The organism is Pseudomonas putida, from assembly GCF_005080685.1.
In the GTDB taxonomy this organism is placed as follows: domain Bacteria; phylum Pseudomonadota; class Gammaproteobacteria; order Pseudomonadales; family Pseudomonadaceae; genus Aquipseudomonas; species Aquipseudomonas putida_V.
The window spans coordinates 3,671,192-3,785,137 of the sequence record NZ_CP039371.1 but is presented as its reverse complement, the minus strand read 5'-3'; the positions used below and the strand labels follow the sequence as shown (position 1 = coordinate 3,785,137).

The 113,946-nt window shown below is 64.8% G+C and carries 101 protein-coding genes and 3 pseudogenes (2 of these 104 only partly in view); 70 read left to right on the top strand and 34 right to left on the bottom strand.

Going from position 1 to position 113,946, the window contains the following annotated elements; all coding sequences use genetic code 11:
- The 7 genes from E6B08_RS17170 to E6B08_RS17130 form a co-directional block, all read left to right on the top strand.
- Positions 1-374, top strand: the final stretch of a protein-coding gene (locus E6B08_RS17170) for a thiolase family protein (protein WP_136915147.1). The gene continues 838 nt to the left of window position 1, outside the view; only the last 374 of its 1,212 coding nucleotides appear in the window; the start codon falls outside the window, past its left edge; the stop codon is at positions 372-374.
- Between the two features lie 5 nt (positions 375-379).
- The gene (locus E6B08_RS17165; protein WP_136915146.1) at positions 380-1,324 is read left to right on the top strand and encodes an OB-fold domain-containing protein; all 945 of its coding nucleotides are present in this window, start codon (positions 380-382) and stop codon (positions 1,322-1,324) included.
- Positions 1,325-1,813: 489 nt separating this feature from the next.
- The gene (locus E6B08_RS17150) at positions 1,814-2,782 is read left to right on the top strand and encodes a WD40/YVTN/BNR-like repeat-containing protein (protein ID WP_136915144.1); all 969 of its coding nucleotides are present in this window, start codon (positions 1,814-1,816) and stop codon (positions 2,780-2,782) included.
- A gap of 10 nt (positions 2,783-2,792) precedes the next feature.
- A complete protein-coding gene (locus E6B08_RS17145; RefSeq protein WP_136915143.1) occupies positions 2,793-5,195 on the top strand; it encodes an efflux RND transporter permease subunit in 2,403 nt (800 codons plus the stop codon).
- A gap of 156 nt (positions 5,196-5,351) precedes the next feature.
- A complete protein-coding gene (locus E6B08_RS17140; protein WP_136915142.1) occupies positions 5,352-6,581 on the top strand; it encodes a helix-turn-helix transcriptional regulator in 1,230 nt (409 codons plus the stop codon).
- A 92-nt stretch (positions 6,582-6,673) separates the two neighbouring features.
- Complete coding sequence (locus E6B08_RS17135; protein ID WP_136915141.1) at positions 6,674-7,441, top strand: SDR family oxidoreductase; 768 nt, start codon at positions 6,674-6,676, stop codon at positions 7,439-7,441.
- A 12-nt stretch (positions 7,442-7,453) separates the two neighbouring features.
- Positions 7,454-8,287 carry an SDR family NAD(P)-dependent oxidoreductase gene (locus tag E6B08_RS17130; RefSeq protein ID WP_136915140.1) on the top strand — a complete coding sequence of 278 codons (834 nt, stop codon included), beginning with the start codon at positions 7,454-7,456 and terminating at the stop codon, positions 8,285-8,287.
- A gap of 122 nt (positions 8,288-8,409) precedes the next feature.
- Here E6B08_RS17130 and dmpG read toward each other — a convergent pair whose 3' ends face one another.
- The 4 genes from dmpG to E6B08_RS17110 form a co-directional block, all read right to left on the bottom strand.
- Positions 8,410-9,432, bottom strand: a complete 1,023-nt coding sequence (dmpG, locus tag E6B08_RS17125) for a 4-hydroxy-2-oxovalerate aldolase (RefSeq protein WP_136915139.1) — start codon at positions 9,430-9,432, stop codon at positions 8,410-8,412.
- Between the two features lie 10 nt (positions 9,433-9,442).
- Positions 9,443-10,366 (bottom strand): acetaldehyde dehydrogenase (acetylating), encoded by a 924-nt coding sequence (locus E6B08_RS17120; RefSeq protein WP_136915138.1) that lies wholly within the window; start codon positions 10,364-10,366, stop codon positions 9,443-9,445.
- 21 nt (positions 10,367-10,387) lie between these two features.
- Positions 10,388-11,179, bottom strand: coding sequence for a fumarylacetoacetate hydrolase family protein (locus E6B08_RS17115; RefSeq protein ID WP_136917427.1), 792 nt, complete (start codon positions 11,177-11,179; stop codon positions 10,388-10,390).
- Positions 11,180-11,282: 103 nt separating this feature from the next.
- Entirely contained in the window at positions 11,283-12,056 is a 774-nt protein-coding gene (locus E6B08_RS17110) for a glucose 1-dehydrogenase (RefSeq protein ID WP_136915137.1), read from the bottom strand.
- 206 nt (positions 12,057-12,262) lie between these two features.
- Between E6B08_RS17110 and E6B08_RS17105 the strand changes: the two genes are divergently transcribed.
- From E6B08_RS17105 to E6B08_RS17085, 5 genes are read left to right on the top strand one after another with little or no spacing between them, the layout of a single operon-like run.
- A complete protein-coding gene (locus E6B08_RS17105; RefSeq protein ID WP_136915136.1) occupies positions 12,263-13,450 on the top strand; it encodes an acyl-CoA dehydrogenase family protein in 1,188 nt (395 codons plus the stop codon).
- A gap of 26 nt (positions 13,451-13,476) precedes the next feature.
- Positions 13,477-14,499 carry a ferredoxin--NADP reductase gene (locus tag E6B08_RS17100; protein WP_136915135.1) on the top strand — a complete coding sequence of 341 codons (1,023 nt, stop codon included), beginning with the start codon at positions 13,477-13,479 and terminating at the stop codon, positions 14,497-14,499.
- Between the two features lie 5 nt (positions 14,500-14,504).
- Positions 14,505-16,127 (top strand): FadD3 family acyl-CoA ligase, encoded by a 1,623-nt coding sequence (locus tag E6B08_RS17095; protein ID WP_416194355.1) that lies wholly within the window; start codon positions 14,505-14,507, stop codon positions 16,125-16,127.
- Between the two features lie 47 nt (positions 16,128-16,174).
- Positions 16,175-17,815 carry a DUF1302 domain-containing protein gene (locus tag E6B08_RS17090; protein WP_192938545.1) on the top strand — a complete coding sequence of 547 codons (1,641 nt, stop codon included), beginning with the start codon at positions 16,175-16,177 and terminating at the stop codon, positions 17,813-17,815.
- 28 nt (positions 17,816-17,843) lie between these two features.
- Positions 17,844-19,073, top strand: a complete 1,230-nt coding sequence (locus E6B08_RS17085) for an NADH:flavin oxidoreductase (RefSeq protein ID WP_136915134.1) — start codon at positions 17,844-17,846, stop codon at positions 19,071-19,073.
- Positions 19,074-19,345: 272 nt separating this feature from the next.
- On the opposite strand, the gene E6B08_RS17075 is transcribed toward E6B08_RS17085, so the two are convergent.
- Entirely contained in the window at positions 19,346-20,179 is an 834-nt protein-coding gene (locus E6B08_RS17075; RefSeq protein WP_136915132.1) for an alpha/beta fold hydrolase, read from the bottom strand.
- Between the two features lie 237 nt (positions 20,180-20,416).
- On the opposite strand from E6B08_RS17075, the gene E6B08_RS17070 reads away from it, so the two are divergent.
- The 14 genes from E6B08_RS17070 (at position 20,417) to E6B08_RS17005 (ending at position 33,808) form a co-directional block, all read left to right on the top strand.
- Positions 20,417-21,151 carry an SDR family NAD(P)-dependent oxidoreductase gene (locus E6B08_RS17070; protein ID WP_136915131.1) on the top strand — a complete coding sequence of 245 codons (735 nt, stop codon included), beginning with the start codon at positions 20,417-20,419 and terminating at the stop codon, positions 21,149-21,151.
- Positions 21,152-21,164: 13 nt separating this feature from the next.
- Positions 21,165-21,935 carry an SDR family NAD(P)-dependent oxidoreductase gene (locus E6B08_RS17065; RefSeq protein WP_136915130.1) on the top strand — a complete coding sequence of 257 codons (771 nt, stop codon included), beginning with the start codon at positions 21,165-21,167 and terminating at the stop codon, positions 21,933-21,935.
- A gap of 5 nt (positions 21,936-21,940) precedes the next feature.
- Positions 21,941-22,570, top strand: coding sequence for a nuclear transport factor 2 family protein (locus E6B08_RS17060; RefSeq protein WP_136915129.1), 630 nt, complete (start codon positions 21,941-21,943; stop codon positions 22,568-22,570).
- A 157-nt stretch (positions 22,571-22,727) separates the two neighbouring features.
- Positions 22,728-23,726: a GlxA family transcriptional regulator gene (locus E6B08_RS17055; RefSeq protein ID WP_238349230.1), complete on the top strand. Its 999-nt coding sequence runs from the start codon at positions 22,728-22,730 to the stop codon at positions 23,724-23,726.
- A 170-nt stretch (positions 23,727-23,896) separates the two neighbouring features.
- On the top strand, positions 23,897-25,039 hold the full coding sequence (locus tag E6B08_RS17050; protein WP_136915127.1) for an aromatic ring-hydroxylating oxygenase subunit alpha: 1,143 nt from the start codon (positions 23,897-23,899) through the stop codon (positions 25,037-25,039).
- The gene (locus tag E6B08_RS17045) at positions 25,036-25,791 is read left to right on the top strand and encodes an SDR family NAD(P)-dependent oxidoreductase (RefSeq protein WP_136915126.1); all 756 of its coding nucleotides are present in this window, start codon (positions 25,036-25,038) and stop codon (positions 25,789-25,791) included. Before E6B08_RS17050 ends, E6B08_RS17045 begins: the two co-directional genes overlap by 4 nt.
- Before the next feature lie 8 nt (positions 25,792-25,799).
- Entirely contained in the window at positions 25,800-26,729 is a 930-nt protein-coding gene (locus E6B08_RS17040; RefSeq protein WP_136915125.1) for a 3-keto-5-aminohexanoate cleavage protein, read from the top strand.
- 20 nt (positions 26,730-26,749) lie between these two features.
- Positions 26,750-28,171, top strand: a complete 1,422-nt coding sequence (locus tag E6B08_RS17035; protein ID WP_136915124.1) for an aminobutyraldehyde dehydrogenase — start codon at positions 26,750-26,752, stop codon at positions 28,169-28,171.
- A 6-nt stretch (positions 28,172-28,177) separates the two neighbouring features.
- A complete protein-coding gene (locus E6B08_RS17030) occupies positions 28,178-28,927 on the top strand; it encodes an SDR family NAD(P)-dependent oxidoreductase (RefSeq protein WP_136915123.1) in 750 nt (249 codons plus the stop codon).
- Positions 28,927-29,859, top strand: coding sequence for a 3-hydroxyacyl-CoA dehydrogenase NAD-binding domain-containing protein (locus E6B08_RS17025; RefSeq protein ID WP_136915122.1), 933 nt, complete (start codon positions 28,927-28,929; stop codon positions 29,857-29,859). Before E6B08_RS17030 ends, E6B08_RS17025 begins: the two co-directional genes overlap by 1 nt.
- Positions 29,860-29,917: 58 nt before the next feature.
- A complete protein-coding gene (locus tag E6B08_RS17020; RefSeq protein WP_136915121.1) occupies positions 29,918-30,871 on the top strand; it encodes a PDR/VanB family oxidoreductase in 954 nt (317 codons plus the stop codon).
- Between the two features lie 26 nt (positions 30,872-30,897).
- A complete protein-coding gene (locus E6B08_RS17015) occupies positions 30,898-31,371 on the top strand; it encodes a thioesterase family protein (RefSeq protein WP_136915120.1) in 474 nt (157 codons plus the stop codon).
- Positions 31,372-31,469: 98 nt separating this feature from the next.
- Positions 31,470-32,432, top strand: coding sequence for a choline ABC transporter substrate-binding protein (gene choX, locus E6B08_RS17010; RefSeq protein WP_136915119.1), 963 nt, complete (start codon positions 31,470-31,472; stop codon positions 32,430-32,432).
- Positions 32,429-33,808: a purine-cytosine permease family protein gene (locus tag E6B08_RS17005; protein WP_136915118.1), complete on the top strand. Its 1,380-nt coding sequence runs from the start codon at positions 32,429-32,431 to the stop codon at positions 33,806-33,808. Before choX ends, E6B08_RS17005 begins: the two co-directional genes overlap by 4 nt.
- A gap of 20 nt (positions 33,809-33,828) precedes the next feature.
- On the opposite strand, the gene E6B08_RS17000 is transcribed toward E6B08_RS17005, so the two are convergent.
- On the bottom strand, positions 33,829-34,734 hold the full coding sequence (locus tag E6B08_RS17000) for a LysR family transcriptional regulator (RefSeq protein WP_136915117.1): 906 nt from the start codon (positions 34,732-34,734) through the stop codon (positions 33,829-33,831).
- 121 nt (positions 34,735-34,855) lie between these two features.
- Here E6B08_RS17000 and salA point away from each other — a divergent pair, with 121 nt between their 5' ends.
- From salA to E6B08_RS16960, 8 genes are all read left to right on the top strand, one after another.
- Positions 34,856-36,172: a salicylate 1-monooxygenase gene (gene salA, locus E6B08_RS16995; RefSeq protein ID WP_136915116.1), complete on the top strand. Its 1,317-nt coding sequence runs from the start codon at positions 34,856-34,858 to the stop codon at positions 36,170-36,172.
- 138 nt (positions 36,173-36,310) lie between these two features.
- On the top strand, positions 36,311-37,213 hold the full coding sequence (locus E6B08_RS16990; protein WP_136915115.1) for a TauD/TfdA dioxygenase family protein: 903 nt from the start codon (positions 36,311-36,313) through the stop codon (positions 37,211-37,213).
- A 34-nt stretch (positions 37,214-37,247) separates the two neighbouring features.
- Entirely contained in the window at positions 37,248-38,360 is a 1,113-nt protein-coding gene (locus E6B08_RS16985; RefSeq protein ID WP_136915114.1) for an ABC transporter substrate-binding protein, read from the top strand.
- A 4-nt stretch (positions 38,361-38,364) separates the two neighbouring features.
- Entirely contained in the window at positions 38,365-39,270 is a 906-nt protein-coding gene (locus E6B08_RS16980) for an ABC transporter permease (RefSeq protein ID WP_136915113.1), read from the top strand.
- Positions 39,267-40,055: an ABC transporter permease gene (locus E6B08_RS16975; protein WP_136915112.1), complete on the top strand. Its 789-nt coding sequence runs from the start codon at positions 39,267-39,269 to the stop codon at positions 40,053-40,055. The genes E6B08_RS16980 and E6B08_RS16975 overlap by 4 nt, the downstream gene beginning before the upstream one ends.
- Positions 40,056-40,080: 25 nt before the next feature.
- Complete coding sequence (locus E6B08_RS16970) at positions 40,081-40,845, top strand: ABC transporter ATP-binding protein (protein ID WP_136915111.1); 765 nt, start codon at positions 40,081-40,083, stop codon at positions 40,843-40,845.
- Positions 40,846-40,878: 33 nt separating this feature from the next.
- The gene (locus E6B08_RS16965; protein WP_136915110.1) at positions 40,879-42,210 is read left to right on the top strand and encodes an LLM class flavin-dependent oxidoreductase; all 1,332 of its coding nucleotides are present in this window, start codon (positions 40,879-40,881) and stop codon (positions 42,208-42,210) included.
- Between the two features lie 41 nt (positions 42,211-42,251).
- Complete coding sequence (locus E6B08_RS16960; RefSeq protein WP_136917424.1) at positions 42,252-42,680, top strand: Lrp/AsnC family transcriptional regulator; 429 nt, start codon at positions 42,252-42,254, stop codon at positions 42,678-42,680.
- 51 nt (positions 42,681-42,731) lie between these two features.
- On the opposite strand, the gene E6B08_RS16955 is transcribed toward E6B08_RS16960, so the two are convergent.
- On the bottom strand, positions 42,732-45,452 hold the full coding sequence (locus tag E6B08_RS16955) for a cation-transporting P-type ATPase (RefSeq protein WP_136915109.1): 2,721 nt from the start codon (positions 45,450-45,452) through the stop codon (positions 42,732-42,734).
- Positions 45,453-45,678: 226 nt separating this feature from the next.
- On the opposite strand from E6B08_RS16955, the gene E6B08_RS16950 reads away from it, so the two are divergent.
- Positions 45,679-46,584 carry a LysR family transcriptional regulator gene (locus E6B08_RS16950; RefSeq protein ID WP_136915108.1) on the top strand — a complete coding sequence of 302 codons (906 nt, stop codon included), beginning with the start codon at positions 45,679-45,681 and terminating at the stop codon, positions 46,582-46,584.
- A 27-nt stretch (positions 46,585-46,611) separates the two neighbouring features.
- Here the strand turns inward: E6B08_RS16950 and E6B08_RS16945 are convergent, their stop codons facing one another.
- Both E6B08_RS16945 and E6B08_RS16940 read right to left on the bottom strand, forming a co-directional pair.
- A complete protein-coding gene (locus E6B08_RS16945) occupies positions 46,612-47,028 on the bottom strand; it encodes a RidA family protein (RefSeq protein WP_016713864.1) in 417 nt (138 codons plus the stop codon).
- Positions 47,028-48,344: a flavin-containing monooxygenase gene (locus tag E6B08_RS16940; RefSeq protein ID WP_136915107.1), complete on the bottom strand. Its 1,317-nt coding sequence runs from the start codon at positions 48,342-48,344 to the stop codon at positions 47,028-47,030. Before E6B08_RS16940 ends, E6B08_RS16945 begins: the two co-directional genes overlap by 1 nt.
- A 277-nt stretch (positions 48,345-48,621) precedes the next feature.
- Between E6B08_RS16940 and E6B08_RS16935 the strand changes: the two genes are divergently transcribed.
- The 5 genes from E6B08_RS16935 (at position 48,622) to E6B08_RS16915 (ending at position 54,823) form a co-directional block, all read left to right on the top strand.
- On the top strand, positions 48,622-49,299 hold the full coding sequence (locus E6B08_RS16935) for a DUF1028 domain-containing protein (protein ID WP_136915106.1): 678 nt from the start codon (positions 48,622-48,624) through the stop codon (positions 49,297-49,299).
- Positions 49,292-50,452, top strand: coding sequence for an acetylornithine deacetylase (argE, locus tag E6B08_RS16930; RefSeq protein WP_136915105.1), 1,161 nt, complete (start codon positions 49,292-49,294; stop codon positions 50,450-50,452). Before E6B08_RS16935 ends, argE begins: the two co-directional genes overlap by 8 nt.
- 214 nt (positions 50,453-50,666) lie before the next feature.
- Complete coding sequence (locus tag E6B08_RS16925) at positions 50,667-51,470, top strand: response regulator transcription factor (protein WP_416194354.1); 804 nt, start codon at positions 50,667-50,669, stop codon at positions 51,468-51,470.
- Between the two features lie 45 nt (positions 51,471-51,515).
- Positions 51,516-52,898: an aspartate aminotransferase family protein gene (locus tag E6B08_RS16920; protein ID WP_136915103.1), complete on the top strand. Its 1,383-nt coding sequence runs from the start codon at positions 51,516-51,518 to the stop codon at positions 52,896-52,898.
- Between the two features lie 431 nt (positions 52,899-53,329).
- Entirely contained in the window at positions 53,330-54,823 is a 1,494-nt protein-coding gene (locus tag E6B08_RS16915) for an aldehyde dehydrogenase (RefSeq protein WP_136915102.1), read from the top strand.
- 81 nt (positions 54,824-54,904) lie between these two features.
- On the opposite strand, the gene E6B08_RS16910 is transcribed toward E6B08_RS16915, so the two are convergent.
- Entirely contained in the window at positions 54,905-56,281 is a 1,377-nt protein-coding gene (locus E6B08_RS16910; RefSeq protein ID WP_136915101.1) for an APC family permease, read from the bottom strand.
- A gap of 459 nt (positions 56,282-56,740) precedes the next feature.
- Here E6B08_RS16910 and E6B08_RS16905 point away from each other — a divergent pair, with 459 nt between their 5' ends.
- Positions 56,741-57,961 (top strand): MFS transporter, encoded by a 1,221-nt coding sequence (locus tag E6B08_RS16905; protein ID WP_136915100.1) that lies wholly within the window; start codon positions 56,741-56,743, stop codon positions 57,959-57,961.
- On the opposite strand, the gene E6B08_RS16900 is transcribed toward E6B08_RS16905, so the two are convergent.
- On the bottom strand, positions 57,948-58,901 hold the full coding sequence (locus tag E6B08_RS16900) for an AraC family transcriptional regulator (RefSeq protein ID WP_136915099.1): 954 nt from the start codon (positions 58,899-58,901) through the stop codon (positions 57,948-57,950). The genes E6B08_RS16905 and E6B08_RS16900 overlap by 14 nt on opposite strands.
- A gap of 173 nt (positions 58,902-59,074) precedes the next feature.
- Here E6B08_RS16900 and E6B08_RS16895 point away from each other — a divergent pair, with 173 nt between their 5' ends.
- A complete protein-coding gene (locus tag E6B08_RS16895) occupies positions 59,075-60,250 on the top strand; it encodes an MFS transporter (protein ID WP_136915098.1) in 1,176 nt (391 codons plus the stop codon).
- Between the two features lie 66 nt (positions 60,251-60,316).
- On the opposite strand, the gene E6B08_RS16890 is transcribed toward E6B08_RS16895, so the two are convergent.
- On the bottom strand, positions 60,317-61,324 hold the full coding sequence (locus tag E6B08_RS16890; RefSeq protein ID WP_136915097.1) for a zinc-binding alcohol dehydrogenase family protein: 1,008 nt from the start codon (positions 61,322-61,324) through the stop codon (positions 60,317-60,319).
- 130 nt (positions 61,325-61,454) lie between these two features.
- Complete coding sequence (locus E6B08_RS16885; protein WP_136915096.1) at positions 61,455-62,255, bottom strand: SDR family NAD(P)-dependent oxidoreductase; 801 nt, start codon at positions 62,253-62,255, stop codon at positions 61,455-61,457.
- 107 nt (positions 62,256-62,362) lie between these two features.
- Between E6B08_RS16885 and E6B08_RS16880 the strand changes: the two genes are divergently transcribed.
- A complete protein-coding gene (locus E6B08_RS16880; RefSeq protein ID WP_136915095.1) occupies positions 62,363-63,307 on the top strand; it encodes a GlxA family transcriptional regulator in 945 nt (314 codons plus the stop codon).
- On the opposite strand, the gene E6B08_RS16875 is transcribed toward E6B08_RS16880, so the two are convergent.
- Genes E6B08_RS16875 through E6B08_RS16860 form a run of 5 tightly spaced genes read right to left on the bottom strand, consistent with a single transcriptional unit; the run spans position 63,304 to position 66,592 of the window.
- On the bottom strand, positions 63,304-63,978 hold the full coding sequence (locus tag E6B08_RS16875; protein WP_238349228.1) for a hypothetical protein: 675 nt from the start codon (positions 63,976-63,978) through the stop codon (positions 63,304-63,306). The genes E6B08_RS16880 and E6B08_RS16875 overlap by 4 nt on opposite strands.
- A 47-nt stretch (positions 63,979-64,025) precedes the next feature.
- Positions 64,026-64,697 (bottom strand): hypothetical protein, encoded by a 672-nt coding sequence (locus E6B08_RS16870; RefSeq protein WP_136915094.1) that lies wholly within the window; start codon positions 64,695-64,697, stop codon positions 64,026-64,028.
- A 15-nt stretch (positions 64,698-64,712) separates the two neighbouring features.
- The gene (locus tag E6B08_RS16865) at positions 64,713-65,630 is read right to left on the bottom strand and encodes a M48 family metallopeptidase (protein ID WP_238349227.1); all 918 of its coding nucleotides are present in this window, start codon (positions 65,628-65,630) and stop codon (positions 64,713-64,715) included.
- Between the two features lie 38 nt (positions 65,631-65,668).
- Positions 65,669-66,160: a hypothetical protein gene (locus tag E6B08_RS31160; RefSeq protein WP_238349226.1), complete on the bottom strand. Its 492-nt coding sequence runs from the start codon at positions 66,158-66,160 to the stop codon at positions 65,669-65,671.
- Positions 66,161-66,163: 3 nt separating this feature from the next.
- Positions 66,164-66,592 carry a hypothetical protein gene (locus E6B08_RS16860; RefSeq protein ID WP_136915093.1) on the bottom strand — a complete coding sequence of 143 codons (429 nt, stop codon included), beginning with the start codon at positions 66,590-66,592 and terminating at the stop codon, positions 66,164-66,166.
- Between the two features lie 318 nt (positions 66,593-66,910).
- On the opposite strand from E6B08_RS16860, the pseudogene E6B08_RS16855 reads away from it, so the two are divergent.
- The 7 genes and pseudogenes from E6B08_RS16855 to E6B08_RS16825 form a co-directional block, all read left to right on the top strand.
- Positions 66,911-67,699 (top strand): annotated as a pseudogene (locus tag E6B08_RS16855) (helix-turn-helix transcriptional regulator); the annotation flags it as partial.
- A 91-nt stretch (positions 67,700-67,790) separates the two neighbouring features.
- Positions 67,791-68,702, top strand: coding sequence for a LysR family transcriptional regulator (locus E6B08_RS16850; protein ID WP_136915092.1), 912 nt, complete (start codon positions 67,791-67,793; stop codon positions 68,700-68,702).
- 110 nt (positions 68,703-68,812) lie between these two features.
- Positions 68,813-69,733, top strand: a complete 921-nt coding sequence (locus tag E6B08_RS16845) for a hydroxymethylglutaryl-CoA lyase (RefSeq protein ID WP_136915091.1) — start codon at positions 68,813-68,815, stop codon at positions 69,731-69,733.
- The gene (locus E6B08_RS16840; protein WP_136915090.1) at positions 69,733-70,935 is read left to right on the top strand and encodes a CaiB/BaiF CoA transferase family protein; all 1,203 of its coding nucleotides are present in this window, start codon (positions 69,733-69,735) and stop codon (positions 70,933-70,935) included. The genes E6B08_RS16845 and E6B08_RS16840 overlap by 1 nt, the downstream gene beginning before the upstream one ends.
- Positions 70,936-71,460 (top strand): gamma carbonic anhydrase family protein, encoded by a 525-nt coding sequence (locus E6B08_RS16835; RefSeq protein WP_136915089.1) that lies wholly within the window; start codon positions 70,936-70,938, stop codon positions 71,458-71,460.
- Between the two features lie 68 nt (positions 71,461-71,528).
- On the top strand, positions 71,529-72,845 hold the full coding sequence (locus E6B08_RS16830) for an MFS transporter (RefSeq protein WP_136915088.1): 1,317 nt from the start codon (positions 71,529-71,531) through the stop codon (positions 72,843-72,845).
- A gap of 51 nt (positions 72,846-72,896) precedes the next feature.
- Positions 72,897-74,180 carry an OprD family porin gene (locus tag E6B08_RS16825; RefSeq protein WP_136915087.1) on the top strand — a complete coding sequence of 428 codons (1,284 nt, stop codon included), beginning with the start codon at positions 72,897-72,899 and terminating at the stop codon, positions 74,178-74,180.
- A gap of 157 nt (positions 74,181-74,337) precedes the next feature.
- Here the strand turns inward: E6B08_RS16825 and E6B08_RS16820 are convergent, their stop codons facing one another.
- Complete coding sequence (locus E6B08_RS16820; protein WP_136915086.1) at positions 74,338-76,107, bottom strand: acyl-CoA dehydrogenase C-terminal domain-containing protein; 1,770 nt, start codon at positions 76,105-76,107, stop codon at positions 74,338-74,340.
- Between the two features lie 15 nt (positions 76,108-76,122).
- Positions 76,123-77,745: an acyl-CoA synthetase gene (locus tag E6B08_RS16815; protein WP_136915085.1), complete on the bottom strand. Its 1,623-nt coding sequence runs from the start codon at positions 77,743-77,745 to the stop codon at positions 76,123-76,125.
- Positions 77,746-77,931: 186 nt separating this feature from the next.
- On the opposite strand from E6B08_RS16815, the gene E6B08_RS16810 reads away from it, so the two are divergent.
- Together E6B08_RS16810 and E6B08_RS16805 are read left to right on the top strand one after the other, a co-directional pair.
- Positions 77,932-79,728 (top strand): PAS domain-containing sensor histidine kinase, encoded by a 1,797-nt coding sequence (locus E6B08_RS16810; RefSeq protein ID WP_136915084.1) that lies wholly within the window; start codon positions 77,932-77,934, stop codon positions 79,726-79,728.
- A gap of 14 nt (positions 79,729-79,742) precedes the next feature.
- On the top strand, positions 79,743-80,402 hold the full coding sequence (locus E6B08_RS16805; protein WP_136915083.1) for a response regulator transcription factor: 660 nt from the start codon (positions 79,743-79,745) through the stop codon (positions 80,400-80,402).
- A 26-nt stretch (positions 80,403-80,428) separates the two neighbouring features.
- Here the strand turns inward: E6B08_RS16805 and E6B08_RS16800 are convergent, their stop codons facing one another.
- From E6B08_RS16800 to E6B08_RS16745, 12 genes and pseudogenes are all read right to left on the bottom strand, one after another.
- Positions 80,429-81,394 (bottom strand): 2-oxoglutarate and iron-dependent oxygenase domain-containing protein, encoded by a 966-nt coding sequence (locus tag E6B08_RS16800; protein WP_136915082.1) that lies wholly within the window; start codon positions 81,392-81,394, stop codon positions 80,429-80,431.
- 13 nt (positions 81,395-81,407) lie between these two features.
- On the bottom strand, positions 81,408-82,490 hold the full coding sequence (locus tag E6B08_RS16795; protein WP_136915081.1) for a BMP family ABC transporter substrate-binding protein: 1,083 nt from the start codon (positions 82,488-82,490) through the stop codon (positions 81,408-81,410).
- Between the two features lie 286 nt (positions 82,491-82,776).
- On the bottom strand, positions 82,777-83,703 hold the full coding sequence (locus tag E6B08_RS16790) for an ABC transporter permease (protein ID WP_136915080.1): 927 nt from the start codon (positions 83,701-83,703) through the stop codon (positions 82,777-82,779).
- Between the two features lie 56 nt (positions 83,704-83,759).
- The gene (locus E6B08_RS16785) at positions 83,760-84,860 is read right to left on the bottom strand and encodes an ABC transporter permease (protein WP_136915079.1); all 1,101 of its coding nucleotides are present in this window, start codon (positions 84,858-84,860) and stop codon (positions 83,760-83,762) included.
- 12 nt (positions 84,861-84,872) lie between these two features.
- A complete protein-coding gene (locus E6B08_RS16780) occupies positions 84,873-86,414 on the bottom strand; it encodes an ABC transporter ATP-binding protein (RefSeq protein WP_136915078.1) in 1,542 nt (513 codons plus the stop codon).
- A gap of 585 nt (positions 86,415-86,999) precedes the next feature.
- Positions 87,000-87,791 (bottom strand): ABC transporter ATP-binding protein, encoded by a 792-nt coding sequence (locus E6B08_RS16775; protein ID WP_136915077.1) that lies wholly within the window; start codon positions 87,789-87,791, stop codon positions 87,000-87,002.
- Positions 87,785-88,780: an ABC transporter permease gene (locus E6B08_RS16770; RefSeq protein WP_136915076.1), complete on the bottom strand. Its 996-nt coding sequence runs from the start codon at positions 88,778-88,780 to the stop codon at positions 87,785-87,787. Before E6B08_RS16770 ends, E6B08_RS16775 begins: the two co-directional genes overlap by 7 nt.
- Complete coding sequence (locus E6B08_RS16765) at positions 88,761-89,831, bottom strand: ABC transporter substrate-binding protein (protein ID WP_136915075.1); 1,071 nt, start codon at positions 89,829-89,831, stop codon at positions 88,761-88,763. The genes E6B08_RS16770 and E6B08_RS16765 overlap by 20 nt, the downstream gene beginning before the upstream one ends.
- Positions 89,832-90,103: 272 nt before the next feature.
- A pseudogene (locus E6B08_RS16760) lies at positions 90,104-91,227 on the bottom strand (aminomethyltransferase family protein).
- Positions 91,228-91,263: 36 nt separating this feature from the next.
- Positions 91,264-92,280, bottom strand: coding sequence for a heme-dependent oxidative N-demethylase family protein (locus tag E6B08_RS16755; RefSeq protein WP_136915074.1), 1,017 nt, complete (start codon positions 92,278-92,280; stop codon positions 91,264-91,266).
- A 14-nt stretch (positions 92,281-92,294) separates the two neighbouring features.
- Positions 92,295-93,223: pseudogene (locus tag E6B08_RS16750) on the bottom strand (PDR/VanB family oxidoreductase).
- On the bottom strand, positions 93,220-93,747 hold the full coding sequence (locus tag E6B08_RS16745; protein WP_136915073.1) for a dimethylamine monooxygenase subunit DmmA family protein: 528 nt from the start codon (positions 93,745-93,747) through the stop codon (positions 93,220-93,222). Before E6B08_RS16745 ends, E6B08_RS16750 begins: the two are co-directional and overlap by 4 nt.
- 168 nt (positions 93,748-93,915) lie before the next feature.
- Here E6B08_RS16745 and E6B08_RS16740 point away from each other — a divergent pair, with 168 nt between their 5' ends.
- Positions 93,916-94,572 carry a LuxR C-terminal-related transcriptional regulator gene (locus E6B08_RS16740; RefSeq protein ID WP_136915072.1) on the top strand — a complete coding sequence of 219 codons (657 nt, stop codon included), beginning with the start codon at positions 93,916-93,918 and terminating at the stop codon, positions 94,570-94,572.
- Between the two features lie 10 nt (positions 94,573-94,582).
- On the opposite strand, the gene E6B08_RS16735 is transcribed toward E6B08_RS16740, so the two are convergent.
- The gene (locus E6B08_RS16735; RefSeq protein WP_136915071.1) at positions 94,583-95,275 is read right to left on the bottom strand and encodes an aspartate/glutamate racemase family protein; all 693 of its coding nucleotides are present in this window, start codon (positions 95,273-95,275) and stop codon (positions 94,583-94,585) included.
- A gap of 78 nt (positions 95,276-95,353) precedes the next feature.
- Between E6B08_RS16735 and E6B08_RS16730 the strand changes: the two genes are divergently transcribed.
- From E6B08_RS16730 to E6B08_RS16650, 16 genes are all read left to right on the top strand, one after another.
- On the top strand, positions 95,354-96,163 hold the full coding sequence (locus E6B08_RS16730; RefSeq protein ID WP_136915070.1) for an AraC family transcriptional regulator: 810 nt from the start codon (positions 95,354-95,356) through the stop codon (positions 96,161-96,163).
- Between the two features lie 216 nt (positions 96,164-96,379).
- Entirely contained in the window at positions 96,380-96,871 is a 492-nt protein-coding gene (locus tag E6B08_RS16725; protein WP_136915069.1) for a GNAT family N-acetyltransferase, read from the top strand.
- A 56-nt stretch (positions 96,872-96,927) separates the two neighbouring features.
- Positions 96,928-97,299, top strand: coding sequence for a DUF6508 domain-containing protein (locus tag E6B08_RS16720; protein WP_136915068.1), 372 nt, complete (start codon positions 96,928-96,930; stop codon positions 97,297-97,299).
- Between the two features lie 83 nt (positions 97,300-97,382).
- Entirely contained in the window at positions 97,383-97,892 is a 510-nt protein-coding gene (locus tag E6B08_RS16715; protein WP_136915067.1) for a sigma-70 family RNA polymerase sigma factor, read from the top strand.
- Positions 97,892-98,836: a FecR domain-containing protein gene (locus E6B08_RS16710; protein WP_136915066.1), complete on the top strand. Its 945-nt coding sequence runs from the start codon at positions 97,892-97,894 to the stop codon at positions 98,834-98,836. The genes E6B08_RS16715 and E6B08_RS16710 overlap by 1 nt, the downstream gene beginning before the upstream one ends.
- 65 nt (positions 98,837-98,901) lie before the next feature.
- On the top strand, positions 98,902-101,289 hold the full coding sequence (locus tag E6B08_RS16705; protein ID WP_136915065.1) for a TonB-dependent receptor: 2,388 nt from the start codon (positions 98,902-98,904) through the stop codon (positions 101,287-101,289).
- A 420-nt stretch (positions 101,290-101,709) separates the two neighbouring features.
- Complete coding sequence (locus E6B08_RS16700) at positions 101,710-101,991, top strand: hypothetical protein (RefSeq protein WP_136915064.1); 282 nt, start codon at positions 101,710-101,712, stop codon at positions 101,989-101,991.
- A gap of 150 nt (positions 101,992-102,141) precedes the next feature.
- The gene (locus E6B08_RS16690; RefSeq protein WP_136915062.1) at positions 102,142-102,393 is read left to right on the top strand and encodes a DUF3077 domain-containing protein; all 252 of its coding nucleotides are present in this window, start codon (positions 102,142-102,144) and stop codon (positions 102,391-102,393) included.
- Positions 102,394-102,470: 77 nt separating this feature from the next.
- Positions 102,471-103,256 carry an SDR family oxidoreductase gene (locus tag E6B08_RS16685; RefSeq protein WP_136915061.1) on the top strand — a complete coding sequence of 262 codons (786 nt, stop codon included), beginning with the start codon at positions 102,471-102,473 and terminating at the stop codon, positions 103,254-103,256.
- Between the two features lie 234 nt (positions 103,257-103,490).
- Positions 103,491-105,332 carry a potassium transporter Kup gene (locus E6B08_RS16680; RefSeq protein WP_136917422.1) on the top strand — a complete coding sequence of 614 codons (1,842 nt, stop codon included), beginning with the start codon at positions 103,491-103,493 and terminating at the stop codon, positions 105,330-105,332.
- 255 nt (positions 105,333-105,587) lie between these two features.
- Positions 105,588-106,613, top strand: a complete 1,026-nt coding sequence (gene pstS, locus E6B08_RS16675) for a phosphate ABC transporter substrate-binding protein PstS (RefSeq protein ID WP_136915060.1) — start codon at positions 105,588-105,590, stop codon at positions 106,611-106,613.
- Positions 106,614-106,686: 73 nt separating this feature from the next.
- Positions 106,687-107,652 carry a phosphate ABC transporter permease subunit PstC gene (pstC, locus tag E6B08_RS16670; protein ID WP_136915059.1) on the top strand — a complete coding sequence of 322 codons (966 nt, stop codon included), beginning with the start codon at positions 106,687-106,689 and terminating at the stop codon, positions 107,650-107,652.
- Entirely contained in the window at positions 107,652-108,545 is an 894-nt protein-coding gene (gene pstA, locus E6B08_RS16665; RefSeq protein WP_136915058.1) for a phosphate ABC transporter permease PstA, read from the top strand. Before pstC ends, pstA begins: the two co-directional genes overlap by 1 nt.
- Before the next feature lie 51 nt (positions 108,546-108,596).
- A complete protein-coding gene (gene pstB, locus E6B08_RS16660; protein WP_238349224.1) occupies positions 108,597-109,382 on the top strand; it encodes a phosphate ABC transporter ATP-binding protein PstB in 786 nt (261 codons plus the stop codon).
- A 52-nt stretch (positions 109,383-109,434) separates the two neighbouring features.
- The gene (locus E6B08_RS16655; RefSeq protein WP_136915056.1) at positions 109,435-110,133 is read left to right on the top strand and encodes a hypothetical protein; all 699 of its coding nucleotides are present in this window, start codon (positions 109,435-109,437) and stop codon (positions 110,131-110,133) included.
- An 86-nt stretch (positions 110,134-110,219) separates the two neighbouring features.
- Positions 110,220-110,747 carry a hypothetical protein gene (locus tag E6B08_RS16650; protein WP_238349223.1) on the top strand — a complete coding sequence of 176 codons (528 nt, stop codon included), beginning with the start codon at positions 110,220-110,222 and terminating at the stop codon, positions 110,745-110,747.
- Between the two features lie 1,089 nt (positions 110,748-111,836).
- Here E6B08_RS16650 and E6B08_RS16645 read toward each other — a convergent pair.
- Positions 111,837-112,259, bottom strand: a complete 423-nt coding sequence (locus tag E6B08_RS16645) for a hypothetical protein (RefSeq protein WP_238349222.1) — start codon at positions 112,257-112,259, stop codon at positions 111,837-111,839.
- Between the two features lie 169 nt (positions 112,260-112,428).
- On the opposite strand from E6B08_RS16645, the gene E6B08_RS16640 reads away from it, so the two are divergent.
- A protein-coding gene (locus E6B08_RS16640) for an efflux RND transporter permease subunit (RefSeq protein ID WP_136915054.1) crosses the window boundary here: on the top strand, positions 112,429-113,946 show its 5' portion. Its footprint extends 1,680 nt past the window's final position; the window shows 1,518 of its 3,198 coding nt (coding positions 1-1,518); it begins with the start codon at positions 112,429-112,431; its stop codon lies off the right edge, out of view.

Here is a 113,946-nt window from a genome sequence, read left to right as displayed (position 1 = left end):
CCTCGCAACGCGCCTTCGCCATGGCCGGGTTGAAACCAGGCGATGTCGATGCTGCGCAAATCTACGACTGCTACACCATCACCGCCTTGCTGACCCTGGAAGACGCCGGATTCTGCGGCAAGGGCGAGGGCATGAAGTTCGTCAGCGAGCACGACCTGACCTGGCGCGGCGATTTCCCCATGAACACCCATGGCGGCCAGCTCAGCTTTGGCCAGGCCGGCTCGGCCGGTGGCATGTCCCAGGTCATCGAGGCGGTCACGCAGATCGCCGGGGCTGCGGGCGAGCGCCAGTTGCAGCGCTGCGACAGCGTCTATGTCTCCGGCACCGGCGGCGTGATGAGCGAGCAGGGCGCATTGATCCTTCAGGGAGCATGACGATTATGTCGAACAACAAACCGATGCCTGTGGCAACCGAGATTTCCGCACCGTTCTGGGAGGGGCTCAAGGCCCGTCGTCTCCTGGTGCAGCGCTGTGGCGCCTGCGCGCAGTGGCTGTTCTACCCGCGCCGGCACTGTCCGGCCTGCCTGGCGCCGGACCCGGCCTGGCACGAGGTGAATGGCCAGGCGACGTTGTACAGCTACACCTTGACGCGGATTCCGACCCTGCCGGACTTCATCGATGAAATGCCCCAGGCGCTGGCGGTGGTCGAGCTGGCCGAGGGCGTGCGCATCAACACCACGCTGGTGGGGGTGGAGGAAGGGCAGATCCGCATCGGCATGCCGTTGCAGCCGGTGTTCGCCCAGGTAGACGCCAAGGGCACCCGGCTGTTGCGCTTCACCGGGGTGGACCAGGACGCTGCCCGTCTTGAAGCGCAGCCCGTCGTCGACGATACCTCGCGCGAAGAGGCTCCCTCGACGCGCCTGCAGGTCGACTGCCAGGACCAGGCCGGTCTGCAGGCTCTGGTCAGCGAGCACTACAGCGACTGGAGCAACAGCCTGCTGGTGGACCAGGCGCTGATCGATGCCTTTGCCCAACTGTCGGGCGACGATTACTGGATCCACACCGACCCCGAGCGGGCCCGGCGCAGCAGCCCGTTCGGCGGCACCATCGCCCACGGCGCGCTGGTGCAGGTGCTGCAGTCGCGGTTGAAGCTGGCGCTGGGCTTCGAGATCACTGGCTTCACCACGCAGATCAACTACGGCTCCGACCGCCTGCGCTTCCCGGCGCCGGTACCGGCTGGTTCGCGCATTCACGCCAGGGCCAGGGTCAAGGCGGTGGAGGTGAAGCAGCGCGGTACCCAGTTGACCCTGGAAATCAACACCCATGTGGTCGGCCAGGAGCGACCATCGGTGATCAACGACCTGGTGATTCTGTATCAGCGTTGAAGGTTGCCAGTTTCCTATCGGCTGCAGGTCTGGCGCCGGCCCTGGCAGCAGTGAAAGCCCTGTAGGAGCGGGTTCACCCGCGAAGAATGCGCCGCGGTCCCTGGCACCGGCTACGCCGGTGTTCGCGGCTAAAGCCGCTCCTACAGGTCTGGCACCGGCTACGTCGGTGTTCGCGGCTAAAGCCGCTCCTACAGGTCTGGCGCCGGTCCTAGCAGCAGTGAAACCCCTGTAGGAGCGGGTTCACCCGCGAAGAATGCGACGCGCTGCCTGGCACCGGCTCTGCCGGTGTTCGCGGGCAAGCCCGCTCCCACAGGTCCGGCGCCGGACCTGGCATCGGTGACAGGGCCATTACTGACAAACCTTAAGCCATTTGGACGATGTTTCCCGCGCGCCCCCGTCCGACTATCCCCCATGCCCCCCGCCCGACAAGAACAAGAGGAACGGTTCCATGGTTGCGTTGTACCTGCACCTCGATCGGGAGCGATGCCCATGCGCTCGGTGATCGGTTACCTGGTCTGCCTGTTCGTGGGCCTGACCATCGTGTTTACCTTTCTGCCCCATCCCGATGCCTTGCCCGCCGATGATCCCCTGCGCGCCGACCGCGTGCAGATCAATGCCTTGCTCGACCTCGACCAGCGCGTGCTGGCGGTGGGCGAGCGCGGCAGCATCCTGCTCAGCGACGACCAGGGCAGGAGCTGGCAAGCGGCGGTGGTCGAGCCACAACGCCAGGTCGCGCTGACCGCCCTGGTGGCGCTCGACGGCAAGCGCCTGCTGGCGGTTGGGCACGATGGCTGGATCCTGCGTTCCGACGATGCCGGCCGGCACTGGCGCGAAGTGCGCCACGATGACCAGCTCGGCGAGCCGCTGCTGGGCGTGTGGGCGGCAGGCGCCGAGCGGGTGCTGGCCTATGGCAGCTTCGGCAAGTTCTATCAGTCCGACGACGCGGGGGCGACCTGGCGGCCACTGGCGCTGGAGATCGACAGCGCCCACCTCAACGGCATGGACGGCGACGCGGCAGGCCGGCGCATGCTGGTCGGCGAGCAGGGCCTGGTGCTGCGCAGTACCGACGGTGGCGCGCAGTGGCAGGCTCTGCCGGCGTTCTACAGCGGCTCGCTGTTCGGCATCGTGCGCCTGAGCGACGACGACTGGGTGACCTACGGCATGCGCGGGCATGTATTCGTCAGCCACGACTTCGGCACGCACTGGCGCCAGGTCGAGGTCGGGAACGCGCTACCGCTCTACGGCCATGTCCGCCTGCCGGGTGGCGGGTTGCTGATCGTCGGCGCTGGCAGCTCGCTGGTGCGACTGGATGCCCGTGGCGAACGGATCGACGCCAAGCGCCTGGCCGGGCACGGCACGTTGACGTCGGCGGCCATGGTGGGGTCACGGCTGCTGTTGGGTGGTGAGCAAGGGGTATTCGATGCCAGCGAGGGCGACCTTGCCACGCTGGGCAAATGAGAGGCGATTCATGAAAAAAGCACAGACCCGGAGCGCTCGCTGCGTCGAGGCCACCGCCAATGCATTGATGAAGGGCCGCAGAGGCCTGCTGTTGCTGTTCGTGCTGTTGACCCTGGGCTTGGGCTATAGCGCGACCCACACCCAGCTCGACCCCGGCTTCAACAAGCAGATCCCGGTACGCCATGACTACATGGTCAATTTTCTGCGCTTCAGCCAGTACTTCACCGGGGCCAACCGCTTTCTCGTCAGCGTGCGCTGGAAGGGCCAGGGCGACCTGTACAACCCGCAATTCCTCGATACCCTGCGCAAGGTCACCGACGACGTCTTCTTCATTTCCGGGGTCAACCGGGCCAGCGTGACCTCGCTGTTCACCGCCAACGTGCGCTACATCGAAATCACCGAGGAAGGCTTCTACGGCGACGTGGTGGTGCCGCCACGCTTCAACGGCAGCCCGCAAGACCTGGCTCAGGTGCGCAGCAACGCCGCAGCCTCGGGGCAGATCGGCCGGCTGATCGCCAATGACCTGAAGTCGGCGATGGTGCGAGCCGATCTGCAGGACATCGACCCGCAGACTGGCAAGCCGGTGGATTACGTCGAGGTCGCCAAGCGCCTGGAGGAGCTGCGCCACAAATACGCCAGCGCCGACATCGAGATCAGCATCGTCGGCTTCGCCAAGCTGGTCGGTGATGTGGTGGAGGGGCTGAACACGGTGATCGGCTTCTTCTTCATCGCTTTCGTCATCACCGCGTTGCTGTTGTGGCTGTACGCCCGTTCCTGGCGCCTGACCCTGGTCGCCCTGGTGGTGGCCTTGCTGCCGGTGGTATGGCTGCTGGGGTTGTTACCGCTGCTGGGGCTGGGCATCGATCCGATGTCGATCCTGGTGCCGTTCCTGATCTTCTCCATCGGCGTGTCCCATGCGGTGCAGATGACCAATGCCTGGAAGCAGGACGTGGTGGCCGGGGCCAGCGCCCAGCAGGCGGCGCGCTCGGCGTTCTGCAAGATCTTCATCCCCGGCTCGCTGGCGCTGCTGATGAACGCGCTGGGTTTTGCCGTGATCATGTTGATCGACATCCCGATCGTGCATGAACTGGGCGTGACGGCGTGCATCGGTGTAATGCTGATGATCGTCACCAACAAGCTGATGCTGCCGATCATTCTCTCCTGGCTGCGCCTGGAACCGGCCACGCTGCAACGCGCCCAGGCTCGCGAGGCGGGGCGCCATCGCCTGTGGTGGCGGCTGTCGGCGTTGGCCGAGCCGGGCCCGGCGCTGGCGGTGTTCGCGGTGAGCCTGGCGTTGCTCGTGGCCGGGGCCTGGAAAGCGCGTGAACTGGCGGTGGGCGATATCGGCGCCGGCGCGCCGGAGCTGCGCAGCGATTCGCGCTACAACCAGGACAACGCACGGATCATCGGCAGCTACTCGATCGGCCTGGACGTGCTGTCGGTGTTCGTCGAGGTCAAGGGCATCGAGGAAGGCTGCCTGTCGCCAGAGGTGATGCGGGCCGTGGAGGCCTTCGACTTCCGCATGCGCGCAGTGACGGGTGTGCAGTCGGTGCAAAGCGTGGCCGGCATGGGCAAGCGGGTCATCGCCGGCAACAACGAGGGCAACCCGCGCTGGGCGGCGATCCCGGGTTCGGCCCGCGGCTTGAGCCAGGGCGCACGGGCCTACATGCCGGACGATGGGTTGGTGACCGAGGGTTGCCAGCAGATGCAGATCCTGGTGTTTCTCGCCGACCACGAAGGCGCGACCATCAGCCATGCCATCGGTGAAGCCCGACGCATCATCGACGATGTACGCACGCCGAAGGTCGACTTCCTCCTGGCCGGCGGCAATGTTGGCGTCATGGCAGCGTCCAACGAAGCGGTCAAGCGCGCCGAGGTGATCATGCTGGCGGCGCTGTTCGGCTCGGTGGCGCTGTTCTGCTGGTTGACCTTTCTTTCGCTGCGCGCCGTGCTGTGCATCCTGGTGCCGCTGGCGATCGTGGCGATCCTGTGCAACGCGTTGATGGCCATGCTTGGCATCGGCCTCAAGGTCGCGACCCTGCCGGTGATGGCCCTGGGCGTCGGGGTGGGGGTGGACTACGGCATCTACCTGTACGAGCGCATCCAGCACGAGATGGCTGCCGGCGCCAGCCTGCGCGAGGCGTTCTACCTGGCCATGTGTCAGCGTGGCACCGCCGCCGTGTTCACCGCCCTGACCATGTCGATCGGCGTCTGTACCTGGGCCTTCGCGCCGCTGAAGTTCCAGGCCGACATGGGCGTGCTGCTGTCGTTCATGTTCCTGGTCAACGTGCTCGGGGCGATTTTCCTGCTGCCGGCACTGGCGGCCTGGTTCAACCGAGGGCGGCCGTTGGTCGCCCGCCAGACGGCGCCGAGGCCGGTGCTGGCGGGCGCGATGGAAGGAGACATCCGGTAATAAAAAATAAACCCTGGCGCCCCTATTGTCGGCGCCAGGGCGGCCAGCGAGACTGGGCCGCGTACATCGCAAGCAGCACCCGGGCCATTGCCCCAGAGCCGAAACTATAAAAATAACAAGGGAAGGCCACTGCCTTACCCGAGCGAGGAGAAGACTGTGGAAAAAGCTGTCTTGACCCATGAAGCACTGGCCAGCCTCGGCTGCGACCTGGCGACCTTCGACCGCCTGGTCGGTGAAATCTATGAAGGCGCCCTCGACCCCAAGCTGATGGCCCGTGCGCTGACCAGCTTTCGCACCTTGTATGACGCCAACTACGTGACCTTGATCCTGCGCGTACCGGATCAGCCGGACATGGGCGTGATGATCATCTCCGGCGATATCGAAGGGGCCGGCGAGATCGGCTACATGACCTATCCGCAAACCAATACGCCATTCGCCAACCAGCCGCCCGACCAGGTGTTCACGGTCGACGACATACTGACGCCAGAGGAATGGGAGCGCAGCGCCTACTTCAAGATGTTCTGCAACCAGCAGGACGTGTACCACGTGATGGGCGCCGACATTTCCACCCCGGACGGCGGCAAGCTGCGCTTTCGTGTGACCCGGCCCAAACGGGCGCCCAACTTCTCGCCCGCCGAACGCGCGTTGTGCGGCATGTTCCTGCCGCACCTGCGCCGGGCCATGCAGGTGCACAACCTGCTCGACCGCAGCGAGTCGCTCAGCGAGCTGTATTCCCAGGCCATCAGCCGCCTGTCGGTGGCTACCCTGGTGCTCGACGAGAGCGGCAGCGTGTTGCGGGTCAACCCGGTGGCCCAGGAGATCCTGGGCAGTGGCGACGGCCTGAAACTGGTCGGCGGGCGTCTCGAGGCAACCTACCCGAGCGACAACCGTGAGCTGCAGCGGCTGATCCGCGCGGCGTTTTCCGCCGATGCGCCGAAAAGCGCCGAAGCCATGTCGGTGACGCGGCCGTCTGGGCTGGTCAACCTGGGCCTGGTGGTGGAATCGATCCCTTCGCTGGACTGGGCCGACGAGCGCGGCAAGCCGGCGGCGCTGGTGTATATCCGCGACGCGGCGAGCAAATCGCTGGCCAGCGAGGTGGTGACCAAGCAGCTGTTCAACCTGACCCGCGCGGAAACCGCACTGGCCATGGAACTGGCCAACGGCTTGTCGCTGGAAGAAGCCGCCGAAGAGCTGAACATCCGGCGCAACACGGCGCGGGCGCACCTGCGTTCGATCTTCTCCAAGACCGGCGTGCGTCGGCAGACCGAACTGGTGCGGATCCTGCTCAACAGCGTGGTCGCCTTGGGCAAGCCGAAGGTCGCGCTCAAGGCGCCCGAGCGGCTCAAGGTGCCGCTGCCGCAACTGGCGGTCGCGCGCCGTGCCTGAGCCCTGGCCCGGGCGTCGGCCTTAGTCCGCAAGGACGATGCCGGCGCGTTCGCGGTCTGCCGATACTGGCGGACCTATCCTGGAGATCGATTATGTCTGTTACAGCTATCACGGGCAGTGCCTCGGGCATTGGGGCGGCGGTTGCCGCGTTGTTGCGCACGGCAGGCCATGAGGTGATCGGAATCGACCGCGCCAATGCCGAGGTGCAGGCTGATCTATCGACTGCGCAAGGGCGGTCGGCAGCGATTGCCGAGGTGCTCGAACGCAGCGGCGGGGTGCTCGACGGCTTGGTCTGCTGCGCCGGGGTCGGCGTGACCGCGCCGTCCTGCGGCTTGATCGTGGCGGTCAACTACTTTGGCGTCAGCCAGTTGCTCGACGGATTGCAGGGCGCGCTGGAACGCGGTCGCAACCCCGCGGCGCTGGTGATTGGTTCGGTGGCCGCCACCCAGCCTGGGGCCGAGCAACAGGCGATGACGGCGGCGATGCTCGAGGGCGATGAGGCCCGCGCGCTGGACCTGGCCGACAGCCTGGGCCAGCCGCATGTGGCATACGCCTGTTCCAAATACGCCATTACCCAGCATGCCCGCAGCCTGGCCCTGGCCTGGGGGCAACGTGGCATGCGCCTGAACGTGGTGGCGCCGGGTGCAGTGCAGACGCCGCTGCACCAGGCATCGCTGGACGATGCCCGCTTCGGCAAGGCGGTGCGCGAATTCGTCGCGCCACTGGGCCGTGCCGGGCGCCCGGAGGAAATCGCCGCGCTGGTGGGGTTCCTGCAGTCCGAGCAGGCGCAGTTCGTCCACGGCAGCGTGGTTTTCATCGATGGCGGCATGGACGCGATGGTGCGTGCGCCGCGTTTCTGACAAGGATCGCAAATGAACAAAGTGGCCTTCATTACCGGCGCCAGCCGTGGCATCGGCCGTGCGGCGGCGCTGGCTTTCGCCCGTGCCGGTTATGACCTGGCGATCAGCGCGCGCACGCTCGAGGAGGGCGAGCAGCATCCCCACGCCTTGCGCGATGCTGAAGGTGCGCCGTTGTCCGGTAGCCTCAACGGCACGGCCGAGGCGATCCGGGCGTTGGGCGCACGGGTGCTGGTGGTGCCGATGGACCTGCTCGACAGCGCCTCGGCCGAGGCTGCCTGCGCGGCCGTGCTGGCCGAGTACGGGCGTATCGACGTGCTGGTGAACAATGCGATCTACCAGGGCAGCGACCTCAACTCGACCTTTCTGGCGTTGCAGCCCGATACCCTTGAGCGGATGTTCAAGGGGTACATCCTCACGCCGTTGCTGCTGACCCAGGCGGTGGTACAGCGGATGCTGGGGCAGGGCGCTGGCGTAGTGATCAACGTCACCTCCGGTGCCGGCGAGAGCGATCCACCGGTAGCGGCGGACAAGGGCGGCTGGGGCTATGCCTATGGCGCCGGCAAGGCGGCGGTGTCGCGGTTGTCGGGGATTCTTGCGACGGAGCTGGGTGGGCGGGGGATTCGTGCCTACACGTTGAACCCTGGCGTGGTGACCACCGAGGCATTGAAGGTGACCATCGGCGAGAAGGGCGTGATCGCCTTGCGCGCCGGCAGCGCACCGCCTGAAGTGCCGGCGGCGGTGATGTTGTGGTTGGCCACCGATCCGCAGGCGCAGCAGTACCAGCGGCGCACCGTGGCGGCGCAGGCGTTGGCCCTGGAGCATGGGATCGTTGCCGATTGGCGGTGATCCGAGGTGGGTGGCACGGGCTTCGCCCGTGTTCGCGGGTAAACCCGCTCCTACAGGAACAGCGAGGTTCTGCAGAATACCGCTGTGACTGTAGGAGCGGGTTTACCCGCGCATAAGGGCCTTCAGGCCCGGCGCTTGGCCAATGTCATGGCAGTGTCTTCGATCATGTCCTCCTGCCCGCCGACCATCCCGCGCCGGCCCATTTCCACCAGGATCTCCCGCGCCGACACCCCATACTTCTGCTCGGCGCGCTTGGCGAACAGCAGGAACGAGCCATACACCCCGGCATAACCCATGGTCAGCGCATCGCGGTCGCTGCGGATGGGGAAGTCCATGATTGGCACTACCAGGTCCTCGGCCACGTCCTGGATGGCGAACACATCCACCCCGGTGTCGATGCCCATGCGCTTGCACACCGCCACCAACACTTCCATCGGGGTATTCCCGGCCCCGGCACCCAACCCTGCGCAGGCGGCGTCTATGCGGCTGGCACCGGCAGCGATCGCGGCAATCGAGTTGGCCACGCCCATCGACAGGTTGTGATGGCCATGGAAGCCGATTTCAGTCTCCGGGCGCAGCGCTGCACGCATTGCCGTCACCCGTTCGCTGACCTGATGCGGCAGCAGGTAGCCGGCCGAGTCGGTCAGGTAGATGCAGTTGGCGCCATAGCTTTCCATCAGCTTGCCTTGGCTGGCCAGGCCCTGCGGGCTGTTCATGTGCGCCATCATCAGAAAACCCACGGTGTCCATGCCCAGGTGCCGGGCATGGGCGATGTGCTGTTCGCTGACGTCGGCCTCGGTGCAGTGGGTGGCTACGCGCAGGGTGCTGACACCCAGCCCGTGCGCCATCTTCAAGTGCTCCACCGTGCCGATACCCGGCAGCAGCAGTGCCGAGACCTTGGCTTGCTTCATCAGCGGGATGACTGCCGACAGATAGTCCTCGTCGCTGTGCGCCGGGAACCCATAGTTGACCGAGCTGCCACCCAGGCCATCGCCATGGGTCACCTCGATCAGCGGCACCCCGGCGGCGTCCAGGCCGCAGGCGATGCGCTGCATTTCGTCGAGGCTGATCTGGTGGCGCTTGGGGTGCATGCCGTCGCGCAGGCACATGTCGTGTACGGTGATGCGTTTGCCGGAAAGGTCCATGGTCGGCTCCTTAGGCCAGGGCGGTAGGGGTAGGGCGCAGCAGCAGCTCGCCTTTGATGATTTCCTCGGCGAACAGCTCGGCGGTACGCGCCGCGGCCGCGGTCATGATGTCGAGGTTGCCGGCGTAGCGCGGCAGGTAGTCACCCAGGCCTTCGACCTCCATGAAGATCGACACGCGCTTGCCGTCGAACACCGGCCCGTTGACCAGGCGGTAGCCCGGCACGTAACGCTGCACCTGCTCGATCATCGCCTGCAGGGCGGCGCGGATCGCGTCCTGGTCCGGTTCGTCGTCGGTCAGGCAGTGCACGGTGTCGCGCATGATCAGCGGTGGCTCGGCGGGGTTGATGATGATGATCGCCTTGCCCTGCCGGGCGCCGCCCACCTGTTCCACCGCACTGGCGGTGGTGCGGGTGAACTCGTCGATATTCTTGCGCGTGCCCGGGCCCACCGATTTCGACGCGGCAGTGGCGATGATCTCGGCATAGGCCACCGACTGCACGCTGGACACCGCGGCCACCAGCGGGATGGTCGCCTGGCCGCCGCAGGTGACCATGTTGACGTTCATCGCCCCCAGCCCCAGGTTGGCCTTGAGGTTGACCGGCGGCACGCAGTAGGGGCCGATGGCCGCAGGGGTGAGGTCGATCATCAGCACGCCCAGGGCGTTGAGCTTCTGGCTGTTCTGCGCATGCACGTAGGCCGAGGTGGCATCGAAGGCGATCTGGATGTTGTCCTCCAGCACATGCGGCAACAGGCCGTCGACGCCCTCGGCGGTGGTTTTCAGGCCCAGTTCGCGGGCGCGCGCCAGGCCTTCGGAGGCGGCCTCGATGCCCACCATCCACACCGGTTCCAGCACCTCGCTGCGCTTGAGTTTGTACAGCAGGTCGGTGCCGATGTTGCCCGGCCCGATCAATGCACATCGGATCTTCTTGCTCATGTTCATGGCTCCACGGAAAAGTCAGGGCACGAAGCGCAGACTGGACTGGCCCAACCCGCTCATGCTCAGGCTGATGCGGTCACCGGCGGTGACCGGCACCAGAGGCGCGAGGGCGCCGGAAAGAATGATCTCGCCACGCCGGAACGGGATACCCAGCTCGCCCAGGGTGTTGGCCAGCCACGCGACCGCCGCGCACGGGTGGCCTTGCACCGCCGAACCCAGGCCGCTGCCAGCCGGCTCGCCGTTCTTCAGCAGTTGCATCTGTACCTTGGCCAGGTCCAACGTGCGCGGGTCGACGCGTTGCTGGCCCAGGGCGAACACGCCGCACGAGGCGTTGTCGGCGACGGTGTCCTGGATGCGGATCTGCCAGTTGTCGATGCGCGAATCGACGATCTCGAAGCAGGGCATCACCCACTGGGAGGCGGCCAGCACGTCTTCGGCGCTGATCCCCGGGCCGTGCAGGTCCTCAGCGAGGATGAAGGCGATTTCGCCTTCGGCGCGGGGTTGGATCAGATGGTGCCGGGACAGGCTGACCGCGCTGGCGTCCTCCACCTGCATGGCGTCGGTGAGAAATCCGAAATCTGGCTGGTGCACATCGAGCATTTCCTGCACGGCGGGGCTGGTCACGCCGATCTTCTTGCCGACCACGCGCTCGCCCAGGCTTTCGCGACGCTCAAGGAAGGCCAGCGAGATGCGGTACGCCTGCTCGAGGGTCAGGTCTGGGTAACGCTGGGTCAGCGGTTGCACGGTATGGCGGCCGCGCAGGGCGTTGAACAGCTCGTCACCGAGCGCTGTGATCAGATGGGCGTCCATGACGGAGCTCTTCATGAAGGGACTCTCTGTGGGTGGGTATATCTGTGGGTTGAATAAAAAAAAGCCGGCGCGAGCGGATGGGTGGCCGGCTGAGGAAACGAGGTCAGCCGACCCAGACGCTGGAGTCGGCGCCACCGTCGACGTCGATGATCTTGCCGGTGACCCAGGCCGAGGCGGGGCTGGCCAGGTACAGCGCGGCGGCAGCGATGTCTTCGGGGCTGCCCAGGCATTTGAGCGGGGTGTTGGCCTCCATCGTCTGGCGCATGGCGGCTGGCATCACGCTGTTCAGCGCGGCAGTTAGGGTCGGGCCTGGAGCCACGGCGTTGACCCGCACCTGCGGCGCGAAATCCTGGGCCAGCAGACGGGTCAGGTGGCTGAGCGCCGCCTTGGCCGTGCCGTAGGCGCTGAAGTGGCGCTGCGAGTAGCGGGCAGCCACCGAGCTGATATTGACGATGTTGCCGCCACCGGCATCGCGCATCAGCGGCACGCACAGCTGGCAGAACGCATACGCACTGGAGACGTTGAAGCGCAAGATTTCGTCGAATTGCTCCGGGCTCAGGCCCAGCGGGTCGTTGGGGCCACCGCCGCCGACGTTGTTGACCAGGTGGGTGATGCGGCCCAGGTGCTCATGGCTCTGGCGCACCAACGCCTGGCGCTGTTCGCTGTCGTTGACGTCGCAGGCGAAGGCCAGGCCATTGCGGCCCAGGGCCCGGACTTCCTCGGCCACCGCCTGGACATCGTCCAGTGAGCGCGCGGCGCAGACCACATCGGCGCCGGCCTCGGCGTACGCCAGGGCAATCGCCCGGCCGATGCCACGTCCGCTGCCGGTGACGATGGCCACGCTGCCATCGAGTCGGAATCGCTGCAGGATACTCATGACGGTACCTCCTTTTAGGGCTCTGTTATCAGCGCTGTCGATGGAGCCGACTATGGCGGTGGCGCCGCCCGTCAGCATCGTCTCAACGGACTAGCGCGCCAGGCCCTGCGGGCCCTAGTCCGCTTTGACGATGAACGATCGCCTGGGCGACCCGATGATCGATCCCAGCTCGCGCAGTGGCGCAGCGAGACCGGGAGAGACCAGTGATGCACAGCTTGCGAGAAAAGACCCAGGAAGAAGTCGAACTGATCGAACGTGCGCGGGGCATGGTGGCGCAGCTCAAGGCCCGCGCGGCCCAGGCCGAGCGTGACTTGCGCATCCCCGACCAGACCATCGAGGAGCTGCAGGCGGCTGGCTTGCTGCGCGCCCTGCAGCCGCGCAGCTTCGGCGGTTACGAAGTCGATCCGCGGACCTTTTTCGAAATCCAGATGATCCTCGCCGAGGGCTGCATGTCGACCGCCTGGGTCTATGGCGTGATGGGCGTGCATCCCTGGCAAGTGGCGCGCTACCCGATCGAGGCGCAGCGCGAGGTCTGGGGACAGGACCATGGCGCGCTGATCTCCTCGACCTATATGCCTGCGGCCAGGGTCAGCGTGGTACCCGGGGGCTATCGCATCAGCGGGCGCTGGGGTTTTTCCAGTGGCAGTGAGCATTGCCAGTGGGTGCTGCTCGGCGGCATCCTCCCGGCCGATGGCGACTTCGCCAGCGAGCATGGCACCTTCCTGCTACCACGTGCCGACTACCGCATCGAGCCCAACTGGGATGTGCTCGGCCTGCGTGGCACCGGTAGCCACGACATTGTGGTCGAGGATGCTTTCGTCCCGGCCCACCGCGTGCAGCGCACCAACAACTGGCAGATCGAAGCGACGCCGGGGCGCCTGGTGAACACCAACCCGATCTACGCGATTCCGTTCGCCCAGGTGTTCTCCCGTGCAGTCTCCACCTCGGCGATCGGTGCCCTGCAGGGGGCCATCGATACCTTCCGCGACAACGCGGCCCAGCATATCGGCAAGCACGGCGCGCGCACCGCCGACGACCCGGTCGCGCAAACGGCGGTGGCCGAGGCGGTGATCACCGTCGACAGCCTGAAGCTGGTGCTCGAACGCAACTACGAACACTTGATGCAACTGGCTCGTGCCGGCGAGTACCCGGACACCGAGACGCGCCTGCTGTACCGCTACCAGTCGTCCTACGTCACCAACATCTGTGCCGAGCGCATCAGCGACCTGTTGCGCAGCATGGCCGCTTCCGGGCTGTACAACAGCAACCCGGTGGCGCGGTTGTTCCGTGACCTGCACCAGGCACGCGGGCATATCGCCAACAACTTCATGGCCTACGGGCGCAGTTTCGGTGCGGTGCAGCTGGGCCTGCCCAATCCGGACCCGTTCGTCTGAGCCGGGTGAAAGCGAGTACCTGAACCATGAATGACTATCTTGCCTTGCGCGTGGCGCGGGTGATCGAGGAAACCGCCGACGCCCGCTCGCTGGTGTTCGAGGTGCCTGCGTCACTGGCCGAGCGCTTTCACTACAAGCCGGGCCAGTTCCTGACCTTGCGGGTGCCATTCGAGGGCGGCTGGTTGCCGCGTTGTTACTCGCTGTCGAGCACGCCGCTGCTCGATGAACCGCTACGAGTCACCGTCAAGCGCGTGCGTGACGGCCGCGCTTCGAACTGGCTGTGCGAGCAATTGCAGGAAGGCCAGACCCTGGAAGTACTGCCGCCGGCCGGGGTGTTCGTGCCCCGTGACCTGCAGGGCGACCTGCTGCTGTTCGGCGGTGGCAGCGGGGTGACGCCGGTGCTGTCGATCCTGCGTTCGGCGCTGCTGGCCGGGCAGGGGCGGGTGCTGCTGATCTACGCCAACCGCGACGAGCACTCGGTGATCTTCCGCGACGAGCTGCGCATGCTGGCCTCGGCTCACCCGCAACGCCTGCAGGTGGTGCATTGGCTCGACTCTTTGCAAGGCGTGCCGAGCGTGACGCAACTGGCCGAACTGGCGCGGCCGCTGCTCGATGCCCAGGCCTTCATCTGCGGCCCGGCGCCGTTCATGGATGCCGCCGTGCAGGCCCTGGCCAGCCTCGGCATGCCCAGTGCCCGGGTCCACGTGGAGCGCTTCGTGTCGTTGCCTGCCGAGGGCGAGCTGGCGCAGGCGAGCCAGAGCGAGGCGGCCATGGCGGCGAAACTGGCGGTACGCCTGGACGGCGCCGACCACAGCCTGGACTGCGCCAGCGGCGAGACGCTGCTCGACGCCATGCAGCGCGCCGGCCTCAACCCACCCAGCGCCTGCCGGGTTGGCGGCTGCGCGTCGTGCATGTGCACCCTGGAGAGCGGTGATGTCGAGCTGTTGCACAACGATGCCCTGGATGCCGCCGAGCTGGCCGAAGGCTGGATCCTGGCGTGCCAGGCCGTGCCCACCAGCCCGCTGCTGCGGATCCGCTTTCCCGAGTGATGCCGATGAGTGAGCCTTGCATGAACCCGATCCTCAATGCCTTCGACGCACAGGCCTGCGCGCCTGCCACCATTGCCCGTCTGCTGTTCGACAGTGCCCGGCGTTTCGCCGGCCATGCTGCCATCGAGGACAACGGCGAGCGCCTGGACTACGCCGATCTTCCGGCCCATGTGCTACAGGTCACCCGTGCCTTGATGGCGCTGGGCATCCAGCCGGGCGACCGGGTCGGCCTGTGGGCGCCCAACGGCCGTGAGTGGATTCTCGCGGCACTGGGTATCCACTGCGCCGGCGTCGTGCTGGTGCCGGTCAACACCCGCATGAAGGGCGCTGAAGCCGCCGACGTGCTGGGCCGTAGCGGTTGCCGGGTGCTGTTCGTGCAACAGCGCTTTTTGGACGTCGACTACCCGGCGTTGCTCGCCCCGCATCGCCCGGCGACCCTGGAGCACCAGGTGATTTTCGCCTGCGACCAGGAGCCTGGCGCGCAGGACCTTAGCTACGAGCGCTTTCTGCTCGGCGCTGCGACCGTCGAGAAGCTCACCGCCGAGCGCCGTGCCCTGAGCATCCAGCCCGAGGCCATCTGCGACCTGCTGTTCACCTCCGGCACCACCGGCAAGCCCAAGGGCGTGATGAGCGCCCATGGCCAGAACCTGCGTGCGTTCTCCGAGTACGTGCGGGTGCTGGGGCTGGTGCCGGGCGATCGCTACCTGATCGTCAATCCGTTTTTCCATGCCTTTGGCTACAAGGCCGGCTGGCTGACCTGCCTGATTGCCGGGGCGACCATCCTGCCGCACGCGGTGTTCGATGCCGAGACGGTGTTCCAGCGCATCGCCCGCGAGCGCATCAGCGTGCTGCCTGGGGCGCCGACCTTGTACCTGTCGCTGCTGGCCCATCCACGCCTGGCCGAGACAGACCTGTCGAGCCTGCGCATCGCCGTGACCGGTTCAGCGAGCATTCCGCCGAGCCTGATCGAGCGCATGCGCAACGAGTTGGGGTTCAGCGTGGTCACCACCGCCTATGGCCTGACCGAGTGTGGCGGCCTGGCCACCCTGTGCGACCCCCAGGCCCCGGCCGAGGTCATTGCCGGCACCAGCGGGCGGCCCTTGCCAGGCACCGAGGTGAGCATCCGTGACGCCTCCAACCGTGCCGTGGCCCAGGGTGAGACCGGGGAGATCTGCCTGCGCGGTTTCCACATCATGCAGGGCTATTTCGACGACCCGCTGGCCACTGCCGAGGCCATCGACGCCGAGGGCTGGTTGCACACCGGCGATGTCGGTCGCCTCGACGCGCAGGGCAACCTGGCCATCACCGACCGCCTGAAGGACATGTACATCGTCGGCGGCTTCAACTGCTACCCGGCCGAGATCGAGGCCGCGTTGCTGGCCCATCCGGCGATCGCCCAGGTGGCGGTGATCGGCATTGCCGATGCCCGCATGGGCGAGGTCGGTTGTGCCTGCGTGGTGCTGCGCGAGGGCCAGCAACTCGACGAGCAGGCACTGATCGGCTGGAGCCGCGAGCGCATGGCCAACTACAAGGTGCCGCGCCAGGTGCGGTTCTTCCCGGCGCTGCCGCTGAACCCTTCGAACAAGGTCGCCAAGAACGACCTCAGGGCCTTCGTGGCCCAGGCCTGAACGTGCGCCAGGAATTGAACAGAACAATAACAACAAAGGAGAGCAGCATGTCGACGTCGAACACGGGCCTGGCCCGGCGCCGCTGTCTGGCCATGGCCCTTGGCCTGGCCAGTGGCGGTGCCGCCGCCGGGCCGACCTTGGAGCTCGGTGAGGACACCACCCTGGAGTCATCGCTGACGGTCAACTACACCGCGTCCATGCGGACTGCCAAGCAGGCCAACCAGTACCTCAACGACATCAACAACGACGACGGTACCCGCAACTTCAAGCGCGGGTCGCTGATCACCAACCGGCTGAGCCTGTTCGGCGAGCTGCGCCTGCGCCATGACAACGTCGGGGCGGTACTGCGTGGCAGCCACTTCTACGACGACGTCTACCACGAGCGCAATGCCAACGATTCGCCGCAGACGGTGAACAAGGTCGGTCGCCCCGATGGCTTCGTCGAGGACACCCGGCGCCTGAGCGGCAGCAAGGCGCGCCTGCTCGATGCCTACGTGTATGGCAACTACGAGCTGGGCGAAACCCAATACCTGTCGGTAAAGGCCGGTCGCCACCTGGTGGCCTGGGGCGAGAGCCTGTTCTGGGCCAACATCAGCCAGGGCCAGGCGCCCGTCGACGCGACCAAGTTCAACGTGCCCGGCACCGAGGCCAAGGACGCCTACCTGCCGGTGGGGCAGGTGTCGGCGTCCTGGTCGCTGAACGAAGACCTGGCGCTGGTTGGTTTCTACCAGTACCAGTGGGAGAAAACCCAGCTCAACCCAGTGGGCGACTACTTTGGCAGCGACTACTTCGGCCCGGGCGCGGAGTTCTTCCGGCTCAGTGCCGGGGTGATCGACAGCTTGCCGGACAAGACCTTCACCGGTGCCAACTATGCCGGCGAGGTCAAGCCACGCGACAGCGGCCAATGGGGCATGGGCGTGCGTTATCGGATTACCGAGAACACCGAGGTGGGGCTGTTCCACTACCGCTATCACGAGCGGGTCGGCTCGCTGTTCTTCGACTTCACCGGGCAAACCCACTACTCGTCGAACTCGCGCATCAGCCAGCGCGCAAATGCCGGCGCGGCGCCTGCCTACCGACTGGGCTATTTCGAAGATGTCGAGCTGACGGGCGTGAGCTTCAGCTCCAAGGTGGGCGATTCGGTGCAGTACGCCGGCGACCTCAGCTACCGCGATGGCGCATCGGTGTACCTGAACAATGGCGCGCCGACCACCGGGCAGATCTGGCAGGGCAACCTCAACGCCTCGTACATCCTCGGGCCGAGCTGGCTGGCGCAGCAGACCACGTTCATGGGCGAGGTGGTGCACCAATCCATCGAGGGCGTCGACACCCTGGTCATCAGCGGTGGCGGCGCTGGCGTGGATGGCAGCTTCGACGACTTCCAGTCGGCGACCCAGACCCGTGGCTCGACCTTGCTGGGCGTTGGCGCCTACATGGACTACCCGTCCATCGCCGACGGCCTGGACCTGACCACCCGGGTGGTCTGGCAGCAGAACGTCGACGGCAGCGCCTACCAGGGCCTGGGCCGCGACGAGAAGCGCCTGACCGTCGGCGGCGATTTCAAGTACCTGGGCAATTTCCAGGTCGGCCTGACCTACGTCGCCTACCTGAGCTCGCCGGACATCGCCCAGGGCCGCCTGCTGGCGGACCGCGACTACCTGTCGTTCAACGCCAAGTACACCTTCTGAGCCTACTGCACCGAGGACAAGGCCTGTGATGAACCAGACTCCAGAACGATCGCCCTTCAATCCTGTCAGGATCGGCCCGCTGACCCTGAAGAACCGCTTCGTCAAGGCGGCCACCAACGAGGGCATGAGCGCCCAGGGCGTGCCCTCCCGGCAACTGGCCAAGCTGCACGCGGACCTGGCCAGCGGCGGTGTGGCATTGACCACCGTGGCCTACTGCGCGGTCAGCCGCGACGGCCGTACGTTGCCCAACCAGTTGATCCTGGAACGCGATAGCCTGCCGCACTTCAAGGCCCTCACCGATGCCGTGCATCGGGCAGGCGGGCTGGCCAGCGCGCAGATCACCCACGGCGGTTGTTTCACCTTCATTCGCGAGCGCTCCACGCCACGGCCGCTGTCGGCCAGTGGCGGTTTCAACAAGATCGGCATGATGAGCGGCATGTTCCTCAAGCAGGCCATGAACGAGGCCGACATGCAGCAGGTGGTGCGCGATTTCGCCCAGGCCGCGCGGCTGGCCCGTGAGGCCGGTTTTGACGCGGTGGAAATCCACATGGGGCATGGCTACTTGCTCAGCCAATTCATCTCGCCGTTGTACAACAAGCGCCGCGACCAGTATGGCGGCAGCCTGGAGAACCGCCTGCGCTTTGCGCGCCGGGTGCTGCGCGCGGTGCTCGATGCGGTCGGTCAGGACCTCGCCGTGGTGTGCAAGTACAGCATCACCGAGGGCGTGCGCGCCGGTAACAGCGCCGAGGACGGTGCGCAGATCGCCCGTATGCTGGAGCAGGAGGGCGCGCACCTGCTGGTACTCAGGGCGGGGATGAACGCAGAGTCGATCACCACCATGTTCGGTTCCTCGTTCCCCAAGGAGAACCGCGTACAGCAGAAAAACCCGCTGATCGCCCTGGCGATGGCGCTGCAGCGGCGCATGGATCCGGTGGTGGAGTTTCGCGAGTTGTACCTGCTCGAGCATGCACGCAAGGTACGGGCGGCGGTGAAGATGCCGCTGGCTTATTTGGGCGGAGCCAAGAGCCTGGCGAGCATCGAGCAGGTGATGGCCGAGGGTTTCGACCTGGTGGCGATGGGGCGGGTGTTGATTGCCGAACCCGACTATGTGAACAAGCTGGCCAGTGGTGCGAGCCGCAATTCGATCTGCACGGCGTGCAATCGCTGTGTGGCGATGATGTATACCCCTGGGGGGACCTCGTGCGTGCTGGGGCAGCCGGGGGATGCGCAGCTTAACAGCCAGCCGGCTGCGGGCTGAGCCGACACTGCAGTGCCTGGCACCGGCTAAGCCGGTGTTCGCGGGGCAAGCCCGCTCCCACAGGGTTGGCGCTGGCCTTGATGACGGTGAAGATCCTGTGGGAGCGGGCTTGCCCGCGAATAGGCCCTCGCAGATACAGCCCGACCTCAGCCACTGCGCCGTACCTGTAGGAGCGGGTTTACCCGCGAACACGGGCCAAGCCCGTGCCATCCACCACGGTGCCGGCTTCGCGGGCAAAGCCGCATCCCACACGAGGGATGCAGCGCCCTCGATCACCCGTGCTGCAGAAACTCCAGGCAACTGCGGTTGAACAGCTCGCGATGCTCCACCTGCACCCAGTGCCCGCAGCGATTGAGCACGATGAAGCGTGCCTGGCGCGCCCCATCGATGATGTACTGCGCGCCACTGACCGGATTGAAGTTGTCGTTGCTGCCCCAGAAACCGAGGATCGGGCATTCGATTTCACCCAGCCGCGCACGCATGTTCGGCACCCGCATGGTGCTGAACAGGTTCTTCGGCTGCGTCACCGCCACGGCCACTCGCTCCAGCAGCAACTCCTCGGGCAGGATCGAGTCGTCGAACAGTTGCAGGCTCATCATGCTGCGCATTTCACCAAGACCAATGGGGCCGGCATTGAACAGCCCGACCATGCGCAGGATGCCTGGCATCTGGAAGTAGGTTTCACGCTCCTCGACACCACCCGGTGCCAGCAGTATCAGCCGCTCCGTCAGCTCAGGCCGACGCAACGCCAGGCCCAGCGCAATGGCACCGCCCAGGGAGTTGCCGAGCACGGTGCAGCGGTCGATGCCGATCTGGTCGAGCAGTGCCGCGACGCAATCGACGAAGAAATCCAGCTCGTAACGAACCTCCTCGGGTTTGTCCGAACGCCCGAAACCGGGCAGGTCGAGCACGATGTTGCGATAGCCAGCCGCGACCAGCTGCGGGTAGTTGCCCTTGAAATTGCTGAATCCGCTGGCACCCGGCCCGCTGCCATGCAACCACAGCACCACCGGGCCCTGGCCCTCGTCCAGATAGTGCAGGCGCAGGCCGTTGGGCAGGGTGGCGTAGTGGCCAGTGGGCAGGGGCAGGTCGACGGGTTGGTTCATGCCGGTTCTCCAGTTCTCGATGGGGTGAGGGCACGCCGGGCAGGCCATCCAGCCGCTTGAAGGGGAAGGCCTGGCCAGCCCGGTATGCGTTTCTGGATCCTCTGCCGCCTGGGCCAGGTCGGCATCGTCCATCCGGACCACGACGCGGCTGCGACGCTAGTCCTATCGGACGATGCCCGGCACTGGCCTGCGCCCAATGATGGTGAAGACCAACGGGCTTCAACCAAGGGGAACACCATGAAACTGCAGAACAAAGTGGCCTTCGTCACCGGCGCGGGGCAAGGCATGGGCCAGGCCATCGTGCGCCGATTCGTCGCCGAAGGGGCCAAGGTGGTCGCCGTCGACCTCGACCAGAAGGCACTCGCTGCCGGCCTCGCCGACCTGGGCGAGCAGGTGCTGGCGCTGGGCTGCAACGTCGCTGAGGCGGCTTCGGTGGCCGATGCCATGGGCCAGGTAGAGGCGCACTTTGGTGGCCTGGACATCGTCGTCAACAACGCTGGCGTCGGCGCGCTCGATGCCTTCCTCGACACGCCCGACGACAGCTGGGCGCGGGTCATCGGGGTCAACCTGGGCGGCACCTTCCTGTGCTGCCGCGAAGGCGCCCGGCTGATGCTCAAGGGCAAGCGCCAGGGCGTGCTGATCAACCTGTCGAGTACCGCCGCGCTGACTGGCGAAGGGCCAAGCCACTATTGCGCCTCCAAGGCCGCGGTGATGGGCCTGACCCGCTCGATCGCTCGTGAGCTTGCGGCCCAGGGCATCCGCGTCAACACCCTGGTGCCGGGCCCGACCAACACGCCGATGATGGCTGGCATCCCCGACGAGCACATGCAGGCACTGCTGAAGAACGTGCCGCTGGGACGTATGTGCGAAACCGATGAAATCGCCCGCGTGGCGGTGTTCCTGGCCAGCGATGATGCCAGCTTCATCACCGGACAGAACATTGCGGTCAACGGCGGCATGGCCTTTATCTGACGAGGAACGAACGATGAGCAAACGACTGCAAGGCAAGATCGCCTTCGTGACCGGCGCCGGCTCCGGCATCGGCGAAGCCACCGCGCTGCGCTTCGCCGAGGAGGGCGCCCTGGTGGTGTTGTGCGGGCGGCGCCGCGAGCCGCTGGAAGGCGTGCGTGAGCAGATCCTCGCCCGGGGTGGCTGCGCCGAAGTGGCGGTGGCCGACGTCAGCGACGAGCAGGGCTACGTCGCCGCGCTGCGAGCCTGCGCCGAACGCCACGGTGGCCTGGACATCCTGGTCAACAACGCGATGGCCTACACCTGGGGCGGTATCGACAGCATGACCACTGCCGATTGGCACGCCAACTTCGCCACCACCGTGGACGGCACCTTCTGGGGCACGCGCACGGCCATGCAGCTCATGAAGGGCAAGGGGGGCTCGATCGTCAACATCGCTTCCATCTGTGGCCTGTTCGGGACCGCCTGGATGGCCGGTTACTCCGCCGCCAAGGCTGCGGTGATCAACTTCACCCGCGCGGCAGCCAGCGAAGGCGCAGCGCACAACATCCGCTGCAACGTGATCATCCCCGGTGTGGTCGACACACCAGCGACCGCCGGCATGCTCGGCGACGCCAAGGCCCGGGCCAACACCGAAAAAGTGATCCCCATGCGCCGGGTCGGCCTGCCCCAGGAACTGGCCAACGCCATTCTGTTCCTGGCCAGCGACGAGGCTTCGTACGTGACGGGGGCCAGCCTGGCGGTGGACGGTGGACGAGGGTCGGATTTGTACACGGTGCTGGAGTGACGAGCATGGAGACTACATCGCTGCTGCAGCGCATCGATCGCCTGGAGTCTCTGGACGCGATCCGCCAACTGGCCGGCAAGTACGCGCTGGCGCTGGACATGCGCGACATGGACGCCATGGCCAACTGCTTCGCCGCGGACGTGCGGGTCGGCCGCGACAAGTCTGGCCGTGCCCACCTCAAGGCGTGGCTGGACGAGACCATGCGCAAGCAGTTCCATGGCACCTCCCACCATCTGGGCCAGCACATCATCGAGTTCAGCGATGCCGACCACGCCACGGGCGTGGTGTATTCGAAGAACGAGCATGAGACTGGCCCGGAGTGGGTGATCATGCAGATGCTGTACTGGGACGACTACGAGCGTATCGACGGACGCTGGTGCTTCCGCCGGCGCCTGCCGTGCTACTGGTACGCCACCGACCTCAACAAGCCACCGATCGGTGGCTTGAAGATGCGCTGGCCGGGGCGCGAGCCCTACGCCGGGAGTTTCCATGAACTGTTCCCGTCCTGGGACGCGTTCTGGGCCCAGCGGCCAGACAAGGATGCCTTGCCGCAGATCGCCGAGCCGGCGCCGCTGGAAGGGTTCCTGCAGGCCTTGCGGCGTGGCGCGGGGGATCCGAAGATCCGCGTTCGATAGGGGCAGGGTGGGGCCCTTTTCGTGGTCAGTGCCGGCAACATTGGCTGGAACGCTGGGATGCGGGTGCTGAACCTATCGCCACCGATGCTGACCAGGCTTGCGCAGCGGCACCAGGTCGGGGCTATGATCCCTGCACCCGGTCGCTATCGAGGTGCGTGTGTTCCGCTTCCTGGTCATCGTCTTCCCGTACTTCAACGCCGCGGCCACCACGGCGTTCGTCGACCCTTTCCGCGCCGCCAACTACCTGGCCGGGGAAAGCCGCTTCCATTGGGAGTTCGCCTCGTTGCAAGGCGGTGGCATCCGCGCCTCCAACGGCATGGACATGTTCACCCAGTCCCTGGCGAACCTGCGCGACGAGCCCTGGGACCTGGTCCTGCTGTCGTGCAGTTGGTCGCCGGAGCAGCATCACAGCCCCTATCTGCAGGGCCTGCTGCGGACCTGGGCGAGCCGAGGCTGCATGCTCGCCGCGCTGGACACCGGAACCTTCCTGCTGGCCGAGGCGGGCTTGCTGGCCGGGCGCAAGGCCACCGGGCACTACGAGCACATCGATGCGCTGATCGAGCTGTACCCCGATGTCACCATCGTCGAGGACCTGTACGTCTTCGACCAGAACCGCATCACCTGCTGCGGCGGCGCGGCCGCCACCGATACCGCCTTGCAACTGATCCGCAACCTGCACGGCGAGACGCTGGCCAACGAGGCGGCGCGCTATGTCTTCCACCAACAGTTCCGCCCCGGTAGCACGCAACAGAACCCTGAGGCCCAGCAGCCCTTGGGCCATACCATCCCACTGGTGGTGAAGCAGGCGATCAAGCTGATGGAAACCCATCTCGAAGAGGTCATCAGCATTCCCGAGATCTGCGAGCAGGTGGGTATTTCCCAGCGCCAGCTGGACCGGCTGTTTCGCCAGGTAGCCCACAAGACACCAGCCCTGTACTACCGCGACATTCGCCTGGACCGCGCCCGGGGGCTGGTCACCCAGACCGACCTGGCGCTGACCAAGGTCGGCGTCGCCTCGGGTTTTCCCAACCAGTCGCACTTCAGTCGCATCTACCGCGAGCGCTTCGGCCTGACGCCGCGCCGGGACCGCCAGGAAGGCCGGGTGCCGTTCGACTACCGGGCCTGGCCGATGCACCAGGTCGGCAAGGAGCATTGAAACATGTCGTTTTTTGCAGGGTTGCAGCGGGCGCATACCTAAAAACGACAATGGCCGAATAAGCACAAAACACGGCGAATATTAAACATTTTCGCCGCCTCAGTCAGACCACTATCAACCCCACACAACGGGCACATCCCCATGCCCGTGATAATAAAAGGGCCGTTGATATGACTGAGTTGCTGCATCCTCGCCAATTCGAAACGATCAAGCAGGGGTACGACCCGGACCCGCTGCGCTCCCAGTCCCTGCGTGCCGACGCCTATGTCGAACCCGAGTGGTTCCGCCTCGACCAGCAGGCGATCATCGCCAAGTCCTGGCAGTGGGTGTGCCACGTCGAGAAGGTGCGCGAGCCTGGCAGCTACACCACGGTGAACATCGCCGGCATGCCCATCGCGGTGGTGCGTGACCAGGACGGCACGCTGCGCGCCTTCTACAACGTGTGCAAGCACCGCGCCCACCCGGTGTTGCAGGGCGAGGGCAAGACCCGGCGCATCGTCTGCCCCTATCACTCCTGGTGCTATGGCCTCAACGGCAGCCTGGTGGCAGCGCCGCATGTAGGTGGGCTCAAGGACTTCGACAAGGAAGAGATCCACCTCACCCCCGTGCAGGTCGAGGAGTTCTGCGGCTTCGTCTACGTCAATCTCGATGCGCAGGCGGCGCCTTTGCGCGAGCAGTCCGGCGACCTGGCCAAGGAGATCCTGCACTGGGCGCCGGACATCGAGAAGCTCACTTTCGCCCACCGCCTGACCTACCAGATCAAGTCGAACTGGAAGAACGTGGTCGACAACTTCCTCGAGTGCTACCACTGCCCGACGGCGCACAAGGACTTCTGCACCCTGGTCGACATGGACACCTACAAGGTGCAGACCCACGGTATCTACTCGAGCCACATGGCCGAGGCCGGCAAGGGCCAGAACTCGGCCTACGACGTGTCCAAGGCCAGTGTGCGTACCCATGCGGTGTGGTGGCTGTGGCCCAACACCTGCCTGATGCGTTACCCGGGGCGCAGCTCGATCATCGTGCTCAACATCGTGCCCATGGGCCCGGATCGCACCTTCGAGACCTACGATTTCTTCCTCGAGACGCCGGAGCCGGACGACATGGAATGCGAGGCCATCCGCTACCTGGACGAAGTGTTGCAAGTCGAGGACATCTCGCTGGTGGAGAACGTCCAGCGCGGCATGCAGACGCCGGCGTTCGACCAGGGCCGCATCGTCACCGACCCCAACGGCTCGGGCAAATCCGAGCATGCCCTGCATCACTTCCACGGCCTGGTGCTCGAGGCCTATGCGCGGAGTGTGAAGCCATGAGCGGCCCATTGGCAGGCAAGGTGGCACTGGTCACCGGAGGTATCGGCGGCATCGGCCGGGCAGTGTGCGAGCGCCTGATCCAGGAAGGGGCGGTGGTGTATGCCGCCGACCTGTCCAGCGCTGCACCGGTACCGGATGCGCACTGCGTGCGCCTGAACGTCAGCGACGAAGGCCAGGTGCAGGCGCTGATGCAGCAGGTGCGCCAGGCCCATGGGCGCCTCGATGTGCTGGTCAACGCCGCTGGCATCGAGGTCGAGCACACCATCGAGCACACCAGTCTCGAGGTGTGGAACCGGGTCTTCGCGGTCAACGTCACCGGCACCTTCCTGATCAGCAAGCATGCCTTGCCACTGTTGCGCGAGAGCGCCGGGGCCAGCGTGATCAACTTCGGATCGTACGACGGCTTCATCGCCGACCCGGGCCTTGCCGCCTACTGCGCCAGCAAGGGCGCGGTGCATGCCCTGACCCGGGCGATGGCCTGTGACCACGGCCCAGAGGGCATTCGCGTCAACGCGGTGTGCCCGGGGTACATCGACACGCCGATGCTGCGCAGCTTCTTCCAGGACCACGGCGACATCGCCAGCCTGGAAAGCGCCGTGCGCGACGTACACCCGACCCGGCGCTACGGCACCCCGCAGGACGTGGCCAACCTCGTTTACTGGCTGGCCAGCGACGAGGCCCGCTACGCCAGCGGCCAGTTGTGGATTCTCGATGGCGGCCTGACCGCCCAAGTTCAACAAATGAAACTGTGAGCCTCGCCATGCCCAAGTCCGTGATCATCACCTGCGCCACCACCGGTGGCGTGCACACCCCGACGATGTCGGAATACCTGCCGATCACCCCGCAGGAAATCGCCGATTCCTCCATCGAGGCGGCCCAGGCGGGGGCCTCGATCATCCACCTGCATGCGCGCAACCCGCAAACCGGCAAGCCCGACCCACGCCCGGAACTGTTCCAGGACTTCATGGGGCAGATCCACCGCCAGAGCGACGCGGTGCTCAACGTGTCCACCGGTGGCGGCCTGGGCATGACCCGCGAGGAGCGCCTGCGCGCGGCCCTGGCGGTGAGCCCGGAAATGGCCTCGCTGAACGTTGGCTCGATGAACTTCGGCATCTTCCCGATGAAGGCCAAGTACAGCAACTGGAAGCACGACTGGGAGCCGGCCTTCCTCGACAGCACCCGCGACTTCATTTTCCGCAACACCTTCGCCGACATCGAATACATCGTCAAAGAACTGGGCGAGGGGCACGGTACCCGTTTCGAGTTCGAATGCTACGACCTGGGCCACCTGTACAACCTGGCCTGGGTGATCGACCAGGGCTGGGTCAAGCCGCCGTTCCTGATCCAGATCGTCTTTGGCGTGCTGGGCGGGGTGGGCGCCGACCTGGACAACCTGATGCACATGCACACGGTGGCGCAGAAGCTGTTCGGCAAGGACTACGAATGGTCGGTGCTGGCTGCCGGCAAGCACCAGATGAGCTTCGCCACCCAGGCCGCGATGCTTGGCGGCAACGTCCGGGTCGGGCTCGAGGACAGTCTGTTCATTGGCGCCGGCGAAAAGGCCAGGAGCAATGCCGAGCAGGTGCTGAAGATTCGTTCGATCGTCGAGAACCTCGGCCTCAAGGTGGCGACGCCGGAGCAAGCGCGTGCACGCCTGGGCCTGAAGGGGCGCGACAAGATCACCCTGTGATCGCCATTGGGGAGACACCCATGCATACCAAGATGTTGATCGACGGCGAGCTCGTCGAAGGCGCTGCCGCGCCCTTGCAGGTCATCGATCCGGCCACTGGCGAGGCGATCGTCGGCGTTCGTCAGGCCGACGACGCCCAGCTCGATTGCGCTGTGCGCAGTGCCCGGCAAGCGTTCGAAACCTATGGGAAAACCACCCCGGCGCAGCGTGCCGGGCTGCTGACGGACATCGCTGGCGTGGTCGAGGCGCATGCCGAGGAATTGGCCGCGCTGGAGAGTCAGAACGTCGGCAAACCCTGGCCCTCGGCGCTCGACGACGAGATGCCGCTGACCCTCGACACGTTCCGCTTCTTCGCAGGCGCCGCGCGAACCCTGGGTGGCGTGGCGGCGGGGGAGTACGTGGCTGGGCACACCAGCCTGATTCGCCGTGACCCGATTGGCCCGGTGGCGGCCATCGCGCCCTGGAACTACCCGTTGATGATGGCTGCCTGGAAGCTGGCGGCGCCGCTCGCCGCCGGTTGCAGCGTGGTGCTCAAACCCTCTGAGGTGACGCCGCTGTCGACCCTGCGCCTGGCCCAACTGCTGGCCGACGTGGTGCCTCGGGGCGTGATCAATATCGTCCACGGCAGCGGCGCCTCGACTGGCGACCGGCTCATCAACGCCGAGGGCATCGAGGCGGTGAGCATCACCGGCTCTCCCGCCACCGGCAGCGCTGCCATGCGCGCCGCCGCGCAGCAGATGCGCCAGGTGCACGTGGAACTGGGCGGCAAGGCGCCGGTGATCGTCTTCGACGACGCCGACATCGACAAGCTCATCGCCACCTTGCGCGCCACGGCCTTTTTCAACGCCGGTCAGGACTGCGCGCAGCCATGCCGGCTGTTGGTCGCCAGCAAGGTCTATGACCGCGTGGTGAGCGAGCTGGCGCAAGCGGCGGCCTCGATCCGGCTGGGCGCGCCGCGGGCTGTCGGCACCGAGATGGGCCCATTGGTCACCGAGCAGCACCGCCAGCGCGTGGCCGGCTTCGTCGACCGCGCCAGGGCCTGCGCAGAAGTGGTGAGCGGGGGGCGGATCGAGCCCGGTGGTGGCTTCTTCTACAGCCCCACGGTGGTCGCCGACGTCGACCATTGCGCCGAAATCGCCACCCAGGAACTGTTCGGGCCGGTGGTCACGGTGTCGCGTTTCACCGACGACCAGGATCCGATCGCTCTCGCCAACGCTACCCGCTACGGCCTGGCTTCATCGCTGTGGACCCGCGACAGCGGCCGGGCGATGGCCGCGAGCAGCCGGCTGCGCTACGGCTTCACCTGGGTCAACACCCATGGCGTGGCCACCCCGGAAATGCCGTGGGCGGCGATGAAAGGTTCGGGCCACGGTTGCGATATGTCGGTGTTCGCGCTCGATGCCTACACCAGTGTTCGCCACGTCATGCTGGCCCATGGGTGATCGACGATGAACAGACCCGTAGTGATCGTGACCGGCGGCAGCCGGGGGATTGGCCGGGCCATCGTCGACCTCTTCGTCGCCCAGGGCAGCCAGGTGCTGACCTGTGGCCGGGGCGCGAGGCCGGATGACCTCGACCCTGCGGTCGAGTGGGTCCAGGCGGACGTGTCGCGGGCTGCGGATGCGCGGCTTGTGCTGCAGCGTGCCGAGCAGCGTTTCGGCAGGGTCGAGGTGCTGGTCAACAACGCTGGCGTGCAGCTGGAAAAGACCGTGCTCGAAACCACCGACGACGATTGGGACGAAGTGATGGGTATCAATGCCCGTGGCACCTTCAACCTGTGCCGCGCGGCGCTGCCGGGGATGCTCGAAGGCGGCGGCGTGATCGTCAACGTGGGTTCGATCTCCGGGCTGGCTGCCGACCCATCGATGGCCGTGTACAACGCCTCGAAAGCCTTCGTGCATGGGCTAACCCGCTCGATTGCCGTGGACCATGGGCCGCAGGTGCGCTGCAACGCGGTCAGCCCCGGCTGGATCATGACCGCCATGGCCGAGGACGGTTTCGCCATGGCCGCCGACCCGACCAAGGCCAAGCATGACGCCCTGGCCAGGCACCCCGTGGGACGCTTCGGCCAACCCCAGGACATTGCCGAGACCGTGGCCTGGCTGGCCTCAGACGCGGCGCGTTTCATCACCGGGCAGTGCATCGTCGTCGATGGCGGCCTGACCTGCGCATCCCCCTTACAACCGAGGTTCTTCTGATGAGTGAATTCGAAAATGTTGCAGTGATCGGCGCCGGGGTCATCGGCGCCAGCTGGGCCGCGTTGTTCCTGGCATCGGGGCGCAATGTGGCGGTCCATGACCCTTCGCCGACGATGGAAGCCGATGTGCGGGCGTACATCGACAATGCCTGGCCGACGTTGCGCGAACTGGGCCTGGCCGAAGGCGAACCGGGCGAGTTGAGCTTCCATGCCGATGTGGCCAGTGCCGTGCGCCAGGCCGACTTCGTACAGGAAAGCGTGCCGGAGCGGATCGCCATCAAGCATGAGCTGTTCGCCGAGCTCGAAGCGGCGCTCAAGCCCGGGGCGATCGTCGCCTCGTCCGCTTCGGGCCTGCGTCTGGGCGAGATGCAGGCGGGATGGCAGGACCCTTCGCATTTCATCCTCGGCCATCCGTTCAACCCGCCGCACCTGATCCCGCTGGTGGAAGTGATGGGCAACGACAGGACCGCCGCTGGCGTGGTCGAGCAGGCCGAGCGTTTCTATCAGTTGGTGGGGAAAGTGACCATCCGGGTCAATCGCGAGGTCAAGGGGCACGTGGCCAACCGCTTGCAGGCCGCGCTGTGGCGCGAGGCGATTCACCTGGTGAAAAGCGGCGTGGCCAGTGTCGAGGATGTCGACAAGGCGGTGTGGGCCGGGCCAGGGCTGCGCTGGGCAGCCATGGGGCCGACCCTGTTGTTCCACCTCGGCGGCGGTTCGCAAGGTTTGAGCTCGTTCTGCCAGAAGTACACCGAGAGTTTCCACGGCTGGTGGGACGACCTGGGCGACCCGCGTCTGGATCAGGAAACGGCCGCGCTGCTGGTCGAGGGCGTGCACCAGGAGGCCGGGGACGACAGCTGGAGCACCCTGGCTGGCAACCGCGACGCACTGATTACCCAGATGTTGAAGGCGACGGCCCCGCTGCGGCGCCGTTGAGTACGAGGCCCTGGGCGCGAGTTGCCCAGGGCCGGTTTGCCGTTGCGTGAGGTTTGCCATGCCTGATGATGTATTGACCTTGCAGGTCACCGACCTGATCACCGAAGCCAAGGGCGTCGTGCTGGTCGAGCTGCGCTCGCCCGATGCGAGGCCGCTGCCGCCGTTCACGCCGGGTGCGCACATCGAGCTGCATCTGCCCGGGGGTATCGTGCGCCAGTATTCGCTGTGCAACGATGCCCGCGAGCGGCATCGCTACTGCGTCGGGGTTGGCCTGTCGGCAGCCAGCCGGGGCGGCTCCCGGCACGTGCACCGGTCCCTGCGGGTGGGTGACATATTGCAGGTCGGCGCGCCGCGCAATCACTTCCCGTTGCAAGAGGATGCGCCGGGCTTCGTGTTCTTCGCCGGTGGCATCGGCATCACGCCCGTGTGGTCGATGATCCAGTGGTGCGAGGCCAACCGTCGGCCCTGGCACCTGCATTACCTGGTGCGCAGCCGCCAGCGCGCGGCCTTTCTCGAAGAACTGAGCGCTTTTGCCGACAACGTTACCCTGCATGCCGACGACGAGGCGGGCGGCTTGTTCGACGTACCCGCGGCCGTCGCTCGTCAACCGGCCAACGTGCATTTCTACACCTGCGGCCCGACGCCGTTGATGTTGGCCGTGGAAGCGGCGGCGAAAAGCTATGCCGAGGAGCAGGTGCACTTCGAATGGTTCACGCCCAAGGCACCGATCCACGACACCGGCGACAGGCCGTTCAGCATCGAGCTGGCGCGCAGTGGTAGAACCTTCGAGGTGCCGGCGGACCAGACCATTCTCCAGGTGCTCGAGGCCAATGGCCTGCGAGTGGACAGTTCGTGCCGCGAAGGGACCTGCGCTTCATGCGAAACCTGCGTGCTGGACGGTACGCCGGACCACCGCGACAGCGTGCTGACGGCGGCCGAGCGCAAGAACAACGACGTGATGATGATCTGCGTGTCCCGCGCATTGTCCGCCACCCTCGTGCTCGATCTCTGACCCAAGACTTCTGGAAGGACCTGCTTGTGAACAATCTGCTGCTCATCCACCAAGCCAGCATCGTAGAGGACTGGATCGACTACAACGGCCACCTGCGCGACGCCTTCTACTTCCTGCTGTTCAGCCACGCCACCGATGCACTGATGGATCACCTCGGCCTGGACAGCGATGGCCGCGCCGCATACGGCCACACGCTGTACACCTTGGAGGCGCACATCAACTACCTGAGCGAGACCAAGTTGGGCGAGCGAGTCCAGGTGTACACCCAACTGGTCGACCACGACAGCAAACGGCTGCACATCGTCCATCACCTGTACCGCCCCGGGGATGCGCAACTGCTGGCAGTGAGCGAGCAGATGCTGATGAACATCTCGACCGAGAGCGGGCGTGCGGCGAAATTCGCCAGCGCCGTCGAGGCCAGGGTCGGCCAGCTGTTCGCCGAGCACAAGGGCTTGCCGCGCCCGGGTTATTGCGGCCGTGTCATCGGGATTCGTCGTTAGCCAGGACGCTGTAGCTGCACCCACAACAAGACCGCTTCGCCTCTGTAAAAACAACAAACTGCCGCTTCCCATAGCTGCCACAGAGAGGACCTTGCGTCATGAAAATTGCACGTTGCGTCACGCTGTGTACCGCCCTGGCTCTGTCGCTCGACGCCGTTGCCGGGGAACCGGCCCAATGTCGACTGGTGCGCATGTCCGACCCCGGCTGGACCGATATCCAGACCACCACCGCGATCGCCACCACGCTGCTGAAAAGCCTCGGCTACCAGACCAAGTCCACCCTGGTCGGCGTACCGCTGACCTTCAAGGCTTTGTCCGAAGGCCGCAGCATGGACGTGTTCCTCGGCACCTGGTTGCCGACCATGGAACCGGACCTCAAGCCCTACCGCGACGCCGGCAGCATCGACATCGTGCGGGTCAACCTCAAGCACGCCAAGTACACCCTGGCGGTGCCGCAGAACCTGTGGGACCAAGGGCTCAAGGACTTCGCCGACATCGCCCGCTTCAAGGATGCCCTGGGCGGCAAGATCTACGGCCTGGAACCGGGGGATGGCGGCAACAACGCGGTACTCAAGGCTATCGGCGACAACGCTTTCGGCCTCAAGGATGCCGGATTCTCGGTGGGGGCCTCGAGCGAGTCGGGCATGCTGGCCCAAGTGGAACGGGCGCAGCGGCGCAACCAGGCGATCGTCTACTTGGGTTGGGAACCGCATCCGATGAATACGCGCTTCGACATGCAGTTCCTCACCGGCGGCGACGCCTATTTCGGCCCCGACTTCGGTGACGCGACGGTCTATACCAGCACCCGCAAGGGCTATGTCGACGAGTGCCCGAACGTGGGCCAGTTGCTGAAGAACCTCAGCTTCACCCTGGACATGGAAAACCACATCATGGGCGCCATCCTCTACCAGAAAATGGAGCCAGAGGCGGCGGCCAGGGCCTGGCTGAAACAGCATCCCGATGTACTCGACGCCTGGCTGGAGGGTGTGACCACGTGGGACGGCCAGCCGGGCCTGGCGAAGGTCAGGGCCGAGGTAGCGACGGAGGTGGCACAGCAATGAAAGTCGAGACACGCAGCATTGAGTTCGTGCCTCACAGCGAGCGCTATGGCAGGCCGCGCCGGCTATTCACCGTGTGGTTCAGCTCCAACTTGCAAGTGACTGCGCTGATGATCGGCACCTTGGGCGTCGCAGCCGGGCTGAGCCTGCTGTGGACATTGCTGGGGTTGGTCATCGGCGCGCTGGTCGGCACGGTGTTCATGGCCGCGCATTCTGCCCAGGGGCCGCACCTTGGCGTGCCGCAGATGATCCAGAGCCGCGCCCAGTTCGGCGTCTTCGGTGCCGCCATCCCGCTGCTGGTGATGGTCACGGCCGCGGTATTGTTCATGGCCGCCAGCGGCGTGTTGATGCGCGACACGCTCAAGACGCTGCTGCCGGTCAGCGACAACCAGGCGATCGTGATGATCGGTGCCGCGACGTTCCTGATCGGCGTCGTCGGCTACGAGCTGATCCACCGCATGGGCGCCTGGATGACGCTGCTGTCGACCTTGGTATTCGGCACCGCGCTGGTACTGATCCTGGTCCGCGCCCGGTCGTTGGGCAGCCTGCAGTTCAGCGCAGGTGGCTTTTCGATGCCGGTGTTCAACCTGGTGATCGCCCAGGCGGCGTCGTGGACATTGGGGTATGGGCCGTACGTGGCGGATTACTCGCGCTACCTGCCAGCCGACGTGCGCACCCGTGATACCTTCTGGACTACCTACTTCGGCTGTGCCCTGGGGTCGCTGGGCATGATGGCGCTGGGGGCGTTGCTGGCCGCGGTGCTGCCTGCGGCGTTGCACCTGGACCCGGGCGCTGCGATCGCCAGCCTGTTCGGCCCCTGGGCGAACACCGTGCTGGTGGTGATCGTGCTGGGCGTGGTGCAGTACAACGTGTTGTGCCTGTACAGCGCCTACATGTCCAGCACCACCATCTACAGCGGTTTCGCCACGCTGCGCCAGGTGCGGCCCGTGACCAAGGCGGCGGTGATGGCAGTGCTCTCGGTGCTGGCGTGCCTGATTGCCACGCGCACCCAGTATCACTTCGACACGTTCTTCGCCGATATCCTGATCGGGCAGCTCTACCTGCTCATTCCCTGGAGCGCGATCAACCTGGTGGACTACTACCTGGTGCAGCGGGGCGCTTACCACATCGCGGATCTCTACGATGCGCAGGGCCGATATGGACGCTGGAACGGCAAGACCATGTTGGTGTATGCGGTGTCGGTGATCGGCACGGTGCCGTTCATGCAGTTCTCGTTCTTCGAAGGCTACGTTGCACGGTTGATCGGCGCGGATGTCAGTTGGCTCGCTGGGCTGGCCTTGGCGGGAGTGCTGTATTTCATGGTCAAGGCGCCGCCAGCGCTGAGGCGTAGGGCGAGCCTGGCCAATGTCGAGGAGTAGGGCGATCGGAGCCCGTTGCCCTATTGATCGGAAAACAGATCGAACATCAATTGCCGCAGCCACCGATTGGCCGGATCCTTGTTGAACCGTGCATGCCAGAACAGGTTGATCTCGATGTTCGGCAGCTCCAACGGCGGCGGCAGGATGCACAGGCCGAAGGGGGCTTCGTAGCTGGTGGCGAAGCGCTCGGGCACCGTGGCCAGCAGGTCGGTCTGCTGCAGGATATGGCCTACTGCGACGAAGTGCGGCACTTCCAGGCGCACGTTACGCGCCACCCCGGCCTTGGCATAGAAGGTATCGACTTCACCATGGCCGGTGTTGGCTGCCACCACCCGGACATGGCCGTAGTTGCAGAACCGCTCCACCGTCAAGGGTTCGCGCGTGGCCGGGTGACCGGCTCGGCACAGGCAGACATAGCGGTGGTGGAACAGGCGGCGCTGGAAGAACCCGGCCTGCAGGTGCGGCAGCAGGCCGACGGCCAGGTCGATGGTGCCGTTCTGCAAGCCCTCGGCAAGCGTGTCGCTGGTGTTGCGCAGCGTGCTGATGGTGCAACCCGGGGCGCGTTCGGCCAGGGCATCCATCAGTTTGGGCATGAAGTAGATTTCGCCGATGTCGGTCATCGCCATGGTGAAGCGCCGGGTGCAGGTTGCCGGGTCGAAAGTGTCCTGGCGGGCGAGGGCGTCGCGCAGGGTCTGGATGGCCATCGTCACCGGCTCCGCCAGTTGCAGGGCGTAAGGCGTGGGCTCCATGCCCTGGTAGGTGCGCACGAACAACTCGTCCTGCAGTGCCGTGCGCAAGCGCTTGAGCGCGTTGCTCATGGCCGGCTGGGTCAGCCCCAGGTGCTCGGCGGCGGTGGATACCTTGCGGTCGATCAGCAGTTGGTTGAAGACCAGCAGCAGGTTCAGATCCAGGTCGCGCAGTTCCATGGCAGCTCGGTAATATTCACAGTGGTGATGTGATCTATAGGCTACACGATATTTATCAATGTCCGCGCAGGGGTAATCATCCGGGCACACCAATAACAATCAGCCCACAGGGTGCCTTGCCATGCATGAATCTTCTGCTCGTCTGAACGTCTCCATCGTCGGTGGTGGTATCGCTGGAGTCGCCCTGGCACTCGACCTGTGCCGCCATGCCCATTTGAACGTGCAATTGTTCGAAGCCGCCGCGGCCTTCGGCGAAGTCGGCGCTGGGGTGTCGTTCGGTGCCAATGCCGTGCGCGCCATTGCCGGCCTCGGCATCGCCGAGCCCTATCGCAACATCGCCGACAGTACCCCGGCGCCCTGGCAGGACATCTGGTTCGAATGGCGCACGGGCGAGGATGCCCAGTACCTGGGCAGCAGCGTAGCCAAGGGGGTCGGGCAATCGTCAGTGCATCGCGCCGACTTTCTCGATGCGCTGGCCCGCCAACTGCCGGCGGGCGTCGCCCGGTTCGGCAAGCGTGCGCAACGGGTCGAGCAGGCCGGTGAGCAGGTGCAGGTGACTTTCACCGATGGCACCGAGCATCACTGCGATCTGCTGATCGGCGCCGATGGCATCAAGTCATCGATTCGCGACCATGTCTTGCAGGGACTGAACCAACCCCTGGCAGCGCCACGCTTCAGCGGTACCTGTGCCTACCGCGGGCTGATCGACAGCCAGCAGTTGCGCCAGGCCTACCGCGACCGCGGCCTGGACGAACACCTGATCGACGTGCCGCAGATGTACCTGGGGCTGGACGGTCATATCCTCACATTCCCGGTCAAGCAGGGCCGACTGATCAATGTGGTCGCGTTCATCACCGATCGCAGCCGGCCCGACCCGGTCTGGCCCAGCGACACACCTTGGGTGCGCCAGGCGACCCAGGCGCAGATGCTCGCGGCCTTCACTGGCTGGGATGTCGCCGCGCAAGTATTGCTGGAAAATATTCCCAACCCTTCGCTGTGGGCGCTGCATGACCTGGCTGAATTGCCCGGCTACGCCCATGGCCGGGTCGGCCTGATCGGTGACGCCGCTCATGCCATGCTGCCGCACCAGGGCGCCGGTGCCGGGCAGGGGCTGGAGGATGCCTGGCTGCTGGCTCGCTTGCTGGTCGACCCGAACGTGCTCGGCAAGCGCCCTGAGGCTGTGCTGTTGGCCTATGACGCCGTACGCCGACCCCGCGCCTGCCAGGTGCAGCGAACCTCCTTCGAGGCCGGCGAACTCTACGAGTTGCGCGACCCCGTGGTGCGGGGCGACAGAGCGGCGCTGGGCAAAGTGCTCGCCGAGCGTTTCGACTGGCTGTGGAACCACGATCTGCACGAGGATCTGGTTCAGGCGCGTGAGTGGCTTGGATTGCAGTCGAGTGCATCTCTTGATGCTAATGGCAATATGATTCCTGCTTGAAGCGGTTATGAGCTAATAGCGATTTACCGTAGAACGAAAGAGCCTGTCTTCTATCTTTATGACGATTGGTGATTGGTCACGGCTGATTTTATGTCTTTATGATCTGACCCAACATGACCAGAGACAGGGATCAGCTCGATGACAATTCACATAACACCGGTGGCGGGGCGTATTGGTGCGGAACTGTCCGGCGTAAAGTTGGGTGGCGACGTCAGTGAGGAAAACTTCTCCGTCATTCATCAGGCACTGTTGAAATATAAAGTCCTGTTTTTCCGCGACCAGCATCTGGACGACGCCGAACACGAGGCGTTCTCGCAGCGCTTCGGTGACCAGGTGCCCCATCCGACGCTACGCTCCGAGGCCAACAGCACCGCCATCCTGAACCTCGACGCCAAGGAAACCCGGGCCAATTCCTGGCACACCGACGTGACCTTCGTGGCCAACTATCCGAAGATATCCATCCTCCGTGGCGTGGTCATTCCACCCTATGGTGGCGATACGGTGTGGGCCAATACCGCTGCAGCTTATGCCGACTTGCCGGCACCGTTGAAACTGCTGGCGGATAATCTGCGCGCCTTGCATACCAATCTTTATGATTATGCCGCGCCCCATGCCTGCGCATTGAAGCGCTATCGCGAGCAGTTCACCGCCGATGTTTACGAAACCGAACATCCGCTGGTTCGTGTTCATCCAGAATCGGGTGAAAGAAGTTTGCTTCTTGGGCACTTCGTCAAACACATACAGGGTGTCAGCCAGAACGACTCCAAACAGTTGCTGCGATTGTTCCATGATCGCATCACCCACCTCGACAATACCGTGCGTTGGCGCTGGCAGGCTGGCGATGTAGTGATCTGGGACAACCGCGCCACCCAGCATGTCGCCATCAACGACTATGGCGATGCCCAGCGCATCGTGCGCCGCACCACCATCGACGGCGATGTGCCGGTGGGCGTGGATGGCCGCCCGAGCACGGCGCTCAAGCCCAGCCCCGACTCCCGCTCGCCAAAGACCGAAGCCGACAAGAAACACCTCGCTGCCTGACCCCGCCAATCGCATCGACACAAGGATGGCTCACATGAAGCTCAATGGCATTCGCCTGTTCAACAAAGGCAGCATCGCCGCGACCCTGGCCGCGCTCCTGGCAATTCCCGTGGCCGAGGCCGATGTGCTGCGTATTGGCGTCGCCACGGCTGGCGGTGGCGACCCGGTGACCTTCAGTGGCTCGCCGCTGGGCATCGTGCGCAACCAGCAATTGCTGGAAAAAGCCTTTGCCGGTAGCGGCACCGACGTGCAGTGGTTCTTCTTCAAGGGGGCGGGGCCGGCGGTCAACGAAGCGCTGTCCAACCAGCAACTGGACTTCGCCTACCAGGGCGACCTGCCGGCGGTGGTCGGGCGCTCCAACGGCCTGGACACCAAGCTGCTGGCGGCGGTGGGTGTGCGTGCCAACCTGTACCTGGCGGTACCCAAGGGCTCGCCGATCAAGCGCATCGAAGACCTCAAAGGCAAGAAGGTGGCGATCTTCCGGGGCACCAATGGCCATCTGGTGATGATCAACCTGCTGGCCGAGCATGGGCTGACCGAACGCGATATCAAGGCGATCAACCTCGATACCGGTAGCTCCCAGGCGGCGTTGATCTCCAACGGCGTCGATGCCGCGTTCGGTGGCCGCGAGCTGTTCAAGCTGCGCGACCAGGGCCTGATCGACATCGTCTACGACAACCCCGAGCAGAACGTGCGCTACACCCGGCAAACCGCCCTGGTGGTGCGCACGGCCTACGAAAAGGAACACCCGGACAACGTGCAGAAGGTCGTCGATACCCTGGTGGACGCGGCCAAGTGGACGTCCGAGGACAGCCACCGTGACGCCGTCTTCACCGAGTGGGCCAAGAGCAACGAGCCGGCCGAGTCGCTGCGCGCCGACTTTACCGGCGTGCCACTGCGCGACCGGGCCTCGCCGCTGGTCGATGAGTTCCTGGTCGGCCGTTACCAGGCGGTGGCCGAGCAGGCCAAGCAAGAGAAGCTCATCCGCCGCCCGGTAAGCATCGACGGCTGGTTCGACACCCGCTACCTGAACAAGGCGCTGGAGGCCAAGGGCCTGGAGCATTTCTGGACACCCTACGCCCCCGATGGCAAGCAACCGGCACGTGATGCGGTAGCGGCCACCGGCACCGCCAAGCAGGGAGGCTAGACCCATGGCCAGGGCACAGAGCGCTCGCGTCGAGCACTATCCCGCGCCGGCCTTGCCGCGCGATAACGTCAAACGCCTGCCTCCGGCAGCGGCCCGCTCGGTGCGCAAGGTCGAGGTGGCCAAGCCGTCGCCGTGGTCGTTCAGGCCCGCTGACAAGGCCTTGCCCTGGCTCTTGCCGCTGCTGTTGCTTGGCCTTTGGTACCTGGGCGTGGAACGCGGATGGCTGTCGGAACAGGTGCTGCCACCGCCGGCGTACGTCTACGAGTCGTTCGCCGACCTGGCCAGCAGTGGCGATCTGTGGTTGAACGCCTCGGCCAGCCTGCAGCGGGTGGTGGTCGGTTTTGCCCTTGGCAGCTTGTTGGGCCTGGCCCTGGGCGTGGCCATGGGCTTGTCACGCACCCTCGAGGATTACCTGCTCCCGACCTTCAACGCGCTGGTGCAGATTCCGGTGCTGGGCTGGCTACCGTTCGCCTTGCTGTTGTTCGGCATCGGCGAGACGCTCAAGTACGTGCTGATCGCCAAGGCCGCTTTGGTGCCGATCACGCTGTGCACGTTGCAGGCGTTCCGCCAGGCGCCGAGGAACCTGCTGGAAGTCGGTCAGGTGTATGGCTTCAGCCGTTGGCAGAGCATCACCGCGATCGTGCTGCCGGCAGCGATCCCGACCCTCTTCACCGGTTTTCGCCTGGGCTTCACCAAAGCCTGGTTGTCGCTGGTGGTGGTGGAACTGGTGGCCTCTAGTGAGGGGTTGGGCTACCTGATCGTCTATGGCCGGCAACTGTTCCAGCTGGATCTGGTGATGGCCGCGGTGGTGGTGGTCGGCGCACTGGGCCTGCTGTTCGACCGTGCCTTCGACTATGCCGAGAAACGCCTCGACCGGGGCCGGCCACGTCTGGGAGGGCAGAGCGCATGAGTACGACGCTCGTTGCGCAGCAACCTGCGCGTCGCCGCTATCGCGGTTGGGTCCTGCCAGTGGCGGCGATCGCCCTCTGGTGGCTGGCATCGCACCAAGGCTGGAGCCAGTCGGGGCTGTTCGTCTCGCCGGAAAAGGTAGTGGCCACGGCCTGGGAGCAGATCGCTTCGGGCAAGTTCTGGCGGGCGATCTCGGCGAGCCTTGCGCGCAACCTCAGCGGCTTCGTCATTGGCACCGCGCTGGGGCTGGTGCTGGGTTGCCTGCTGGGCCTGTCGCGCTATTTCGAGCGCTTGGTCGGCCCGAGCTTCAACACCTTCAAGCAGATTTCGCTGTTCGCCTGGATCCCGCTGATATCGGTGTGGTTCGGCCTGGGAGACGTGGCCAAGGTGGTGTTCCTGTCGCTGGCGGCGCTGGTGCCGGTGGTGGTCAATACCTGCGACGGCCTGCGCAACGTGCCGCCGAGCCTGCTCGAGGTCGCCCGGGTGTATGGCTTCAGCCGCTGGCAGACCATCGTCTCGGTGATGTTGCCGGCAGCCTTGCCGTCGATCTTCACCGGCCTGTACCTGGCGCTGGTGTATTCCTGGCTGGCGACCATCGGCGCGGAATACCTGCTGGTGTCGGGGGAGGGCATCGGTAACACGCTGATCGATGGCAGCGAGCATTTCATGATGGACCTGGTGCTGTTCGGCATGCTGGTCATCGGCCTGGTGGGCTGGGCGCTGAACGCGCTGGCCCGGACGCTCGAACGACGGCTGCAGCGCCTGTATGGCATCACGTCACGTTGATCGGCATTTTCACAAGGATCGCAGCATGCACAACAACGGCCTCATCCTGGAGCACATCAGCAAGCGCTTTGCTTCCCGACCGGGCAGCGCCACGCATTTGCAGGTGCTCGACAACGTCCATCTCGACATCGCCCCCGGCGAGTTCATCAGCATCGTCGGTGCCAGCGGCTGCGGCAAGTCCACCTTGCTGCGCCTGATCCTGGGCCTGGACGAGGAATACGACGGGCGCATCCTGCTCGATGGCAAGCCCATCCAGGGCACGGGCCTGGAGCGTGGCATCGTGTTCCAGGACCATCGCCTGTTCCCCTGGCTGAACGTCGAGCAGAACGTCGCCGTGGGCTTGAAGAACTCTGCACTGAGCGCCGCGCAGAAGCGCGAGACGGTACGCGAGCATATCGAGCTGGTGGGCTTGCAGGACTTCATCGACGCCTACCCGCACCAGATTTCCGGTGGCATGGCGCAGCGCGTGGCGATCGCCCGCGGCCTGGTCAACCGCCCACGGGTGCTGTTGCTGGACGAGCCGCTGGGCGCGCTCGACGCCTTGACCCGCGCGCGTTTGCAGGGCGAGCTGCAGGACATCTGGGCGCGGGAAAAGATCACCATGATCCTGGTCACCCACGATGTCGACGAGGCAGTGTTCCTCGGTGACCGGGTGGTGGTCATGCAGCCCAACCCGGGGCGTATCCGGCGCGTGCTGGACATCGACCTGCCACGCCCGCGCAACCGCAGCGACAGCCACTTCATCGCCTTGCGCGACGATGTGCTCAGCGACTTCGCCGAGCTGCACTGAGGCCCGTCAATCCACATTTTTCAGGGAACGGAAATGTCCGAACGCCAGCTCAGCCTCAACCTGTTCATCTATCCCAACGGCCACCACGAAGCCGCCTGGCGGCACCCGCAGTCGGTGCCGGAAGCGTCCATGGACATTGGCTTCTATCAACAACTGGCGTTGCGCGCCGAACGCGAGAAGCTCGATGCGATCTTCTTCGCCGACTCGCCGTCGCTGGCCGAGAACGACCGCGAAGGCCTGCGCATCCGCTTCGAGCCGATCACCTGGCTGGCCGCCATCGCTGCGGTCACCCAGCGCATCGGCCTGATCGCCACGGCCAGCACCACCTACAGCGAGCCTTACAACCTGGCGCGTTCGTTCAGCGCCCTCGACCATCTGAGCAAGGGCCGTGCCGGCTGGAACATCGTGACCACGTCGCTGGCTGCCGCCGCTGCCAACTTCGGCCTGGACCAGCATCCCTGCGCCCATGACCGCTACGCCCGCGCCGAGGAGTTCGTGCAGGTGGTGGGTGATCTGTGGGACAGCTGGGAGGACGATGCACTGGTACTGGACAAGGCCGGCGGCGTGTTCGCCAATGGCGACAAGGTGCACCCGATCAACCATGTGGGCACGCATTACCGGGTCAAGGGCCCGTTCAATTCGCCACGCTCGCCCCAGGGCCGGCCCGTGCAGGTGCAGGCGGGCTCTTCGGAGGATGGCCGGGACTTCGCTTCGCGGCACGCCGAGGCGATTTTCACCGCCCATCAGACCTTGCACAGTGCCAGCGAATTCGCCAGGGACATCCGCGCCCGAGCCCGTTCGGCGGGCCGCGATCCACGTCAGTTGAAGATACTCCCGGGCATCAGCCCCTACATCGGCAGCACCGAGGCCGAAGCCCAGCGCAAGTTCGACGAGCTCAACGAACTGGTGCTGCCGCATGTGTCGCTCGGCCAATTGCGGCGCATGTTAGGGACCGATCTTTCGGGGCAGGACCTGGATGCACCGTTCCCACGGCACCTGGTCGACTTCCAGGGCAGCCAGAGCCAATCGAGCCGGTTCAAGTTGATCATCGATATCGTTGACCGCGAGCAGCCGACGTTGCGCCAGTTGATCCATCGACTGGCGGGCGCGCGTGGGCATTGGGTGCCGGTGGGCACACCGGTGCAGATCGCCGACCTGATCGAGCAGTGGTTCCGGGCAGGGGCGGCAGATGGGTTCAACGTGATGCCGCCGGCGTTTCCCGACAGCTTCGAGGTGTTTCTCGATGAAGTGTTGCCGATCCTGCGCAAGCGCGGGTTGTTCCGCAGTGAGTATGCCGGGAGCACGTTGCGCGAGCACTATGGGCTGGAGCGGCCGGGGTCGCGGTTTGCACTGAAGTCTGCTTGATCGGTGCCGGCCTCTTCGCGGGCAAGCCCGCTCCCACAAGTATTTCATCATCCTCAAGATCGGAGCGATTGCAGAACCAGGAACTGGCCAAATTGGTGGGGTTGTCCGCCTCGCCGTGCCTGCGGCGGGTGCGTCTGCTGGAGGATGCCGGGGTAATCGAGCGTTATGTCGCGCTGGTGGACCCGGCCAAGGTCGCCCTGGGGCTTACCCTGTTCGTGCGGGTCTGGCTCAAGCGCCAGGACCAGGAAACCACTGACCTCTTCGTCGAAGCCGTGCGCCTGTTGCCCGAGGTGGTGGAATGCCATGTGATGGCCGGAGACTGCGACTTGCTGTTGCGGGTGGTGGCAGCGGACCTGGACGCCTATCGCCGCTTTCAGGTCGAGCACCTGACCAGCCTCAGCGTGGTGCAGAACGTCAAGACCGAGGTGCCGATGGAGAAGATCAAGCTGACTACCGAGCTGCCGGTGTAGCGAACAATCGCGCCACCGCCAGCCAGGCCGGTGGCGCCAGGGCATGGGCGCTCAGGCGCGGCTTGCCTTCCAGCGGCGGATCAGCAGTTTTTCCAGCTCGACGGCCAGGAACACCAGCACCCCGATGCCCAGCGAGATCAGCCAGCCACTGAAGGGCAGGGCCACGGTGTGGAAGGCGGTCTGCATGAACGGTACGTAGATCACCAAACACTGCAACAGCACCAGCGCCAGGGTCACGGTGAGCAGGGCGCCGTTGCGCAGCAGCGCCGCGTTCAGCGAGAACGCCTCCTGCAGGCGGCAGTTGAACATGTAGGCCCACTGCGCGGTGACCAGGGTGTGCAGGATCATGGTGCGGATGTGGTCGGTATCCTGGCCGTCGGCGATCAGCCAGGCCTCCAGCAGGAAGGCTGCCGTGGTCAGCAGGCCACCGACGAACAGCACCCGCCACACGGCGAACAGGTTGAGGATCGATTCGCCGGCATTGCGCGGCTTGCGCAGCATCATCCCGGACTCGCCAGGCTCGAAGGCCAGGGCGAAGGACAGCGTGGTGGAGGTGGCCATGTTCATCCACAGGATCTGCAGCGGCGACAGTGGCACCACCACGCCGGTGAGGATCGCCAGGACGATGATCAGGCCCTGGGCCATGTTGGTCGGCAGGATGAACAACACGGTCTTCTTCAGGTTGTCGTAGACCCGCCGGCCCTCGCGCACGGCGTTGGCGATGGTCGAGAAGTTGTCGTCGGTGAGTACCATGTCGGCGGCTTCCTTGGTCACCTCGGTGCCCTTGATGCCCATGGCGATGCCGACGTCCGCCTGTTTCAGTGCTGGGGCATCGTTGACCCCGTCACCGGTCATGCCGACCACCTGCTGGTTGGCCTGCAGGGCACGCACCAGGCGCAGCTTGTGCTCGGGGCTGGTGCGGGCGAACACCGAGTACTGCATGGCCACGCGCTTGAGCGTGGCGTCGTCGGTCTGTTCCAGCTCCTGCCCGGTCATGGCACGCAGGTCGGTGCCCATGCCGAGCATGCCGGCGATGGCGACGGCCGTGTCGGGGTGGTCGCCGGTGATCATCTTCACCTCGATGCCCGCCCGTCGGCACATGGCGATGGCCTCGATCGCCTCGGGGCGCGGTGGGTCCATCAGCCCGGCCACGCCGAGGAAGATCATGCCCTGCTGGAGGTCCTCGTGGTCGATCTCAGGTCCCGCGTCCGGGGTGGGCCGGTAGGCCGCTGCCAGCATGCGCAGTCCATGGCTGGCCACCTGGCTCATTTCCCGCTCCCAGTACTCGCGGTCCAGCGGTTCCGGGCCGTTGGCGCCGAGCTGCTGTTGGCACATGCGCAGCAGCACGTCGGGGGCTCCCTTGAGGTAGACCAGGCTGGCGCCGTCGACGTCGCAGCGACGGGCCATGTACTTGTAGGCCGAGTCGAAGGGGATCTTGCCGAAGCGCTTGACCTCCGGTATCTCCAGCGCGGCCTTGCGCGCCAGTACCTTGAGCGCGCCCTCGGTGGGTCCGCCAACCACGCTCCAGCGCCCGTCGTCGGTGCGCTGCAGGCTGCTGTCGTTGCAGATGTCGACGGCGTGGATGAACGCCGCGAGGTTGTCGTGCTGGCTCCAGTCCAGCGTCTCGGTGGCACCGGCTAGGGTGATGCGCCCCTTGGGCTCGTAGCTCTGGCCTTCGACATTGAAGATGGTGGCGGCGGTGAGCACGCTTTTCACCGTCATCTCGTTCATGGTCAGGGTGCCGGTCTTGTCCGAGCAGATCACGCTCATGGCGCCCAGGGTTTCCACGGTCGGCAGCTTGCGGATGATCGCCTTGCTGCGCGCCATGCGCTGCACGCCGAGCGACAGGATGATCGAGACGATCGCCGGCAGGCCTTCGGGCACGGCGGCCACGGCCAGGCTGATCAGCGACAGCAGCAGCTCGCCGAACGGGTAGTCGTGCCAGAAGAAGCCGATCACGAACAGCACCACCATCATGCCGATGATCAGCTGGAAGATGCGCTTGCCCAGTTGGGCGATCTGCAGCAGCAGCGGGGTCTGGTTCTCGTCGACGGTGGCGATCATCCGGTTGATCTTGCCAAGCTCGGTGGCCGCGCCGGTTTCCACCACCACGCCCTTGGCATTGCCCGAGCTTACGTTGGTGCCGGAGTAACCGAGGTTGGTGCGGTCGGCCAACTGGGCCTCGTGTTCGATGGCCTCGCTCTGCTTGGCCACGGTGAGCGACTCACCGGTGAGCATCGACTCCTCGACCTGCAGGTGGTGGATGTCGAACAGGCGCACGTCGGCGGGGATCTTGTCCCCCGGACGCAAAATGATGATATCGCCGGGCACCAGTTCGCTGGCGTCGATTTCCAGTTTTTGCCCGTTGCGCACCACATGTGCACTGCTGCTGAGCATGCCGCGCAGGGCAGCCAGGGACTTTTCCGCCTTGTTTTCCTGGACGAAGCCGATGGTGGCGTTGATCACCGCCACCAGTAGGATGACCAGGGTGTCGGTCCAGTGGCCCATCAGCGCGGTGGCCACGGCGGCGGCCAGGAGGATGTAGATGAGCACATCGTTGAAATGGCGGATGAAGCGCAACCACGCCGGATCGACGTCCTTGGCCGGCAGGGCATTGGCACCCACGCGCAGCAACCTGGCGGTGGCTTCTTCAGGCGCCAGGCCGTCGGCGCTGGTCTGCATGTCGGCCATGGTCTGCTGTACGCTCTTGCGGTACCAATGCCCGGCATCGGCCTTGGTGGTGCGGATTTCCTCGGTTTGAGTTGCTGCCATGGGACTCTCCCGCCTCCTGCCAATCGACTAGTTGAAAAGGCTGATCTTGAGCTTGTGCCAAGCATAGACGCTGATACCGCAATGGCCTTGCTCCAGGGCAAGCACAGCGAAAATATGCTCAGGCCTTAGGTAAATCCTCGACCGGCTGCCCCTGCACAGGCGCCGAGCCCAAGGTAAAGTGACGAAAAGATTTCCAAGGCGCCGCTCCGGCGCCACAGAGGTGCCCATGGCTTCCTATACCCTGCGTCAACTCAAGTACTTCGTCACCACGGTCGAGGCCGGCAGCGTCGCCGAGGCCTCGCGCCAGCTGTACATCGCCCAGCCGTCGATCTCCACGGCGATCAAGAGCCTGGAGGAAAGCTTCGGTGTGCAATTGTTCATCCGCCATCACGCCCAGGGTGTGTCGTTGACCCCCAGCGGCAAGCGTTTCTACGCCAAGACCCGGACGCTGCTGCAGATGGCCCATGAATTCGAGCAGAACGCCCTGGCCGACAACGACACCGTGGCCGGGCAGATCGACATCGGCTGTTTCGAAACCGTGGCGCCGCTGTACCTGCCGCGGCTGATCGCCGGTTTTCGCGAGCGTTACCCGGGTGTGGACATCCGCTTGCGCGATGGCGAGCAGCAGGACCTGATCCAGGGCCTGACCGCGGGCAGTTTCGACCTTGCATTCCTCTACGACCACGACCTCGACGGCACCATCGAGACCGAGCCACTGATGCCGCCGCAAAAGCCCTACGTGTTGTTGCCGGAAAAACACCGCTTCGCCAGCCAGGCCCAGGTGTCATTGCGCGACCTGTGCCCGGAGCCGATGATCCTGCTGGACGTGGCGCCCAGCCGTACCTACTTCGTCAGCCTGTTCAACGAGTTGGGGCTGACGCCGAACATCGTCTTCAGTTCGCCGTCGATCGAGATGGTGCGCGGGATGGTGGGGCAGGGGTTCGGTTTTTCGCTGCTGGTGACCCGGCCCCATTCGCCGTTCACCTATGACGGCCAGCGCCTGGTGATGATCGACATCGCCGAGCCGGTGGCGTTGTCGGGGCTGGCAGCGGCGCACCTGAAGCGGGTGCAACTGACCAAGCCGGCGCAGTTGTTCGTCGAGTTCTGCCGGGAGGAACTGGCGAAGCTTTGAAAGCTTCGCCATCGACACGCGCGATGCTTACGCCTGATCCGGTACCACCGCGATCACGTCGATCTCCATCAACCACTCGGCCTGGGCCAGCCCCGCCACCACCAGGCCGGTGGAAATCGGGAAGACCCCCTTGAGCCATTTGCCGACTTCCTTGTACACCGGCTCGCGGAAGCGCGGGTCGGTGATGTAGGTGGTGGTCTTGACGATGTGCGACAGGTCCGAGCCGGCTTCTTCGAGCAATTGCTTGACGTTCTTCATTGCCTGCTCGGTCTGTGCACGAGGGTCACCCAGGCCGACCAGCTTGCCTTCGAAGTCGGTACCGACCTGGCCACGCACATAGATGGTGTTACCGGCCCGCACGGCCTGGCACAGGTCGTTGTCCAGGGTCTGGTTGGGGTAGGTTTCCTTGGTGTTGAACATGCGGATGCGAGTGTGGGTAGGCATCAGTGGGCTCCGAGGGTGCTGACGTTGCGGGTAGAGGTGGCGTGTTGCTCCGCGGTGCGCTCATCGCGGTCACGGTAGGCCAGGTAGGTACGTTGGGTGGCGATGTGCCCGGCGACGTGCTTGGCGTCGTGCCATACGCCCCAGATGAACGACGAGCCGCGGCGCGACAGCCAAGGCAGGCCGAGGAAGTACACGCCAGGTTCCTTGGACACGCCGCGCTGGTGCTGCGGCTTGCCGTTGGCATCGAAGGCGTCGACCTGCAGCCAGCTGAAGTCCACGCCATAGCCGGTGGCCCAGATGATGCTGGTGACGCCGGCCTTGGCCAGGTCGAGTTCGCGCAGCGGGTTGCTCACGCAGTCCGGGTCAGGCAAGCGCTTGCGCGCTTCTGGCTCCTGGGGCAGGTCCAGGCCATTGCGCTCGATGTAGGCGTCGGCGGCATCGAGCAGGGCCAGGTAGTTGTCGTCGCCACGGTTGATGTTGTCGGCCAGGTTGTCCTGGAAGCGCGCCACGCCGTTGTCGAAGGACTGGGTCAGGCCGACCAGGGTCATGCCCTGGTGGGCGAGGGCGCGGAAGTCCACGGTGTGGCCGCCACGGGCACCGGACACGGCGATGGTCACGTGTTCGCGGCCGGGTTTGGCGATTTCGGCATCCCACTCGCCGAGCACGCCCAGCCACCAGCAGAAGTCACGGTTGCGGTAGCTGCGCGGCGGGCGGTCGTGGGCGCCGACCGACAGGTACACCTGGCGGCCGGCGCGCATCAGCTCTTCGGCGATCTGCACGCCGGAGGAACCGGCGCCGACCACCAGCACCGCGCCTTCGGGCAGTTGCTCGGGGTTGAAGTAGGCGGCGGAGTGGATCTGGTGCAGGTGGGCGTCTTTCGGCGCGATGGCCGGAATGACCGGCTTCTGGAACGGGCCGGTGGCCGCTACCACGCGGTTGGCGCGGATCACGCCTTGGTTGGTGTCGATGGTGAAGCCGGGGCGATCGGCGTTGCGCACCACCTTTTTAACTTCGACTCCGGTACGCACCGGCAGGTTGTACTTGCGCACGTACTGCTCGAAATAGTCGGCGACCTGCTCCTTGCCGGCGAAGGCGTCGGCGTCGAGGTCGAATTCCAGGCCCGGGAAGCGGTCGTGCCAGACCGGGCCGTTGGCCACCAGCGAATCCCAGCGTCCGGTGCGCCAGGCTTCGGCGATGCGGTTGCGCTCCAGTACCAGGTGCGGCACGCCAAGCTTGCTCAGGTGTTCGCTCATGGCCACGCCGGCCTGGCCGGCGCCGACCACGAGGGTGTCGATTTCGATATTGTTCAGTGTCATTTTCCGAGCCCTTGTTCAGGCGGTTGTTGTCAGGTCGGTTCGATGGACCGCTGTTGCCTGGGGCCAGACTAGGGAGGGGCGTAACATCGCGAAAATAGTATTTAGCTGGGGCTTGCCGATAAATTACCGAAGGGCTCGTGGGGCAAGGGCTGGGGCCAGGATCGGCGGCGTTTTGCCGGGGCCTTAGGTTTTTCCTTGGCAATGCCGAGGAAAATGTTGGTTTCGTCCCCGGCGGGGCTTGCAGAGAATCCTGTTAAACCAGAACAGGAGCTGCACCATGACTTTCTCCATCATCGGACGCTGCCAGGAAACCGGCCAGGTCGGCATCGCCATCAGTTCGTCGAGCATCGCCGTGGGTGCCCGCTGCCCGTGGGTGCGTGCCGGCGTGGGTGCGGTCTCGACCCAGAACATCACCTTGCCGGCCCTCGGCCCGCAGATCCTCGATGCCCTAGAACGCGACCAGGTGCCGCCAGCGGCGGCCCTGGACAAGGTGCTCAGTGCCAACGGCTGGAGCGAGTATCGGCAGGTGACGGTGATCGACAGCCAGGGCCAGGTGGCGCTGTTCACCGGCAAGGAGGCCCTTGGCGTGCACAATGCCGTGGCTGGCGAGCAGTGCGCGGCGGCGGGCAACCTGCTGTCTTCGCAGGCGGTGATCGAAGCCATGGTCGCAGCCTTCGAACAGGCTGGCGGCCACCTGGCAGACCGCCTGCTGGCGGCGATGCACGCGGCCATGGCGGCCGGAGGCGAGGCGGGGCCGGTGCATTCGGCGGCGTTGAAGATCGCCGGCGAGCACACCTGGGCGCTGGTCGACCTGCGTGTGGACTGGGCCGAGCACGATCCGATCGGTGAGCTCGACCGCCTCTGGCAGGCCTACCGCCCGCAGATGCAGGACTACGTGACCCGCGCCCTCAACCCTACCGCAGCGCCAAGCTATGGGGTGCCGGGCGATGAGTGAGGTGTCCAGCCGCGCACTGCTCGAGCGCCTGGTGGGCTTTGCCACCGTCAGCCGCGATTCCAACCTGGAACTGATCGGTTTCATCCGCGACTACCTCGCCGGGTTGGGCGTGCAGAGCGAGCTGTTTCTCAACGACGAAGGCACCAAGGCCAACCTGTTCGCCACCATCGGCCCCGATGATCGCGGGGGTGTTGTGCTCTCCGGTCACACCGACGTGGTACCGGTGGATGGCCAGGCATGGACGGTCGAGCCATTCGCCCTCACCGAACGCGATGGCCGCCTGTACGGCCGGGGCACTGCCGACATGAAAGGCTACATCGCCTCGGTGCTGGCCGCGGTGCCGGCGTTTCTTGCCGAGCCGCTGTCGATGCCGGTGCACCTGGCATTCTCCTATGACGAGGAAGTCGGCTGCCTGGGCGTACGTTCCATGCTCGCGGCCTTGCAACAGCGCCCGCACAAGCCGCGCTTGTGCCTGATCGGCGAGCCGACCGAGCTCAAGCCGGTGCTCGGCCACAAGGGCAAGCTGGCCATGCGCTGCGAAGTGCACGGTGCGGCCTGCCACTCTGCCTATGCGCCCTATGGGGTCAACGCCATTGAGTACGCCGCGCGACTGATCGGCAAGCTCGGCGAGATCGGCGATGCGCTGGCGCTGCCGGCGCACCACGACGAGCGTTTCGACCCACCGTTCTCGACCGTGCAGACCGGTGTGATCAAGGGCGGTCGGGCGCTGAACATCGTGCCCGAGGAATGCGAATTCGACTTCGAGGTGCGCGCCTTGCCCGGTTTCGAGGCGCAGCGCGTGGCCGACCAGTTGCAGACCTACGCCGAGGCCGAGCTACTGCCGCGCATGCGGGCAGTCAATGCCGCCAGCGATATCCGCCTGCGCCCGCTGAGCGCCTACCCGGGGCTGGCCACTGCGCAAGACAGCGAGGCGGCGCGGCTGGTGGCATTGCTCAGCGGCTCCGATACCTTCGGTACGGTCGCGTTCGGCACCGAAGGCGGGTTGTTCGACCAGGCCGGCATTCCTACGGTGGTCTGCGGGCCAGGGAGCATGGACCAGGGGCACAAGCCGGACGAATTCGTCAGTGTCGAGCAGTTGCAAGGCTGTGATGCGATGCTGCTGCGCCTGGCGGCATACCTGCGCCAGGCCTGATCGGGGCGGGCTCTTCAGCCCAGCTCAGCTCAGCGCGCGACATCGATGCCGCTGGCGCTTGCGGGTTCACCCTATCGGGTGATTTTCCAGGGCAGGCACTCATGGGAACATCCGCTCAACAGAACAACGATGCCGCCTCATGCCAGGCAGTCTTTTTTGGGTGGATGCAGACGTGGATAGTGCTCAACTCACTTCAGTGCGGTGGTTCGAGGCAATGGCCAAGGTTACCGCGGCCATTGGCACACCCGGGTTCGCCGCGGCACTGATCGAGGCGCTGGCGAGCGTCGGCCCGGTGAAGGCCACCACCGTGTATCTGTATCCGCACCAAGGCTTGCCCTCGGCCTGGTTCGAATGTGATGGCGCCGGGCCCTGGGCGCCGGAAGGCAACGTGCGGCGCTACCTGTCGGGTTTCTACCTGCTCGACCCGTTCTACGAGGCCAGCATCGAGAACGTGCCATCGGGCTGCTATGCCCTGGAAGACGTCGCCCCGGATCACTTCAAGCTCAGCGAGTACTACCTGGCGTTCTACCGGCATTCGTACTTCGAAGACGAGATCAACTACATCCTGCAGTTGGGCAAGGGCCTGAGCCTGGCGGTTTCCCTGGCATTCACCGACGAACTCGAGGGTGACACCAAGGCACGCTTCAAGTGCATCGGCCCTTGGGTGCTGGCGGTGCTGGCCAAGCACTTCGACGGCTACCAAGGCCGAGGTGGGCGGATTGAAACGGGTTGGGAGCAGCAGGTGCATGCTGCGCTGAGCAACTTCGGTTCGTCGTTGCTGACCGAACGCGAGTGCCGCATCGCCCAGCTCATCCTGCGCGGCCACTCGACCCGCTCGCTGGCCGAACGCCTGGGGGTCTCGGAAGACACCATCAAGTCCCACCGCAAGCACGTCTACGCCAAGCTCGATATCGGCACGCAGTCGGAACTGTTCTCCCTGTTCATCGATGCGTTGGCCAACGCCCAGGGCGTGCTCGGCCGAGACCCGCTGGAAAGCTACATGGGCAAGCTGCGCTGAGCGCCGCTGCCTCGCTCCACCCCATACCAACAAGGAACACCCGCCATGAACGCGCCTTTCGTACCGCAACGCCAGACCCGTGACTACCAGGCCAGCGATGCCGCTCACCACATCCATGCCTTCCTCGACCAGAAGGCCCTCAACGCCGAAGGCCCCCGGGTGATCGTCGGCGGCGAGCGGCTGCACCTGTGGGACAGCGAGGGCAAGCGGTACCTGGACGGCATGTCGGGCCTGTGGTGCACCCAGCTCGGTTACGGCCGCAAGGACCTGACTGCCGCCGCCGCTGCGCAGATGGACCAGCTGGCCTACTACAACATGTTCTTCCACACCACCCACCCGGCGGTGATCGAGCTGTCCGAACTGCTGTTCAACCTGTTGCCGGGGCACTACAGCCACGCGATCTACACCAATTCAGGCTCCGAGGCCAACGAGGTGCTGATCCGTACCGTGCGCCGTTACTGGCAGGTGGTCGGCCAGCCGAGCAAGAAGATCATGATCGGCCGCTGGAACGGCTACCACGGCTCGACCCTGGCCGCGACGGCGCTGGGCGGCATGAAGTTCATGCACGAGATGGGCGGCCTGATCCCGGATGTAGCGCACATCGACGAACCCTACTGGTACGCCGCTGGCGGCGAGCTGTCGCCGGCCGAGTTCGGCCGGCGCTGTGCCCTTCAGCTGGAGGAGAAGATCCTCGAACTGGGCGCCGAGAACGTTGCCGGCTTCATCGCCGAGCCATTCCAGGGCGCTGGCGGCATGATCTTCCCGCCAGAAAGCTACTGGCCCGAGATCCAGCGCATCTGCCGCCAGTACGACGTGCTGCTGTGCGCCGACGAAGTGATCGGTGGCTTTGGTCGCACGGGCGAATGGTTCGCCCACGAGTACTTCGGCTTCGAGCCCGACACCCTGTCGATCGCCAAGGGCCTGACCTCGGGCTATGTGCCGATGGGCGGCCTGGTGCTGAGCAAGCGCATCGCCGAGGCGCTGGTGGAGCAGGGCGGGGTGTTCGCCCATGGTTTGACCTATTCCGGTCACCCGGTGGCGGCGGCGGTGGCCATCGCCAACCTCAAGGCCCTGCGTGACGAAGGCATCGTGCGCCAGGTGAAGGAAGACACCGGGCCGTATCTGCAGCGGATACTGCGTGAGGTGTTCGCCAACCACCCGCTGATCGGCCAGGTGCAGGGCGCCGGGCTGGTGGCAGCGTTGCAGTTCGCAGAAGACAAGACCAGCCGCAAGCGCTTCGCGAACGAGAACGACCTGGCCTGGCAGTGCCGGACCTTTGGTTTCGAGGAAGGGGTGATCATTCGTTCGACCCTGGGGCGGATGATCATGGCGCCGGCGTTGGTGGCCAGTCATGGCGAGCTGGATGAGTTGGTGGAGAAGACAAAGGTTGCAGTGGATCGGACTGCCCGGTTGGTCGGGCGGTATTGAGATCGGGCGCTGATGTGTTCGCTTGAGATCTTCAGCGGCTTTGAGATCGAGCGCCGCCCGCGCGGCGCTTCGCGGGACAAGCCCGCTCCCACATCTGTTTGGGGCCAATTATGTCTGACAGGCCATGGTTGTCAGTCTGGTGGGCCCGGCTCGGTATTTGTGTTGCCGCCGGGGCGCACCCCGATACCTCGTGGTGCCACCAAAGGCGAACAACCATGACCTGACAGACAGTGGCACGTTGCAACAAATGTGGGAGCGGGCTTGTCCCGCGAAGCGCCGCGCGGGCGGCGCTCGATTTGTGCGCCACTGCAATGCTCCAGTGAACACCCCGCGCCCCCACCTTTCCTCCAGATCCACCCCCGCCCAAATCCCAATCCAAATCCCACTCCAAAACCAACAACAAACCGCCCCAAGCGCCCCCAGGAGCCCCCATGCAAACGCAACAATTCTGGCAACAACGCGCCTCCACCCTAACCCTACCCACCAAGGCCCTGATCCAAGGCCGCCAGCTCAGCGCCTCGACCGGCGCCACCTTCGCATCCATCAACCCCGCCACCAACCAACTACTCGCCCAGGTAGCCTCCTGCGCCCAAGCCGAAGTCGACCTCGCCGTCGCCAGCGCCCGCCGTGCTTTCGAGCAAGGCCCCTGGCCGCGCATGGCCCCAGCCGAGCGCAAGAAGGTGCTGCTGCGCCTGGCCGAGTTGATCATGGCCAACCGCGAAGAACTGGCCCTGCTCGATTCGCTGAACATGGGCAAGCCGGTAATGGATGCCTACAACATCGACGTGCCAGGCTCCGCGCATGTCTTCGCCTGGTACGGCGAGGCACTCGATAAACTGTATGACCAGGTCGCGCCGACCGCAGCCAACGCGCTGGCCACTATCACCCGCGAAGCCCTCGGCGTGATCGCCGCCGTGGTGCCGTGGAACTTCCCCCTGGACATGGCCGCCTGGAAGCTCGCACCCGCCCTGGCCGCAGGCAACAGCGTGGTGCTCAAGCCCGCCGAACAGTCGCCGTTCTCGGCCTTGCGCCTGGGCGAACTGGCCTTGGAGGCCGGTCTGCCGGAAGGTGTACTGAACGTGGTGCCAGGTTTGGGCGAGCAAGCTGGCCGTGCCCTTGGCCTGCACCCGGATGTGGATTGCCTGGTGTTCACCGGTTCCACCCAGGTGGGCAAGTACTTCATGCAGTATTCGGCGCAGTCCAACCTCAAGCAGGTCTGGTTGGAGTGCGGTGGCAAGAGCCCGAACCTGGTCTTCGCTGACTGCCAGGACCTGGACCTGGCAGCGGAGAAGGCCGCCTTCGGCATCTTCTTCAACCAGGGCGAAGTGTGCTCGGCCAACTCGCGCCTGTACGTGCAGCGCTCGATCCACGACGCGTTCGTCGAACGCCTGCAAGCCAAGGCCCGTCAGTGGCTGCCGGGTAACCCGCTGAACCCTGCCAGCCGTGCCGGGGCCATCGTCGATGCCGAGCAGACCGCACGCATCGCCCGCGCCATCGGCCAGGCCAGCGAGGAGGGCGCGCGCCTGGTGTGTGGCGGCCAGCGACTGACCATCGATGGCGCCGACAACTACATCGAGCCGACCATCTTCGCCGAAGTCGGGCAGGGGATGAGTCTGGCGCGCGAGGAAGTGTTCGGTCCGGTGCTCGCAGTGAGCGCCTTCGACACCGAGGAGCAGGCCATCGCCCTGGCCAACGACAGCATCTACGGCCTGGCCGCCTCGGTGTGGAGCGACGACCTCAACCGCGCGCACCGGGTCGCCAAACGGCTGAAGGCGGGCACGGTGTCGGTGAACACGGTCGATGCCCTGGATGTGAGCGTACCGTTCGGCGGTGGCAAGCAATCGGGTTTCGGTCGCGACCTGTCGTTGCATTCGTTCGACAAGTACTCGCAGCTCAAGACCACTTGGTACCAGTTGCGCGGTTGACCCTGGCCCAATGAAAAGACGCCGACGATCACTCGTCGGCGTCTTTTTTCATGGATGACGCAACAAGGCCATCTACAAGCGTCAATCGGCCATCTGCAGTTCTGGCAGCTTCACCCGAAATGCCCGCGTCAGTCCCAGCAAGAACAACACGCCGGCGCCCATCCAGCACAGGCCGATGGTGAAGGACATGCTCGACAGGCTGGTCCACAGCCATACCGTGCTGAGAAAGCCCAACCCTGGGATGAGGCCGTAGCGCAGGGCGTTCTGAGTACCACGCAACTTCTGGTCGATCAGATAATGCTTGATCACGGCCAGGTTGACCGCCGAGAAGGCGAACAGCGCGCCAAAGCTGATCATGTTGGCGACCGTATCCAGGCTGATCACCAACGCGGTCAGCGAAACCAGCCCGACCAGCATGATCGCGCAAGCCGGCACGCGCTTTTTCGTCACCAACTGACCAAACACCCACGGCAGCGCACCGTCGCGTCCCATGGCGAACAGCACCCGGGACACGCTGGCCTGGGAGACCATCGCCGAGGCAAAACACCCGGCGACGTAGGTGGCGGTGAAGGCACTGGCCAGCAGTTGGCCGCCGGTGCTGCGCATCACTTCCACCGGCGCCGAATCGGGGTCGGCGAAGCTGCTCCAGTCGGGGTGCACCAGTTGGGCGAAGTACGACACCACGAGAAACAGCAGGCCACCGCTCAACGACACCGCCATGATCGCCTGAGGGATGCGCCGGGTAGGGTTGGTGGTTTCCTCGGCCATGGTCGACACCGCGTCGAAACCGACGAACGAAAGACACAACACGGCCGCCCCGGCCATGATCGCCGAGGCGCTGAAGCCCTCGTGATAGAACGGCGAGGTCAACGACACCGGCTGCGCCTGGGCGGACACGGTCTGGATCGACAGCGCCACGAACACCACGATGAACACCAGTTGGGCGACCACCAGGATCCAGTTGACCCGGGTCACCGACTCGATACCGATCAGGTTGAGAAAGGTCACCAGGCTGATCGAGCCGAGCACCCACACCCAGGGGTGGATGTCCGGGAAGTATTCCGACATGTAGATGCCGATCAGCAGATAGCTGAGCAGCGGCAGGAAGATGTAGTCGAGCAGGAGCGTCCAACCGGCCATGAACCCTGCGCAGGCACCGAAGGCCTTGCGCGTGTAGGTGTAGACGGAGCCCGAATAAGGGTGGGCCTGGACCATTCGGCCATAGCTGTAGGCGGTGAACAACATCGCGCCCAGGGTCAGCAGGTAAGCGGTAGGCAGGTGCCCCTTGGTCATCTGGGCGACCAGCCCATAGGCGGAAAACACCGCCAGCGGCACCATGTAGGCAAGGCCGAAGAGTACCAGCGCGGTCATGCTCATGGATTTACGCAAGCGTCCGGTTGAGTTCGAATGTGAAGGGGAATGCGCAGGGGGCGTGGCGGTTGTGGTTGTTGTATGCATTGCTAACTCCTGATGTCGGATGCAGGACGCCGCGGTATACGAGCGGGCTCGATACCGGTGAAGGTCGGATGCGGACGATTGATCGGGGCAGGTGGGCGCAAGGTTGCCCGGGTGCAGCGAATGGGACTAGCGGATGAGCCCGGTGTCGCCGATTGGCGGGAAGGGGGGACCGCACAGGGCGGGCTGGGCGAGGGATGGGTTCATGACATTGTTCTCTTTATTGTCAAGGCACGAAGGGTAAGGCCGCTCATTGGCTTCTGTCGAAGCCGTTGAAACTGTGCACGCCAAGGGGCCTTGACGAATGCTCCCACAGTCATCCGGCAGGTAAAATCACCCCTTGGGGTGATGGCCGTGACCACGGTTGAGCGCTGGATCGTTACCGCAACGGTGACGCCCCGGTGGCGGTAGCTGTATCGTTAGCAAAACAACGAATGCACCTTCGCTATCAATGTGGGGCCCATGGCATCGACCTCTGCAACCCGCGGCCTGACCGCGCTGACCTTCGCCCTGGTGCTCAGCCAGTTCTTCCGTACCTGCCTCGGGGTCATGGCACCTGAGCTCCAGCATGACCTGGGGCTGACGCCAGCAGGCTTCGGCACCTTGTCTTCGTGCTTCTTCCTGTCGTTCGGCTTGGCGCAGATCCCCGTGGGCATCGCCTTCGATCGCTGCGGGGTAGGCCGCCCTGCACGCTGGCTTTTGGCCCTGGGAGTGGTGTCCGCGGCGCTGTTCGTGTTCGCCCCGGGCGGGTTGTCGGCAATGCTCGCCCAGGTCGGCCTGGGCCTGGCCTGCGCCCCGGTGTTCATGGGCTTGATGCATTACGCGGCGCAGCGCTTGTCCGGGCCGCAGTTCACCTCGTACATCAGCGGCGCCAACGCCATGGGCATGGTCGGCGGGCTGTGCGCGACCGCGCCGCTTGGCTGGGCGGTGGACACCTTCGGCTGGCGGCCCGCGATTGCCTGTTCTGCACTGATCATGCTGCTGGTGACGGTGTGCGTCTGGCGCACGGTCGAGGATCGAGCGGACTGCCCAGCGCAAGGCGAAAGCCTGGGAGGGATGCTGCGGGCGAGCCTTGGCTTGCTCGCGGTGCCGGCGATGTGGACGTTGATCCCGATGTGCCTGGCGATGGCCGCGGGTACGTCGTTCCGCAACGCCTGGGGCGGGCCGTACCTGGCGAGCGTGTTCGACCTCGACGCGGGCACTCGTGGCGTCGCCCTGGCGGCCCTGAGCCTCGGGGCGCTGGTGGCGGCAGCGGCGCAGCCGTGGATTCTGCGTCGCTATTCGCTGCGCTCGAGCATCCTCGGCTGGACGCTCATGACCTTGCTGACCGCACTGGTGCTGGTCGCCTGGCCCGATGGTGCGGTGGTTGCCAATGTCGGGCTGTTGGCAGCGCTGGCCACTGTCGGGGTACTGCACCCGATGGTCATGGCCCATGGCCGATTGTTGCTGGCGCCACACATCAGGGGGCGGGGGCTCGGGGTGCTCAACAGCTTCGTGTTCCTGGGGTCGGCCCTGGCGTCCTGGGTGTTTGGCCTGATCGCAGACGCAGGGCAGGTCGCCGGTAGCCCCGCGCCGAGCATCTACGCCTGGATCTTCGCGACGGCGGCGTTGTTGCTGGTGGTGGGGTTGGCTGCCTATTCCTTCAGCCCGGCGGTGCCGTCGACCGACGTTAGACGGGGCTGACTCGATCGGCGCCTTGATTGCCGTGCATGGCGACTCGGCGCAAATCGGCGATATCTCGCTTGGGCGGCAAGCCAAACTGCCGCCCATATTCGCGGCTGAACTGCGAAGGGCTTTCATAGCCAACCTTGAACGCGGCCGTTGCGGCGTCGAGGTTCTCATTGAGCATCATCCGCTTCGCCTCGTTCAAGCGTATCCATTTCTGATACTGCAGCGGACTCATGGCGGTCAGCTGACGAAAATGCTGGTGGAAGGTCGAGAGCCCCATCTGGACCTGCGATGCCAGGTCGTCCACCCGCAAAGGCGAGGCGTAGTTCAACTTGATCCAGTCGATCGCCTTGGCGATTCGATGCCCTTTGCTACCGACCGAGGCTATGTGCCGCAAGAGCGGGGCCTGGTCGCTCATCAGCAGGCGGTAGTGAATTTCCCGTTGCAGCAGCGGCCAGAGCACCGCGATTGCATCGGGCTCATGCAGCAACTCGACGAGCCTGGCGAATGACGCCAGCAGTCCAGGTGACAGCGTACCGACACCTGCGCTGCCCGCTATCGGCTGACCCGATGCTGGTAGACGAACATCTTGGGCGATGAGCTCAGCCAGGGTGCGCAGGTCCAGCCGAAACACCAGCCCCAGGCAAGGGGCATCCTTGCTTGCCTGGGTCACGGCCGAGTGCGCAGGCAGGCTCAGCGAGGTGACCAGGAAACCGTCGCTGCCGTAGGGGTATGCATCGCCCCCGATGACCATCTCCTTGGCACCCTGCACCACCAGCACGATGCTGGGTTCGACCATGCAGGTAACCGGCAGGCAGGGTGCATCGCGCCTGTAGACGGCGAGATCGGTTATCGGCGTGGAGAAGTCGCCGGGTGCCGGCGTCAGCGAGGCGATGATCCTGCACAGCGATTGCTGGGCGCAAGACGAAGCGGTGCTGGCTGTGGAGGTGTTCATGTTGGCGAAGTCCGTAGTGTCACTGCAACTGTATGCTCCCGTTTGTCGGGCTGTCCATGGGTGCGCAGGCAAGGCTGGACGAATAGGCAAGGAATTCACAGTACCACTCTACTGATGCTGCGGATCGGGCGCGGATGATGGCAGCCGGTCCCCTATTCAGTCCCGGAGCAGCGATGAGCAGTACCGCGTTACCTGTCCAACGTACCAGTCGCCCAGCATGGGGCGCTGTCCTGGCAATGTCGCTTTGCGCGTTCGCCCTCGTGGCTTCCGAGTTCCTTCCGGTCAGCCTGCTCACGCCCGTAGCCACCGATCTGTCGCTCAGTGAGGGCCAGGCCGGGCAGGCTATCTCGATCTCTGGCTTTTTTGCCGTGATCACCAGCCTCATGCTCGCCCGTCTCACCCGCGGTATCGATCGCAAAGTGGTGCTGCTGGGTACCACTGCATTGATGGTGGTTTCGGGCACCCTGGTCGCCTTCGCCCCCAACTACACAATCCTGATGGCTGGCCGGGCAGTCCTCGGCGTCGCGATTGGCGGCTATTGGTCGATGTCGACTGCCGTGATGATGCGGATAGCCCCCGATGGGCAGGTGCCCAAAGCGATCGCGATCATGCAGGGCGGTACGGCCTTGGCGACGGCCATCGCGGCCCCGATAGGAAGTTACCTTGGAGGCATTATGGGTTGGCGAGGCGCATTCTTCTGCGTCGTGCCGCTTGCCGTTGTCGCTCTGGCCTGGCAGGCATTTACCTTGCCACCCATGCCGAGCGAGCGTGCTTCAGGCTCCGCGGCGGGGACGTTGCGCCTTCTGGGTAAACCAACGGTCGCGCTGGGAATGGCGGCGGTGGCGCTGTTGTTCATGGGGCAGTTCACGCTCTTCACCTACCTGCGCCCGTTCCTGGAGAGCGTGACCCGGGTGGACGTGCCCATGCTTTCGCTGCTGCTGTTGATCGTCGGCGTTGCCGGCCTGGTGGGCACGATGGTGGTCGGCACGTTCATCGGCCGCCATTTGGCCAGGGTGTTGATCGGCATCCCGCTGATCATGGCAATCGTCGCGTTCGCGGTGGTCGCAGTAGGTTCGTGGCTGGTACCCACTGCCTTGTTGCTGGGCATCTGGGGCCTGATCGCAACCTGTGCACCGGTTGGCTGGTTCACCTGGTTGGCCCGCACGCTACCCGAGGATGCGGAAGGGGGAGGTGGCTTGATGGTGGCGGTCATTCAACTGGCCATCACGCTCGGAGCCACGCTCGGTGGCCTGTTGTACGACGGTATTGGCTACCAGGCGACCTTCATCGCCAGCGGCACGATGCTGATCGTTGCAACCTTGCTGACGTTCAAGGCCCGGCGCCTGTAGTCGCACGGCTAGCGAGCGCAGCCCATCGCGGGCGGATGGGCTGGCCCTTGCAGCAAAACGCCCCGATCAGAAGCCTTCCAGCACGATCTTGCCCCGCGCCTTGCCGCTCTCGATCAGCGCATGGGCGCGCTTGAGGTTGTCGGCATTGATGGCGCCGAAGTGCTCGCCCAGGGTGGATTTGAGCACGCCCTGATCGACCAGCGTCGAGACCTGTTCCAGCAACTGATGCTGCTTGATCATGTCATCGGTTCGATAAAGCGAGCGGGTGAACATCAGCTCCCAGTGCAGCGACAGCGACTTGCGCTTGAGTGGCATCACATCGAGCTGCGCCGGGTCATCGATCAACGCCAGCTTGCCCTGCGGACGCAGCACCTCAACCAGTTGCGGCAGGTAGGTGTCGGTGTGGGTCAGGCTGATCACGTAGTCGACCGGGTTCTGCCCCAAGGCTTCCAGCTGCAGCGCAATCGAAGCACCATGGTCGATGACGTGGTGGGCGCCCAGGTCCTTGACCCAGGCCTGCGTTTGCGGGCGTGAGGCGGTGCCGATGACGGTGAGCTCGGTGAGGGTGCGGGCCAGTTGAACCAGGATCGACCCCACTCCGCCACTTGCGCCGATCACCAGCAGGCGCTGACCCCGGCCACCGTGCTGTTCGATGCCCAGGCGGTCGAACAGCAGTTCCCAGGCGGTAATCGAGGTCAGGGGTAAGGCGGCAGCGCTGGCGTAATCCAGGCTGCGCGGTTTATGCCCGACGATGCGCTCATCGACCAGGTGCAATTCGCTGTAGCTGCCAGGGCGATCGATGGCCCCGGCGTAGAACACTTCATCGCCGGGCTGGAACAGCGAAACCTCGGCCCCGACTTCGCGGACGATACCTACCGCATCCCACCCCAGCACCTGCGGTTGGTCGCCCCCTCGGCTGGCCCTGATCTTGGTATCGACCGGGTTGACGGCGATGGCCTTGACTTCGACCAACAGGTCGCGGGCGCCGGGAGTGGGCGTGGGCAACTCGCTGTCGACCAGCGCTTGGGGATCGTTGATCGGCAAACCGGGTTGGGTATAGACGACGGCCTTCATTGGCGTTACCTCGATGAATTGAACCGATGAATTGAACGTAGGAATCAGGCTAGCTGCTTCGATTGCTGATAAAAAGTGGCTCAATCGAGCAGGACTTTCTCTACTGCAGTGAAAATACCCGGCGCATCGGTCACGGGTTGGTGCCGTAGCGGGGTGCGAGCTGGCTGTTCGAGAGCAGGCCTGCCAGGGCCTGGCGGCTGGCTTCGTAGGTCTGGTACGGCGCAAGGTCGTGCAAAGACGGTATCGACACCAGGACGCCGTGGTCGAAATCCTTCAGCGCGCCGTCGACCAGGTCGCCGGCCGTCATCACGATGCCTGGGTCCAGGTGTGCCAGGGGCAAGCCGCCGATTTCCCATAGTTCGGTGGCGGTAGCACCGGGAAGCACGGCCTGGATGCGGATGCCCTGGGCGGACAACTCCTTGTGCAGCGACTGCGTGAACGCAGTGACATACGCCTTGCTGGCCCCATACACGCCATTGAGCGCCTCGGGAGTCAGGCTGAGAACAGAGGAGATGTTGATCACCGCGCCCCGCTGACGGGCGACGAAGCCGGGCACCGCTGCATAGGTCAGGCGGGTGAGGGCGGTGACGTTGAGGCTGATCATCTCGGCCATCCGTTCGACGTCGCTGTCGAGCAAGTGGGTATGCGTGCCGATGCCCGCGTTGTTCACCAGCAGGGTGATGCTCGCGTCATCGCGCAGCTTGTGCTCGACCTCGGCGAGGTCGCCTGGGTTTGCGAGGTCTGCGGGGAAGACCTCGACGCTTCGCCGGGTTTCGGACGTGATGCGGCTGGCGAGGGCGTTGAGGCGTTCCCGGTTGCGAGCGACCAGGACCAGGTCGTAGCCGCGGCGGGCCAGGCGCTCGGCGTAGATCGCGCCAATGCCGCTGGACGCGCCAGTGATCAGTGCAGTGCCTTGATGCAGGTTGTTCATGGTCCAGCTCCGTGTGTGGGTACTGGCGTTCATGATGCGCAAAAGCGGGCTTGTCTCAAATGACGTATATGGTAGTGTTTCGAGACATCCACAACAGGTGTCCAGCCATGCATCGCGTCGGCTATCTGATTCCCGAAGGTTTCCAGGTCATGTCCCTGGCAACGCAGACCGTGTTCGAGTTCGCCAATATCGTTGCCGGCGAAGCGGTCTACAGGATCCAGAATTTTTCGCTCGACGGCGGCACGGTGCGGTCCTCGCTGGGCATGCACATCGACACCTTGCCGCTGGGCGCGCCAGGCCTGGCCGATACCTGGATGGTCGCCGGCACCCTGACGCCGTTGACGCCCCCGCGCGAGGAAGTGTTGCAACGCGTGCGTGAGTTCGTCGGCGGGGCGCGACGCACCGCTGGGCTGTGCACCGGTACGTTCGTCCTGGCCCAGGCCGGGGTCCTGGACAACCGGCGCGCCACCACCCACTGGGCCTATGCCAAGGCCTTGCACAAGCAGCATCCACGCATAGCGGTCGAGCACGATCGGATTTTCATCGTCGACGGCCCGATCTGGACGTCGGCTGGCATGACCGCTGCGCTGGACATGGCGTTGGGCATGGTCGAGAAAGACCTGGGCGCGGAACTGGCCAGGTCGGTTGCGCACAAGCTGGTCATGCACCAGCGGCGCTCTGGGGGGCAGTCGCAACATTCCGAACTGCTCACCCTGGCGCCGAAGTCGGACCGCATCCAGACCGCCCTGGAGTACGCCCGCAAGCATCTGGCCCGGCCCCTCACCGTCGAGGAGCTTGCCGAGGCCGTACACCTGAGCCCAAGGCAGTTCACCCGCGTATTCACTGCAGAAACCGGGCAGTCACCGGCCAAGGCGGTCGAAAGCCTGCGCCTGGAGGCTGCCCGCCTGATGATCGAGCAGAGCCGCCACAGCCTGGATGTGGTGGCGAAGGAAACCGGGTTTCGCGACCGTCGCCACCTGCGCGAGGTGTTCATCCGGGGTTTTGGCGTGCCTCCCCAGGCCGTGCGCCGGGATGCCCGGCGCGTGCTTTAGCGTGCGTTCGCGCCTTGGCGCAGCAACCGATCGAGCTCCTGCTGAGCCTGCGCCGCCTGGCAATGCGCTTCGAGCAGCGCGTACACGTCATCGCACTCCAGCTTGCGGCCTTCGCACATCAGCCCCGCAGAGAGAATGCGGATATGCGGGCGGGGCTTTTTAAGTGCCATGGCCTGATTGCCAAACAGCTGCAGCGTGGCACGGTGGGTGGGCAGGTTGGCGTCAGGGCGCAGGATCAGTTGCTGCTGCATGATGAATCCTTCGTCCTTGACCTCGATGCCGATCACATCCAGCAGATCGACCGGTGCACTCAGCGAATCGACCGTCAGCTGGCTGCGGGTCAGGCGCATGAAGGGCTGGGTGCCGGCGTTGCGATGTTGCCAGGTCATCACGGCAAAACCCGCCGTCATCAGGGCGGCGCACACGGTCAGGCCGGTGGACCCCACGTGGATGCCCCAGCCCAGCAGGCACGCCGACACCAGGACGAGCAATGGCCCATAGCGCTTGTAGCGGCGGGTGTTGGTGAACGCCCTGATCGCCGGTACGCGCTCGACGACCCGCTTGAGCTCGCTGATGACCCGCGCCTGTTGTGCGTCCCGCACCTGGTCGTATTCGGCGCTCAGGGACTCGCTCAGCGAGGACAAGGGGTCTGGTTGTTGCAGGGTGGTCATGGGGTACTCCGAAATGATGGATAACCGCGCAAGCTGCGCGCGGTGGTTCAGGCCTGCCGGTCGGATTGGCGGGCCTTGAGCGCCTGCAGTTCCGCGTAGGCGCGGGCGGCGTCGCAGTGGCTGAGGATCAGGTGCATCACCTCCTGGGGAATCAGGACGCTGCCGTTGCGGTCCAGGCCGTACATCGACAGGTGGACCTGCGGGGGCCGGCTGTGCTCGGCCTTGGCCTTGGGCATCATCGGCCCGACCGGATTGTGGCTGGCAGGTAGCGGCGCGCCCTCGCGAAGGGTGAGGGTGATGTGCAATTGGCGGCTGTCCTTGACCCTGGCCTGGGTCAGGTCCAGCAGGTCGATTTCCGCGTCCAGCGTGCGAAACCACAGGTGCGTACGGCTCAAGCGCAGCAGGGGGTGCTTGCCGGCTTCGCGCTGCAGCCACACACCGGCGCCGAGGAACACGCCCATGCCCAGGCAGATCACCCCGGCCGGCCAGGCCTTGCTATCGCCGATGCAGAATGCGCCCACACCAAGCATGAACAGCGAATACATCAGCAGAATGCCGCGTACCTTGCGGCTGTCGGTCAGTTCGGTGACTTCCGGCACGCTGGCCAGGATCTGCTCGCGCTCTTCGATGGCGGCGCGCAGTTGCTCGCTGGTGTTGGCGTTGAAGTCGCCGGTCAGGGACTCGGCCAAGTTTGCCGATGGATCTTCAGGACGGCTCATGTGCGCACTCCAGGGTCAGGTAGCAGTGGTCGCCGGGCTGGGGCTGGCCAGTTGGCCGAACCAGTGGCGGTCGTAGTCGGTGGGCTGGCGGGTGGCCTCGGCCAGCAGTTGCGCGTCCAGCATCACGCCCAGCTGCTGCAGGCGCAGGGCGGTCGGCGGGTGGCTGTCGAACGGGTGTGGCACGGCGCGGCCGAGCACCTCCTCGCTCAAGCACAGTGGATGCACGCGCAGGTGCTCGGCCAGGGCCTGGATCAGGTCCTTGCGTTGGCGCTGGTGCAGCAGGGCGTCGATGGCGCCGTCCAGGGCGATGACGCGCAGCAGTGCCTGGCAGAACAGCCGTGGCCCAGCCACTTGGGCACCAGCCCTGTCGGCCACCAGTTCCTGGGCGCGGCTCCAGTGCTGCACGGCGATCTGGAAGTGGTGCAGGAAGCGCTCGGCCATCCAGATGGCCGGGCGTTCGAGCCATGAAGGTGGGGTGCCTTCGCCGGTGATGACCGAGAAATGCAGGCACATCAAGCGAAAGCGGGCGCCCACCTCGCTGCCACGTTCGGTGTCACGGCTGCTGAAATGCCCGAGTTCGTGGCCGATGACCGAGGCCGCCTCGTCCTGGCTCATGCACGACAGGTAGGTCAACGGAAGGTACAGGGTGCGCCCGCTGAGCAGTTGCCCGGAGGGTTGCAGCATGACCTCGACGCTGGTGACGAAAAACGATTGGTCGATGCCCACGACGATGTGATCGGGTACTGGCGCGCCGGTAGGCCTGGCCAGCGATTCGACCCATGCCCACAAACCAGGGGCGTCGGCGCGGCTCAAGGTTCGGCCGAGAAAGGTCGAGCAAGGCGCATCGAGCGCCAGCCATTGCTGACGCAGGCGCAGGATGAGCAAAGTGCCGACGTACAGTACCGGCACCACCGGCAGGCACATCAGCAGCATCGCCAGCGTTCCGGCCTGGGGGGTACTGTGGGCCCAGCTCAACTCATAAAGCAGCGCCAACCCGAGCGACCCATCAGCAATGCCGTGTGCACCATCAGGCATTGGCTCAGGGCGCGCCAGCTGAGGGACAGGTGGTCATGCAGGAAGTCTCGTGAGCGCACCGCCCGCCAGGCATCCACGCGCAGCTTCAGCCAGGTGGCAGGCCCGGCCAGCAGTGCGGCGATGGCCAGCCAATGGCTTAGCGTGGCCAGCACCTGTCGCAGGTGCAACCCGCCGCGGTCGGCATCGGTCTGTTCGACGATGCGCTGGAAGCGTTGGCGCCGGGTGTCTTCGTCGATCACCAGCTTGCGTTCTTCGCGCGGCAGTCGTTCGAGCAGGGCGTCACTGGGGCTGGCCAGCCATTGGCGCATGATCTGCGCCTCTTCCAGCGCGCTGTCCGCGCGCCAGCTTTGCAGGCTGCTCCAGCCCATCAGCAGCAGCGGCACTACCAGCAGGGCCAACACCCAGGCCAGCCGCTTCAAACGCCCCATGGTTCAGTTGGCCTGCAGGTAGTCGGTGAGGAACGCCTGGGCATTGCCCTGATTGGACAGGTATTCGTCGTAGCCGACGGTGATGTCCTGGGTCTCGTTGGGCAGGTACAGGGTGCCCCAGCCGTTCTGCAGGACCAGCACCACGAACTTCTTGCCGTCGACGGTGGTGGAGTAGCGGGTGTCCTTGGAGGTCTTCTCTACGGTCATCTTCTGGATGCGCATGTCCCAGTCGTGGTCGATCCCGCCCACTTGCACCAACGCTTCATTGGCACTGCGCTCGCCGATGCGCAAGGTCCAGACCTTGGCCCCTTGCTGGCCCGAGTAGGCGACCACCTTGTCGGCCACTGGCGGGCGCTCGGCGGCGTGGCACAGGCCGCTCAGCAGTGCCAGGGAGGTGGCGACGACAGCGGCCCATTTGCGGATGGTTAGCATGGATGTAGCTCCTTGAATGGGAAAACGCGCCATTGAAGGGGCTACGCGGCAACCTGCCAACCACAGTGGCTGCGGAACACAACTAATAGGCCCGTGGTCACAATCGCTGACGTTCGGATTGTGTTCGCGTTAACATTCCGACCCTTGCAAACCACACCCGAGAGAATACCTATGGAAGGGTGGAACCCATACCTGGATGCGGAATTCCGTTTCGACCAACCGGAAAAGCTCGACCAGGCCGGTGTGTTGGATGCCGGCACAGGGGCGATCATCGGCAGCTCGGTGGGCCATTACCGGGCGCGCACCGTGCGCCCGCATCTGCAGTACTTCGACTGTGACCTGCAGTTCCCCGAGCCGCTGCGCATCAACAAAGTCCTGCCCGGCAGCCTGTGCATCGTGCAGGTGCTCAAAGGCCAGTGGCAGCACCGCGTCGATGGCCGGCACAACGCCTACACCACCGGAGCCCCTCATACCTTGGGCCTGAGCGAAAGCATGGAGGCCGTGGACCAGCTACCGGCCGGCAGCTACGTGCGCATGGCCGGGTTGCGCATTGCCGGCGACTACCTGCATGAGCTCGCCGAAGAGGATTCCTCGCTGCAACCGTTGCTCGGCCTGCTCGCCGACGGCGTGCAGTTCGCCGAACTGCATCGCTGCCAGGCCTTGGGCAACCTGTTTCAGCGGCTCTACCATTCGCCTTATCAAGGTGCTCTGGAGCGCTTGAACCAGGAAAGCCTGAGCCTGGCGGTACTGGTGGAGCTGGCCCAGCATCTCAAGCGCCAGCCTGGCGTACCTGCGCCGGCAATTCGTGGTCAACGAGACCTGGCCCACGAGGCGCGCCGCCTGCTCGATGCGCAACTGGCCGAGCCACCCGGTAGCCAGGCGCTGGCGCAGCAGCTGGGCGTAGGCGAAACCACGCTGCGCCGCGCCTTCAACCAGGTGTTCGGGCAGTCGATGCTGCAGTACGTGCGCCGCCAGCGCATGGAGCTGGCGCGAACCCTGCTGCGTCAGGGTAAATGGCAGGTCGCGCAGGTCGCCTACCGCATGGGCTACGCCAACCCTGCCAATTTCAATCACGCCTACAAGGCGTATTTTGGTCATCCGCCGGGGCGGAACGCTGAAGTTCCTGGGTGGCACCTGCATAGGGTATTTCTTCGTTCAGTCATCTATGCTGGCGGCTGTTTTCCTGCCGGACAGCGCCATGCAACCTCTCGATCATCTGTCACTGCACCTGTTCGTCGTGGTCTGCGAAGCGGGCACCATCTCCGCTGCCAGCGAACGTGCGTTCATGGCGCCGTCGGCGATCAGCAAGCGCATTTCCGACATCGAGGCGCGGTTCGGCACACCGTTGCTCAAGCGCAGCAAGCGCGGGGTCGAGCCGACACCGGCAGGGCTGGCTCTGTTGCGCCATGCACGAGGCCTGACGCGGGCCATGGAACGCCTGGAAAGCGAGCTGGGCGAGTTCGCCGAAGGCGCTCGCGGGCATGTGCGCGTGCTGGCGAACATTTCCTCGATCATGGAGTTCCTACCCGAGGAACTGTCGGCCTTCATGCTGCAAAACCCGTTGATCCAGGCGGACATCGAGGAGCGATTCAGCCCAGACGTGGTCCGCGGCGTGGCCGAGGGCAGTGCCGACCTGGGTATCTGTCGCAAGTCCATGGCCATCGGCGACCTGGAGTTCGTGCCCTACCGGCAGGACCACCTGGCCGTGGTGGTCAAGGCCGATCACCCCCTGGCCGACTGCAACAGCATCGCCTTCTCCCAGACGCTGGAATACGAGCACCTGGGGCTATCGGCCTTCGCCACCCTCAATAATTTCATGTGCCAGAGCGCCGAGGCTGCCGGCAAGGAGTTGCGCTTTCGTTCGTACGTGTCGTCGTTCGATGCTGCCTTTCGGTTGGTGCAGTTCGGCCTGGGCCTGGCGGTGTTCCCGCAGGAGGCAGTGGCGCGTTACGCGCAATTGTTCGACCTGCGGGTCATTCCCTTGACCGATGATTGGGCGCTGGGTGAATTCGTCATCTGCATGCGTGATCGTCATGCATTGAGCCTGTCGGCGCGGCGTTTGCTGGATCACCTGCTCAGGCGTGCACCCGCCTGGCAAGCGCACGCCTGAGGCCATTGCCATCCATCGCCATCGACGATGGATCAGCCCGTGAAAGACGTCTTTTCTGGCTGGCGTCCAGCTCATAGTCTGGCCGCACGCTTCAAGCCAGAGAGAGCCCGATGAACACAATAACAATCAATGAAGTCGGCATGCGTGATGGTCTGCAAAGCCTGCAAACGGTGATGCCGACCGCTGCCAAGCAACGCTGGATCGACAACGCCTACGCCGCTGGCGTGCGCCATATGGAAGTCGCCTCGTTCGTGCCGGCCCGGTTGTTGCCACAGATGGCCGACGCCAAGCAGGTGGTCGCCCACGCCCTGACCTATCCCGACCTGGTGGTCACCGTGCTGGCGCCAAACCTGCGCGGTGCCCAGGACGCGCTGGAGTCCGGCGCCCAGCGCATCGTCGCCCCGGTATCGGTGAGTACCGCCCATAGCCTGGCCAACGTGCGTCGCACGCCCCAGGAGATGGTCGAGGCGCTTGGCCGCATGTGCCAGCTGCGCGACGAATCGGGCCGTCATCAGGTACAGATGATCGCAGGCATGTCGGTGGCCTTTGGCTGCACGCGCCAGGGCGAAGTGCCGCTGAGCGATTTGTGCGCACTGACCCGTCAGGTGCTGGAAGCCGGTTGCGATCTGGTTTCGCTTGGCGATACCACTGGCTACGCCAATCCCGCCCAGGTGGCGACGGTGATCCAGGCAGTGCGCGCCATTGCCGGCGAGCGCCTGCGCGCCGCGCATTTTCACGACACCCGTGGCCTGGCGCTGGCCAACAGCCTGGTGGCGGTGCAGCAGGGTATCCGCGAGCTGGATTCCTCGCTTGCTGGCCTCGGCGGCTGCCCGTTCGCCCCCGGCGCTTCGGGCAACACGGTCAGCGAAGACCTGGTGTTCATGTTGCAAGCCATGGGGTATCACACCGGCATCGACCTGCCTGCGTTGATCGCCTCACGCCAATTGCTGCGTGACGCTTTGCCCGAAGAACCCCTCTACGGGGCCATCGCCCGCGCAGGCCTGCCTCTCAACTTCCAAGGGATCGCCTAATGTCCAGACTCCCCCTGGACGGCATTCGTGTCGTCGAAATCTCGCACATGGTCATGGGCCCCACCTGCGGCATGATCCTGGGTGACCTGGGTGCCGAGGTGATCAAGATCGAACCCACCCGGGGCGACGGTACTCGCCGGCTGCTGGGCGCCGGGGCGGGCTTCTTCCGTACCTTCAACCGCAACAAGCAGTGCATCGCCATCGACGTCGATACGCCCCAGGGGCGCGATGCGGTACTGGAACTGATCGATACCGCCGACGTGTTCATCGAGAACTTCAAGCCTGGACGAATGCACAAGCTGGGCCTGGACTACGCCACGCTGCGTCAGCGCAACCCGAAGCTGATCTATGCCTCGCACAAGGGCTTTCTCAGCGGCCCGTACGACAACCGCCTGGCCCTGGACGAAGTGGTACAGATGATGGCAGGGCTTGCCTACATGACCGGGCCGGTCGGTCGGCCGCTGCGGGCCGGCAGTTCGGTCAACGACATCATGGGCGGGATGTTCGGCGCCATCGGTGTGTTGGCAGCGCTCAACGAGCGCAACACCAGCGGGGTCGGCCGCCAAGTGCAGAGCGCACTCTACGAGAACTGCGTGCTGCTGGCGGCCCAGCACATGCAGCAGTACGTGGTCACGGGCGAAGCGGCGGCGCCCATGCCCAACCGGATCAGTGCCTGGTCGGTCTATGACGTGTTCACGTTCAAGGGCGGTGAGCAGATGTTCGTCGCCGCCACCGGTGAAGGCCAATGGCATGCGCTGTGTCAGCTGCTGGACCAGCCCGCGCTGCTGGACGACCCTTCGCTTGCCACCAACAACGACCGGGTGCTGCAGCGGCCACGCCTGCTGGCACACCTGGCCGAGGTGTTCGCCACGCTCGATGCGCAGCAGTTGGCAGTGCAACTCGAGGCCAACGGTATTCCGTTCGCACCGATCCGCCGCCCGGAAGAATTGTTCGACGACCCGCACTTGCGAGAAAGCGGCGGCATGGCCGACCTGCATCTGGAGGACGGCAGCAGCACGCCCATGCCGTTGCTGCCGCTGTCGCTGGATGGCCAGCGCCTGCAACCGCGCCGGCCGATTGCGCGTATCGGTGAGCACACCCGCAAGGTGATGCGTGAGCTTGGCTACAGCGATGAACACATCGCTGAACTGTGCGCCGCCGGGGTGCTCAGGACCGATGACCAGCCAAGTGGAGCGTGCTGAATGGCGATCTATCGATACGACGCGCTGACCCCGGATATCCATCCCGAAACCTTCGTGGCCGAGCAGGCGACCGTGATCGGCGCCGTTAGCCTGGAGCAGGGGGCCAGCGTATGGCCTCAGGCCGTGCTGCGTGGCGACAACGAGCCGATCCGCATCGGCCAGCACAGCAATGTGCAGGAGGGGGCGGTGCTGCATGCCGACCCAGGCTTCCCGCTGACCGTGGGCGCCAACGTGAGCATCGGCCACCAGGCGATGCTGCATGGCTGCACGATCGGCGAGGGTACGTTGATCGGCATCCAGGCGGTGGTGCTCAATGGCGCGGTGATCGGTCGCAACTGCCTGGTCGGTGCGGGTGCCATCGTCACCGAAGGCAAGGTGTTCCCGGACAATTCGTTGATCCTCGGCGTGCCAGCCAAGGTCGTGCGCGAGCTGAGCGCAGAAGCGCTCGCCAACCTGCACGCCAATGCCGCCGACTATGTGCGAAAGGGCCAGGCCTGCAAGGAAAAACTCGTGCGCATCAGCTGATACCTGTCTACGCGGCGCCCAACCCGGGCGCCGCCGCTCTCCAATAATTACAAGAATGGAGATCCACCATGGTTGCCTTGACCGGTGAACTGGCGCCCGAGCGTGCCAACGACCACATCAATGAACTGCTGCTGTACCGTCGCGTGGCCTGGCGCATCATGCCGCTGGCCATCATCTGCTTCCTGTTCTCCTATTTCGATCGCATCAACATCAGCTTCGCCAAGTCGCAGATGCAGGCCGAACTCGGCCTCAGCGATGCCGCCTACGGCCTGGCCGCGAGCATGTTCTTCATCGGCTACGTGTTGTTCGAGGTGCCGAGCAGCCTGGGGCTCAAGCGTTACGGGGCACCGGCCTGGATCTGCCGGATCATGGTGTCGTGGGGGCTGGCCACGGCGGCGCTGGTGTTCGCCTATACCCAGTACACCCTGTACTTCCTGCGTTTTCTGATCGGCGTGATGGAGGCCGGCTTCGGCCCGGCGATCCTGTTCTACCTGGCGTGCTGGTTTCCCAGGAAGCATCTGGCGAAGATGAACGGGTTGTGGTTCCTCGCCGTACCCCTGGCCGGTGCCGTGGGCGGGCCGGCGGCGGGTTTCTTGCTGGGCACCATGGACGGCGTGCTGGGCCTGGCCGGTTGGCACTGGCTGTTCCTGATGTCGGGCCTGCCGTGCGTGGTGCTCGGTGTGCTGGTGCTGTTCAAGCTCGACCGCGACATCGAGTCGGCCCGGTGGCTGAGCCGCCAGGAAAAGGACCGGCTGGTCGAGAACCTGGCGCAAGATCGGCGGACGGAGAAACCAGTGCTCGGCTCGATCTGGCGGGTGCTGCTGACTCGCGAGGTGGCGATCATGGCGTTCATCTACTACGTGGTGAAGACCGCTTCCTACGGCCTGAATTTCTGGATGCCGCACCTGATCAAGTCGTCGGGCGTGCAGGACATGCTGATGGTCGGCATGCTCTCGGCGCTGCCGTATGCCGTGGCTTGCCTGGGCATGGTGGCGATCACCCGCCGCTCCGACCGCACCGGCGAGCGCAAGCGTTACCTGGTGTACTGCCTGTTGGCCTCGGCCCTTGGCTACTTGCTGGCCTGCCTGTATGCCGATTCGTCCTGGGCGATGATGGCCGCGCTGGTGCTGGCCACGGCAGGCACTTTCATCGCGATTCCGATCTTCTGGACCATCCCCCAATCGACTTTCTCGGGCCTGGCCATCGCCACCGGCACCGCCGCGATCAACTCGGTGGGGCAGTTGAGCGGCATCGTCGCGCCGGTGATGGTCGGCAAGATCAACGACCTCAGCGGCAGTAGCTACATGGGCATGCTGTCGATCGCTCCACTGATTCTCATCGCTTGCCTGGTGGTGATGCGCTACGTGAAAAACCCCAAGAGCTGAGTTGTCCGGCCCAACCGCGCTTTCCAACAAGAACAACAATAGAGGCGACCCATGAACACCTTCCCACCGCGGCGAGCATCGCTGATGCTCGCAGTGTTTTCCTGCGTCTGTCAGTCGGCCCAGGCGGGCTTCGTCGAGGACGGCAAGGCCAGCCTGGAGCTGCGCAACTTCTACTTCGACCGCGATTTCCATGGCGATGCCGCCACCCAGAGCCGACGTGGCGAGTGGGCCCAGGGCTTCATGCTCAAGTGGCAGTCCGGTTATAGCGATGGCGTGCTTGGCCTTGGTCTGGATGCAGTGGGTATGCTCGGCATCAAGCTCGACTCGTCACCCGAGCGCAGTGGCACCGGGTTGTTGCCCAGGGGCAGCGACAAGCGCGCGGTGGACGACTACGGCAAGGCGGTCGCCACGCTCAAGGCAAGGCTGGCGCAGAGCGAGTTGCGGGTGGGTGGGCTGAGCCCGCAGCTGCCATTGCTGGCCTCCAACTACAGCCGCCTGTTCCCGCAGTGGTTCAATGGCGCGCAGTGGGTGAGCAAGGACCTCGACAATGTAACCCTGACCCTGTTGCAGGTGGATGCGACCAAGCTGCGCGACTCCACCGACTTCGAGGACCTTACTGCCATGGCGCAGCAAGGTGCCTATTCGGCGACGGTGACCAGTGACCGCCTGTACTACGCCGGCGCTGACTACCAGCCGCTGAAGAACCTGACCCTGAGTCTGCACAGCAGCCAGCTCGAAGACCTGTTCCGGCGCGATTTCGTCGGCTTCAAGTACAAGCTCGGCCTAGGGCCTGGCGAAGTCTTCACCGAGTGGCGCTGGTTCAATGCCCGGGAGCAGGGCAGGGCGTTGCTCGGTGAGGTCGACAACCGCACCCTGAGCACCCATTTTGGCTATAGCCTGGCCGGGCACACGTTCAGCGGTGGCTACCAGAAAATCGACGGCGATACGGCCTACGCCTATGTGGGCGGCACCGATACCTACCTGTTCAGCGAGCAGCAGGTGAGCACCTTCGCACTGGCCAACGAACGGGCCTGGATGCTGCGCTACGACTACAACTTCGCCGCGTTGGGCGTGCCAGGGCTGACCTTCAACGTGCGCTACGTCAAGGGCGACCAGGTCGACCCGCAGCGCATCGCCACGACCAAGGGTCGAGCGCTGGCGGCGCGGGGCGGGGAGGGCGAGGAGTGGGAAAGAACCACCGACATCACCTATGTGGTGCAGTCGGGGCTCTTCAGGAACGTGTCGTTGCGCTGGCGTAATGCGAGCATGCGCTCGAATTTTGCCGATGCGGCGGATGAAAACCGGGTGATCGTGGGGTATGTGTTCGAGTTTTGAGGCGTCAATGCCTGCTCGGTGTGGGCTGTTGTCCGGCCTATGTGGGAGCGGCCTTGTGTCGCGATGGGGCGCGCAGCGGCCCCAGGATCGCAGCGGCGCCGCGGCATTTGCCGGGGCCGCTGCGCGCCCCATCGCGACACAAGGCCGCTCCCACACGTCAAAACTGCTCCGCCGCCAATCGATACAGGCTCTGGCTCCCCGCCCGAATGCTCGCGTCCAGCGCCAGGCTGCGCGGCAGCAAGCGCTGGAAGAAGAACTCGGCGCAGCCCAGCTTGGCGCCATAGAAGTCCGTGTCCTCGCTCAACCGCTGATGCGCCGCAGCCGCCATGCGCGCCCACATGTAGGCATAGGCCGTCAGCCCGAACAGGTGCAGGTACTCCACCGCCGAGGCACTGACCAGATTGGCATCTTCGCGAGCCTGGCCGATCAACCACTGGCTGGCGCTCTCCAAGCGCTTGAGCGCATCCAGCAGGGCCTCGCGATGCAGGGGCGCGTCGACGCAGAACGCACGGATTTCCGTGGCCAGGCTGGCCAGGGCCTGCCCGTTGTCGGCCAGCACCTTGCGCCCGAGCAGATCGAGCGCCTGGATGCCGTTGGTGCCCTCGTAGATCTGTGCGATGCGCACATCACGCACCCGTTGCTCCTGGCCCCACTCGCGGATGTAGCCATGGCCGCCGTACACCTGCTGGCCCAGTACGCAGCTTTCCAGGCCGTTATCGGTGAAGAAGGCCTTGGCCACCGGGGTCAGCAAGGCGACCAGGCGCTGGGCATGTTCGCGCTCTCCCGGGTCCTCGGCGTACTTGGCCAGGTCCAGTTGCTGGCCGACATAGGCGGCGAAAGCACGACCGCCCTCGGTGAGGGCTCGCATGGTCAGCAGCATGCGCCGCACATCGCCGTGATGAATGATCGGATCGGCGACTTTGTCCCTGGCTTGCGCGCCGATGGCGGCGCGGCTTTGCAGGCGTTCGTTGGCATAGCGGGCGGCGCTCTGGTACGAGGCCTCGGCGCAACCGATGCCCTGGATGCCGATGGACAGTCGCTCGTAGTTCATCATGGTGAACATCGCGGCCAGGCCCTTGTTGGTTTCACCCACCAGGTAGCCGACGGCGCCGTCGAAGTTCATCACGCAGGTGGCCGAGGCCTTGATGCCCATCTTGTGCTCGATCGAGCCACAGTGCGCGGCGTTGCGCGCACCCAGGCTGCCATCGGCCTCGACCTGGAACTTGGGCACCAGGAACAGCGAGATGCCCTTGGCGCCGGCTGGGGCGTCGGGCAGCTTGGCCAGAACCAGGTGCACGATGTTCTCGGTCAGGTCCTGTTCGCCGCCGGTGATGAAGATCTTGCTGCCGCTGATGCGGTAGCTGCCGTCGGCCTGGGGTTCGGCGCGGGTGCGGATCAGCCCCAGGTCGGTACCGGCGTGCGGCTCGGTCAGGCACATGGTGCCGGCCCAGCGGCCTTCGTACAGCGGGCCCAGGTAGGTTGCCTTGAGCGCCTCGCTGGCGTGGGCGTCGATGGCCAGGCAGCTACCGGCGCTCAGCGCCGAATAGAGGCTGAAGCTGCTATCGGCGGCGTACATCATCTCTTCGAACAGTACCCCGAGCATCTTCGGCATGCCCATGCCGCCATGCTCGGGGTTGCCGCCCAGGCCTACCCAACCGCCTTCGCGGTAGATCTGCCAGGCGTCGCGAAAGCCGTCGGGTGTGCTCACCTGGCCAGCCTCGAAGCGCACCCCTTGCTCATCGCCATTGCGGCTCAGCGGTGCGATCAGTTGCCCGGTGAGCTTGGCCGCTTCTTCGAGAATGGCATCGGCCGTGTCGGCATCGATGCGCTCGGCCAGGGCGGGCAGGCGGGCCCACAGCGCCGGCCCCTGGAACACTTCATGGAGCACGAAGCGCATGTCGCGCAATGGCGCGTTGTAGTCAGTCATGTGGGTGCTCACCGTTCAAAGGGCCTTGGCCCGGTCGCGCAGGAGAAATTTCTGGATCTTGCCGGTCGAGGTCTTGGGCAATTCGCCGAACACCACCGTCTTCGGCACCTTGAAGCCGGCCAGGTGCTCACGGCACCAGGTGCTGATATCGCTCTCGCGGGTGGCGCCATGGCCAGGCTTGAGGGCGACGAAGGCGCAGGGTGTCTCGCCCCATTTTTCGTCCGGGCGCGCCACCACGGCGGCTTCGAGCACCGCCGGGTGCTTGTAGAGGGTGTCCTCGACCTCGATGGTCGAGATGTTCTCGCCGCCGGAAATGATGATGTCCTTGAGCCGATCCTTGATCTCGACATAGCCATCGGCGTGCCACACGGCCAGGTCGCCGGTGTGGAACCAGCCGCCGCGGAAGGCTTCGGCGGTAGCTTCGGGGTTTTTCAGGTAGCCCTTCATCACCGTGTTGCCACGCATGAAGATCTCACCCAGGGTGTTGCCGTCCTGCGCAACCGGTTGCAGGGTTTGCGGGTCGGCGACCATCAGGCCGTCAAGGGTCGGGTAGCGCACGCCCTGGCGCGACTTGATGCGCGCACGTTCCTCCAGCTGCAGCTCGTCCCACTCCTCATGCCAGGCGCAGACGGTGACCGGCCCATATACCTCGGTCAGGCCATAGGTGTGGGTGACCTTGATGCCCATTTCCTCCACGGCGCCGATCACCTTGGCCGGGGGGGCGGCACCGGCGACCATGGCCTGCACCGGGTGCTCGATGGCGGCCTTGGCGCTGTCGGGCATGTTGACCAGGGCGTTGAGCACGATCGGTGCGCCGCACAGGTGGCTGACGCGATGCTCGCGGATCAGGGTGAGGATCTTCTGCGGGTCGACCCGGCGCAGGAACACATGGATGCCGGCCTGAGCGGTGATGGTCCAGGGGTAGCACCAGCCGTTGCAGTGGAACATCGGCAGGGTCCACAGGTAGACCGGATGGTGGCCCATGCCCCAGGTCATCTGGTTGCCGATGGCGTTGAGGTAGGCGCCGCGGTGGTGATAGACCACGCCCTTGGGATTGCCGGTGGTGCCCGAGGTGTAGTTGAGGGAGATCGCCTGCCACTCGTCATCGGGCCACTCCCAGGCGAACTCAGGGTCGCCCTCGGCAAGCAAGGCCTCGTAGTCGAGGTCGCTGACCGACTGGCCTTCGCCGTATTCGGGGTCATCGACATCGATCACCAGCGGCGGGTGTTCGAGTAGGCCCAGGGCGTCACGGATCACGCCGTGGAACTCACGGTCGCTGATCAGCACCTTGGCCTCACCGTGCTGGAGCATGAAGGCGATCGCCTCGGCATCCAGGCGCACGTTCAGGGTATTGAGCACGGCGCCGATCATCGGTACGCCGAAGTGTGCTTCGAGCATTTCGGGAATGTTCGGCAGCATCACCGCCACGGTATCGCCACGGCCGATACCACGACCGGCCAGGGCGCTGGCCAGGCGCCGGCAGCGCTCGTAGGTCTGGCGCCAGTTGCGGCGAATGGAGCCATGGATCACGGCTGGATAGTCGCCATAGACGGCGGCGGTGCGTTCGATGAAGCTCAGGGGCGTGAGGGCAACGTGATTGACAGGCGCGGGCATCAGGCCCTGGGAGAAGATAGACATGCGATAGTCCTGTTTGGGAGGCAGGCGCAGCCAGTGCGCTTGATCCCCGGTGGCTGATTGTTAGCTCTGATTAGGGTTGGGGTGGCCAATGGCGCGGGCCGTTCCCCTGTCGCATTTTTACGCGATGGCCCATATTAGCTGGAAGATAGACCATAGCAATATGGTAGAACTACTAGATCTGATCAGATGGGTACCCTGGAAATGAACGTCTTTGCCTTGCTGGACAAGGATCCACAGCCCAGTCTGCTGGTGGCTGCCGACGCCCAGCCGCTGGGCCAGAATGCCGCGCTGCAGGCCCTGATGTCTGGCGTAGGCAGCCTGCAACGCTGCCTGCCAGGCAATCACGTTGCGTTGGTGCACGCTTGCCTGCACCAGGGGCGAGCCATCGAAGAGGTCGAAATCGAGGTCGGCGAGCGCATCTTGTTGTGGACCTACATTCCCGATTCAGCCAGGCAGCAGGCCCTGGTACGTTGTCGCGATGCCAGCGAGGAGCGCCGCAGTAGCCGGGAAGCCAGCCGCGCCCGACGGCTGTACCGGTTGATCACCGAAAACACCACCGACCTGATCTCCCGCCACAGCCCCAAGGGCCACTTCCTCGATGCATCGCCCGCGGCGTTCCGCTTGTTGGGGCTGTGGCCTGAGCAATTGCGCGACCAGCCGGTGCAGGCGCTCCTGCATCCGGACGACTGCGGCCAGCCACTGTTGCTGGCGGCAGCGGCCCTGGCCCAGGATGGCTATCACACCATGACGTGCCGGGTACGCCACGCCGATGGACACTACCGTTGGTTCGAGATCGCCAGCCGGGCCATTCGCGAAACCTACACCGGCGCGGTGGTGGAAATCATCAGCGTGTCGCGTGACATCAGCGTGCGGGTCGAGGCCCAGGAAAACCGCCGGCGCCTGGCCGAAGTGGTCGAGGCCAACACCGACCTGGTGCTGTTCAGCGACCGCCAGGGCCGACTGAGCTACCTCAATGCCTCGGCCCGCCGTGCCCTGGCTCTCGAAGGGCTGGAGGCGCTGCCGGAACTGGCCTCGCTGCTCGATGAAAGCACCCGCCAGGCTCTTGCGCAGGAGGGCTGGGATTGCGCAGAGCGCAACGGCGTGTGGCAGGCCGAAGCACGCTTGCAACCCTGGCGCGAGGGCGCCGCGTTTCCGGTTTCCCTGGTACTGCTGGCCCATCGCTCCGCTGGCGGTGAACGCTATTACTCGCTGGTGGCGCGCGACATGACCGAGCATGAACTGCGTGAGCGCCAGCAGCGTCGACACCAGGACGAACTGGCCCACACCGCACGGCTGGTAACCCTGGGCGAGCTGGCCTCGGGCATCGCCCACGAGATCAACCAGCCGCTGGCGGCGGTGGCCAATTATGCCGCCGCCAGCCAGCGCTACCTGCTCGGCCTGGACCACGAGCCCAAGGCCCGCGAGCGCATCGGCCAAGGTCTGCAGCGCATCAGTGAACAGGCCACCCATGCCGCCGAGGTGATTCGCCGGCTGCGCGCCTTCCTGCGCAAGGGGCCGCGCCGGCTGCAGGCGCTGGACGTGGCCGAAGTGGCCAGCGAGGCGGTGCGCTTGTGTGCCTGGGAAGCGGCCCGCGACCAGGTGGCGGTCGAGCTGTACATGGCCGCGGGCCTGCCAGCGGTCTATGCCGACCGGGTGTTGCTGGAGCAGGTGCTGATCAACCTGTTGCGCAATGCCATCGACGCCAACCGCGAGCAGCACGCCAACCAACCCTCCTGTATCCTGCTCGGCGCCGAGCGCCAGGGCGATTGGCTGGAGATCGAGGTGACGGATCAAGGACCAGGGGTACCGGCCGAGCGTCTCGATGAGATCTTCACTCCGTTCATCACCAGCAAACCCGAGGGCTTGGGCCTGGGCCTGTCGATGAGCCGGAGCATCGTCGAAGGCTTTGGCGGCAGCCTGCGCGCACGCAGTGGCGCGCAGGGTGGGCTGGTGCTGTGCTGCCGGTTGCCGGTGAACAACTGATGGGGAGAGAAGCGGTGCTGAAGACGAAGGTGTATGTGGTCGATGACGACCAGGGCATGCTCGATTCGACGGTCTGGCTGCTGGAATCGGTCGGCCTGGAGGCTGTGCCGTTCACCCATGGCCAGGCGTTTCTCGATGCCCTGGAGCCCAGCGGCCCGGCCTGCGTATTGCTCGATGTGCGGATGCCCGGCATGGGCGGGTTGGCCGTGCAGGATGCCTTGCGCAAGCGCGGGCTCGAGCTGCCGGTGATTTTCGTCAGTGGTCATGCCGATGTGCCGATCGTGGTACGCGCGTTCAAGGCCGGCGCCTGCGACTTCATCGAGAAACCCTACAACGACCAGTTGCTGCTCGATAGCGTGCAGGCGGCTTTGCAGCGGGCGGGGAACTCCTACATCGGAGCAACGGAACAGGCCCAGGTGCAGCAGCGAATCGACAGCCTTACGCCGCGTGAGCGGGACGTGTTCATCCCATTGGTGCAGGGCTTGAGCAACCGCGAAATCGCCGAGCGCCTCGACGTCAGCGTCAAGACCATCGACCTCTATCGCGGCCGGGTGATGAAGCGCATGCAGGCTGAAAGCCTGCCTGCGCTGGTGGGAATGGCGATCGCCTGTGGTCAGGTCGAGGCGATCGGTTTGCGCGCCAAGGCGCCAGTGCCGGTAGCGGAAGTTTCCTGAACCGCGGCGGCAACCGGCGCAGCGGTTCAGGCCAGCGACTCCTCGCGCCGGTAGGCATAGGTCTCGGCAAACCGCGACAGCATGTAGGCGCTGCACGATACGGGCGGGTACTTCGGCGGGTTGTCGCTGCTGGAGCAGTTGGGCAGGCAGCTGATCTCGGTGTCGGGGTGCGGTTCGGCGAAGAACGGCATCGAGTAACGATCGACACCCAGCGGGCTGATCACCCGGTGCGGCGTGGACTTGTAGCGATCGTTGCTCCAGCGCGCCATCATGTCGCCGATGTTGACCACGTAGGTGCCTTCGATGGGGGGGGCGTCGATCCATTCGCCGTCCACGCTGCGCACCTGCAAACCACCTGCGTTGTCCTGGTACAACAACGTCACGCAGCCATAGTCGGTATGCGCGCCGGCCCCTTGCTGTTCGGCGCTGCTGGCGGTCTGGCGTGGTGGATAGTGGATCATGCGGAACACACTGATCGGCTCGGCGAAGCGCTGGTCGAAGAAGTCCGGCTCGATGCCCAATGCCTCGGCCATCGCCCGCAGCAGAGTCAGCGACAGCTCATGCATGTCCTGGTAGTGCTGTTGCATCAGGGCCTCCCACCCGGCGATCGCCGGGTGGCGGTTGGGGCCGCGCAGGGGTTTTGCCGCAAGCACGTCGGGGTGTTCGGCGCTCATGTGCAAACCCATGTCGAAGGTTTCCTTGAGGTCGCTCGGCCGGTTGGGGTCGAGCTGCTCGGTGGCGATGGCGCCGTAACCGCGATGGTGCATGCTCTGGGTGATGTCGATGCGCAGTTTCTCTTCGGCCGGGCGGGCGAAGAAATCTTGTGCCACCGCTTGCAACTGGGCGATGCGCGTGGCCGCGATCGGGTGCCCCTTGATGTAGTAGAAGCCCCATTGCCGGCAGGCGGCGTCGATCTGCCGCGCCACGGCGTGGCGGGCGGCGGGATCGTCTTGGTAGAGCGGGGCGATGTCGATGATCGGCAGGCTGTTCATGACGGGCTCCGGGTCACTTGGGCAGTTGCGCGGTGACGCCTTTGACGTAGTAGTTCATGCCGGCCAGCTCGGCGTTGCTGGCCACGACGCCATCGGCGATGCGCACCGCACCGCTCTGGTCGAGGATGGGGCCGGTGAACGGGTGGAACGAGCCGTCCTTGATGCTCGCGATGATCTGCTCGGCACCGCTTTTCACGTCGGCCGGGACCAGGTCGCTGATCGGCAGCTCGACGGTGCCTTCGGCCAGGCCGCCCCAGTAGTCCTGGGATTTCCAGGTGCCATCCATGACCGCCTGGGTGCTCTTGATGTAGTGCGGGCCCCAGTTGTTGACGATCGAGGTCAGCACCGCTTTCGGCCCGAAGTGAGCCATGTCCGAGGCGTAGCCGACCGCGTAGATGCCGCGACGCTCGGCGGTCTGGATCGGTGCCGGGCTATCGGTGTGCTGGAACAGCACATCGACGCCCTGGTCGATCAAGGCATTGGCAGCATCGGCTTCCTTGCCTGGGTCGAACCAGGAGTTGACCCACACCACCTTGATCTCGGTGCCGGGGTTGTACTTGTCCAGGGCCAGCTGGATGGCGTTGATATCGCGGAGCACTTCCGGGATCGGGAACGAGGCGACGTAGCCGATCTTCTTGGTCTTGGTCATCTTCGCCGCGAGATAGCCGCCGACGTAGCGGCCCTCGTAGGAGGTGGCGAGATAAGTGCCAAGGTTCTTGTCCTGCTTGTAGCCGGTGGCGTGTTCGAAGGTGACCTTGGGGAATTGCTTGGCGACCTTGGCGGCGGGGTTCATGTAGCCGAACGAAGTGGCGAAGACCAGGTCGTAGCCGCCCTTGGCCATGTTGCGCAGCACGCGCTCGGCGTCGGCGCCTTCAGGCACGTTCTCGACGAAGCTGGTCTCGACCTTGTCGCCGAACTGCTTGATCAGGGCCTGGCGACCCTGTTCATGCTGGTAGGTCCAGCCGTGGTCGCCGATTGGGCCGATGTAGACGAAACCGACCTTCAACGGGTCGGCGGCGCAGGCGCACAGCGCGCTGGTGAGGCCGATGGCGACGGCCAGGATGCGTAGCAGATTCTTGGTTTTTTTCCGATGCATCAGGGGTGGCTCCTGTAGGTCTTTTGTTGTGGCCGTGTCGGGCTGTACGGGTATTGCAAAAAGCTGACCAGGTGGGCAAAAAACTACGTTTCGCGGGTTGCCGGCGGTTTGGCCTGGGCGCGGTGGAGCAGGCGTGGTGCGCGGTGCTCGAGTGGTTGCACCTGGCTGGTGCGCAGTTGCGACTGGCCCTATCGCCGGCAAGCCGGCTCCTACACCGTTCACGCAATTGCGCAACACCTGTAGGAGCCGGCTTGCCGGCGAAAGGGCCGGTAGCATCAACCCCTGATCAACGCCCGGCCTTCCACGGCTGGCCGAGCGACACCGGCGCGTACAGGCGGGTCTTGATCGCATCACGCGACAGCACCACCAGCACCAGGATCGTCGCCACGTAGGGCAGCATCGCCAGCAGGTTGGCCGGGAAGCTCACACCAATGCCCTGGGCCACCAGGTGGAGAATGCTGGCCAGGCCGAACAGGTAGGCACCGAGCAGCAGCCGGAACACCCGCCAGCTGGCGAACACCACCAGCGCCAGTGCGATCCAGCCGCGCCCGGCAGTCATGTTCTCGGCCCACATCGGCGTGTAGGCCAGCGACAGATAACCACCCGCCAGCCCGGCCATGGCACCGCCGAACAGCACTGCCAGGGTGCGCACGCGCAGCACTGGCAGGCCCATGGCACTGGCGGCATCGGGGTTTTCGCCCACAGCTTGCAGCACCAGGCCGATCCGGCTTTTCAGCAGCACCCAGGCAACCAGCGCGAACAGCGCGAAGGACAGGTAGACCAGCACGTCCTGGTTGAATAGCATGTGACCGACGATGGGCAGGTCCGCCAGCACAGGGAACGCCACCGGCTCGAAGCCGGTCAACGGTTTGCCGACCCAGGCGGTGCCGACGAAGGACGACAGGCCCACGCCGAAGATGGTCAGGGCAAGACCGGTGGCCACCTGGTTGGCCTGGCAGCCGAGCGCCACCAGGGCGAACAGCCCCGACAGCAGCATGCCGGCCAGGCACGCCATCAGCACGCCGAGCCACAGGTTGCCGGTGGCATAGGCGGCGATGAAGCCCACCACCGCACCGAACAGCATCATGCCTTCCTGGCCGAGGTTGAGTACGCCGCTCTTTTCGCAGATCAGTTCGCCGAGGGCGACCAGCAAGAGTGGCGTGCCGCAGCGCACCATGGCGTAGAGGATGTTGCCCAGCAGATCGAGATCCATAGTCGAAGCCTCAGCCTGCGCGCCCCTGGCGGCAGGCAAACGAGTAGGTCAGGGGGTCAGGCGCTGGCGGTTTCCGCCAGCGGCGCACGGCGGCGCCAGTGCAGTTTCAGGCGCGGCCGGTAGAGGATCAGCACGTCGCAGGCGAGCAGGTAGAACAGCATCATTCCCTGGAACAGGCCGGTCAGCGACTGCGGCAGGTTGAGGCTCATCTGCGCGTTCTCGCCACCCAGGTAGAGCAGCGCCATCAGCAGCCCCGCCACCAGGATGCCGAGCGGGTTCAGGCGCCCGAGAAAGGCCACGGTGATCGCCGCATAGCCGTAGCCAGGAGAGACCTGCGGCACCAGTTGGCCTATCGGCCCGCTGACCTCGCAGACCCCAGCCAGGCCCGCCAGGCCGCCGCTGATCAACAGCGCCAGCCAGACCAGGCGTTTTTCGCGAAAGCCAACGAAGCCGGCGGCGCGTTGGTCGAGCCCTAGTACCTTGATCTGGAAACCCAGGAAGCTCTTGTGCAGCAATACCCACGCCGCCACCAGGGCCAGCAGCACGAAATACAGGCCGACATGCAACCTGCCATCCTCGAACAATGCCGGCAGGCGGCTGGCGTCGCCGAACATCGCCGACTGCGGGAAGCTGAAGCCGTCCGGGTCCTTCAGCGGGCCATGCACGAAGTACAACAGCAGGTTCAAGGCGATGTAGTTGAGCATGATGGTGGTGAGGATTTCGTTGGCGTTGAAGTGCGTCCGCAGCCAGGCTGCAAGCGCTCCCCACAGGGCGCCGGCGAGGGTGCCGGCAGCCAGCACCCAGAGCAGCGCCCAGTGGCTTTCCCAGTCGATGATCTGAATTGCCAGGGCACTGCCGGCCAGGGCGCCGATCAACAGTTGGCCCTCGGCGCCGATGTTCCAGATGCGCGCCTGGTAGGCCACGGCCAGCCCGAAGGCGCAGAGCAGGATCGGCAACGCCTTGAGCAGCAGTTCACAGAGGCCGTAGAAATCGCTGATCGGCTCGATCAGCAAGGTATGGAAGGTCAGCAGCGGGTCATGGCCCAGGGCGCTGAACAGCAGGGCGCCGCTGACCAGGGTCAGCAGGCCGGCGAGCAGCGGGGACAGCAGCAACATGGCGCGCGATTGCTGGATACGGGGTTCGAGGGATAACAACATGGCGGGCTCTCGTCAGGCGGCGTCTTGCGGGGCGTCGAACTGGCCGGCCATCCAGCCGCCGACCTCCACGGTATGGGTCTGGGCGGTGGCCTTGAGCGGCGAAAGGCGCCCGCTGCACAGTGCACCGATGCGGTCGCTGATCTGGAACAGCTCATCGAGGTCTTCGGAGATCACCAGGATCGCGGCGCCGGCGTCGCGCAAGGCGATCAAGGCACGGTGGATGGCCGCGGCGGCGCCGACGTCGACGCCCCAGGTGGGGTGGGCGGCGACCAGCAGCTTGGGGTTCTGCAGGATCTCGCGGCCAAGGATGAATTTTTGCAGGTTGCCGCCGGAGAGGCTGCGCGCTGTGGCCTGAGCGTCGGGCGTTTTCACCGCGAAGCGCTGGATGATCTGCTCGGCCAGGGCCTGCACCTTGCCCGAACGGATCAGCCCCCAGCTGACCAGACCTTGCTGGAAGGCGGTGAGCAGGGCGTTGTCGGCGAGGGTCATGTCCGGCACGGCGCCATGGCCCAGGCGCTCCGCAGGGACGAAGGCCAGGCCCAGGGCGCGACGGGCATCGGGGTGCAGGTGGGCCATGGGTTGGTTGTCCAGGGTGATACGCTCGCGTTCGCTGGTGGGCAGGCGAGCTTCACCGCTGAGCAGCGCCAACAGCTCGTCCTGGCCATTGCCGGCGACCCCGGCGATACCGACGATCTCGCCGCTGCGCACTTCCAGGCGCAGATGCTCGAACGAGGTCCCGAATGGGTCTTTGTTGCGCCAGCTGAGGTCGTCTACACGCAGGCGTGGCAAACCACCGGCACTTTTCGCGTAGCTGGCCTCCAGCCCTTCGGCGTCGCCGACCATCAAGCGCGCCAGCTCCAGGTCGCTGCAATGGGCCGGCACGCAGTCGCCGGAAACACGACCGGCGCGCAGCACGGTGGCGCTGTGGCAGAGGGCGCGGACTTCGTTGAGCTTGTGGCTGATGAACATGATGCTGCAGCCCTCGGCGGCCAGCGCGCGCAAGATGACGAACAGCTCGTCGACCTCCTGCGGGGTCAGCACCGAGGTGGGTTCATCGAGGATCAGCAGCTTGATGTCCTGCATCAGGCAGCGAACGATTTCCACGCGCTGACGCTCGCCGATCGACAGGCTGTGCACCAGGCGCTCGGGCGCAAGGCCCATGCCGTAGCGCTGCGAAACCTCGCGGATGCGGGGCGCCAGTTGCCGGGGCGTACCGGCTTCGCGGCCCAGGGCCAGGGCGATGTTTTCCGCCACGGTCAGGGTCTCGAACAGGGAGAAGTGCTGGAACACCATGCCGATCCCCAGGTTGCGGGCCTGGGCGGGGTCGCGTACCTGCACGGGTTGGCCTTCCCACAGCACCTGGCCGGCGTCGGGCGCGGTGACGCCGTAGATGATCTTCATCAAGGTGCTTTTGCCCGCGCCGTTCTCGCCGAGCAGGGCATGGATTTCACCAGGGGCGATGCGCAGGTCGATGCGGTCGTTGGCCAGCGTGCCTGGGTAGCGCTTGGTAATGGCGCGCAGTTCCAGGCGCAGGGACGAGGGGAATTCGGACATGAGGCTGCTCGACGTGGAGGGGTTGAGCAGCCTCGAAGCAAAAACATGGCCAAGTGGTCAGATTATTGTGCCGAGGCCCGTGGTAAAGGGGTTGGCTGGGGGGGCGCGTGGCTTTGGAGGGGTGAATGGAATGGATGCATGTGCGGTTTTGGGGCGGGCGGTCGGCCAAAGTGGTGCGGCGGCGCTTGGGATTTGCGGTGTGTCGCTCGGTGTGCGCTGGAGAGTTGCGGGGGCGCGGATATCGAGCGCCGCCCGCGCGGCGCATCGCGACGCAAGGCCGCTCCCACATTTGTTTCAGGCCAATTATGTCTGATAGGCCATGGTTGTCAGCCTGGTGGGCCCGGCGCGATATTTGTGTTGGCGTAGGGTGCACCCCGATATTCCGTGGTGCCCCCAAAGGCGAACAACCATGGCCTGACAGACAGTGGCACGTTGCAACAATTGTGGGAGCGGCCTTGCGTCGCGATGCGCCGCGCGGGCGGCGCTCGATGTGTGCGGCACCACACCTCTTCAGCGCACGCTTGGCGATGCGCCGCGCGGGGGGCGCTCGATATCCGCGCCCCCGCAACTCTCCAGCGCGCACCCTCACCAATCCGTCCCCTGACCCAACAGTTCCAGCGCATGCTGGCGCAACTCCAGCAGCCGCGGGTCATCCCGCCGCCGCGGATACGGTCGCTCGACCTTCAACTCGGCCAACACCCGCGCCGGTCGGGCCGAGAACACCAGCACCCGGTCACACAGCAACAGTGCTTCCTCCACATCATGAGTCACCAGCAACGAACTGTAGGCCTGTTGCTGCCACAAACGGATCAACTCGCTCTGCATAGCGATCCGCGTCAGTGAGTCGAGCTTGCCGAGCGGTTCGTCGAGCAGCAGCAGGCGCGGCTCGTTGATCAGCGCCCGGGCCAGCGCCGCGCGCTGTGCCATGCCGCCTGAAAGCTGTCGCGGGTAAGCATCGCGAAACTCCAGCAAGCCGACCTTGCGCAACGTCTCGTCGACCCGCGCCCGTTGCGTCTTCAGTTGACCCCGGGCCTGCAAGCCGAGGGCGACGTTGTCCCACACGCTGCGCCAGGGGTAGAGCGTGGGATCCTGGAACACCAGCACCCGCGAATGGTGCGGGCCGTCGATCGCGCCGCCGTCCGCCAGCAAATGGCCGTGCTGGAGGCCTTCCAGGCCGGCAACCAGGCGCAGCAGGGTGGACTTGCCGCAGCCGGATGGGCCGAGCAGCCCGACGCTTTCCCCAGGCTGCAACTGCAGGTCGACGTTGTCGAGCACCGGCAGGCGCTTGTCGCCCAGGTCGAAGGCATGGCTCAGGCCACGAATGTCCAGGGCCATGCCACTTTCACGGGGCACGGTGGCGTGGGCGGGACTTACCATTTGACGGCTCCTTTCTGCCAGGACAACACCCGGTCGCGGACGATGAACAACAAGGTGATCAGGCCCGAGCAGAGCAGGGCCATCACCAACAGCGCGGCGTACATGTTGGCGTAGGCCGCCCAGCCCTGGGCCCATTGCAGGTACCAGCCGAGCCCTGCCTTGACGCCCATCATCTCGGCCACCACCAGCACCGAGAACGACGCGCCCAAGCCCATGAACAGGCCGACGAAGACATGCGGCAGCGCGGCGGGAATAGCCACCCGCAAGACCAGGAAACGCGAGCTGGCACCTAACGTTCGCGCCACCTCGTAGTAGGCCTTGTCGACACTGGCGACGCCCGACCAGGTCAGCACGGTGACCGGGAACCAGGTCGCCAGGGCGATCAGGAAGACGCTGGCGCTCCAGCTGGAGGGAAAGAAGAAAAAGCAGATCGGCAGCAGCGCCGTGGATGGCACCGGGCCAAGAATCCGCAGCACCGGGTGCACCCAGTAGCCGATCCGGTGCGACCAGCCAATGGCCACCCCGGCGATGAAACCGGCGCTGCCTCCGAGCACCACGCCGTTGATCAGCAACCACAGCGAATGCAGCAGGCTTTCGCCCAGGCGTGGCCAGTCGTCGAGGAAGACTTCGATCAGCGCCTGGGGCGGGGCGAAGAACGGCACCGGCAACAGCACCACCTTGGCCGTCACCAGCAGCCAGGCGCCCAACAATACCGGCAACGCCGCCAGCCACGCACCAGCGGGGCGCAGGCGTTGCACGAGGCGGGCGAACGGCCCTGGCAGCAGGGCGATCAGCGCCAGCAACACGCCCACCACAGCCGCTGCAACGGCCAGCTCGAAGGTGTACGGCCATGGCTTGCCGCCATCTGGGTACAGTTCGGTGAAAAGGCCCAGGGCTATCCACGCCAGTGCCGCCAGCAGGCCCGCTCGCCAGATGGCTGCAGCGGGTGCGACCTTGGGCTGGGTTTGCTCAAGCGAATACGTCGGCATGGACATCCTCCGCGAACGCCAGCGGGTCGGTGCGTGGGCGCAGCACCTCGATGTTCTTCAGGTCCCGGGCATAGACGGCGATCTCCTTCACGAAGGTGTTGCCCACCGAGTAGTAACCATGGGTGTGCTCGGTGAGGATGGCATGCACTTCCTCGCGCGAGGTATTGACCGCGAACTTGAGAAACTCCTCGGCCACCGCCTCGGGGTTGCGCGAGGCCCAGGCGTGCGCCTGCAGGATCGAATGGGTGATGGCCGCCGCCACTGGCGTGTCGTCGCGCGCCAGCTTGCCGCTGACGCCGACCACGCAGCAGCTCATGTTGGCGTATTCCTCGACCATGTTGGTGGCCAGTTCGGCGAAGCCCGGTTGCTGCTTGACCCGGTACATGAGCGGGTCCGAACCGCTGGCGGCCTGGATCTCGCCTTTCTGCAGGGCAACGCTGAGCAGGTCGATCGGGTAGACCCGCCAGGTCACGTCGCGCAGTGGGTCGACGCCATGGCGCTTGAGCATCAGGGAAAAGAAGTTCTTGTCCGCCGCGGCCATGTCGGTGACGCCGATGGTCGCACCTTTCAAGGCCTCGAAGGATTTCGGGCCGTTGTCCAGGGTCAGCAGGCGCAAGCAGCCGCCGTGGGTGCCGGCGGTGAGTTTGACATCGAAACCCTGTTCCAACGCCTTGAGCCAGCGCAGGGCCATGCCGGTGGCGGCGTCTGCCTTGCCGGTGGCCATGGACTCGAGCAGCACCTCGGTGGAGTTGCCGAAGTTGACGAACTCCACGTCCAGGTTATGGCGCTTGAAGATGCCCTGGCTGTCGGCCACCGCCACCGGCGCGAGGCACACGGCATTGAGGTTGGTCGCCAGCTTGATCTTGCGCGGCTCGGGCAGCACCCAGCGCGTGCTTTCCAGGTCCAGCCCACTGCCTACCGGCTGTGTGGTGTGGCCGGCATGGGCGCCGTGATCGTGGTCGGCGAAGGCGAAACGGCTGGCGAAAGCGGCTGCCGACGCGGTGCCTGCCAGGGCGAGGAGTTGACGACGGCTTAACGAGGATATGGGCATGGCGCCTCCATTGCGATCAAAGGGGGCAGGCACCACGTGGTCGGGTAGCGTGCGCGTCTGGCGGTGAGGTTCCTGTTCAGAACCAAACGCTATGGGCGCTTAAGCTAGAGGCTTTCCTTCTTTGAGTGAAATTCAATTTAGGCATAACCTAATATGCGGAAAAGTGATTTTAATCGATGCGGTTTTCCGGGGAGGGTTGTCGGTGTCTGTGTGGGCCTCATCGCCGGCAAGCCGGCTCCTACAGGGGCCGAAGCTTGCTGGCGTGGGGAGGCTTAGCCCTTGGCTGTGCGCTTGTGCTTCTGTGGGTCGTCGAACGGCAGGGTATGTGCGATGGCTTCGACCTGCAGGCTGCCCCTTACCGTCAGTGGCAACCCCTGCTCGGCGGCACAGGGATCGAGCCGGGCGATGGCCATCGACTTTCCGGTCAGGCGCGAGTACATGGCGCAGGTGATCACGCCGACCTGGCGACCCTGGTACCACAGGGTGTCGCCGGCTTCGGCGGCGGTGTTGCCATCGAGCAGTACGCCAAAGATCTTGAAGCGCTCCCGGCCCTCGAGTCGCCGATGCTCGCCGGCGCCCCGGAACTCCAGCTTGCCGGGCGATACCGTGAAGTCGAGCCCCAGCTCCCACAACGTATCACCCGCCTTCTCGCCGGCGAAGGGGTACATCTGCGAGTTGTCGTAGGGAACAGGTAGCTCTCGACTCGCAGCCAATCCAGGGCGGTGAACGCGCAGGGGATGATGCCGTGGGCCTTGCCCTGCGCGAGGATGCCATCCCAGATGATGGGCGCGTCGGCGGCCTTGCAGAAGATCTCGTAGCCGCGTTCGCCGGTGTAGCCGGTGCGCGAGATCATCACCGGTCGCTCGAACAACCGCGTCTGCAGGTGATGGAAGTAGGGCAGGTCACGGATCCCCGGCACATGCTCGGCGAGAAAATCCACGGCCCTGGGGCCCTGCAGCGACAGGTCGTGCAGGTCGTCGTCGAACAACACCGCCACCTGGCGACCCTGGGCCGAGCGCACCAGCACTTCGTGGCCACTGCCCGCACCGTGCACCACCATGAAGGCGTTGGGGCCGGTGCGGTAGATGATGCAATCGTCGATGAACCTGCCGTCGTCGTCGAGCATGCAGGCATACACCGACTTGCCTGGGTAGAGCTTGCCCAGGTCGCGGGTGGTGGCCTGGTCCAGCAGGCTCTCGGCGTGGGGCCCCACGTAGTGCACCTTCTTCAGCCCGGAAACGTCCATCAGGCCGGCGTGGGTGCGGATGGCTTCATGGTGGTCGGCAAGGTCGCTGTGGTAGGTCCACGCAGTGCCCATGCCGTTCCAGTCTTCGAGCTGGGAGCCGAGCGCCAGGTGGCGGTCACGCAGGGCACTGATGCGCCAGGAGTTGGCCATGGAGATTCCTCTTGTTGGCGAGTGGATGACGAGGTGTCAGGCGCTGCAGTCGAACGGGCGTAGCCATTCGATGAGAGCCTGGCGGTAGCGGGTGATGCCCTTGTAGTCGGCGATGGGGTCGGGGAGGTCGCGGATCACCCGGTGCAGGCGTTGCGCCCAGGCGCGCTGGGTGGCCAGTTCGTCGAGTCTGATCAGGTAGGTGCGAATGCCGAACAGCACGGCATTGGAGCGCGCCAGGCGCAGCATCAATTGCAGCTCCACGCGCAGGTGGACCCGTTCGCCGGCATTGCTGGCGGTGACCGTACCGCGCTCGCTGCCCCATTCGTGGAAGGTTTCCGGCGAGGTGTCGAGCCGGGGATTGATGGTCAGGGTCCAGTTCAGGCGGCGCACGGGCTGCGCGACCTGGAGGTTGAGCAGGTACTTCAGGGCTCGGTCGAATACCCCCAACTGGTGGGCCATGGGGACCGGCGAGTGCCACTGCTTGAAGCTCATGCCGGCGTCGAAACGCAGCGACCAGTCGGCGGGGCAGGTGACCATGCCCGCATCCATGAACAGGTCGTTGTCGCGCTGGTCGAGCAGGGCGAAGTCGCCCTGTACCTGTCGGGTGATGTACTCCAGCGGTTCGCAGGGCAGGCTTTCGGGCTCGCCAAAGGTGAAATGCTGGTCGATGCCCAATGCCAGGTTCTGCCAGTGCCAGGCAGCGCCCTGGCGGGACAGGCGGAACACCGTGGGGTAGTCTTGCGCTAGGCGTGTCATCAGCAGCTCCAGGGTGTCCCAGGTGGCTTGGGCCATGTGCGGCATCACCAGGCAGCGTTGCGGGTCGCGTTCCAGCACCTGCGCCCGCTCGGCCATTTCCGAGAGATAGTGTTCATCGACGTCGAACAGGTGCTCGAACACCGAGCCCGGGTCGCGGGGCACAGCAGGTTCCAGGTTGACCGAGTACAGGTACTGGTCCTCCGGGAAGGGGAACGGAAAGCGGGCGATGGCGGCCGGGCTGTTACGGAACGTGAAGTCGTCGCGGAAGGTTTGCTTCGGCGTGAAGGTCAGGGACATGGGTAGGTCTCCGTTCAGAGGTCGAGCAGGAGCGGGCGGCCGCAGCCGCGCGATACGCAGGGCATGAGGTGGGTCTTGCGCTGTTCGGTGGTGAGATACAGGTCGCGATGTTCCACGTCGCCTGCCAGCCAGTGCGTCTGGCACTGCCCGCAGACCCCGCCGCGGCACAGGTTGGGCACTTCCACCCCGAGCCGTTCGAGGGCTTCTAGCAAGCTCTCGTCGGCTGCCACGTGCAGCCGCTTGGCGCTGCGTACCAGTTCGGCAGCGAAGGGCTGGCCGGGCTCGGCCCGGCAAACGCTTCCCAGTGCACCCGGCTTGGGCTCCAGCCCAGGCGACCGGCCTGGGTCTGCAGATCGGCCAGCAATGTTCGCGGCCCGCAGGCATACACATGGGTGCCCAACGGGCGGCGCTGCAACACCTGGGCGATATCGAGCCGGCGTTCGCCGCTGGGGTAGGCATGCAGTCGCTTGCCGAGCGCATCGCGCAGTTCGTCCAGATAGGCATCGCTGGCACCCGCTCGGTAGGCGTAGTGCAGTTCGAAGTCAGCCCCGGCGCGCAACAATTCGAAGAGGTAGGCCTTGAACGGTGTGATACCGATGCCGGCTGCCAGTAGCAGGTGCTGGCCGGCTTGGCGCTGCAACGAGAAGGCATTGGCCGGTGGGGTGATGCGCAGGGTGTCGCCGACCCGCAGATGCTGATGCAGGTAGCGCGAGCCGCCTCGTGAAGCCTCTTGGTAGCGCACCGCGATCCGGTAGGGGCCATTGGCCGCAGGGTCTCCCACCAGCGAATAGGCGTTGCACCGACCATTGGGCAAATGCACCTGCACGTGGCTGCCGGCAGAGAAACCGGGGAGCGAGCCTTCCACTGCCAGCAGGCTGAACTCGCGGATTTCCGGCGTCAGCAAGCGCGTCGCAGCGACGCGGACATCAAGGGTGGCGTTCATGGTCGTGGCTCCCGACGCGGCTGGTCGGGGTCGGCGCACACGCCCAGATAGGCGCCTAGCCGCCGCGAGAAGTGCTGGCGCACCTCCAGTACCACCCCGCAGTGGGCACATGCTATCGGCCCGGCGAGGCGAGTTGCCTGGCAGTTTGCGCAGTGCACGCAGAACACCTGTCGGCAGCCGTCAGGGCGCCTGACGATGCGGATCTCGTCGGGCTGCATTCCCGCCTTGCGCGCCAGGGCATGCAGCGACCAGACGAACGCTTCGTCACCTTCCAGGACCAGGCGAAGGCCAACGCATGCGTGCGCCAAGCGCTCGCTCAACGCCTGCTGCAGTGCGCTTGGGTCGGTAATGCCGCTCAGCTGTAGGTGATCGATGCGGGTATCGCTCAGTTCTACCACCAAGCGCTGCAGGGTTTCGACCGCGTCGTCCTGGGTGACCAGAAGGTAATGCGGGGTTGGCGGATAGGGCTCTGCTACGGGGTAAAGCGGCACGCTGGTGGGTGGGTAGGGAGCGACGCTGGACATATGATCCTCGCGGAGTTCTATTCCTGTTGGGGAATATACTTTCCCAGTAGGAAATATCACTCAATCCGCTATCGGGCATATGCCCTTTGGGGTAGTCCACCGCCGAAGGCACGTTTGTTGCTGTCGATCAGTGCCTGCCCGGCGCGACCCGCGAAGAGGACAACAGGGATGCTTTCAACCGCAACGGCACACGCCCATGTCTGGGAGGACCTGACCGACCGCGAAGGCCAGACCCTGGCCCTGCTGACAGCCGGCTACAGCAACAAGCAGATCGCCCGCGAGCTGGGCATCAGCGACGGCACGGTGAAGATCTACGTACGCAACCTGCTGCGCAAGTTTCGCCTCAGCTCGCGCCTGGAGCTGGCTACCCGAATCCATAGCACGGGGTCTGCCTGGCGTGTGAGCGAACAGCGGCCGCTGCACAGCGAAAGCGCGCCCGGGGCCGACCACGCACCGAATCCGTTCATGCAGGGGCTGCTGGATGACCTGCCCGGGCTGATCTACCGAGGTGGCAACGACCGGGCCTGGTCGATGGACTATGTCAGCGCAGGCTGCCTGGCCCTGACGGGTTACCCCGCCGATTACCTGGCAGGGGGCACGGCATCGCGCAGCTTCGGCTCGCTGATCCTCGAAGAATATGCCGACTACATCTGGTACTGCGTGCAATGCGCGCTGCTCAAGCGCGAGCCGTATCAGCTCGAGTACCGCATCCGCTGCGCGGGCGGGCAGATCAAGCGGGTGTGGGAAACCGGCGTGGGCATGTACACCCGCTCGGGTGAGGTGATCGGCGTGGAAGGGGCGATATTCGAGCGCCGCACCGGTTAGCCGGTTTCGCTCAGTCGCCGAGGGCGAAGGCTACCGCTGCTCGGGCGTGCAGCTCGGTGGTATCGAGCAAGGGGATGGAGCTGTGCTCGGGCTTGATCAGCAGGCCGATTTCGGTACAGCCGAGAATGATCGCCTGGGCGCCGCGAGCGGCGAGCGATTCGATGATGGCTTGATAGGCCTTGCGCGATGCCTCGTCGATAACGCCCACGCACAACTCCTGGTAGATGATCCGATGCACCGTCTGCCGCTCGGTGGCGTCCGGCACCAGGACATCCAGCCCCAGGGGACGCAGGCGGCTCTTGAGAAAATCTTCTTCCATGGTGAAGGCGGTACCGAGCAGGCCGACCTTCGTCGCCCCGGCCTTGCGTGCCGCTTGGCCTGCCGGGTCGGCAATGTGCAGGAAAGGAATGCCGACCGCCGCTTGAATCTGCGCCGCGACCTTGTGCATGGTGTTGGTGCAGAGCACCACGCAATCGGCGCCACCGGCTTCCAGGCGCCGCGCCGCATCCAGCAGAACCGCGGCGGCATCTTCCCAGCGCCCGGCATGCTGGGCTTGCTCGACAGGCCCGAAGTCGACGCTGTAGATTAGCGTTTGCGCCGACCGCAGGGGCCCCAGGCGGTCACGCACCTGTTGGTTGATGAGGCGATAGTATTCGGCGCTGGACTCCCAGCTCATGCCGCCGATAAGGCCGATGGTGCGCATGTGGTGCTCCCGTTTTGGTCAATCGTTCACCAGGAAGTGTCCGGTGCAAGCAGACGACGGTCTATCAGGAAATTTCAGATGCTGAGCCAGCACCTGCTGGGTGACAAGCTCTGCCTGCAGCTTCTGCCGCGCATGGCTTACAGTGCCCGCGACCCGGTGCGCTGGCATTCGTTGGGCATCACCCTGGAGCGCCAGCGAGGCGTGCATGCGATCGACTCGGACCGCCGTGCGGACTTCGACACCTTCGCCGGCGTGCTGGCGCAGACGCCGGTGGGCGTCGAGGTGTTTTCCGAGTCCGCCCGTGGCGGTGAATACCTGGTGCTGCGTCTGGAGGCGGCGCTGGCCCAGCAACTGCTGCCGGTTACCGCTCAGCGTGTCCAGGCCGGTGGGCAGCGACAGGCCTTGCAGCAAGCGATGGGGCTTCGACGTCTGCTGCTTGCGTGCGAAACCGATCGGTTGGCGCTGGAGGAGGCGGCAATGGCCTTCCTCGCGCAGGCCAGGGCTCCAGAGGCGCAGCCGAAGGTCCAGCCCAAGGCAGTTGTCCGGGTGCTGGACCAGATAGGCGACGAGCATCATCTGCCGCTCAGCCTGGATCAGTTGGCCAATACCTACGGGCACAACGCGCTTCGGTTCCTGCGCGACTTCACCCAGGCCATCGGCCTCACGCCGCATGCGTACCTCGTTCAGGTGAGGCTGCAAGCGGCTCGGCATTTGATCGAGCACACCGATCAGGACCTGGCCAGCCTTGCCCTGGAGGCGGGCTTTGCGCACCAGTCGCACATGGGCAGCGCGTTTCGCAAACACCTTGGCATGACGCCTGGGCAGTACCGCCTGCGGGCAGGCCTCATGGCCGGCAAGCCGGCTCCTGCAGGCCCCCCAAGGCTATGAAACTCGCCAGGTCTCCTGTAGGAGCGGGTTTACCCGCGAAGAGGCCCTTGCAGGCATACCCGGCCACAGTCACCGCGCCGTACCTGTTGTAGGAGCGGGCTTGCCCGCGAAGAGGCCAGCCCAGGCAGCACAAAACCACCGGCAAGAATGCACCGCGATCAGGCATCGCGTCATTTACCATAGTCCTCTAGCCACTCATCCTGCCGGAGCCATTCCATGAGCAACACCTCATTTCGCCACCCCATCGACCAGGACGCCGAGCGCTGCTACGCCATCGAAATCGGCGCCTACGAGGGTGACGAAGCCGCCACCCTGGAAAAGATCCGTACCCGGATCGCCCAGTATCCCGAGGGTTTCCTCCTCCTCGAAACCGAGGGCACCATCGTCGGTTTCATCAACAGTGGCTGCGCCCACGAAGTGGTGATGTCCGACGAGGCCTTCAAGGAACTGATCGGCCATGATCCGCTGGCGCCGAACGTGGTGATCATGTCGGTGGTCGTCGACCCGGCGCACCAGGGCAAGGGGTACGCCAAGCGACTGATGACTGAGTTCATCGCCCGCATGCACGCCCAGGGCAAGGCCACTATTCACCTGATGTGCAAGGAACGGCATGTCGAGTTGTATCGCAAGCTTGGCTATCAGTACGTGCAGCCGTCGCCCTCGGACCACGGTGGCATGGCCTGGCACGAAATGGTCATGGCGCTTTAACCACCCCAGCATCCTGTGTGTAGACTGTGCCCCTGGTAAACGACAAGGAACTCGTCATGCTCCCCACCCCGGCCGATATCGACGCGCTGATAGGCTTTCTGCCGCAGCTATACCCCAACGGGGTGCCCATCGAGGCCTACACCTTCAAGGAACCGCACCCTTGGCCGATCTACGCCAAGGTGGTCGACGACTTCTACGAACAAGCCCGCAAGGATTGCTGGCTCGACATCGATTATCGTCCCACCGCAGATCGCCTGGTCAGCGAACCTGGCGCCATCGAGCAAGCGAGCCTTGCGCAGTTGCAGAGCCTGGTGACCTACTACGTGAGAGGCGAGCGCTTCTGCGACGGGCATTGGGGCACGATGATTGCCAAAGGCTATGTGCAGCGCCTGCTCACGCGCCTGGCGCAGCTGCGTGAGGCCATGTAGCGGGTTTTTGCACAAACCCCTTGGATCTGCCGCCTAACGTAAATTAGAATCACTCCTATTTACGTTGCCGCAGAGCCTTCCCCATGACCGAAGCCGCGCCGTCCCAGGAGCACAGCCTGCCAGCCCTCTATCGCGACCACCGCGGCTGGCTGGAAACCTGGCTGCGCCGCCGTCTGGGCAACGCCTGGGATGCCGCCGACCTCAGCCAGGACACCTTCCTCAAGGTGCTCGCCAGCCACCAGTCACTGGCTGACATCCGTGAGCCTCGGGCTTACCTGCTGACCGTGGGCAAGCGGCTGCTGAGCAACTTTCACCAGCGGCGCAGCCTGGAGCAGGCCTACCTGGAAGCCTTGGCGCAGCTACCCGAGCAGAGCCTGCCGTCGCCTGAACAGCGCTGGATACTGCTGGAAACCCTGCAAGCGCTCGACGCGTTGCTCGACGGCCTCAAGGCCCCGGTGCGCAAGGCGTTTCTCTGGAGCCAGCTGGAAGGCCTGGGCTACTGCGAGATCGCCGCGCGCCTGGCAGTGTCCGAACGCACGGTCAAACGCTACATGGCGCAGGCCTACGAGCATTGCCTGCTGGCGGAGCTGTGATGTCCATCGCCAACGGCAATACCCGCGAGGTGGTGCGCGCCGCCGCACGCTGGCTGGCGCTGGTGGAGTCTGGCAAGGCCGGTGACAGCGAGCTGCAACGTCTGGCGCAGTGGCGGGCCAGCGATGCCACGCACGAGCAGGCCTGGCAGAAGGCAATGCAACTGCGTCAGCGGTTTTCCCAATTGCCCAGCGAGTTGGCTCTGGCCACCCTCGATCGCCCGCAGGCCAGCCGCCGAGCACTGCTCAAGCAGGCGCTGGCTGTCGCGGCAGTGCTCCCCACCGGCTGGATGCTGGCGCGGCAGTTGCCGCTGGAAACCTGGACGGCCGATGTACGCACGGGGGTAGGGGAGCGTAGGCAGTTGGCCCTGGCAGACGGCACCTTGCTTGCCTTGAACACCGACAGCGCGGTCGACATCGACCTGGCGGCGCGCCGGCTAAAACTGCTGCGAGGCGAAGTGGCGGTGAGTCTGCCCGGCAGCCTGGGCCTGGCGATCGAGGTGCCTTTCGGCCAGGTAGCGGTCGCTTTCGGCGACGTCTGCCTGCGCCTGTTCGACGAGGCTTGCCGGGTGTCGGTGGTCAAGGGCTCGGCCAGCCTGCAGCCGTTGCGCGGTGGTGCCCTGGTGCTAAGCGCTGGTCAGCAGGCTCGGCTCTACGCAGAAGGCGCAGGTGCGGTTCGCGGCCTGGACGAATGGACCCTTGGCTGGCGCGAGGGTGCGCTGCGCCTGGACGACCGGCCCCTGGGCGATCTGCTGCGTGAGCTGCGCCGCTATCGCCCTGGGGTGCTGCGCTGGTCGTCGGCGCTGGAGGCCCTACGCGTCACCGGTACTTTCCGCCTGGACGACACCGACCGGGTCCTCACGCTGCTCGCTGCCAGCCTGCCGCTGGAGGTGAATACGCGTACACGTTACTGGGTCACCCTGGTGCCGCGAGAACATCATGCTTGAGGCTGTCCCCTTTTTTTCGCTCGCCGGTCATTACCGGTAGAGGAAAATCAGAGGAGCTTTTTTCAATGCCCGCAGTAAAGTCTTGCCGCCTGATGCACATCGGGTTTGCCATGAGCCTGTTCCTGAATGTACCCACCTGGGCCGACGAAAGCGCCCGACGCAGCTACCAAGTACCCTCCGGCAGCTTGGGCGCGGCCTTGACCCGGTTCGCCGACCAGGCCGGCGTCAGCCTGTCGCTCGACCCGGCGCTGGTGAGTGGCCGGCAGAGCGGCGGGTTGTCGGGCAGTTACCGCATCGATGAAGGCTTCCTGCTGTTGCTCCAGGGCAGCGGCTTGCAGCTGCAGCCGGTCGGCGAGGGGGCGTTCACGCTGGTGCCTGCTGCCGAGGGCGCCAATGCCCTGGAGATCGCGCCCACCAGCATCGTCGGCGGCCAGCCGCAGGACAACGATGGCCAGCCGTACGCCGGCGGCCAGGTCGCCCGCAAGGGCTCGCAGGGGCTGCTGGGGTCGCGGGACTTCATGGACACCCCGTTCAGCATGACCACCTACACCAGCGACGTGGTCAAGAACCAGCAGGCCCGCACCCTGGGCGACCTGATCGCCAGCGACCCCTCGGTACGCGCCACCAATCCCGCCGGTGGCCGCTTCGAGCAATTCACCATCCGCGGCTTCAGCCTGTTCAACAGCGATGTGTCATACAACGGCTTGTACGGCATCTTGCCGACCTATTCCATCGACATGGAAATGGCCGACCGAGTCGACATCATCAAGGGCCCCAGCCAGCTGATCAATGGCATCTCGCCACGCGGTAGCGTCGGGGGCGGCATCAACGTGGTGCCCAAGCGGGCGGGCGACAAACCGCTTACCGAGTTCACCGGCAGCTTTGCATCGGGGAGCCAGGTGGGAGGCGCGGTGGACATCGGCCGTCGTTTTGGCGAAGGCGACCAGTTCGGCGTGCGCTTCAACGGCGTCAAGCAATCGGGCGATACCGAATGGGACCACCAGAGCGTGGACCGCGAGATGGCGGTGCTGGGGCTCGATTTTCGTGGCGAGCGCCTGCGGCTTTCGGCTGATGTGGGGCATACCGAGCGCGACACCGATGCGCCGCAAGAGCGGGTGCTGGTTGGCGCCAATGCCAAGGTGCCGAACGCCGACGATGTGCGACGCAACTATGCCCAGGCCTGGAGCAAGGCGCGCACCGACGACACCTTCGGCGCGCTGAACGCCGAGTACGATATCAGCGAGTCGCTGCTGGCCTACGGCGCGGTCGGCGCACGCAAGAGCAACCATGACTTTCTGCGTCACAACGTGTCGATCATCAACGATGCCGGCGATTTCACGGTACAACCGCGTGATTTCACCCGGGACGAGAATGTCCGCACCGCCATGGCCGGGTTGCGCAAGTGGTTTCATACCGGGCCTGTCAGTCATGAGTTGAACCTTGCCGCCAGCTACTTCTACATGGACTTCACCAACGGCGGCGCGCGCTACGCGTCGGCGCCCAGCAACCTGTACGACCCGGTGACCACGCCCACCCCCGGCACCCCGACGCGCATCGATGCGCAGGTGTACACCGAGAACCGCTTTTCCGGCCTCGCCCTGGCCGACACCCTGGGCTTTTTCGACGACCGCCTGCTGCTGACCCTGGGGGCGCGTTGGCAGCGGGTCCAGGTGGATGACTGGAGCGATGGGGTGAAGGGCGACACGGCCTATGACGAGGAAAAGCTCTCGCCGTCGGGCGGGGTGCTGCTCAAGGTCACCGACCAGCTGTCGCTCTATGCCAACTACATGGAAGGCCTGAGCCAGGGCAAGATTGCCCCGTCGACGTCGATCAACGAAGACCAGATCTTCCCACCCTTCACCAGCCGCCAGGTCGAAGTCGGGGCCAAGTACGACCTGGGCCGCGTGGCGTTCACTGCCAGCGCCTTCCGTATCCGCCAGCCTGCCTACGAGACCAATCCCGGGACCCGCGTGTTCGGCCCCAATGGTAAGCGTGACAACCGCGGTATCGAGCTGAGCGTGTTCGGTGAGCCGCTAGGGGGCGTGCGCGTGCTGGGCGGGGTGATGTACATCGACAGCGAACTGACCGATACCGTGGGCGGTGCCTACGATGGCAACCGCGCCCCGGCGACACCTGAGTACAACGTCAACCTCGGTGCCGAATGGGATGTGCCTGGCGTGAACGGGCTGACCCTGACGGCGCGTGGTATCCATTCGAGTTCGCAGTACCTGGATCAGGACAACAGCAAGCAGATCGATGGCTGGGAAAGGTTCGACCTGGGGGCGCGATATGCCTTCAAGGTCGATGCTACCGAGGTGACTTTGCGCGCCAGCGTCGAGAATGTGCTGGATGAGCGTTACTGGGCTTCGGCGGGGGCATCGGATGACAGTGAGCCGGGGCTGACGTTGTCGACGCCGCGGACGTATTTGTTGTCGGCGACATTGGGTTTTTGAGGGGCTTGGAGGTGTTAGGCGAGCGGTTTGTAGTAGCGGTAAGGTCTAGCGCCGCTCGCGCTTGGTGGTGTCGGTGTGGTTGGCGGTGTTGCGTCATCCATCTTCCCTATTTTTTCAGAAGTATCCTACGCGCTTGTGCTGGCGGTTCCAGGGTTGGCGAAATACCCTACGGATCGCGTCGGCACGCGTCTGATTGTGCAGGGAAACATGGCTCCTTAGGCTGTCCCGGTCGCTGGCAATTCAGCGATCGGGGTGTGGAAACCCTGGCAGTAGATATGGCGAGCGTCGTTACGACAGCTGCATGCGGGAGGCTTTCGAGCCTACCGGGTTCGCCATATGCCTGGTTTTCCACCCCGTGTGCAGTTGTCACCCCAATGTGTGGAAACGGATGGGTGGCACACGACTAATATGGTGCCGAAAATGAAGACAATCGTTCCCGACCCACCGCATTTCTACGATCTCCCCGACGGTACAACCCTCAGTAACGCCATCATCGAACGGCTTGTGCCGATGGAGCATGTAGTGCTGAACATCACTCATTATCTGATGCTCGCCTACAACCACAGCCGTCGCACACTCGATAGCATCGAGGAAGAAGGCATGCGTGAATCAATGATTAATGGCCTGCGCTCCATGCAGATCGCTTGGGCCCAGGCGGATGCCCTGGCTTCGGCGCTCGAGCGCAATCCATTTCTGCATTGATAGTGGCCTAACCGGCCTCTTCGCGGGCAAGCCCGCTCCTACAGGATTTGTGTTGATTTCGAATTTGGCGCTGTACCTGTGGGAGCGGGCTTGCCCGCGAACACCGGCTCCGCCGGTGCCATCCACCACCGAATTGAGGGAACTGACCCCATGGCAACCACTGACCCCACCCACGCCACCACCGCCGGCATCGAAACCTTCGACCTGTTCCGCCTGCAACCCGGCATCCCCTTCGACCACGCCTTCAGCCAACTCTCGATCCTGCTCGGCTGCATCCGCCACCTCACCACCGAAGCCGAGATGGAAAACGACCGCAAGGCCGGCAGCGCCGCCCGCATCCTCAGCGAAATGGCCAAGGCGCTGATCGACGACATGGAGCTGGGTATGAACAAGACCCACTGAAACCCCGTTTCATCCGCGTCAAAGGCCCCTTGCTTCCGTGTTAGTGTCAACCACATCCACCCAACAAGGAGCCAATCATGGAACTAGGTATCAAGGGCCGCTGGGCCATCGTCTGCGCTGCCAGCCAAGGGCTGGGCAAGGGCTGCGCCGAGGCCTTGGGCGGGGAAGGGGTCAACCTGGTCATCAACGCCCGCACCGCCAGCACCTTGGAGCAGACGGCCACGCAACTGCGAGTCCGCTTTGCCGGCATCGAAGTGCGCACGGTCGCGGGGGACGTGGCCGATCCCGCTGTACGCCAGGCCCTGCTGGCGGCGTGTCCGCAGGTCGATATCCTGGTCAACAACGCCGGTGGCCCACCCCCAGGCGATTTCCGCGACTGGGGCCGGGAGGAGTGGATCAAGGCGCTCGACACCAACATGCTCACGCCCATCGAACTGATCAAGGCGGTGGTCGACGGCATGGCCGAGCGCGGCTTTGGCCGGGTGGTGAACATTACCTCGGGCGCAGTGAAGGCGCCGATCGATATCCTTGGGTTGTCCAACGGTGCCCGCAGCGGCCTGACCGGCTTCATCGCCGGGCTGGCCCGCCAACAGCGTCTGGCCGGGCGCAATGTGACGGTCAACAACCTGCTGCCGGGCGCCTTCGACACCGCCCGCCTGCAGAAGACGTTGCAGGCCGCGAGTCAGGCCAGTGGCGACCTGCAAGCGACGACCGAGGCTCGGCGCCAGGCGATTCCAGCCGCGCGTTTCGGCAACCCCGAGGAGTTCGGCGCGTACTGCGCGTTTCTCTGCAGTGCCCAGGGTGGGTTCATTACCGGGCAGAACCTGCTCATCGATGGCGGGGCCTACCCCGGCACGTTCTGAGCGTTTCATGACGTATGGGTGTGAGGCGTGTGCTGGCGCATGCCTCAAACCACATCACAGAACAGCATTTTTTACGCTCTTTTTACGACCCGCCCGGCTGCCTGTAGGGATACTGACCGCCGCGATGCCGTGGGATGGCACGCGTCTACGCCCGTCAGTCCAGAGAAGCCATTCGTGAGCCAGTCCGCCGTCGCAGCACACCCCCCTCAGTCCGCGAAAACCTCCGCCACCGCCATGCTCGTCGCCGCCGTCGGCGTGGTCTACGGTGACATCGGCACCAGCCCGCTCTACACCCTCAAGGAAGTGTTCGCCGGCCACTATGGCGTCCAGGCCAACACCGCGGGTGTGCTCGGCGTGCTGTCCCTGGTGGTGTGGTCGCTGCTGTGGGTGGTGTCGATCAAGTACGTGCTGTTCATCCTGCGTGCCGACAACAATGGCGAGGGCGGCATCATGGCGTTGACTGCACTCGCCCATCGCGCAGCTGCTCCTCACAAGCGCCTGGGCAAGGTGCTGGTGTTGCTCGGCCTGTTCGGTGCTGCGCTGTTCTATGGCGATAGCATGATCACCCCGGCGGTTTCGGTGCTGTCGGCGGTGGAGGGGTTGCAACTGGCGTTCGACGGTATCGACCATTGGGTCGTACCGCTGGCCGTGGTGCTGCTGGTGGCGCTGTTTCTCATCCAGAGTCACGGGACCGCACGCATCGGCAGGCTGTTCGGGCCGATCATGGTGCTCTGGTTCGTGGTGCTCGGCGCGCTGGGTGTCCATGGCATCGTCCAGCATCCGCAGGTGCTACAGGCGCTCAGCCCAGTGTGGGCGGTGAAGTTCTTCATCCTGCACCCAGGCATGGGCGTGGCGATTCTCGGCGCCGTGGTGCTGGCGCTGACCGGTGCCGAAGCGCTGTACGCCGACATGGGCCACTTCGGTCGCAAACCCATCGCCCGCGCCTGGTTCCTGCTGGTGCTGCCGGGGCTGGTGCTGAACTACTTCGGTCAGGGCGCATTGATCCTCGAAAACCCAGACGCCGTGCGCAACCCGTTCTACCTGCTGGCACCCCAATGGGCGCTGCTGCCCATGGTCGCGCTGGCAACACTGGCGACCATCATCGCCTCGCAGGCGGTGATTTCCGGCGCGTTCTCGCTCACCCGGCAAGCCATCCAGCTAGGCTATGTACCGCGAATGTTCATCCAGCACACCTCCAGCGAGGAGCAGGGGCAAATCTACATCGGCATGGTCAACTGGATGCTGATGCTGGGCGTGGTGCTCCTGGTGATCGGTTTCGAGTCGTCCGGCGCGCTGGCGGCGGCCTATGGCGTTGCCGTGACCGGCACCATGCTGATCACCACGCTGCTGGCCTCTGCGGTGGTATTGCTGCTGTGGAAGGCGCCGCGCTGGCTGGCAGTGCCGCTGCTGTTGGGTTTCTTGCTGGTGGACAGCCTGTTCTTCGCCGCCAACGCGCCGAAGATCATCCAGGGCGGGGCGTTTCCGGTGATCGCTGGAGTGGTGCTGTTCGTGATGATGACCACCTGGAAGCGCGGTCGGCGGATCATCGTCGAGCGCCTGGACGAAACCGCGTTGCCACTGGATCTGTTCATTACCAGTCTTCAGGCCCAGCCACCGCACCGGGTCAGCGGCACGGCCGTATTCCTGTCCGCCAGGCCCGAGGCAGTGCCCCATGCGCTGCTGCACAACCTGCTGCACAACCAGGTGTTGCATGAGCAGGTGGTGCTGTTGACCGTGGTGTTCGCCGACGAGCCTCGCGTCAACGCCGAGCGGCGTTGCGAGGTCGAGGCGTTTGGCGAGGGCTTCTTCCGTGTGAGCCTGCATTTCGGTTTCATGGAAGAGCCCGATGTGCCCCTGGCGCTTAGCCGCTGCCCGCGTGCCGATCTTGATTTCGGCCCCATGCGCACCACTTATTTCCTCAGCCGCGAAACCGTGATCGCAAGCAAGCGGATCGGCATGGCGCGTTGGCGCGAGCACCTGTTCGCGTTCCTGTTGAAGAACGCCAACAGCAATTTGAAGTATTTCCAGTTGCCGCTGAACCGGGTAATCGAGTTGGGGACGCAGGTGGAGATGTAACCATGCTGCCAAACATGGCCTGTGTGCGCCACTTACCAACGGTACAGGGCTAGATTTACGCCTGGAAGGGCGCCCGTATTTGAGTCGGTAGGCTGAATAACGTGGCCTGCAGCCCCTTCGGGGGCTGCATCAAGGCGTCACACCGCCTAAGCATTAGTCGGAAAGTTGCTCTATCGCGTGCTCTGCCACTCAATCGTCACACAGCTGTAACATAGCTATTGCAAAGTGCTCCGGCCAACACATGGAGCTCTTTCGATGATACGCCTGATGAAGTCTGCTGCACTCGCCGTCTCGGTCTCTCTCTGTGCCTCGGGCGCCTTTGCCGAGAACGTTCGCCTGACCGGCTCCGGCGCCAGCTTCCCAGCACCGATCTACCTCACCTGGTTCAAGGATTTCAGCAAGAATACCGCTGGCGTGACCGTCGACTACCAGTCCAAGGGCAGCGGCGCGGGTGTTCAGGACTTCCTGAACAAGACCGTCGATTTCGCCGCCAGTGACTCGGCCATGAAAGACGAAGAAATCGCCAAGGTCGGCGAAGGCGTGCAACTGCTGCCTATGACTGCCGGCGAGATCGTCCTGGCCTACAACCTTCCAGGTAACCCGAAAGGTCTGAAACTGCCACGTGATGTGTACTCCAACATCTTCCTGGGCAAGATCACCCAATGGAACGACCCGCAGATCGTCGCCGCCAACCCGGACCTGAAACTGCCTGACACCCCGATCACCGTGGTCGTGCGTGCCGACTCCAGCGGTACCACCGCAGTCTTCACCAAGCACCTGTCGACCATCAACCCGGCCTTCAAGCAAGCACTGGGCGAGGGCAACACCGTCAACTGGCCTGCCACCGACAAGTTCATCAAATCGCCGAAGAACGATGGCGTGACCGCCACCGTGCGCCAGACCCCAGGTGCCATCGGCTACATCGAATACGGCTTCGCCAAGCTGGCCAAGGTCGACTTCGCCCAGTTGCAGAACAAGGCTGGCCAGTACGTGGTGCCGAACGCCGAGAGCGGTGCCGAGGCCCTGGCTGCGGTGAAGATGCCGGAAAACCTGGTGGCCTGGCTGCCTGATCCGGATGGTGCCAAGTCCTACCCGATCACCACCTACACCTGGATGATCTTCCGCAAGGACAACGGCAACCCGGCCAAGGCCAAGGCCATGCGTGAAATGGTCGAGTACAGCCTGACCGAAGGTCAGAAGATCGCTGACTCGATGGGTTACATCCCGCTGCCGCCGTCGGTTGTCGCTGAAGTGCGCAAAGCCGCTCAGAACATCCAGTAACACTTGCCTGACCGCTCCCGACGTGCGTGACAGCCGCGTCGGGAGCATTTGACCTTTGTCCCGGAATTAGCCAATGAACACACCTTTTGCCATACCGGATAACCCCGACTCAGCGTGCCAGCCACCCTCGGCCAAGGACTTTTTGGTCGATCGCACCTTCCGTGCGCTTGCACGTATCGGCGTGGTGCTGGTGCTGGCCCTGGTCGTCGCATTGGTCTTCGAAGTAGGGAGCAAGGCACTTCCGGGTATGGAAAAGCATGGCTTCGACGTGCTGTTCGGCAGCGTGTGGGATGTCAACCAGGGTAAATACGGGATTCTGCCGGCGATCTGGGGCACGCTTTACAGCGCCTTCATCGCGCTGCTGATCGCAGGCTTCTTCGGCGTCAGCATGGCCATCTTCCTTACCCAGGACTTCCTGCCCGCCAAGCTGGCTGCAGTGTTCCGCACCATCGTCGAGCTGCTCGCCGCCATCCCCAGCGTGGTCTACGGCCTGTGGGGCATCTATGTCGTGATCCCGGCGATTCGCCCGTTGACCGCATGGCTCAACAGCGAGCTGGGCTGGATTCCGTTTTTCAGCACTTCCTTGAGCGGGCCTGGGCTGCTGCCAGCGGCACTGGTGCTCGCCATCATGATTCTGCCGACCATCGCCGCCGTTTCCCAGGATGCGCTCACCAGCGTACCGATGAAAACCAAGCAAGCGGCCTACGGCATGGGTACCACCCACTGGGAAGCGATTCTCAAGGTGATGGTGCCCTCGGCTGCCACCGGTATTTTCGGCTCCCTGGTGCTGGGCCTCGGCCGTGCGCTGGGCGAAACCATGGCCCTGGCCATGCTGGTGGGCAACGCCAATACCATTTCCCTGTCCTTGTTCGCCCCAGCCAACACGCTGGCGGCGTTGCTGGCCCTGAACTTCCCGGAGGCCGGCCCGAACGAGGTGGAGATTCTCATGTACGCCGCGCTGGTACTGATGTTCATCACCCTGCTGGTGAACGTGTTTGGCTCGATGATCATGCTCTACGCCCAGCGGGGTAACAAATAATGACCGACCTCACGACCCCAGGCGTCGCCTTGCCGAGCCTGCAGCGCCGCTTCGAAGGGCGAGCCCTGCGCAGCGTGGTCCTGACCAGCATGGTGTGGCTCGTTGCCCTGCTGGCCAGCGTGCCGCTGATCTCGGTGTTGTACATGCTGATCACTCGCGGCGGTGCGCGTCTTAGCCTCGAGGTGTTCACCGAGCTGCCGCCTACCGGCTTCGAGATGGGTGGCGGTTTCGGCAACGCCATGGCCGGCACCTTCGTGATGGTCGGCATCGCCGCAGCCATCGCCGTGCCGGTCGGTATCCTGGCGGCGGTGTTCCTGGCCGAACTTGGCCCCGACAGCAAGCTGGCCAACGCCGCGCGCTTCGCTGCCAAGATGCTCACCGGCCTGCCATCGATTCTGGCGGGTGTGTTCGCCTACGCCCTGGTGGTGATGACTACCGGCACCTACTCGGCCCCAGCCGGTGGCGTGGCCCTGGCCGTGCTGATGCTGCCGATCGTCGTGCTGACCGCCGAGGAAGCCATGAAGATGGTGCCCAAGATCATGAAAGATGCCGCCTACGGCATGGGCTGCACCCGCGCCCAGGTGATCTGGAAGATCGTCCTGCCAACCGGCATGCCGGCAATTCTCACCGGCGTCATGCTGGCCGTGGCGCGCGCCGCGGGCGAAACCGCGCCGCTGCTGTTCACTGCGCTGTTCAGCAACTACTGGATCTACCATGACGGCAGCCTGGCCGTCATGAACCCCACGGCCTCGCTTGCCGTACTTATCTACAACTTCTCTGGCATGCCGTTCGACAACCAGCTGGAGCTCGCCTGGGCGGCCTCGCTGGTGCTGGTGATGATCGTGCTGGTGGTGAACGTCATCAGCCGTATCTTCGGCAAGCCCAAGTACTAAGACAGGGAGCATCTGAACTTGAACGTATCCACTGCGCAACGAGCCGCTCCGATGATCAGCCAAACACCTGTAGTCATGGACTGCAAGCTGGACAAGATTTTCTACGGCAACTTCATGGCCGTGCGTGACAGCCATGTACCGATCGAGAAGAACAAGATCACCGGCTTCATCGGCCCGTCGGGCTGCGGCAAGAGTACCGTGCTGCGTAGCCTGAACCGCATGAACGACCTGGTGAAGGGCTTCCGTTTCGAAGGCCACGTGCACTTCCTGGGCCAGGATGTGTATGGCAAGGGCGTCGATCCGGTGGTGGTGCGCCGCTACATCGGCATGGTGTTCCAGCAGCCGAACCCGTTCTCGATGAGCATCTTCGACAACGTCGCCTTCGGCCTGCGCCTGAACCGCTACAAGGGCGATCTGGGTGATCGCGTCAAGCACGCCCTGCAAGGGGCCGCGCTGTGGGATGAAGTCAAGGACAAGCTCAAGGTCAGCGGCCTGTCGCTGTCCGGTGGCCAGCAGCAGCGCCTGTGCATTGCCCGCGCCATCGCCACCGAGCCGGAAGTGCTGTTGCTCGACGAGCCATGCTCGGCCTTGGACCCCATCGCCACCCGCCGCGTCGAAGAGCTGATGGTCGAGTTGAAGAAGGACTACACCATCGCCCTGGTGACCCACAACATGCAGCAGGCGATCCGTGTCGCCGACACCACTGCCTTCTTCTCGGTCGATATTTCCCAGGGGACCCGTACCGGCTACTTGGTCGAGATGGGCGCGACCACGCAGATATTCGAGAACCCCCGCGAGCAACTGACCAGCGACTACATCAGCGGCAAATTCAGCTGAGCCGTGGCTCGCTCGGGGTGGTTTTATTTTTCAGTTTGTTTCGGGATCGCCAATGCCTGTAACGCGTCGTCTTGATCTGTCTGCGGTAGAACGCGCACTGCGTGAGGTGCAGAGCCGTTTCGCCGAACTCAGCCGGCACTTCACCGAACCGCGTGATCCGTTCACCGACGAGGTGCTGTTGAATGTGGTCGAGGGCTATGCCCTGATAGACGACTACGTGGCGCGGGGCATCGATCTTTTCGAGCTGCAGCAGGTGAACCTGATGCTCGAACTCAATGCCACGGTGCTGTGCGGTCGCGACCCGGCACGCCGGCAGGAGTTCGCCCAGCACCTGGCCGCCACCGAGGCGCACTTCTTCAACAACGTCGAAGGCGGCATCAAGGACCTGTACAACTGGTACTGCTCGTACCGCAGTGATTCGGTGTGGAAGCGCGCGGCGGGGGTGTATGTGCGAATCCTGAGCAAACCGCAGCTGTTCATCGAAGGCAACAATCGCACCGGCTCGTTGATCGTCAGCTACCTGTTGATGAGAGCAGGGCTGCCACCGTTCGTACTCTCGCTGGACAACGCCGAGGGTTACTTCAATCCGTCCTCGGTCATTCGAAATTCCGCCAAGCATGGCGTCAAAGCCTTGTACGAATTGCCCAAGATCAAGAAGAAATATGCGGCATTCCTCGAAGCGCAGGCGCCTGAACCGAAGGCGTTCTTCCTCAGTGGCACACCACAACCTATCTACCAGGGGAGCCACTGATGGCCCGCTATCCGATGCTCAATCACTGGCGACCTTCCACGCAGCAGGCGTGGCAAACCTTGGGGCGCGCGTTCACGCGGCCGAGAATGCGCATTTCGTTCGATATCGACGACACGCTCGCCTGCTTGCCGGAGCACAGCGCCGCTGAAGACAGCAAGCTGCCCGAGTTCGTCCACCGTTGGCTGGGCGAGCCGCTGCGGGTCGGTACCCGTTCGCTGATTCGCGACCTGCGCCGCCAGGGCTGCAGTGTCTGGATCTATACCTCGTCCGGGCGCACCCCGGCGTACATCCGGCGCTGGTTGATGCTGTACGGCATTCGTGTGGATGGCGTGGTCAACAGCGATCGGCACCAGCATGTGCTGAACGAGCAGGGCTTTGCGAAGGGGCCGTCCAAATACCCTCCGGCGTTCGATATCGACCTGCACGTCGATGACTCCGAGGGCGTGCGCATCGAAGGCGACGATCACGGTTTCCGCGTGGTCGTGGTGTGCCCGAAGGACGAAAGCTGGACGCAGAAGGTGCTGGATGCCGCGGTGGGTGTCCAGCAAACCTTGGCCTGGCAGCAGCCGCATCGCTATGAAGCCCCAGTGCGCCAGCAGGCGCTGACGTCCTGACCCGTTCGTGCCGCGGTGTCCTCTTCGCGGGCAAGCCCGCTCCCACAGGGATATCGCCGCCTGCATGTGCTGCGTTGATCCTGTGGGAGATCACCCAGCCCTTCTGGGCTGCGCTGTCGCGCAGAGAACTGTGGCCACTGTGGGAGCGGCGGTTCGGCGCCCCGACTTGTCCCGCGAATGGGGCGACGCGGTGGATGGCACCGGCTTCGCCGGTGTTCGCGGGACAAGCCCGCTCCCACAGATCCCCGCTAAATCAATGAGTTATGTTTTTTCTATGACAGGGGGCTTGCCCGCGAAGAGGCCGGTCCTGTTTTTACGTTGGATGGCACCGTCATGGCGAAAGAACTTTCAGGGTTAGCAGAAAAACGATTACCCCGCCATGCAACTAGTTTCCGAAGTCTCCCACAGGGATATCGCCGCCTGCATGTGCTGCGTTGATCCTGTGGGAGATCACCCAGCCCTTCTGGGCTGCGCTGTCGCGCAGAGAACTGTGGCCACTGTGGGAGCGGCGGTTCGGCGCCCCGACTTGTCCCGCGAATGGGGCGACGCGGTGGATGGCACCGGCTTCGCCGGTGTTCGCGGGACAAGCCCGCTCCCACAGATCCCCGCTAAATCAATGAGTTATGTTTTTTCTATGACAGGGGGCTTGCCCGCGAAGAGGCCGGTCCGGTTTTTACGTTGGATGGCACCGTCATGGCGAAAGAACTTTCAGGGTTAGCAGAAAAACGATTATCCCGCCATGCAACTAGTTTCCGAAGTCTCCCACAGGGATATCGCAACCTGCATGTGCTGCGTTGGTCCTGTGGGAGATCACCCAGCCCTTCTGGGCTGCGCTGTCGCGCAGAGAACTGTGGCCACTGTGGGAGCGGCGGTTCGGCGCCCCGACTTGTCCCGCGAATGGGGCGACGCGGTGGATGGCACCGGCTTCGCCGGTGTTCGCGGGACAAGCCCGCTCCCACAGATCCCCGCTAAATCAATGAGTTATGTTTTTTCTGGGACAGGGGGCTTGCCCGCGAAGAGGCCGGTCCGGTTTTTACGTTGGATGGCACCGTCATGGCGAAAGAACTTTCAGGGTTAGCAGAAAAACGATTACCCCGCCATGCAACTAGTTTCCGAAGTCTGCGCAAGTTCTTTATTGGCTTTATTGTAAAGGGTCAATGTATAAGTCTGCCCTAAGCTACTTTCCACCAATGTGTAGTGCCCACCCGCCTTGAACGTGTCATAGGCGACCGAGGCGTTGCAGATCTCGCCATTACTATCACCGTCGCCCTCGACGAACAGGGTCGCTCCCAGCCTGTGCTTGCCCGCGGGCACCTCGAAGAAGCGCCCATCGTCCAGCCGTTTGCCATCGAGCGTTTCTGCCATCAACGTCGTTGCCGGCTCTTCCCGTAAACTTACCCAGGCCTCGTCAGGGCTGGCTTTGGGCATAGGCCCGGCACACCCTGCAAGTATCAAAAGTGCCCCCGCCAGCGGCACCACCAAGCCCCAGTTAGCAAGCATCTTGCCCCCCATTACGACCCCTTAGACTTCAGCTGCGAATGATTCGCATAGGATGCCAGTCAGTCGCTTCGCTTCAAGTGAATATGCCCGGCCGTTTTTCTTAAATTACTTTAATGGAGGTTTAACCGACGCGCTGGGAAGGCCGTGGAAGACTGCGCCGATTCAACTTTCGGGGGCGCGCATGCTCGGTCTGGTAAAAACGGCATTGCACAAGCCATACACTTTCCTGGTGTTGGCGATCGTGATTTGTATTGTGGGGCCGCTGGCGGCGGTACGCACGCCAAGTGATGTATTTCCCGATATCGGCATACCGGTCATTGCTGTGGTTTGGCAATACGCGGGCTTGGCGCCGGATGCCATGTCCGGCCGGGTCATCTATACCTACGAACGCGCCTTGAGTACGACAGTAAACGACATCGAACATATCGAGTCGCAGTCGTTGCCAGGCATGGGCATCGTCAAGATATTCTTCCAACCCAGTGTCGATATCCGCACTGCCAATGCCCAGGTCACCGCAGTCTCGCAGACCGTGCTCAAGCAAATGCCTGCAGGCATCACGCCGCCGCTGATCCTCAACTACAGCGCCTCGACCGTGCCGATTCTGCAGATGGCGTTCTCCAGCCCGACGCTGTCCGAGGCGCGGATCCGCGACCTGGTACAGAACAGCATTCGCTTGCCGCTGACCTCGGTACCGGGGCTGTCGATGCCGACGCCCATGGGCGGCAAGCAGCGCCAGATCACCCTTGACCTCGACCCCCAGGCCCTGGCCGCCAAGGGCCTGTCCGCCGAGGATGTGGCCAATGCGCTGGCTGCGCAGAACCAGATCATCCCGGTGGGCACGGCGAAGATCGGCCGCAATGAATTCACCATACTGTTGAACAACAGCCCGACCGCCATCGACCAGCTCAACGAGTTGCCGGTCAAGATCGTCGACGGCGCCCAGATCACCGTCGGGCAGGTGGCGCATGTCCGCGATGGGGCGCCGCCACAGACCAACATCGTGCGCGTCGACGGCCGCCGTGCGGTGCTGATGCCGGCGTTGAAGAACGGCAACAACTCGACGCTGTCGATCGTCGGCGGCATCCGCGACATGCTGCCACGCATCGACGAGACCCTGCCACCCGAGCTCAAGACCTCGCTGCTTGGCGACGCCTCGACCGTGGTCAAGGAATCGGTCGGCAGTGTCGCCCGCGAAGGCATCATCGCCGCCTTGCTGACCAGCGCCATGATCCTGCTGTTTCTCGGCAGCTGGCGCTCGACGGTGATCATCGCCGCGTCGATTCCCCTGGCGGTGTTGTCGGCCATCGCCTTGCTGGCGCTGAGCGGCCAGACCCTCAACGTGATGACCCTAGGCGGGCTGGCCCTGGCCGTGGGCATCCTGGTCGACGACGCAACGGTGACCATCGAAAACATCAACTGGCACCTGGAACAGGGCAAGTCGGTCAGGCAGTCGATCCTCGATGGCGCCAGGCAGATCGTCGGTCCTGCGTTCGTGGCCTTGTTATGCATCTGCGTTGTGTTCGTTCCGATGTTCATGCTCCAGGGCATCGCCGGATACCTGTTCCGGCCCATGGCATTGGCAGTGATGTTCGCCATGGGGAGCTCTTTTATTCTGTCGCGTACCTTGGTGCCGACCCTGGCCATGTTCCTGCTCAAGCCGCACCGGGTGGAGCAGGGCGAGGGCCGGCATCCCGAGGAC

Bases quoted from the DNA above. Each gene is read 5' to 3' on its own strand.
- E6B08_RS17165 (WP_136915146.1), top strand. From the start codon at position 380: ATGTCGAACAACAAACCGATGCCTGTGGCAACCGAGATTTCCGCACCG.
- E6B08_RS17150 (WP_136915144.1), top strand. From the start codon at position 1,814: ATGCGCTCGGTGATCGGTTACCTGGTCTGCCTGTTCGTGGGCCTGACC.
- E6B08_RS17145 (WP_136915143.1), top strand. From the start codon at position 2,793: ATGAAAAAAGCACAGACCCGGAGCGCTCGCTGCGTCGAGGCCACCGCC.
- E6B08_RS17135 (WP_136915141.1), top strand. From the start codon at position 6,674: ATGTCTGTTACAGCTATCACGGGCAGTGCCTCGGGCATTGGGGCGGCG.
- E6B08_RS17130 (WP_136915140.1), top strand. From the start codon at position 7,454: ATGAACAAAGTGGCCTTCATTACCGGCGCCAGCCGTGGCATCGGCCGT.
- dmpG (WP_136915139.1), bottom strand. From the start codon at position 9,432: ATGGACCTTTCCGGCAAACGCATCACCGTACACGACATGTGCCTGCGC.
- E6B08_RS17120 (WP_136915138.1), bottom strand. From the start codon at position 10,366: ATGAGCAAGAAGATCCGATGTGCATTGATCGGGCCGGGCAACATCGGC.
- E6B08_RS17115 (WP_136917427.1), bottom strand. From the start codon at position 11,179: ATGGACGCCCATCTGATCACAGCGCTCGGTGACGAGCTGTTCAACGCC.
- E6B08_RS17110 (WP_136915137.1), bottom strand. From the start codon at position 12,056: ATGAGTATCCTGCAGCGATTCCGACTCGATGGCAGCGTGGCCATCGTC.
- E6B08_RS17105 (WP_136915136.1), top strand. From the start codon at position 12,263: ATGCACAGCTTGCGAGAAAAGACCCAGGAAGAAGTCGAACTGATCGAA.
- E6B08_RS17100 (WP_136915135.1), top strand. From the start codon at position 13,477: ATGAATGACTATCTTGCCTTGCGCGTGGCGCGGGTGATCGAGGAAACC.
- E6B08_RS17095 (WP_416194355.1), top strand. From the start codon at position 14,505: ATGAGTGAGCCTTGCATGAACCCGATCCTCAATGCCTTCGACGCACAG.
- E6B08_RS17090 (WP_192938545.1), top strand. From the start codon at position 16,175: ATGTCGACGTCGAACACGGGCCTGGCCCGGCGCCGCTGTCTGGCCATG.
- E6B08_RS17085 (WP_136915134.1), top strand. From the start codon at position 17,844: ATGAACCAGACTCCAGAACGATCGCCCTTCAATCCTGTCAGGATCGGC.
- E6B08_RS17075 (WP_136915132.1), bottom strand. From the start codon at position 20,179: ATGAACCAACCCGTCGACCTGCCCCTGCCCACTGGCCACTACGCCACC.
- E6B08_RS17070 (WP_136915131.1), top strand. From the start codon at position 20,417: ATGAAACTGCAGAACAAAGTGGCCTTCGTCACCGGCGCGGGGCAAGGC.
- E6B08_RS17065 (WP_136915130.1), top strand. From the start codon at position 21,165: ATGAGCAAACGACTGCAAGGCAAGATCGCCTTCGTGACCGGCGCCGGC.
- E6B08_RS17060 (WP_136915129.1), top strand. From the start codon at position 21,941: ATGGAGACTACATCGCTGCTGCAGCGCATCGATCGCCTGGAGTCTCTG.
- E6B08_RS17050 (WP_136915127.1), top strand. From the start codon at position 23,897: ATGACTGAGTTGCTGCATCCTCGCCAATTCGAAACGATCAAGCAGGGG.
- E6B08_RS17045 (WP_136915126.1), top strand. From the start codon at position 25,036: ATGAGCGGCCCATTGGCAGGCAAGGTGGCACTGGTCACCGGAGGTATC.
- E6B08_RS17040 (WP_136915125.1), top strand. From the start codon at position 25,800: ATGCCCAAGTCCGTGATCATCACCTGCGCCACCACCGGTGGCGTGCAC.
- E6B08_RS17035 (WP_136915124.1), top strand. From the start codon at position 26,750: ATGCATACCAAGATGTTGATCGACGGCGAGCTCGTCGAAGGCGCTGCC.
- E6B08_RS17030 (WP_136915123.1), top strand. From the start codon at position 28,178: ATGAACAGACCCGTAGTGATCGTGACCGGCGGCAGCCGGGGGATTGGC.
- E6B08_RS17025 (WP_136915122.1), top strand. From the start codon at position 28,927: ATGAGTGAATTCGAAAATGTTGCAGTGATCGGCGCCGGGGTCATCGGC.
- E6B08_RS17020 (WP_136915121.1), top strand. From the start codon at position 29,918: ATGCCTGATGATGTATTGACCTTGCAGGTCACCGACCTGATCACCGAA.
- choX (WP_136915119.1), top strand. From the start codon at position 31,470: ATGAAAATTGCACGTTGCGTCACGCTGTGTACCGCCCTGGCTCTGTCG.
- E6B08_RS17005 (WP_136915118.1), top strand. From the start codon at position 32,429: ATGAAAGTCGAGACACGCAGCATTGAGTTCGTGCCTCACAGCGAGCGC.
- E6B08_RS17000 (WP_136915117.1), bottom strand. From the start codon at position 34,734: ATGGAACTGCGCGACCTGGATCTGAACCTGCTGCTGGTCTTCAACCAA.
- salA (WP_136915116.1), top strand. From the start codon at position 34,856: ATGCATGAATCTTCTGCTCGTCTGAACGTCTCCATCGTCGGTGGTGGT.
- E6B08_RS16990 (WP_136915115.1), top strand. From the start codon at position 36,311: ATGACAATTCACATAACACCGGTGGCGGGGCGTATTGGTGCGGAACTG.
- E6B08_RS16985 (WP_136915114.1), top strand. From the start codon at position 37,248: ATGAAGCTCAATGGCATTCGCCTGTTCAACAAAGGCAGCATCGCCGCG.
- E6B08_RS16980 (WP_136915113.1), top strand. From the start codon at position 38,365: ATGGCCAGGGCACAGAGCGCTCGCGTCGAGCACTATCCCGCGCCGGCC.
- E6B08_RS16975 (WP_136915112.1), top strand. From the start codon at position 39,267: ATGAGTACGACGCTCGTTGCGCAGCAACCTGCGCGTCGCCGCTATCGC.
- E6B08_RS16970 (WP_136915111.1), top strand. From the start codon at position 40,081: ATGCACAACAACGGCCTCATCCTGGAGCACATCAGCAAGCGCTTTGCT.
- E6B08_RS16965 (WP_136915110.1), top strand. From the start codon at position 40,879: ATGTCCGAACGCCAGCTCAGCCTCAACCTGTTCATCTATCCCAACGGC.
- E6B08_RS16955 (WP_136915109.1), bottom strand. From the start codon at position 45,452: ATGGCAGCAACTCAAACCGAGGAAATCCGCACCACCAAGGCCGATGCC.
- E6B08_RS16950 (WP_136915108.1), top strand. From the start codon at position 45,679: ATGGCTTCCTATACCCTGCGTCAACTCAAGTACTTCGTCACCACGGTC.
- E6B08_RS16945 (WP_016713864.1), bottom strand. From the start codon at position 47,028: ATGCCTACCCACACTCGCATCCGCATGTTCAACACCAAGGAAACCTAC.
- E6B08_RS16940 (WP_136915107.1), bottom strand. From the start codon at position 48,344: ATGACACTGAACAATATCGAAATCGACACCCTCGTGGTCGGCGCCGGC.
- E6B08_RS16935 (WP_136915106.1), top strand. From the start codon at position 48,622: ATGACTTTCTCCATCATCGGACGCTGCCAGGAAACCGGCCAGGTCGGC.
- argE (WP_136915105.1), top strand. From the start codon at position 49,292: ATGAGTGAGGTGTCCAGCCGCGCACTGCTCGAGCGCCTGGTGGGCTTT.
- E6B08_RS16925 (WP_416194354.1), top strand. From the start codon at position 50,667: ATGGCCAAGGTTACCGCGGCCATTGGCACACCCGGGTTCGCCGCGGCA.
- E6B08_RS16920 (WP_136915103.1), top strand. From the start codon at position 51,516: ATGAACGCGCCTTTCGTACCGCAACGCCAGACCCGTGACTACCAGGCC.
- E6B08_RS16915 (WP_136915102.1), top strand. From the start codon at position 53,330: ATGCAAACGCAACAATTCTGGCAACAACGCGCCTCCACCCTAACCCTA.
- E6B08_RS16910 (WP_136915101.1), bottom strand. From the start codon at position 56,281: ATGCATACAACAACCACAACCGCCACGCCCCCTGCGCATTCCCCTTCA.
- E6B08_RS16905 (WP_136915100.1), top strand. From the start codon at position 56,741: ATGGCATCGACCTCTGCAACCCGCGGCCTGACCGCGCTGACCTTCGCC.
- E6B08_RS16900 (WP_136915099.1), bottom strand. From the start codon at position 58,901: ATGAACACCTCCACAGCCAGCACCGCTTCGTCTTGCGCCCAGCAATCG.
- E6B08_RS16895 (WP_136915098.1), top strand. From the start codon at position 59,075: ATGAGCAGTACCGCGTTACCTGTCCAACGTACCAGTCGCCCAGCATGG.
- E6B08_RS16890 (WP_136915097.1), bottom strand. From the start codon at position 61,324: ATGAAGGCCGTCGTCTATACCCAACCCGGTTTGCCGATCAACGATCCC.
- E6B08_RS16885 (WP_136915096.1), bottom strand. From the start codon at position 62,255: ATGAACAACCTGCATCAAGGCACTGCACTGATCACTGGCGCGTCCAGC.
- E6B08_RS16880 (WP_136915095.1), top strand. From the start codon at position 62,363: ATGCATCGCGTCGGCTATCTGATTCCCGAAGGTTTCCAGGTCATGTCC.
- E6B08_RS16875 (WP_238349228.1), bottom strand. From the start codon at position 63,978: ATGACCACCCTGCAACAACCAGACCCCTTGTCCTCGCTGAGCGAGTCC.
- E6B08_RS16870 (WP_136915094.1), bottom strand. From the start codon at position 64,697: ATGAGCCGTCCTGAAGATCCATCGGCAAACTTGGCCGAGTCCCTGACC.
- E6B08_RS16865 (WP_238349227.1), bottom strand. From the start codon at position 65,630: ATGCTGCTGATGTGCCTGCCGGTGGTGCCGGTACTGTACGTCGGCACT.
- E6B08_RS31160 (WP_238349226.1), bottom strand. From the start codon at position 66,160: ATGGGGCGTTTGAAGCGGCTGGCCTGGGTGTTGGCCCTGCTGGTAGTG.
- E6B08_RS16860 (WP_136915093.1), bottom strand. From the start codon at position 66,592: ATGCTAACCATCCGCAAATGGGCCGCTGTCGTCGCCACCTCCCTGGCA.
- E6B08_RS16850 (WP_136915092.1), top strand. From the start codon at position 67,791: ATGCAACCTCTCGATCATCTGTCACTGCACCTGTTCGTCGTGGTCTGC.
- E6B08_RS16845 (WP_136915091.1), top strand. From the start codon at position 68,813: ATGAACACAATAACAATCAATGAAGTCGGCATGCGTGATGGTCTGCAA.
- E6B08_RS16840 (WP_136915090.1), top strand. From the start codon at position 69,733: ATGTCCAGACTCCCCCTGGACGGCATTCGTGTCGTCGAAATCTCGCAC.
- E6B08_RS16835 (WP_136915089.1), top strand. From the start codon at position 70,936: ATGGCGATCTATCGATACGACGCGCTGACCCCGGATATCCATCCCGAA.
- E6B08_RS16830 (WP_136915088.1), top strand. From the start codon at position 71,529: ATGGTTGCCTTGACCGGTGAACTGGCGCCCGAGCGTGCCAACGACCAC.
- E6B08_RS16825 (WP_136915087.1), top strand. From the start codon at position 72,897: ATGAACACCTTCCCACCGCGGCGAGCATCGCTGATGCTCGCAGTGTTT.
- E6B08_RS16820 (WP_136915086.1), bottom strand. From the start codon at position 76,107: ATGACTGACTACAACGCGCCATTGCGCGACATGCGCTTCGTGCTCCAT.
- E6B08_RS16815 (WP_136915085.1), bottom strand. From the start codon at position 77,745: ATGTCTATCTTCTCCCAGGGCCTGATGCCCGCGCCTGTCAATCACGTT.
- E6B08_RS16810 (WP_136915084.1), top strand. From the start codon at position 77,932: ATGGGTACCCTGGAAATGAACGTCTTTGCCTTGCTGGACAAGGATCCA.
- E6B08_RS16800 (WP_136915082.1), bottom strand. From the start codon at position 81,394: ATGAACAGCCTGCCGATCATCGACATCGCCCCGCTCTACCAAGACGAT.
- E6B08_RS16795 (WP_136915081.1), bottom strand. From the start codon at position 82,490: ATGCATCGGAAAAAAACCAAGAATCTGCTACGCATCCTGGCCGTCGCC.
- E6B08_RS16790 (WP_136915080.1), bottom strand. From the start codon at position 83,703: ATGGATCTCGATCTGCTGGGCAACATCCTCTACGCCATGGTGCGCTGC.
- E6B08_RS16785 (WP_136915079.1), bottom strand. From the start codon at position 84,860: ATGTTGTTATCCCTCGAACCCCGTATCCAGCAATCGCGCGCCATGTTG.
- E6B08_RS16780 (WP_136915078.1), bottom strand. From the start codon at position 86,414: ATGTCCGAATTCCCCTCGTCCCTGCGCCTGGAACTGCGCGCCATTACC.
- E6B08_RS16775 (WP_136915077.1), bottom strand. From the start codon at position 87,791: ATGGTAAGTCCCGCCCACGCCACCGTGCCCCGTGAAAGTGGCATGGCC.
- E6B08_RS16770 (WP_136915076.1), bottom strand. From the start codon at position 88,780: ATGCCGACGTATTCGCTTGAGCAAACCCAGCCCAAGGTCGCACCCGCT.
- E6B08_RS16765 (WP_136915075.1), bottom strand. From the start codon at position 89,831: ATGCCCATATCCTCGTTAAGCCGTCGTCAACTCCTCGCCCTGGCAGGC.
- E6B08_RS16755 (WP_136915074.1), bottom strand. From the start codon at position 92,280: ATGTCCCTGACCTTCACGCCGAAGCAAACCTTCCGCGACGACTTCACG.
- E6B08_RS16745 (WP_136915073.1), bottom strand. From the start codon at position 93,747: ATGTCCAGCGTCGCTCCCTACCCACCCACCAGCGTGCCGCTTTACCCC.
- E6B08_RS16740 (WP_136915072.1), top strand. From the start codon at position 93,916: ATGCTTTCAACCGCAACGGCACACGCCCATGTCTGGGAGGACCTGACC.
- E6B08_RS16735 (WP_136915071.1), bottom strand. From the start codon at position 95,275: ATGCGCACCATCGGCCTTATCGGCGGCATGAGCTGGGAGTCCAGCGCC.
- E6B08_RS16730 (WP_136915070.1), top strand. From the start codon at position 95,354: ATGCTGAGCCAGCACCTGCTGGGTGACAAGCTCTGCCTGCAGCTTCTG.
- E6B08_RS16725 (WP_136915069.1), top strand. From the start codon at position 96,380: ATGAGCAACACCTCATTTCGCCACCCCATCGACCAGGACGCCGAGCGC.
- E6B08_RS16720 (WP_136915068.1), top strand. From the start codon at position 96,928: ATGCTCCCCACCCCGGCCGATATCGACGCGCTGATAGGCTTTCTGCCG.
- E6B08_RS16715 (WP_136915067.1), top strand. From the start codon at position 97,383: ATGACCGAAGCCGCGCCGTCCCAGGAGCACAGCCTGCCAGCCCTCTAT.
- E6B08_RS16710 (WP_136915066.1), top strand. From the start codon at position 97,892: ATGTCCATCGCCAACGGCAATACCCGCGAGGTGGTGCGCGCCGCCGCA.
- E6B08_RS16705 (WP_136915065.1), top strand. From the start codon at position 98,902: ATGCCCGCAGTAAAGTCTTGCCGCCTGATGCACATCGGGTTTGCCATG.
- E6B08_RS16700 (WP_136915064.1), top strand. From the start codon at position 101,710: ATGAAGACAATCGTTCCCGACCCACCGCATTTCTACGATCTCCCCGAC.
- E6B08_RS16690 (WP_136915062.1), top strand. From the start codon at position 102,142: ATGGCAACCACTGACCCCACCCACGCCACCACCGCCGGCATCGAAACC.
- E6B08_RS16685 (WP_136915061.1), top strand. From the start codon at position 102,471: ATGGAACTAGGTATCAAGGGCCGCTGGGCCATCGTCTGCGCTGCCAGC.
- E6B08_RS16680 (WP_136917422.1), top strand. From the start codon at position 103,491: ATGCTCGTCGCCGCCGTCGGCGTGGTCTACGGTGACATCGGCACCAGC.
- pstS (WP_136915060.1), top strand. From the start codon at position 105,588: ATGATACGCCTGATGAAGTCTGCTGCACTCGCCGTCTCGGTCTCTCTC.
- pstC (WP_136915059.1), top strand. From the start codon at position 106,687: ATGAACACACCTTTTGCCATACCGGATAACCCCGACTCAGCGTGCCAG.
- pstA (WP_136915058.1), top strand. From the start codon at position 107,652: ATGACCGACCTCACGACCCCAGGCGTCGCCTTGCCGAGCCTGCAGCGC.
- pstB (WP_238349224.1), top strand. From the start codon at position 108,597: ATGATCAGCCAAACACCTGTAGTCATGGACTGCAAGCTGGACAAGATT.
- E6B08_RS16655 (WP_136915056.1), top strand. From the start codon at position 109,435: ATGCCTGTAACGCGTCGTCTTGATCTGTCTGCGGTAGAACGCGCACTG.
- E6B08_RS16650 (WP_238349223.1), top strand. From the start codon at position 110,220: ATGCGCATTTCGTTCGATATCGACGACACGCTCGCCTGCTTGCCGGAG.
- E6B08_RS16645 (WP_238349222.1), bottom strand. From the start codon at position 112,259: ATGGGGGGCAAGATGCTTGCTAACTGGGGCTTGGTGGTGCCGCTGGCG.